Source organism: Deltaproteobacteria bacterium (assembly GCA_021737785.1).
Classification (GTDB): domain Bacteria; phylum Desulfobacterota; class DSM-4660; order Desulfatiglandales; family Desulfatiglandaceae; genus AUK324.
Map to the genome: position 1 here is coordinate 1 of JAIPDI010000005.1, position 115343 is coordinate 115343.

Below are 115343 nucleotides of genomic sequence, written 5' to 3' on the forward strand. Positions count from 1 at the left end.
GCTCCGGAACATCGGTGGGGGCTAACTACAGGGAAGCCTGCAGGTCAAGATCCAAGGCTGAATTCATTGCCAAACTGGGGGATTGTCTGAAGGAGCTGGACGAAACCGACTACTGGCTGGGCTTACTGGTGAAAGCCAAAATCATGACCCAATCGCGAATGGAGGCCCTCGTCGGTGAAACAAACCAGTTGATCGCTGTCTTTGTGACAATCATCAAGAACACCAAGGACGGCATGAAGAAATTATGAATTAAGAATTAAGAATTATGAAATGAATTCTCAATACCCTATTCCGCAAATTCATAATTCTACATTCATAATTCTTAATTTGGAAAACACCCCATGTCCTATTATGCGCAGCTGCTTCTCAACGGCATTGTGGCGGGATCCGTGTATGCGCTTTTTGCGGTCGGGCTCACGTTGGTGTACGGGGTCTTCCGGTTCATCAATTTTGCCCACGGGGAGCTGATTGCCTGCGGCGCCTACTTTGTTCTTTTCTTCATGGCTGCGCCCTTGTCGCTTCCGCTGGCCGGGGCTGTCCTCCCCGCCCTGGTCCTGACCGTTTTCGTCGGCCTGGCCCAGGACCGATATGTGTATAAGCCCCTCAGACACCAGAGCCATATCACCCTTCTCATCGCCTCCATCGGTCTTTCGTTCTTTCTGAGAAACGCCATCCAACTGGTGTGGGGCTCGGACCTTCAAACCTACGGCATCGGATTGACCCGGGGGGTCTCTTTTTTCGGGTTGAGCCTGACCTGGATTCAGATGGTCATGGGAGGGACGGCCCTTTTCTTCTTGAGCTTCCTCTATATTCTCCTCACACGGACCCTGCTGGGCAAGTCCCTCCGGGCCGTCTCCGATAACATGGCCCTGGCCGACATCATGGGGATCGACATGAAAAGGGTGGGGAGGGCCGTATGGCTTATCGCCTCGGCGTTTGCGGGAACCGGGGGTATCCTCATGGCGGTGGATACCAATCTGGAGCCTATGATGGGACTGACCAACCTTATCAAGGCATTCGCCGCCCTCCTTCTGGGGGGCGCGGGGAATGTCTGGGGGGCGCTTATCGGCGGACTGATCATCGGCGTGGCGGAAAACCTCGGGGTGGCGTTCTTCTCCCCGGGTTACAAGGACTTCGTTTCTTTTTCCATCATTATCCTCATGCTCCTTTTCAGGCCAAGGGGTATTTTCAGTATTGCGGGAGGTGTCCGTTAACCGATGGATTATGCCCTTCACATACTGATCCTCATGTCGATCTATTCAATTTTTGCCATCTCCCTGAACCTGGAACTGGGTTACACCGGGCTGTATAATTTCGGGCATGTGGCCTTTTTCGGAATCGGCGCCTATACCTCGGCCCTTCTCAGTATCTCCGGGTATCCCGTCATGATGAGCATGGCCTTCGCAATGACCGCGGCCGGGGCCGCCGGGGCCCTCCTCGCGGTTCCGGCCCTGCGGCTGACGGGCGACTATTTCGGCGTGGCGACCCTGGTGTTTGCGGAGATGGTCCGGCTCTTTTTTCTCAATGAACGATGGCTGACCAAGGGGCCGATGGGATTGCCTGGAATTCCCCGCCCCTCCTGGATGAACGAAGGGGTCGCCGGGATGCCAATCTACCTCTTGTTCTGCCTGGTGTTGACCTCAGCTGTGTTTCTTCTCGTCCGCCGCTTGACAACAAGTCCTTTTGGACGGGCCTTGAAGGTCGTCAGAGAGGATGAATACGTGGCGCAGGCCCTGGGAAAATCCGTTTTTATTCTGAAAATCAAGTCCGTGGCCGTAGGATCGGTCCTGGCCGGGCTTGCGGGGGCCCTATGGGCACACTACATCAGTTATATCAGCCCCGGTGATTTTACGCTGAATGAAACCATCCTCGTGCTTCTCTGTGTTGTTCTGGGGGGGAGGGGCACCAACTGGGGACCGGTCCTGGGCGTATGCATGGTGGTATTTTTCGGCGAGGCCGTGCGCTTTCTCCCCATTCCGGCCGGTTTCGGCCGGTTTATCGCGCCTCTCCAGGGAATGGCATACGGCATGGTCCTGGTTCTCATGATGCTCAAACGGCCCGAGGGTCTCGTGCCGGAATATCGGAGGTAGTCATGCTGCGTGTGGAGCAGGTGACAAAGCGTTTCGGCGGCCTCATGGCGGTGAACGATGTCAGTTTCGAGATCGATGACGAGGGCATCACCGGGCTTATCGGTCCGAACGGAAGCGGGAAGAGTACGCTCTTTCATCTTATTACGGGGTTTTATCAACTGGATAAGGGGAAAATCGTCTTCAACGGGAGGGAGGTGGGCGGCCTGGCCCCTCACTGCATCAGCAGGGCCGGATTGATCCGTACGTTTCAGCAGACCCGGGTCCTTCCTTCCATGACGACACTGGATAATCTCCTGGCTGCAGTTCCGGATCAGGCGGGGGAGCAGGTGACATCCCTGTTCCTGCGACCGGGCAGTGTCCGGCGTGAAGAACGGGAAAACAGCCGTCGTGCCGAGGAAATCCTGAAACTTATCACCTTGTCTCACATGCAAAACGAGCTGGCGGGCCGTCTCAGCTTCGGCCAGCAGAAACTGGTGGAACTGGGACGGGTCCTCATGGCAAGGCCCCGGATGATCCTTCTGGACGAGCCCACGGCGGGCATCAATCCAACCCTGGTCAGTGCCTTGTCCCATATCATCAAAGACCTCGCCAGCCGGGGGATTCAGGTCTTCTTGATCGAGCACAATATGCCCTTCGTGACCCGCCTGTGCCGGCGGATTTACGTCATGGATTCAGGGAGCCTTATTTTTTCGGGAACCCCCGGACAAGTCCGGAAAAACGAGCAGGTCATCGAGGCCTATCTCGGAAGGACGGTCCATGCTTGAGGTGCGGGAATTAACAGCGGGGTACGGGCCGGTTCTCGTCCTCCACGATGTGGACGCAACGGTGGAGAAAGATGAAATCGTCTGCATCATCGGGCCGAACGGTGCGGGGAAATCGACGGTGCTCCGGGCCGTGGCAGGACAGATCATTCCTCAGAAGGGGAGGGTGCGCTTCAAGGGTCATGACATAACCCGATGGCCCATCGCCGAAAGAGGAAGGGAAGGTCTGATCTTTATTCCCCAGGGGGAGAATGTCTTTCCGAACCTGACGGTCTATGAAAATCTGGAGATCGCCGGCGCCCTGGTCAAGGATCGCCAACGCCTCCACCGGGCCATTGAATCCGCCTGCGAGACGTTTCCAGTTCTTGCCGGGAACCGGAACCGTCCGGCCCGGGTCCTCTCCGGAGGAGAACGCCAGATGCTTGCCCTGAGCAGGGTGCTTATGGTTCAGCCGCGCCTGGTTCTTCTCGACGAACCCTCGCTGGGGTTGTCGCCGCTTGTGGTGGACCTCATTTTTGACAAGATCGTCGAAATGAACCGCCGGGGCGTTTCCTTTCTCCTGGTGGAACAGAATGCCCGCAAAGGACTTTCCGTCTCGCACCGCGGCTATGTACTTGAACTGGGAAGGAACCGCATCACCGGTCCGGGCAGAGAACTTCTCGACAACCCGGAGCTTCAAAAGCTCTACCTGGGAGGCTAGCCGCCGGCATTCCGCGCAGGCCATTCCAAGGCAGTCATCTCACTCCTGACCCATTTTTTTCATCATGTCTTTCATCATCTTCTGCATTTCTTCCTGGGAGGGGGCCTGACCCTTGCCGCCGTCGCCGAACGACGGCATGCCCATGGCTTCCTGGACGTCCTTGGCCTGGGAGTATCCGGCAGGGATCTCGAACAAGGATCCGGCCTGGCTTTCCAGCTGGATATTTTTCAGGTGAGACGAAATCTTTCCCACCGGCTGGGGGAGCGTGCTTTCCTGACGGATCGGATATCCCAATTCGGGCGTATGCCAGATTTTCATGTGCACAGGAGGCTGGTCATCGTCGAGCTTTACATCCCCCTCGAAGATATCGCACTTATACCCCTCAAGCGTATCGGTCCCTGTCTTTTTCAAGTTGTTGTTTTCGATCCACTCCTTGAAGTTGGCGGCGTCCGCAGCAGGGTTGTTTTTACTGATCTCGTCGATGTTCGTGACCACGTATTTCTTTGTGTCGGGAAACAGTTGATACGTCATCGGGCGTTTGGAGATTGAAATGATTCCCATCATTTCTATGCGATTGAGGTCCTCGTTCTTAAAATAGAGTTTCCCTGAGTGAGTTCCGCCGACGGACTGCATCAGCAGGTCAGCGGAAAACTCGGCGGAAATCGCTCCGGTCGCCATACATAAGCTCAGGATGAATGCCGTAATCAATGGTCGAATCATGTTTTTCTTTCTCCTTCGGGTTGGTATTCCGGTTCTTGAGGGCATCGGCGTGCATCACCTCTCTGATTCTGAAATGCCGTCGGCTGCATCAGCTTTGCTCTGGCATCCCGAATATCCTCATGCCAATTTCTTTTACCCGTTTTAATATCACAGCCGGGTAATGGAATCCATCATTTTTCTCCTGGTCGCAGTGAAGCGAAGATCGTTTGGCTGACAGCCGATGGCTGATAGCCGATGGCTGATAGCCGATGGCTGATAGCCGATGGCTGATAGCTGATGGCTGATAGCTGATGGCTGATAGCTGATGGCTGGAGGGTGAGGGTTTTCTGATCACTGCCCTCCGCCCCCTGCCCCCTGCCCCCTGCTCCCTCCTCCCTGCCCTTTGCCCTCCGCCCTCCGCCCTCCGACTTCCGACTTCCGACTTCCGACTTCAGATCTCCGATCCCATATATGGTTTTATTCTTGCAAAGATTCTACCATATGTTGACATATTATATGGAGTGATCATGAATTATATTAAAAGAACATTAAATTATTGACAAATGCGCATATTTATGCTCTACATCTGATGCAATAGACGCCGTCAATGAATTGGCGGAACAGCCGCTTGCCCGGCGCCTCAAGAGAAAAGATGACGGGCATTTCTCTGGTAAGGCTTTCGGATCCATTGCCATCAGGGGGAGAATAAATTGAATCATAACGCGTTAAAGAGGATCAGGGAGGGGTTGCTGCTCAGCAAGGCGGAACTGGCCAGAACGGCAGGCGTTTCGCCGATAACCATCGATCGGGTCGAAAAGGGAATGGATTGCCGCATGGAGACCAAGCGAAAGATTATCCTCGGGCTTGGACTCGACCTTTCTGAGAAAGAAAAGGTGTTTCCCGGAAATTGATGTTGTTGTCGGTTGCCCATACTGCTGTGTTTGCTTCGCCCCGAGCGGCATCATGACGATGAGAGGGTCTTCGGAATAGACATATGGCCATCAGCAAGAAAAAAACCCTGGTAGGACTGGACATCGGCTCCCATTGCATCAAGCTTGTGGAAATCGTGCATTCGAAACGTGGAAGGGTTCTGCAGAATTTCGGGGTCATCCATACGCCCCCGGGCGCTGTTGTGGAAGGGTCCATAAAAGATCAGGAAGGGGTGGCGTCCGCCATAAAGACCCTTTACAGGAATTTGCGGGTCAGAAACAGCAATGTGGCCGTTTCATTGCCAGGGTATTCGGTGATTTCAAAAAAGATCTCCCTGGTAAAGATGGAAGAAGCGAAGGTTGAATCGGCCATCCAGGAGGAAGCCGAGAAGTATATCCCTTACGACATCAACGAGGTGAACCTGGATTTTGCCGTCCTCGATACCGGGGGCACGTCCGATGCGACCGGAGAGGAGAATGAGACGTCAAAGGACTCCAGGCAGATGGAAGTGCTATTGGTGGCTGCCAAGAGAGAAGTCATTGACGAATATGTGCAGCTGATTCAGGCGGCCGACCTCAACCCGGGCGTGCTGGATGCCGATCTCTTCGCCCTTCAGAATGCCGCTGAAATCAGCCTGCTGAATCCCGAGCCGTGCTACGCCATCATCAACCTGGGGGCCGCTGAACTGGAAATAAATGTGGTTACCAGGGGCATATCCACCTTTTCGAGAGATTCCTCCTATGGCGGGGCCCAGGTCACCGATGCGATCAAGGCGGAATTCAACATTGACCTGCTCGAGGCCGAAAAGATGAAGCTGGGCGGAGCCGAATTGGACGACCAAAAAGAAGAAGGTCTCGCAAAAATTGTAAACCATGAAGTTTCAGGATGGATCAAAGAAATCAAACGGGCGCTCGATTTTGTTTCCGGCACCCGTGCCGGCGATCCCATTAAAAAAATCATCGTCAGCGGCGGGTCGTGTAAAACGCCCGGCCTTCAGAAGTATTTGGAGCTGGAAACCGGTATCCCTGTGGAACCGCTGAACCCTTTCCGGAATTTGGTTGTCGACTATAATCGATTTGACGTTGACTACCTGGATTACATGGCGCTTCAGGCCGGTGTGGCAGTGGGTCTTTCTCTGAGAAGCATAGACGACAAATGATACGAATCAACCTTTTGCCCTTCAGGGCGGCCAGAAAGAAAGAGAACATACGGCAGGAAATCAGCATCTATTTTCTGACGCTGGTGTTTCTCATCCTGCTGATGGGGTACCTCCATACCAGTTCGAGCAGCCGCTTGAACGTATTGACGGCCGAGGAGGGGAAGGCCCGGAAAGAGCTGGCCTTATATGAGAAGAACAACCGGCTGGCCGCCCAGATAACGGCGAAGATAAAGGAGATCAAGAATAGGCTGGTGGTGATTCGGGATCTTGAGCTGAAAAAGGGCGGTCCCCTCAAGCTTCTCACAGAGGTGGCCCTGGCGGTTCCGGAGGACAGGTTGTGGCTCCAATCCCTTGTTGAAAACAGGGGCGTGCTGACCATCAACGGCACTGCCATGGACAACGACACCGTGGCCCTCTTTATGACAAATCTTGAAAAGGCGGAATCCATCACATCGGTCGATCTCAAGAGCACGCAACTCCAGGATTTTCCCAATTACAACCTGAAGGCCTCCGGCTTTCTGCTCACATGCACCACTGTCCTGCAGCAGGCACCTCCGAAGCCAGAACAGAAAACAACGCAAGCCAAAGGGAAGCGTTAGATGGCTCTCAAGCGTATCGATTGGCGGTCCGCCGCGGATTCTTTTTTTGAGCGGGCTCAAAAAGTCAAAAAGGCCCACAGGCTCTTGATCATCTTCGGCCTCGTGCTCTTGTTGGGAGGTGGTTTTGCCTGGTTTGTCTATATGCCCAGGATGCAGGAGATTGATCGCACGGAGAAGGAGATTGCCGATCTCCACCGAAGAATAAATATGGGCAAGATGTGGGGAAAAAAGCTGGTAGCTCTCCAGGAAGAGAAGGCCCAGGTGGAAGAAGAGTTCCGGAAAGCCCTCAAAATTCTACCCAATGAAAGAGAGATCCCGAGCCTGCTTGCCGGCATCAGTCAGCTGGGAGTCGATTCCAACCTGCAATTCAGGCTTTTCAGCCCGGGGAACGAAGCGTTGAGGAATTTTTATGTGGAAATACCTGTCTCAATGGAGGTGGGAGGCCGGTTCAGGGAGGTGATCCTGTTTCTCGATAAGATCAGCCGCATGGAGCGGATTGTAAATATCGTGGACATTTCATTGCGGCCGAGTGCACCGCTTTCCGAAGACCTGATCACCTCGTGCAAGGCCGTCACCTACCGTTTCAAGAGCAAGGAAGACGAAGCAAAAGAGAAGGCGCAGCAGCAGAAAAAGAAATAAAGTATGGCTCACACGGAGAATACAAAAACAGGACTCACACGGAGGCACAGAGACACAAAGAAAACTGAAAAACAGGACAGGTTAAACCCAAAAGAATAAGCCTTTGCGGCTTTGTGGCTTTGTGTGAGAATAAAAAAGCAGGTCTCACACGGAGGCACAGAGACACGGAGAAAAGCAAAAACAGAATATATTAAACCCAAAAAGAAAAACCCTTTGCGGCTTTGTGGCTTTGTGTGAGAATAAAAAAGCAGGTCTCACACGGAGGCACAGAGACACGGAGAAAAGCAAAAACAGAATATATTAAACCCAAAAAGAAAAACCCTTTGCGGCTTTGTGGCTTTGTGTGAGATTTTTTTGATTGGGGCTGTACTGCTTCAGGAATCATGGGGTTGGGAAGATCAATGATGGGAAAGCGTACAATAATAGGGATAACAGGGATCATCTCCGCACTATTCTTGTTTTTTCTTGTGAGTCCGGGGGATGCTGATCCCGCCAAAGAGATTCCCTCGCCGGTATATAAGGATTTCCGGCCTCAGAAAAAGCCGTTTGACCCTGACATGATTCCCGACCCATTCCTCTCCTATCTGGTCAAGCGGGGGCAACAGGCGACTGCGAAGGCGGAGGCTGACAAGGAAAGGCGACTGGCCGAAGAGGAGAAACTGAAAAAACAGAAGCAGGCGGCCGCGGATAAGATGAAGGAACTCCTGATTGCCAGGACCGAATTGCAGAAATTGTCGCTCTCTCAATTGACCTTGACCGCCATTGTTCAGGCCGAAGGTATGGCATGGGCAATGGTCAGGGATCCCAAGGGGAGGGGATTTGTCCTGAAAAAGGGGACCCGGATCGGAACCAACGGGGGCGTGGTGGACAGGGTGGCAAGAAACGAGAAGAAAGTCATCATAAAAGAGCCCTATCTGGAGAAGGAACTCTATATAAAGTATAAAAATGTGGAGATGAAATTGCCCGACCAGGTGTATGAATGAGGGATTGAGGAATTGAGGGATTTGTGTGAGAATTTCTGGTTGCGAGATGCGGGCGGTGACAGGGGGTAGTCTGTTTGCGTCATTTTCCGAGCCTTGCGCCTGGCGCCTAACGCCTTGCGCCTAACTTAGAGGGATGGGTGATGATTCGACTTATTGTATTTTTGTTTTTCATGGTCTGCGGGCCGGGATTCGCGGCAGCCGAACAAGCACATATGTCCCCTTCCCTCCATGGGGGAATTGACAGCCTTTCCGCGTCTCTCATGAAGGAGATCGCCACCAGATACTTTGATTCTGAAAGCCGGCCGGTGATAAAGGTCGCTGTTTTTGACTTCACAGACCAGACGGGAAACATCACGGTCGGATCCCGGTACGTATCCAACCGGATCAGGATCGCCTTCGGGAACAGCCCCCAGTTTGATCTTTTACTCCCCCGGGAGCTTACAGAGGGGGACCAGCTGTTCACTGCCGAGAACTTTGAAAAGGATGACCCCTTGAGAGAACGGGTAGTGGGTGAAATGAAGGCGGATGTCTATGTCTTCGGCCGGATCGATACATCCGCCGTGACAACCGTCGCCTGCCGGGTGGCGCTGTGGGGCATCACCCCCCCCTTTGATGATTTCAGCAAGATCGGCAGTCTTGGGGAATTGGAAGAGAAAGAAAGGGCAATACAGGAAGATGTCCTGGCTCCCCTGCCGTGGCGGGTGACCTTTTCCGCTTCGGGGCATGACTTCTTCAACCGGGTCCTGGTCAAGGCGGCCGGTGAAGAGGCGGGCATTGAGCGCAGGAACCTGGGTGAGGTGATTTTTCTGTCGCAGCCCATATGTGACGATCTCAATCTTTCCTGGCAGGTGAAGGCCGACGGCATGGTATATGACGTGCGCAAGGAGAGCGAGGCCGGAACCCTGCGCAGCCGCACCGGGCAGATGATGCAGAGCCGCGTAAAGAGCCTCGAAGCCCTGAAGGAACTCAGTTATATCATTAAAAATGTTGGATTCGTGGTAAAGGAAACCGGCGGCCCTGCATATCCTCTGGAATTCTATATTCTTCCCAAGAAGAGCGATTTCTACTTTGTTCCGTACCAGGAGGGAGAAACCGGACTCCGGTTCATGTACCTCTGGGGCAGGAGAGAGCTGAGCAAAAAGCCGTCCACCCATGAAAGCGGCAAGGGCTGGAAATTGCATGAAGCGGAACAGGATTACCGGAATGTTCTGCCGTTAGGCACCCATATGGCCACGGCCACCCTGGATCCCATCGCCGAAAGCGAATACGGGTCCAAGAAACCCCGTTCAGAATATGTGTCGAGATTCAAATTCGATGTCCTGCCCGGGTTGAACATCTATGTCATCAACTATGTGTTCCGCAGGGACCGGCCGGAGATCTTTGTGCGTCGTCTCGAGATCGACGGCTCCAGGGATGAACCGGTGCGGGCGGTAAAGCGGATCACGGAGGTCTACCGGGTCTACGGGGAATAGCCGGGAAAAGTGACCGGAGCGAATTCATGCGGTACTACCACAACCAAAAAAATATCTCACACAAAGACACGAAGCCACAGAGAAATTCTTTTTGGGTATTTATCATTGACCCATTTTTGGTTTTTTCTTTGCCTGCCCCGTGAAACCTTTTTTTCTTTTGTTTCACCGGGGTGTCTCTGTGCCTCCGTGTGAGTCATTGGTTTTAAAGGAGGATATCATTGATGAACCTGGATGTTGGTAGGATGTTCCGGAGCGGGCTCAGCCTGCTGGTCGTTGTTTCAGGGGTGTTCATGGGCGCCTGTTCCACGCCTCCCGATACGACGACGGACGTGGCGGATAAGACCCCTGGGTTGGCGGTGATCGAGTCTGCGCGCACAGAGGCAACGCAGCACCAGGCCGTGATCACCTTCGTCTGTTCCGAAGCGACCGCCTATGGAAAACCCCACGCGCTGACCGATCCCGCCCGCCTCTATTTCGAGATTCAAGGGAGACCGGCGCCTGACCTCCCCCTCCGCCAGGTGCTCAAGGCAGGCCCTGTAAAAGAGATCCGCATCCAGGAGAAGACCCCGGGAAAAACCTCGGTGGTGGTCTATGCCAGGCACGAGATGACCCAGACCCGGCTGACGAGGAAGGACAAGGACATCGTCCTCGAGGTTATCCCGGCCTCGCCGGAAGCCAAGAGAGCGGAGGTCGGGTCGCCTCCCCCTGCGCCGCCGGCCCCGGCCCTGCCGCAGATCATGGATGTGGCAGTGACCCAGCGCCCCGGAAACCGGACCCGGCTCAGCATCACCACAGACAAACGGGTCGACTATGATGTGAAATTGGACGGCACAACTCTGATCGTGGACCTCAAGAACGGCACCATCCAGCCGGAGCTGATGAAAAGAATCGATTCCGAACATGCCGAAGGAGCGGTCCAGCGGGTCCAGGCCTTTTATTCCGCACTGGACCGTCACGTATCCTTGAGGGTGGGGTTAAGACAACTGATCCCCTATCACATCACCCGTGAGGGCACGGAATTGAATATCGACTTTGATTCGGTTCAGGTGGAGACCGCCCGGGAAAGAAGGCCGGAACCCCTCGCATCGGAACAGCGGGTGCAGACTCCTGAGACAACTCCCGTGCGTCCGCCCCATACCCAGGCGGAAACACCGGAGACAGGGTCCCCCGAAGGAATCGAGATGCGGGCCGGGCTCTTTGAGGCCACATCCAAACAATATGCGGGCCAGAGGATGAGCTTTGATTTTGTGGATACGGATATCCGGAACATCCTCCAGCTGGTATCCGAGGTGGCCGGGATCAATATCGTCTGGGGCAGCGACGTGGAGGGAAAGATTTCCATGAAGCTGGACAACATCCCCTGGGACCAGGCCCTTGAAATGATCCTCAGGCCCAACGGCCTGACTTACCAGATCGAAGACGATGTTCTCTGGGTGGTGCCCAAGGAAAAACTGCGGGACCTGGAGATCAAGGAAGGAAAGCGGAAAGGGGCCCTCCTGGCATCCAAGAGACTCCAGGGAGTCTTTGAGGCCAAGATCGTCGAGTTCATCCTCATCCGGCACCGAAAGGCCTCGGATATCTTCAGGATGCTGGTGGGCGACAAGGATGCCGACCCGCCCATACCGCCTGCCCTGGATATCGAGGCCGCGGAATCCGAGGAAGAGGAGGAGGGGGAGGAGGAAAAGGGGAAGAAGGTAAAGATCGCCACCCTGGATCTCTACCTCTCCTACGATTCGGAAACCAATATGATCATCGCCAATGGGGTGCGGGCCAAGGTGGACAAGGTCAAGGAACTGATTGCCAAGCTCGACGTTGCGATGAAGCAGGTCCTGATCGAGGCCCGCATCGTGGAGGCCACTACCGGTTTTACACGCGACCTCGGGGTACAGTGGCAGTCCCTGGATGGGAACCGGCCCGGCTTCAGGAACGACTGGATCAACACAGGGTCCAATTTCAGCGGGGCAACGCAATTCTCCACCAACGCACCTGCCAACTGGACGCCCAACATCGGCCTTGCCTTCGGCTGGCTCACCGGCGGGGGCCTGGGCGCCATATCCATTGACGCATCCCTGGCCCTGGGGGAGAGCGATAACAAGGCGCACATCATCTCGGCCCCCAAGGTCCTGACCGTGAACGGCGGAGAGGCGTATATCGAACGAGGAACCATCCAGTATTTCCCGGTCAGCACCCTGGATACCATCGATTTTAAAGAGATCCCCGCGGTGCTCTCTCTCAAGGTCAATCCCACTGTGAGCGCCGATAATTCCCATGTCACCATGGTGGTAGAGGTTACGGATGACCAGCCGAGTCCGGAAACGACAACCGTCCAGTCATCCAGTACAGCCGACGACAGGCAGGAGGTTTCGTCCCCTGCCGGAAGGACCACTAAGAAGATCACCAGTACGCTGATGGTCAGGACCGGGGATACCATTGTCATCGGCGGGATTTATCAGAAGGCGGACAGGGTTGTAGATTCAGGGGTTCCGTTCCTCAAGGATGTCCCTTTACTGGGCTGGCTCTTCAAGGCGCAATACGATACCCGGGAGCGGACTGAACTCCTCATATTCCTGACGCCCACGGTGGTGGATCCCCTGAGAACGACGGGCGGCTGATACAGCGTACCCGCAAACAAAAGTATCTCACACAGAGACACAGAGACACAGAGACACGTAGAAAGAAAAATATTGTTAATTATAACCCCAAAAGAAATCTCTGTGGCTTTTCGGCTTTGTGTGGAAATAGAAAACCATGAACGCTTTTAGGAAACAACATCTTCTCATGATTCTTGCCCTTGGCCTCCTCCTTGCCTGCGGGATTGGGTGTGCGACCAATCGGGTGGACACAAAGAAACGGGCCAAGGCCCTTCAGGATATGGGCAATGCCATGGCCGTGCAGGGCGACTTGCGCGGGGCACTTGGAAAGCTATTGGAGGCGGTCAAATTGGACCCCGACAACGTGGACCTGAATCATCAGATCGCCATTGTCCTGCGGAATCTGGGGCAATATGATCTTTCTCTCAAATATTTCCAGCGCACCCTGGCCCTCAATCCCAAATTTTCAGAGGCCCGGAACAACCTGGGTACCCTCTATCTCCTGATGGAAAGGTGGGACCCGGCCATTGCCTGTTTTAAAGAGGCTGTCAGCGACATCCTTTACAACACGCCCCAGTATGCCTACAACAACATGGGGTATGCCTATTATCGGAAAGGCGACTACGACAGGGCTGTCGAGTACTACACCCAGGCATTGAGTGCGTCCCGTTGCTACATTGTGGCCTATTCCAATCTGGCCCGGGCTTATGAGGCAAAAGGGGATCTGGATCAGGCGGTCGCCGCCTACCATCAGGCTGTTTTTTGCGCACCAAAGGATGCAGCGACGCATCTGGAACTGGCCAAGGTCCTGTTGAAACAGGGAAAGAAAAAAGAGGCCAAAGAGGAACTGGACCTGACCATCTGGGCGGATCCCACGGGCCGGGAGGCCAATGAGGCACGGAACTTGCTGAAAGATTTGTGACTCACACCCCGGTGAAACAACAGAAAAGGATGGTTTCACGGGGCAGGCAGAGGCACAGAGACACAAAGAAAACCAAAAAACAGAACATGTTAAGACCATAAAAGCAAAACCCTTTGTGGCTTCGTGGCTTTGTGTGAGAATAAAACATTGAACATTATCCAACTGATAAACCATATCCAAGTTGTCTGATTTACGGGCAGACCTTTGGGGGAGATCCTGTCCACTCTGTGTGGGCTTTCAACGATGACAATCAGTGGGCTGTACTCATCACCGTATATCGTCCGGACTGTCAACGGTGGATCGATTTTCGAAAGAGGAGATTAGAAACGTGATGCCTTTTGATAAATGCCCGATTTGCGGCGGGGAACTGGAAGAAAGAGAAGTGGAAAAGCTTTTGCGCGGCGGCGATCACACTGCCGTTGTGAAGGTACAGGCAGAGGTCTGCCTCCACTGTGGCGAGCGACTATATCCTGTTGAAACTGTAAGATTATTTGAGAATATCAGGAACCGATTAAAAAGAGAACAACTCTCAGGGTTTCTCCCTTTGGGACAGCTATTCATGGTGGATAAAAGTCGTCTTGACATGATAACGCCACCCGATTGTTAGGGAAATCGGTGTGAAAATAAAAACAACGATGACTCACACGGAGGCACAGAGACACAAAGAAAACCAAAAACAGAATATGTTAAACCCAAAAGAAAAACCCTTTGTGGCTTCGTGGTTTTGTGTGAGAATAGAAAATGAAGGAAAATGAGATCGGGGCGATTGTCGTAGATTGTGCCGTGATGCTCCACAGGGAGCTTGGCCCCGGACTGCTCGAGATCGTATACGAGGTTTTGCTTGCCCACCTGATCCAGGAGAGGGGATTACATGTGGAACGGCAGGTTCCGATCCCCATAGAGTTTCACGGAATTCGGTTTGATGAAGGTTTTCGTGCGGACATGCTTGTAGAGAGAAAGGTAATCCTGGAATTGAAGTCAGTGGAAAACATCAATAAGGCGCATAAGAAACAGGTCCTCACCTATCTGAGGCTGACGGGCCTGAAGCTGGGTTACCTGCTCAATTTTGGACAAGCGTTGATGAAGGACGGCATCTTTCGGATCGTGAACGGCACTCTTGAATAAAAACCCATAACTCACACAGAGGCACAAAGACACCCCGGTGAAACAAAAGAAAAAAAGGTTTCACGGGGCAGGCAAAGAAAAACCAAAAATAGGTCTATGACAAACCCAAAAAGAATTTCTCTGCGGCTTTGTGGCTTTGTTTACCCCGTAGCTTCGGAAAATGGTACTGGGGTGTGAGAATAAAAAAAATGCTGGGGAGGGGTTATGCATAAAAATGGAATGTTTCGGACGACGTTGGCGGGTGTTGCACTGTTCAGCCTTCTTTTACTTCTGGCCTCGTGCGGCGGCGGCGGGGACGATTCCGGAGGCGCGGCCGGCACTACCGGGACGATCACACTTGTGGCCGATGTCACCAGCATCCCGGCGGATGGGGTTAGTTCGGCCAACATCAGAGCGACAGTAAGAGACAGCGCCGGCAACCCGGTCCGTCACTACACCGACGTTACGTTTACCACCACCCTGGGCCGCTTCGAAAACGGCAGCACCAGCTACACCATGCAGACCCAGCCCCCCCTTGATGAAAAAGGGTGGCCGGACAAGTCAGCCCCCCCCACCGGCATTGCGGATGCCGCCTTGATCGCAAGCACCACGGCAGGGACTGCGAAGGTCACGGTAAGTTCAAGCGGTGTGACCCAGTCCATAAACATCCAGATAGTCGGTGGATTGGTGGCTGAGATATCCCTCAGCGCATCCTCAGGGACTGTAAGATCGGATAATTCCGATACCACAACCATTACGGCCAAGGTCCTGGATGTAAACAACGCGGCCCTCAAAGACACTACCGTATCATTCAGGGCATCGGACGGGACATTAAGCGCCCCGAGTGCTGTTACGGATGAAAACGGAGAGGCCACCGTCATATTTTCAGCCGGCAATATGGACAAGGGCAACAGGATAAGCACCATCACCGCAACTTCCGGAACGGTTTCCAGGCAGATACTTATCACGGTCGCCGGAACCACTCTCGGCCTCCAGACAGATTATACGAATCTGGAAATTGAAGCACCTGTCGGCAGTTTCGGAGCAGCCAACGATACGGCCACCCTCACCATTACTGCCACGGATGCCGGAAAGAATCCCATTTACAATGCCCATCTTACCGTAAGCGTGGACCCATCTTCCACAGGCAATGTCTTGCTTTCAATCACCGGCGGCTACACCGACTCCAAAGGGGAACTGGTGGTTAAAGTAACAGGCAAGGCAAAAGGGAATGTGATCGTCAGGGTGGAAGGGTTGGGGACCACTGCTACCCAAGCCTACACCGTCGGCATAACCGGAGAAATATTCAGTATTACGAGTCCGGACCAGGACCCCTATGACCTCCAAAAAGGCGAGAACCTCACGGTTGTGGTAACGGCGCCCACCCAGACCCAGGTAATTTTTGCAACGACCTGCGGCGCCTGGGACGGGGGGATCTCGGCAGTGGTTACAAAGGCCGTTGCAAACAAAGAGGCCTCGGCCGTGCTCAATTCAAGCGACGCGTGCGTTGCTACTGTTCAGGTCTATGACGCAGATAATCCCAATACATCGGATTCGATAAAGGTTAATATATTCCTCCCGGCGGATGCAGCATCCCGGATATATCTGCAGGCGGGCGCCTATGTGGTGGCCAAGTCCACCGGGGGCGTAAGCAATACGGTCGCCCTGGAGGCACTGGTCAGAGACGACTCTTTTCAGATTGTGCCCAATGTGCCGGTCTCGTTCAGCATCGCCGATTCCACAGGCGGGGGAGAATTTGTTTCGCCGCCCCTGGCGTACACCCTGGAGGGAACCGGCAAGGCCGAGGCCACATTTACCTCCGGCTCGATGAGTTCAGGTGCACAAGGGGTAACGGTAAACGCTGCGGTGGTCGGGAAACCGGAGGTCGCCGACAGTATACGCATCGTCATCGGAGGCACTGCCGCCTCGGTCGTCATCGGACAGAGCACTTCCATTGAATCCATAAACAGCGATACCTCCTATAGACTGCCGATGACTGCGCAGGTGGTGGATTCGAACGGCAACCCGGTGCCGGACGCAAGGATTTCTCTGCAGCTCTGGCCGAAATATTACAGAACAGGGGTATGGATACCGGAAACCATCGGTAATACCAATTGTTTTCCAGAGGTTACCAATGAATATCCCAACGAGGACGATACATTTCCCGGCACCGCCTTTTACCGAAATCTTATTCTGGATACTGGAGAAGACAGAAACGGAGACGGTCAGCTTACTCCTTCCAGCTCTGCCGCGGGATCCCTCCCCGCCGAGGTGGTGGCAGACAGCACCGGCGTGGCCTCCTTTGACCTGATCTACCCCAAATCATCCGCGGTGTGGATCCTGGCTGAACTCACCGCGAGCACCCTGGTGGTGGGGTCCGAGACCCGGTCCAAGACTGAATTCGTTCTCCCCTATTTGCAGTCGGACGCACAGTCATGTTCCCTCCCCGACTCCCCGTACAATACTTCAGTGCCAACCATGGAGATCGTGGTTACCGCCACGCCGGATGAAGTCTATCCGGATGAAGGGTTAAGCACCAGTTCGATCAGGGCATTGGTGACCCAGCTGGACCAGCCTGCTCCGGACGGCACCCGCGTCAGCTTTGCCATCGTATCGGGTACCGGTGGATTCAACTCCACGTTGACGTTAACCGAGATTTTCGCCACTACCATCGCCGGTCAGGCGGGCGTTACCTATTATTCCGGCGGTAGACCGGGGGATGTGACGATCAGGGCTACCCTGGCTGACGGGACCACCGCCACTGTGGATCTCAAGTTGACCAGAGGGGCCGGTGAACCGTTTAATATCGATCTGCAATTCTTCCCTCCGGAACTCTCCGCAGACGGCGGGGACAGCCAAAGTTATGTCAGGGCGGACGTTACGGACGACGAGGGGTTTCCCGTACTTGACAATACCCTCATCACCTTTGCCATCATAGAGGGTTCCGGGGCATTTGGAAGTCCCTTCCCTACGGGTTTAAACGAAGTCACCACGCTTACCACGGCAGGCATCGCCAGTGTGATTTATTATTCCGGCTCCACCCCCGGCGATGTGCTGATCAGGGCCCAGGCGGATAACGGCAGCTTTGCTGAGGAAGTGCTGGCTCTGGTCGAGGTCATCGGATCTATGACCCTTACGGCCAGCCCGGCCAGCATTCCCGCAGACGGGACAAGCTCTTCAGCGATTACCGCGACCATAAGGGACAACTCAGGCAATCCGGTCCCGAGAGGAACTTCCGTTATATTTGACACCAGTCTCGGAACCATTTCCACCCCCTCTGTGACCACCCCAAATGATTCAGGCGTGGTAACGGTTTCACTGATCGCCGGGAACACAGCAGGGATAGCGGTGGTAACGGCAACGGCGACAGTCGGCACGACTCCCCTTACCCAGTCAACAACGGTGACTATCGGTACTCCGATCATCTTACTGACCGCGGTCCCAAATAGCATTGACGACGGGGGAACAACAACCCTCACAGCCACTGTTAGATTTGATGATGGGACACCGGTTCCAGGTGTCTTAGTGGAGTTTAGAAAAGCAGATGCCGGCGCCACGACATCGCTGGACCCAACAGTCAAGATGACTGACGCAGATGGGAAAGCAACAGTTACACTTACAGGCACTCTGACAGACCCAACAGCTGCTGGATCAACGACAGTAACGGCTACCTACGGAACCGAAACGGCCAACGTTACCATTCCCATTACTGTGCCTTAAGATACATTTGGGGGCATGGGGACGCTGTTCGGTTTTTGGGTTTTTCGCAGGTCAACGGTTGAAATAGGTGGCGCTAATGGAGAGATGCATAAATGGAAAAGGTACTTCCACAAATAGATTCCATACAGGAACTGGCCAGATTCTGGGATACCCATGACCTGGCTGATTTCGAGGATCAATTGGAAGAGGTCCGTGAGAGCGTTTTCAAACGTAGCACGAGGAACGTGTCACGCGATCTTGAAATCTGCCGGAATTAAGGCACAGGGGAGAAAACAATCATGATTGAATTGCCATATTCCCTAATAATTGAAGCCACGGAAGAGCCTGATTACTTTGGATTCTATTCCCCTGATCTTGAGGGGTTCACGGGTATAGGCCATTCTGTTGAGGACTGCATTTACAAAGCCAAGTGGGGGATGAAAGAACATGTAGAACTCTTGTCTCAGCAAAAGCTGCCGGTTCCCATGAAGAACCCCAATCCGAAAATTCTTGTTCAAAATGAAAAAGACCCTGAGCAATGGGGAAGGCTGGCGAGTGGCTAAATGGGCGCATGGGCACGGTGTTCGGTTTTTAGGGTTGTCGGCGTTCCGAGTCGGAATTCGTGGTTTGGACGCCACTCAGACAGGGGAGCGGAGCAGGTTGGCGGTTTTGATGAGAAGGACGATTCGATGTTGAGCAACGCCCATAGGAAGCATATCCGCTTTTGTTTTACGGCCTGGCTGTTCCTCCTGGTCTTGGTCTTCATTGTGCCGGCGATCCCCCTGGCTGAGGAAAAGACGCCTCCCTATTATCCGGAAGGATACCGGGGCAAGAGCGGATCCGATGTCGATATTCCAATAAAGGATTTCCCCTCCCTTTTCAAAAAAGCCCCGGCCACATCCGGGACCGATAAGAAGCCATCCCCTCAATATCGGGAAGCGCGGCCCGAGAGTCCCGTACTGTCAGCGAAGCCGGATATCGAAGACTCGGGGCTCCGGCCGCCGGGAATCGATGAGGGGACCTTTCAAACGCAGGAATATGTGGTGCAGGAAGGGGATTGGCTGGTCAAGATCCTTCGGGAAAAAGGGCTGATCAAGGATCAGAATCTGCCTGAACTCCTCTCCCTGCTGAGAAAGCTCAATTCCTCCCTCCGCAGTCTGGATATGATCCAGCCGGGTGAAAAGATCGTTATCCTGGTAAAAGTAGTCCCGGGCAGTGAATCAGAGGAGGAGACCCCGCGGGATCTAAAATATGAGACATACCGGGTCAAGCGGGGCGATATCCTGAGCCGGGTGGCCATGCGCCGGTACAATATTTCAAAGGAACAGTTCAGCCGCGAGTACCTGAAACTTTTTATGGAGAGCAACCCCTCCATCAAGGACCCGGACAAGCTGTTGGTCGGACAGGTGATCAGGCTCCCCCTCTACCCGGCAACCCCCATTGATATTGCGAAGAAGCCGCCTGTGATGCGGGACCTGGAAAAATCCCCCCACGGACGAGTGGCCCTGAAGGCGCCGGCCATGCCCGAACGCGTCCAGCCCCCCCGACCCAGGCCGCCGTTACCGCCCAAGACGCCGCCTCCCCCGCCTGCGCCGGTCAAGGTCAGGCCGGCGCCGGACGTGAAGGACACGCCCCCGCCTCCCCAATCCTGGCCCGCCTCTTTGAAACCGGTGACACCGGCACGGATAGACGACAGTGTCCGTCCAGGGAGAGGCGGTCAGGCCACCATCATCATCACGGACGGTCTGGGTACGGTGATTTCGAGGATGGGGGAGGAGTGGGTCAATTCAGGGGAGCATTTTATCCCCATGGCCTCGGGCGGGCACATTAACCTGGATGCACAATCGTATCCGATTGTCCGCCTTCAGCAGGGGATCACGGTGATTGTGGATGTTCACAGCGCGCTTCCGCAGAAAATGTCCAGGGTGCTGGAATCGACCTGGGCGAATTACCGGGTGGTGCGGCTCTCCCCCAGTGATGACCTGCGTTCGGCGCTGGATAAGATATTGAATGCCTTCAGCTACCCCAAGGCCTTTAAAAAGGGCGATCCCCTGACACTGGGGGGGGCCGTCCCGGTCAGCATTACCGGAGATTGGATCATTACGCCGCCTCAAACCCGTTCAGGGAAAGGTCCGAAGTATGTGGTTATAAACCTCATGGAGGGGCAAAGCCGGGGTCTCCCCCGAACCATCAAGAACTACCTGAAGCTGCTGGGGGTGGAGGTCATTGAATATCCCCAGCCCGAGGAAGGGCCTTCAGACGGAGGGGCGCCGGCCTCAACCGCCCGGACCGCGGAAGATCCTGCGGCATTGATCGCGGCGGTGTTGAACCTGATGGCCCAGCCGTTTACCAGCCAGAAGAATATCCCGGCCTATGCGACCCGCAATGAGGATTTCAAATTCACGGTCAAGGCGGATTTTTATCTGGAAATCAGGGGACGCCGGCACATCATCGATCTGGGAGGGCTGGGTCCGGATGTGGTTTCCCTTTTGAAGGACAACGGCGTCTCGGTCCTCTCCCTGGCGCAAAATAAGGACCCGGCCGACATGGTGTCAAAGGTTCTCGAATTCCTGAATGTGCACTTCGATCGCGGTCCCCATGTGTTCATGGCCAAAAAGGAAGACATGTCCAGAAACGTCAAGCTGACCCTTTCAGGAATCACCTTTCATGACCACAAGGGCAATTCCGTGCTCGTGACGTCGGTGGATCTCCCGCCTGAGATTGTCTCATTCCTGTCACAGAGAGGGTACAATATCCTGGTCCTTTCGCCCTTAGCGCCTTCGGGTGCAGGGAGCGCCTGAAAACCGTTGGGAAATGAATATTGATGGTCTCGTAAAAAGTCAGGAAATGCCATTTTTCGTCATTCCGGCGAATGCCGGAATCCAGTCCCGCAACAGCGGGATTCAATCAGTTACAAAACCTCTGGACCCCGTTTTTCAACGGGGTGACGACTTTTTACGAGACCATCAACAATGAAGAATGAATGGTGAAAAACATCGGCAACATGAAACGGCATGTCATCGCCTTGATCGCGCTCCTGGGGCTTTTCTCCCTGATTGCAGGGGACGGATGGGCCAAAAAGGTCTACATCTGGCGGGACAGTGACGGACAAGCCCATTTTTCCGACACCCCTCCGGGCCCTGAGGAGAGCGGCGGTGAGGTGGAGGAAAGAAGATTCAAGGAGGCGCCCCCCACGGAAGAAACCGCCCCGGTGGTTGCCAGGAGCCCGATTGAACACGCGGTCCAGTGCACCTTCAGGATCAAAAACAAGAAAGGCGGGGCATCGGGGTTTTTCATCGACGACAAGGGTCTGGCCGTGACGGCAAGACATGTGGTCCAGTCCGCCACGTACAGTATGGAGGCTGAAGTCCCAGGCCATAGCCGGAAATACAGGGTTCGGATTCTGAAAAAGAGCCGCCATCACGACCTTGCGCTTCTCCGGGTCGCGATAGACCGGCCGACCCCCTATCTTGAGATCAGAGATCCCCATACACTTAAGCCCGGCGAGGAACTCTGGGCAATCGGCAACCCCCTGCTGGCGTTTAAGGAAACCGTTACCAAGGGAAATTTCAGCCGGATGTTTCCGGAGGAGGACTGGAAGAAAGAAGCAAAGATGAAACTCCCTCCTCATAAATTCAGGGGGGATCAGGTGCAGTTTTCCACGCCGGTGATTCCGGGCAACAGCGGGGGGCCGGTGGTGGACCGGGACGGCAAAGTCGTAGGGGTGGTAAGCTTCGGGTTTCCCAATACGCCCATCAATTTTGCAGCGCCGAGTTCATATATTCAAACGGAATTCGAGTCCTACCTGAAATAAGTTACAGCTGAAAGCTGAAAGCAAGAAGCTGAAAGCAGGTGTGCCTCCTTGCTTTGAGCTTTAAACTTTGAGCTTTTAAGCTATTGCTGCTCGATTTCTGCCAGGACCTTTTCCACTTCGGCCATGTTTCCGGCGCTTAAGGCTGCTTCCAGATTTCCGTTCCCATAGGCGATAAAATGGACCCCGGCGGCCCTGGCGGTTTCAAGATCGATGGGTGAATCGCCGATGTAGACCGCCTGATCCGGGCCCAGGTCAAAAAAATCGAGGATTTTGTGAATCGATTCCGGGTGAGGCTTGGGATTCTCCACATCCAGGGACGATACCACCATATCAAAAAACCCGCTCAGGCTGTTTTGATCCAACACATCCATGATGGTGTTGCTGCGGTTGGTGGCCACGGCCAGCCGTACCCTGGGCCTGAGATGGATGAGGAGCTCTTTCAGGCCGGGTTCCATGACCATATCCTTGATAAAGGGCGAATAGTCCATCTGCAACCGGTAGGCCTGGGCCTCCTCAGTGAACGGCGTCCCCTGGAAAATATGGCGGACCGACTTCTCCGCCGTGTTCATATGCACGTAATCCGTCTGGTCTTCCGCCATGAGCGGGAGGCCGTAGCGCTCCAGGAGGTGGTTATAAAAATTGATATTGGCCTGACGTGAGTCGAACATGACCCCGTCGCAGTCAAAGATCACCGCAGATATTTTTTTTATGTTGGTCATGGAAGTCAAGAAAACCTCGTGCCGGGGCCATACCGCATCCTTCCATATCCTGTGGTTGTGGAGGGGAGATATATCAACCCGTGCTGTTAAAAAATCCTATGATGGCAAGGATTATGATGACTAAACCGAATCCGAGATAACTGAGGGTGAAGGGATTCATCTGGAATACATTGGTCGCGAAGACCTCTTCCCGATTGAGAAAATACACCCAATAGAAGATGAAGAGGTAATTGACGAGCAGTGCCAGTTTTGCTTTGCCGATGAAAAATATCAGCGAGCACAAGACCAGCAGCAAGCTCATCTGAAAGAGGGGTATCGATAATTCGATCGCATACAGGGTGTCCATGACCCTCCTTTCATATGCGCTTGGCTGATGACGCCGGGACTATTCCGAGGGGACTTGCCACTGCCAAAGTCCATCAAAAAAATAGGTGATCCCCACAAATCCACCCACGGCATTGATGCCGGAATTGCGTTCCGCCATGTCCGCATTGGAAATGTGTTGAATCATCCCCTCCACGTCAAGTGCCCATTTGTCGGAAATCATATAGTGCAATCCCACGCTGGCCTGGGGGGTGAATTCGATGGCCTGGCCGATGGCATTCTGGGATTGGTCCTTATATGCGTCATTGTATATGATCCCGGCGCCCGCCTGGAGATAGGGAATCACTTTCCAATCCGGCTGGACGAAGTTGTACCGGACCAGGGCGGTTACCCCGCCCATATAATTTCCAAAACCCTTGAAGATAATGGAATTGGTGACTTCAAAAATGCCTTCCCAGTTTCCTCTCAGGAAGCAATCCTGCGGCCCGGGATCGGTAAACATAACCCCCAGCCGCAGGTTGGTCTGGGCATAGTTGAAGACAGGGGTGCCATCCGGGACGTTCGTCAGAGAAAACAGGGCCCCGGAAACGAGTTGAAGCGAAAGGCGCCCCTTGGCATAAACGTCGTTTTCCGAATGCGCCGCTGTCTCCGGGACCGGTTCGGCCCATGCAGAAGAAGACCATCCAAGCAGTATTGCGAAACAGAAGAAGAGAGGGGTGAATTTCAGTCCGGACAGTACGCGAATCATTGGATTATGCATGTTCGATACCTCGTCAGGTGTCGGTACAGCAAGTGAACGTGAGCAGCGGTCAGGATTTAACGGTGAGTATAAGCAGCTGCCGCTTGTGTGTCAAACACAAAAGGGTGTGAGGCGTATCGGGCGATTATTCATTTGTGCTTGAGAGCGATTGAATTTAATGATAATACCCCAGGAGTTGGACGGCCCGGCGTCCGGTTCAGGATTGGATACTTCAGGCAAAGGAGACAATATGATAACGAATATAGATACAAATGTCATTGTCTCCGCAATCCAGCGAACCCAATAAACTCAGGGAGCCCAGCCCTGCTGGCTTATAAGTGAGAGGCCGAAAATAGCCGTGTTGCCCAGGGAGTGGAGGGTGATGGGGACCATGAGGTTTTTTTCAACCTCGTAGGCCAGGGCAAAGAGGAGGCCCCCCACCACCTGGGTGATCGGAATGGCCGGGAAGACCGGGTGTGCCAGGACAAATGCGAGGGTGCTCAACAGGATGGCCGCCACGGCCCCCCACCGCCTGAAATACCCGTAGAGGACGCCTCGGAAAAAGAGTTCTTCCGTGACCGGAGCGATGAGTCCTCCCACAATAAAAAAGAGGAGGATATGGCCGGGACGGGCCGGGAGGGGGGTATGTATCAAGGAGAGAGGGTGGATGCCCGCGACATAGAGGAGGGCCCCTGCCAGTAAAACAAGAAGCCCGAAACCCCCAGTCCAGAGGAGTCCCCTTCTGAGTCCCGGAACCAATTCTTTCAGAGACAATCCAATGGGCCTCAGTCTTTTATGCCGGACAAAAACAATCAGGGTGATGAGACCGGCCTGCAACAGGCGCACCCCTCCGAGAACCACCATGGGTGGGACGGTCTTTCCCTGTAATTCCAGCCTCGTACCGGCTTCCACGGCAATGACCGCCCCGAGACAGAGGGCCAGGGTCTTCATCTGGATTCCGGCTGATTCCCCTCGGTCGTTCTTCGATGTCATCCTTCGACCAAGCTAATGACGTCCCTGCAGCCCCGGATAATCTCCTCAGCATCCTGCCGGTTCAAGGTACCGATCTTTTCAAGGAGTCGCCCCTTATCCACCGTGGCCATTTGACTCACCACGGCAACGCTTGCCCTGGGGAGATTCCCGGCCCCCTTGTTGAGGCGCACGTTTCCGGGGACCTCAGCCAGTTTCAGTTTGGACGTCAGGAGGGCAACCACGGTCGTCCGGATATGACTTCGGTTCAGCAGATCATTTTGAATCACCACCGCGGGCCGTTTCCCGGCCGGCCCGGAATCGGATGCAGGACCGAATCGGACCCAGTAGACGTCTCCCTGATTCGGCGTTACCACGGCAGCTCCTCCACATCGGTGCTGTCTGCAATGGATTCCGCCATTCTGTGCTGTTCTTCCGATACCTCCGGGTCGTCATAGACCTTGTTGATCTGATCGATCAGGTCCTGTTCCTTTATTTTTCTAAGTTTATCCGAAAGGGCCTCGGTCACGACATGGCTGAGCTTGACATCATACCTCACGGAAAGCTCCCTGATCTCTTTGTAGATCTCCCTTGGAATCGTCACGCTTACCTTTGCGTACCCCATGTGTGATCCTCCTTGTAATCCTACCATTAACCCTGTTCAGTGCCTGAACGAAAATCACGCCTTGGCGTGATTCAGGCACAATTGAATATTCAAGAATTGAAAATTGAAAATTGATGGCCTCGTAAAAAGTCAGGAAATGCCATTTTTCGTCATTCCGGCGAAAGCCGGAATCCAGTAAACTCAATCGCTTATAAGAACCCTGGACCCCGTTTTTCAACGGGGTGACGACTTTTTACGAATCCATCAAAATTGATGGAACAACATTTACATTAACAGAACCTCTTCTCATATTTCACTCTTTCTTGATTTTCGGGGTTTCCGTTTGGGTACTATTTATATGCTTCCATGAGAGGATTGTCAATCCGATTATTTGCCTGCTTCAATCCTCCCTGACGCCATCCCAATTCCTTCAATGCCCGGTAGGCATACCACTGGGGGTACCAGTGGTCCGAGGTTTGGATCCGATTCAGGATTTCTGGTATGGCACGTGGATCTCCTCTCCGGCCCAGGGACTGAAAGGCCATGCATACCACCGAAGGAGAGGGGTCATCGAGGAGACGCAACAGGTCCTCATGGGTTTCGGGGCCCCGGTTGACGCTCAGGGCCTTTGCCAGCCAGTAGCGCTCCGGGATGTGAGGGCTTGCCAACATCCTCTGATAGGAAGGAAAACCGGAAACGTCCATCCGTTTCTGTCGGATCGTCTTCAGGCCGGCAACCCTCTCCTGCCAGCGGCCGGATGTGAGCAACCTGTCCGGATGACCCTTTTCAGTGTCTCCCCCGCTGCCGGACCAAAGAGGCATCAGCAGCAAAATGCCGGATAAGACACACAGGACAACGGCCGTCCCGACGGCGGTTCCGGGACCGACGCACCGGGTTAACGGGAAAAGGAGAATGCTGTACAGGAAGAGATAGAGGGTCACAGGAAATCCCATCAGGAGGCTGTAATAGGTGAATTGACGGAAAAAGGGGTATCTGTCTGTTTCCAGGGAAAACCGCCTCAAACCCTTTGCCGGGGCCGCCAGGAAATCCCGGGGAGTGGTCCGGAGGATTGCCTCCCCTTTGTTCTCGAATATCAGGTCCCCCCCCGATTCGCTGATCTTGAGGTCAACCTCCTCCTTTCCTTCCATCGGGAGGTAGTCGTGGCGGAGCAGTTTTGCTTGCAACAAGGCTTTCAATGGTTTTTTTTCGATGGAATCCAGGGAGGCGGTCTTGAGTAATTTCTGGTCCAGCGATTTGAAGACCTCCGCAGGATAGAGGGTATATCGGTAATAGAAGTCGTTTATCTTTGCGCCGAAGGCATTGGAGAGGAGGAGCCTGTCCCTGAAATCCAGAAAAATGTCATTGTTCAGCTGGGGCGCCCAAAGAGAGGCCAACAGGATAATGGCCGTGAGATGAACCAGGGCGGAAGGCCAGCCAGTTCCCGGTCCCTGCAGGGGCATTTGTCTCAGTGTGATCCAGAAGACCACGGCCGGTATTACGGCAAAGTAGGCGGTTGCCATGGGGGAAATGCCTTTCCAATTCACCGCGACAATGGCTCCGGCCCACACCAGAAGGAGGGGAACCAGGGAAAGGGGGTTGCGGGAAAAGCCCCGGTCCCAGACCCAGGCCGCGGCAAAGGAGAGGAGGGAGATACCGGCGCCTGTGCTCAGGGTAAAGAAGAGCCCGCCGTAAACCGCCGGGATCGGTTCCCGTAGATGCTCCATGGTCTGTTGGTTGGGGATGGGGAGATAGCCGGCCTGAGCAATGGCCGAAAGGGAATTGTAGAGGGAGATGTTGGAGAGATAGACCTGGAGGGCGGCGATGATCTGTGCCGTCAGGAGACCGGCCAGAAGGGCCGCGGCAGGATAACAGGTTGTCTGCCATGGGTAAGGTCGAAGCAAGTTGTCCCGGCTCCTGTGGATGATGGCCTCGCGAAAGGACGAAAAGGACCCAAATGACATAAGCCCCGTAATCCCTCAATTCCTGAATCCGAGCCAAGGCGCGGGGGGCAGGGCGCAGGGAGCAGGGAGCAGGGAGCAGGGGGCAGGGTGCCATCCAGTATCCAGTATCGAGTATCAAGTATCGAGTATCCAGTATCCAGTATGCAGCATCCAGCATCACTGATACGTCACCCTGAACACCTCTTCGATGGTGGTGATCCCGTTCAATACCTTCTGGGCCCCGTCCTGACGCAGGGTCAACATCCCCTGTTCCACCGCCTTCTGCTTGATGGCATTGGAATCGGATGTTTTCAATATGAGGTTCCTGACCGGTTCGTCCAGGATCATGAGTTCAAATATGCCGGTCCTCCCCTTGAATCCGGTGTCCAGACAGGACGGGCAGCCGCGTCCCCGGCAGATTTCTCTCCCTTGGGCCATCTCAGGGGGGATGCCGATGCTCTGAAGGGACTCTTGGTCGGGCGTATATGCCTCTTTGCAGTCCTTGCAGATGACCCGGACCAGCCGCTGAGCGAGGATGGCGGTCACCGAGGAGGTCACCAGGAAAGGCTCAATCCCCATGTCAACGAGCCGGGTCGTGGCGCTGGCCGAATCATTGGTGTGCAGCGTCGAAAAGACCAGGTGCCCGGTCAGGGCGGATTGTGTGGCGATTTCGGCGGTTTCCAGATCCCGTATCTCGCCCACCAGGATGACGTCCGGATCCTGCCGGACAATGGACCGGAGTCCTTTGGCAAAGGTGAGGTCGATCTTGGGGTTGACCTGGATCTGGCCGATGCCGTCAAGCTGGTATTCGATGGGGTCTTCGATGGTGATGATGTTGATATCCGTCGTATTGATGGTGGAGAGGGCCGCATAAAGGGTGGTGGTCTTGCCGCTGCCGGTGGGTCCGGTGACCAGAAGGATCCCGTGGGGCGACCGGATGAGCCGGTTGAACTGGTCCAGCCGGTCCGCCGGCATGCCGAGATCCGAGACGTTCAAGAGGATACTGGTCTTGTCGAGCAGTCGCAGGACCACCCGTTCGCCAAAGGCCACCGGGATGGTGGACACCCGGATGTCGATGCTCTTGTCGGCAATCCGGATCTCGATCCGGCCGTCCTGGGGGAGTCGCTTCTCGGCGATATTCATCTTGGCCATGATCTTGATGCGGGAGATCAATGCCGATTGAATACGCTTGGGCGGGGAGAGCATGTCATAGAGGATCCCGTCCACCCGGTAGCGGATCTTGAGGGCGTGCTGGGAGTGCTCGATGTGAATATCGCTGGCCCTGGCCTTCACCGCCTGGGAGAGCATCAGGTTGACCAGCTTGACCACCGGGGCGTCGCTGGTGTCCTCCAGGAGGTCGCCGGTCTCCTGGATCTCGGAGAGGATCTGGCTGGTGTCCTCCCCGTGCATGTCCTCGATCACCTGTTCGGCGGAATCTCGGCTCATGTCATAGGCATAATTGATCACGGAGAGGATGTTCCCATAGGGGGAGAGGACGACCTCCGCTTCCTTCAGGGCCGGCAGACGCCTCAGGTCATCCAGGGGTTGAAAGAGAAGCGGGTCGCAGATGGCGATAACCGCGGCCCTGGGCGTAATAACAGGGGTCATTTTATGTTTTCTGAGAAACTGGATCGGGATGTCCTGGGTAAAGGACGTGTCGAGATCGGGCGACATGAGGGTCGGCAGGACCTGGATGTGGAACTGGGCCCCCAGGGCCTCCAGGAGTTCCATTTCGGTGACGGCGCCCTGCCGGATGAGGATCTCCCCGATCCGTCCCCCCTTTTCCGACTGGATCCGAAGGGCCTCCTCGAGGACCTGGCGGGTGAGGCCGGTGGTCTCCATCAATATTTCGCCGATTCGTCTGTGGTGCATGAAAATAGATTCCAGGGTTCAGAGGTCAGAGATCAGAGATCAGAAAAACCATAACCCATAACCCATAACCCATAACCCATCAGCCATCAGCCATCAGCTATCAGCCATCAGCCATCAGCCATCAGCCATCAGCTATTATTCCTTGTCCCCCATCGGAGCAGGCCTGGGGTCGGACCGTTTGTATAACTTGATGACCCCCTCCTTGATGGTTTCGATCTGGTCCTTTTTTTCCTGATAGACCTTTTTCGCTTCTTCGGGTTTCTGGATGATATGGGGCGTCAGAAAAACAAAGAGGTTGGTCTTTTCAATCCTCTTGGAAGTGGATTTAAAGAGCCAACTGATGAGGGGCATATTTCCGAGACAGGGGACCTTATAGTCGATGTGGGTCGTTTCGTCGCCGATCAGACCCCCGATGACCACGGTGTTGGCGTCCTTTACCACAACCGTGGTCTGGGCCAGGCGTTTGTAGGTGGAGGGCCTGTCGCTGGTTTCCACGGTCTGGATCAATCTTGAGACTTCCTGGAAGATCTTGAGGCGGACAAAGCGCTCCTGGCTGATCTGAGGCGTTACCTTCATGGTCACGCCGACATCCTTGTATTCGTAATTGGTATAGTCCACTTCTGCCGCGGTTGTGTCTCTACTGGTGATATAGGGGATGTTTCTTCCCACCATGATTTCGGCCTCTTCATTGTCGGTGGTGAGCAACTGGGGCGTGGAGAGGATGTTCACGTCCGTATCCTGCTGGTACGCGTGCGCCACAGCGGCCAGGTTCGGGAATTTGATGCCTGCGATTTCAATGGCTTCACCGATCACCCCCAATGAAAATCCTCTGGTCAGGGCGCCCTTGAGCACGCTGTTGGTGGTTTTGAAGCCGTCGCTGCTGGATCCGGCGAACACCCCTCCATCTTTTCCATCGTATGAAAAGGTCTTGATCCCCTCCCATTCCACGCCGAGGCTGAAGTCCTTCTCCACGTTCACCTCCATGATGAGGGCCTCGATAAAGACCATCGACCTGGGGATGTCGAGTTTTTGAATCACCTCTTCCAGTACGAGGTAGTCATCCTTGTCGGCCATTATCACCAGGGAGTTGGTGGCCTTGTCGGCGACGATCCGGGCCTCCTTGGAAATCACCGGAGTCTTCCCCTTTTCCGTCTCGGCCGCCTGTTTGGAGGGGAGGGTGGTCAGCACCTTGGTCAGCTCCTCGGCATTGGCATGCTGCAGATAATAGACGCGGATGCTCCCTTCTCCCCGGGGCGTTTCCCTGTCCAGCAACTTGACCAGCTCCCTGATCTTGAGGGTATCGTCTTCGGATGCCAAGAGGATAAGGGCGTTGGTCCTCTCGTCCGGGACGATCCGCACCTCGGATTCCACCTGCTGGGGCGTCTTGGGCCTCCGCATGTCTCTCTGAAAGATGGTCTCGATGGATTTGGCCAGGGTGGCCGCCATGGCGTGGCGAAGGGGGATCACCGATATTTCCTCACCCACCCCCTCCACATCAATGGCCTTTGTAATGCGGAGGAGTCGTTCGATATTGGAGAGGACATCGGTCACGATCAGGGTTCGCGTGGCCGGGTAGGAGACAATCACACTGCTCTTGGATATCAGGGGGGTGAAGAGCTTTTTCAACTCTTCCGGGTCCGCATACCTGAGGGGGATCAACTGGGTGATCACCTTATCTTCCGAACTCACGGCCTCGGCCCGCAGCCGGGTCTCCACACTCATGGATTTGGCGGTTACGGCCGGAACGATCTTAATAATGCTTCCCGCGGGCACGGTGGCAAAGCCGTGCACCTCCAGTACCGATTCAAACACCCGATACGCCTCGTCGACCGATATTTTGGTGGGAGAGACGATGGTGACCTTTCCCTTTACCGCGTTATCGATCACAAAGTTCTTCCCGGTCAGCTCGCTCATGAATTTGATGAAGACCGCCAGGTCCACATTGTCAAAATCGATGGTGACGTAAGGGTCGTCGAGCGGGTCACCGGCGGCCCCTCGGCTGTCAGGAATCGGGGCTGCCTCGGGCATACTGGCCTGCAAGGGCTGAGAACCGGCAGGAATGGGTTTTTCCGGCACAGGGGATTTCGGGGCCGGGTGCACGGAACCGGGTTTCTGAACCTGTTCCCCTCCTGTCCGGACACCTTCTCCGGCTGGAGATCGGTCAGAAGGCGCCACAGGCGTTATCCCCGCCTCCCCTGCAATCCGGGCGGCCCCGGCCGGTACGGCAGCCGTAACCAGCCATATGGCCGCCCACAGGATATATTTAAGATAGGTTGCGTTCATGGTCGCGTATCGTGTTCCGGAGCAATGCCCCTTCCTCTATTTCCATGGTTACAGCTTACCGGTTGCCCGTTGCTCATTGCTGGTTGCTGGTTGAGCGCTCACTTTCTCACCTTCTCACCTTCTCACCTTCTTGCCCTCTCACCCTCTCACCCTCGATCTAATCCACAATCTCCGCAAACCCCGGTGCATTGCGCAGGTTTTCCAGATCCGCATCTTCCAGGGCCCATGCCTTGACCTGAGGATTCAGGGAGACCGCTCGTTTCAGGTATCTGATCCCTTGTTCCGCCTGATCCGTGAGGGCGAAGAGACACGCCAGATTGTAGCAGGGATCTACGTATCCCGGTTTCAGACGGAGGGCCTTTTCTAATCTGCTTCGGGCCTCCGGATAGTTTTTCTCGGTCATCAGGATAACGCCGAGGTTGTTCAATGCCGCCACATCGCCGGGATCCGCCTTGAGGGCCTTCATATAAAAAATCTTGGCCTCACTCAGCCGTCCGTCCCTGTGGTGCGCTTTTCCGGCTTGATAGAACGCATCAACATCTGCGGATTTACCCGGCACGGGGTCCGGGGCCCCACCTGCACGCGTCGGTTTCAAAGGGGCCTCTGGGGTTGCCCGGGGACCGCTTGAATCCAACCATGAATAGGCGATAAAAGCAAGAAAAAGGATGCCGAGCACCGCCGCAGCAATCAACGCGGGTTTTGCAACAAGGCCCGACCCTTTTGAACGGGATGAGAGGGGGATCTCCTCATGCTTTTCGCTACGGTCGTCCCTTTCGGTCTGGGCCTTTTTCAATGCTTGATGGATGTAGCTCATAATGACACCAAGAATTGGGGGATTTCGTTCATTCCGTCATCTGAAACAGAAGGGCCATGGTCCTGGGGCCGACGATCCCATCCGCATTCAGACCGAAGTCCTTCTGATACCTGACGACTTCCCTGTAGGTCTGCTCATTGAACACCCCGTCCTCCTCTATTGCATATCCGATCCGGTTCAGGAGCCGCTGGACCTTAAGGACCTCAGGGGAGATCATCCCTTTGTTCAGGTGCCGGTCACCCTCTTCATAGGGGTAGAGGAAGGAGACCTTTCCGCCCCAGTGCTTCAGGATAAATTCTCTGGAAACCGTCCGGGGGTTCCCTTCCCGGTCCAGGGCTACAGCGCCCCGGTCGGTTGTCCTGCTGAACAGGAGATAGCGGGGTTGCGGCAGGGCAGGGGGGAAGGGACCGGCCACGGTCACCCGAAATGACTTCTTCAAAAGCGTAAAATATTCCGGCGCCAGGCTCAAGGAGATCAGCCCCAGGTTGAGATCGCCCGTATCCGGAGTGATGTTTCCGTCCGGGCCATAGACCTTTCCCGGCCGGAGGCGGCTGTGGGCTCGAAACAGATCGAACAGGCCGGTGAAGCTTGAACGTTCATCCAGGAACAGGGCGTCCGTTGTCTGTTCCACGGGCCTGGTCAAAGGGGGGGCCGTCACCGTTTCAGGAGGGAAAGCGGCATCCCGCCAGAGGCGCCAGCCGGCAAAGGCCGCAGTGATTACAAGCAACAGGAGGAGGACGATGGTCAGCCATCGGAGGCCGTATCCGGCTCGCGGTTCCGGCATCCGCCCGGCCCCTGAACCCCCGGACAGATCTTTGATGGCCTCTTTGATCATCCGGCGGGTAATGGTCTGCTTTTCATTGGCGTATGCAATCAGGAGGGCCCGGTCGCAGACGGCGTTGATCCTTCTGGGGTTCCCCCGGCTGTACGCATAGATCGTGGTGAGGGCCCCTTTGGTAAACTTCAGATTTTCGCCCCCTCCCGCCACTGACAGTCGATGGCGGACATACCCCTTCAGGTCGGCCGCGTCCACGGGCTTGAGGTCGTATCGGACGGTAATCCGCTCATTCAACTGTCTCAGGGACGGCGCAGACAGGATGCCCTTCAACTCCGACTGACCCACCAGCACCACCTGGATCAGCTTGTCCTTCTCCGTCTCCAGGTTGGAAAGCATCCGTATCTGTTCCAGGACCGGAGGGGAAAGATTCTGGGCCTCGTCCACCAAAAGGAGTGCATTACCGCCCTTTCCGAAGTTGTCCAGGAGGAACCGGTTGAGGGCATCAATGTAATCCTTCTTACTCTTTGCTTCAGGCCCCATCGGAATGCCGAACTCCTGGTTAATGGTCTCCAGGACCTCCATGTCGGAGATAAAGGAGCTGAAGATCAGGGCGCTCTTTGTATTCGGATCCAGATGGTCCAGGAGGGCCCGGCAGAGGGTGGTCTTTCCGGTGCCGATGCCTCCGGTAATGGCGATAAACCCCCTCCTCTCATTGATTCCGTAGAGGAGATGGTCGAGGGCCTCCCTGTGATACCGGCTCAGATAGAGATATCTCGGGTCCGGCGTCAGATTGAATGGATTTTCCTTAAAACCAAAAAAGGCGGTGTACATGGGTGCAAGACGCAAGGGTCAACTTAAAGGATTTGCGCGAAACAGCTTCTCCCTTTTCAGGGAGCAATACATCCCGTGATGCCGGGCATCCGGGCAGTCGATTCTCAAGGGCCGCGACACGATGAGAGCATACGCGAAGTCACCGGAAACATCAATCGTAGATTTGACCCGGACCGGGGGCTCAAGGCCGTGGTTTCAGGACAGGCGTTTTATGACACAGGGATATTGACAGGTATGGCGGCGCGGCCTAAACATCTTTCATGGGCGAAAACAGGGCGATCAAGAGGCCTAAAAAGGTGAAGAAGCCTGAAGAAATAAAAAGCATGTCCATTCCCACCTGATGGGCGACCCACCCCGAAACCACGGCCCCGGTGATGAATCCGCTGTCATAGATCCCGGTGAAGAGAGACATGATGGCCGGCTTTTCCCGGAATGATCCGTGGGAGGCGGCCATGGCGTTGTGTGTGGCAAAAAGAAGCCCCATTCCGGCGCCGAACATTACGGCGGTGATGAGGAAAAGCGGAGACGCTAGGGTCCCCGGTACCAGGAGGATGCCCAGACAAAGAAAGGGATAGGAGAGATAGGTCAAAAACAGGTTGCCGTACCGGTCCAGGAGCCTTCCCAGGGTGAGGAGGACGATGATGGCCGAAAGATATGAGAAAAAAAAGAACGGGCCGGCTGCGGCGTCATGTTTCGCGGCGATCAAGGCCAGAAAATTGGTGAGCGTGGCCTGAGAATGGGCGAAGATGAAGGTGGAGCAAAGCAGAAAGAAGAACGGCCGGTCCCGTAAGAGGGGCAGATAACCGACAGTGCCTTTTTCATCCTTGTCAACGGATGTATGCACGCGGCCGATGCCGAGCATCACGGAAACCCATCCTAAGATGACCGCGCCTGCGGCCGCCATGTAGAGGGCGGCGAAACCATATCGCCCGATCAACACCTCCCCCACCGAGGGGGCAAGGGCAATGGCGGCCATGAGCGACGCTCCGACCATGCTGAAGGCCGCACCCCGGCGGAGGGGGGAGGCCCCTTTCGCCACCATTGAGAAACTGCCTGCAATAACCGCGGAAAAACCGAGCCCATGGGTTACCCGTATCAGCAGCATCAAGGGGCCGAATGCGGTGATGAAAAGGTAACTCAGGGATGAGACCAGGCTCAGGGCCATGCCCGCGGAGATTACCCACGATTCTCCTTTAAGGACCGCCAGTTTGCCCATGAGCGGTCTGGACAGGACAGCGGATATGGAAAAGGCGCCCATCACCCACCCGATGGTGTGAGGACCCCCCCCCATGGCCTTCAGGGCAAGGGGATACAGGTAGAGCAATCCGATGTTGGCAAACATGAGAAAAAGGGAGAGGTCGAGAAACAGGAAGTGCCTGTTCCAGAGGGTATCGAAAGGGGCGGGACTGTTTTTGTTGAGAAGGATCACCGGAAATTCCCTGTTCACAACGGGTTGCCGCAGGATGGACAAAAACGGAAGCCCGGCGCGATGGGGCGGCCGCAGGAGGGACAGGTCAGGGTATGGGCGCCGGGATCCCGGGTCAAGACATTTCCGGAGTCATCGGAGATGCTCCCGCAGCTCCGGCATTGCAGAAAGGGGGTTCCCTTTTTCACCCGGAACAACGGGATAAAAAAGAGCGCGATATAGTGATCCACCCGCTTGAGGCGCGCCTGATACAGGCCGCACGCGCGGCACATCCTGGGGGTATCCTCCAGGGTTACAGTCTTGGGCTGTATGCCGCCGATAAAGAAAAACATGGGGTCTTTCCTTCATAAAGCAGGGAGTGGGGAGCACGGAGCAGGGGGCACCGAGCAGGGAGCGCTTTGAGCTTTCAGCTTTGAGCTCTGAGCTTCTATCTCTAATAGTGTATCGCCGAAAGCGGTTGAAATCAAGGAGGATCTCTGAGCGGCCTGTGGCGGATGGATGAAGAGAGATGCAAGCGTCCTTGAATATAAAGGGAGAATCGGTTATGGTGGTGGGCAGAAAGGAGAACACCATGAAACAGATAAAAGCAGCGCTTTACTTCATTCCGGGCCAGGACGACATGATCCCCGATGCCCACGTATATCTCATCGGGAACCCCGACTCAAAGGATCTGACCGTTGTGGACGCCGGGTTGATGGGCAAGGGACAGTACAAGATTGAGTCGATCCGGCAGGCCGGAATCCAGCTCACGGATATCAAACGGGTCATCATGACCCATATCCATCTGGACCATATCGGCTGCCTGGGAGAAATCCTTCAGGCGATCCCCGATGCCGAACTCTGGGTTCATAGTACAGAGGCCCTTCTTCTCGAACAGGGGGATGAGCGGGCGGTCTATGGAATGGATATGTTTCAGAGTATGTGTCAGGCCCAGTACGGAATCCGGCCGGGGGCCTTCACGTTTCAGGTCCATCGCAGGCTCCAGGGGGGCGAAACCCTGGATCTGGGGGGAACCACGTGGGAGGTGATCCATATTCCGGGCCACTCCGCGGGGAGTATCGGCCTGTATAACCGCCGGGAAAAGATCCTGATCCCCGGAGACACGGTCTATGCGGACTATGCCATCGGTCGTTTCGATCTGTACGGCGCCGACGGCGCACAGCTCAAGGACTCTCTCATGAAATTGGCGAATCTGGAGGTGGACATCCTCCTGCCGGGGCACAACCGGATTGTGGAGTCCGTACCCCCGGGCTATATCCTCGAGACCGCCAAACAGTGGGAGCCGTATCTGTCCTGAAGTTCAGAGATCGAGGGATTAGACGCTTTATCTGCAACTTCTCTGCACCATGCGGAGAAGTTGGTACCTTATCAGCTAGCGCGTGGGGGTCTCTGCCCAAGAGGTGCAAAAACCGAATACAGCCCCTGGGGACGGCAGCAGGGCTTTACAATACAGTCTGTTCCAGCCCCAAGTACAGCCTTTCATGGGACGGTATGTCCTTGCTGCCTTTCCGTAAACATTATCCAGAGCCCGGGGGCGGCCGCCGAATCATACGACCGCATTTTATTGCAGCTCTTGGGCAGAGACCCCCACGGGCCTCCGGAACGCTTCCGGGACTTGGGTGAAACCTGTTTGGTAGCGGCCGTCAGGCCGCCTTGGGAAAAGAACCTGCGGTCATCTGCGCCCGGTTGAGCCTGTGAAAGACCCGATGGCGGCGATGAGGTCTTTCGCTTTCTGGAGCAGGGGGTTTCGGATGTGGACCGTTATATAAAGATCTCCGGCCTCCCCGCCGCCGCGGCCGGGCGCCCCCATCCCCTTCAGGCGCAGTGATCGATGGGACGCCATGTGAGGCGGGATGGTCACCAGCAGTTCCTTGCCCGTTTTCCTGCACGAATAGTGGACTTTTCCGCCCAGCCGGGCCAGGCCCGGAGAAATCACAATGCGATCCTGTAAATCCGCCCCCCTTTCAGGGAGTTCAATGCCCCATTTCTTTTTGAGCCCGTAACGGATCAGCTTCCCCAGATAGCCGCCAAGCGGGGCACTTCCGGGCGTACCCTGCCCCCCTCCGAAGCCGCCCACAAAGACCCGGCCGAAGGCCCCCGGCCTTCTGAATTCAAAGGTGCGATATCCGGCGCCATAGGACTCCCTGAACACATCGTCAAATCCCCTGAACCCGAAGGCCCGGCTCAATTCCTCGAAAATCTGCTGAATATCCGAACCCCTGAAGATATCCTGGTCGGAATAGGTCTGTCTGAACTGGCCGTAGGCCGATGCGCCGTAGGTTTGTCTGAGCGAATCATACGCCTTTCTCTTTTGAGGATCCGAGAGTACGGCGTAGGACTCGTTGATCTCTTTCATGCGGGCCGCGGCTTCCGGGCGGTCTTTGTTCCTGTCCGGATGGTGCAACAGGGCCAACCGGCGGTATGCGTCCCGGACCTGTTTCTGGCCGGCATCCTTCTCTAATCCCAATATGTCATAGTAATCTTTCTGTTCCATAATCTTAGCAGTACCTGGTCTTCTGTCATGAAAAGCAAGAAAATATGGCCATGCTTCCACTGCACGCTTAGCCTTCCGTCATTCCGGCACGATTCTGGCCGGAATCCAGAAAACCGGGGTACTGGATTCCGGCTGAGGGCATGCCGGAATGACGGGACAGCACACAGCCGTTTTGGTTGCGCTTATCCGCTTTAGAAGCTTTGCCGGTAACTACTGCTCAGCGATGTGCCAAGAAGTTCGCCCGCGGTGGAGCCGGAACGCTTCCGGGACTCGGATGAAACCTGTTTGGTGGCGGCTGCCAGGCCGCATCCGGTTTGCCGGAGGATCACCCGATCCGCCTGCGCATTTCAGTCGGTTTCTTTTTCAGAACCTTCCCATCTGGTGGAGATAGTGATAGACAACAATGCCGACGGTGGTGGAGAGGTTCAAACTCCGCACCCTCCCCCAGATGGGTATGGCGTAACAGGGATATGATTCCCGAATCGCCAAGGGCAGCCCCCTGGTCTCCTGCCCGAATAAAAGGTAGTCCCCGGGATTGGCCCTGGCATCGGTATAGGGGGTGGATGCATGCCGGGTGAATGCCAGGAGCTTCCGGCCCATATCCCTCCCTGCCAGGAATTTTTCAAAGCTGGCGTGGTATTGGACGTCCACCTCGGGCCAGTAATCCAGGCCGGCCCGCTTGAGATGCCGGTCGTCCACCCGGAAGCCCAAAGGAAAGATCAGATGCAGCCGGATTTCTGCGGCCCCGCACAATCTGGCGATGTTTCCCGTATTGGCGGGAATCTCGGGCTGGTACAAAACCACATTCAGTTGGGGATCTTCAAGTTCTCTGTGCCTGATGGCGGCAATATCACACGTCATGAAAAGAAGCCATCAGATGGAGATGTACTCCCAAAGATTTAACGTTCAAGGCCGCACCTAATTAGTGTCTGAACGAAAATCACGCCTTGGCGTGATTCAGGCATAATTGAATATTCAAGAATCGAAAATTGAAAATTGATTAACAGAACCTCTTCTCATATTTCACTGTTTCTTGATTTTCCGGGTTTCCGTTCGGGTACTAATTATTCCAAAAACAGCTTCTTCCGATCGATCGTGTACCCGGTACCGACCCTTCTGAGTTCGCGGTTGAAGTCCATGCCCTCCCTGGAGAGGCTGTTGACCCCATTGATCGTATAAAACTGGAGGACTTCAGGTTCGCAGGGGGCCTCATAGAGCCTGATTCCCTCATATTTCTTCCCCTGCAACGCCTTCCGCTTGATGAACTTATAGTCGTACGCCTCTTTAAAGGTCACGCCGCCGATGGGGCCGAAGGTGATGTCATCCCCATAAAGCCAGGCGTAGAAATCCTCGCGGTTGTTCTGCACCCAGATCTGTTCAGCCACCCGCGACTTGGTATGACGAAAGGCAATATAGTACTGAACCCCCATGACCTGATTGTCGCCGTCACCTTTCAGATCAAACACATCATAGCAGTGCGACAGGCTCCGGTAGTGGACAATCCCCTCCATTCCCTCTGAGGTGGAAGGGAGCATCTCCCTGAATTCGGTGAGATGTCCGGAGTTGAGACGGGTGCAGCCATGGGATACCGGCCCCCGGCTCGTGATGGCCACCCGGTTGAAGGGCTTGTTGTTGCGGCTCCCCTGGGTCATTTTGGACCATTCCTTGGGGAGGAGATGGTGTCCGCCGATCCAGCAGCTGATGCCGGTATTGTGAATCGCGTTATATGCGATGCCGCCCCCGTACTCGTAGGGAAGCATGGGCATCAGACCATAATAGCCTGCCGAGGAGATGTAGTCCACCATGCCCAAAAAGCCCTTCCCGTGTTTTCTGGGGATCAGGGTCCAGATGCCGGTGGTGGTGTACATGGGCATGACCTTTCCGTCATGGGTGGTGGTCTTGTCGTAGGTCCCTGCCGGATAAATGGATGTCAGCTCGTAATAATCGAGCATGCCGTCTTTCACTGGATAGATGTCATGGGTAATGGCGTGGAAGAACGCCTCGGCCGCGGTCCTGAACTCGGCGGGGTTATCCCCTTGGGCCAGTTCCATGAGTCTGGCGAAAGCCCCTTCCTGTTGTGGCGTCAAATTATCCAGGAAGATGCGATGGGGGAAGAATTCATTGACCAGGTCCAGTTTGGCCTGAAGGGTTTCAGGTGGCGGCGATGTCTTGAGCAGCCGGGCAAAGTCATCGCACATCTTGTTGAAATTATTTTGGATATGAAACAGGCGGTGGGGTACGAGGTTGTCCATGGACGTCAGGTTCAGGGTTCGCCATTCTTCAGGACCCAGGTCTGCGCGTTTCTTGGCCAGATCATGCAATCCTTCCTGCGTCACCTTTTCGTGATACGCCTCCCAGGCCATATTGGATGTCAGGGTGATGGTTTTTTTGTCGATCAGTTCCTGGTAGAGATCGTGCCGGGCCACTTGGTCCGGAAGGTAATTGACAATGGTATCCTCGGGCAGTACCAGTCTCAGCCGGACCTGGTTGCCGCGTCCCAGATGGATGGTTATCCGCTTTCTGTCCTGGACCCGTGGGACAAATCCGGTATAGAAGTTGGGGTCGTAATCGTTGAAAAACACCCCGTAGGGCTCAGGGTTGGTCCACCGGTCTCGACTCAGGGCATGGGCGGATACAGGCATCATTCCCATCATCAGAAAAAAGACACACATCCGCAAACCCCATCTGTTGATCATAATCCATCTCCTTTCCCATGGTGTAACGGTTCAGCGGGTTTCTGCCGGGGCCCCGGCAAGAGCATGAAACAAAATTCGGTTATGGCTGTACCCTTCAATCTCATCCACGGATTCCGGCCCGGAGATTACCTGTATCCTTCCATGGATCTTCGGCCTTATGCGACCCCCCAGGTGTTTAATGTACTTTACAAGGATATCCCGCTGAGGGGTGGATGAATTAACCTGGTCAAATCCCTTTAAAAAAACCTTATACCCGTCGCCGCCGTCGGCCAAATAGGAATTGGTCACCACCGTGTATGTCCGGTCCGGATCAATCGCTTGGCCGCGAATGCGGATGTCTTCACATTTGCCGGTCAACCGGTTCAATGTGAAGCGCACCCCATCGGATACCTGCGGAAAGGCGCCTTCTCCAGCCCTTATGGTGGACACATAATCAAACAGGGAGGCGACATCTGTCCCCTTGAGGCGCAAGACAACGGCCGTACTGTCAAAGGGGAGGATATCGAAGGCCCCCTTTTTTTTGATGGGACCCACAGCGAGATCGGCCCTGATGGCCCCTGCGTTGGTAAATGCAAAATCGGGATTGAATTTTCCCATGTACCAGAGCATGGAATCCGCCACCAGATCGCCCAGGGCCGTCTCCCTTTTCCTCTGATGCCGGTTCCAAAACGTTGCCTCGGCAAAACCGATCTCTTCTGACAAAATGCCCTCCACCTTATCCATGTAAGGCTGCAATATTTTCAGGAGTTCGGGGTCCTCCTCGATCTCCTTCCCGATATATTCATAGGTCCGGCCGCCGTCCGGCCTTGTCACCGCCTTCTTAAGATTGATCGGGATCAGTTCCATCGTGTAATCGATGATCCGCCGCTCGCGGATCCAGAGATCGATCCTCCCCAGAACCAGCCCGTACTGCCAGGCCTGGACAATTATGGCGTCGCCGCCGGAGTCGGGATGTCGGACCACGACCGGCGCAGTCAGCTTGGTATGGGTATTGCCGTCAACGATGAGATCGATCCCCCCGACCTGGGCGGCGAGTCTTCGGGAACCCCTGGAATTGTCTTCATAGACCCCCAGATGGGTGAGGGCAATAACGATATCCCCCTCTCTTCGCAGCATCGGCACCAGTGCCCGGGCCGCGTCCACTTCATCTTGAAACACCATTTCCCTGATGTGCTGAGGGTTGCCGGTAATCCGCGTCTCTTTGGCGGTAAGGCCGATGATGGCCACCTTGAACCCGTCGAATGCCTTGATGATATACGGCGTTCCCACACGATCCCCTTCCCGGGTCCTCACATTGGCAGACAGAAAGGGAAAAGCGGCCCTGGCCATCTGCCCATTCAAGACATCCAGGGGGTTGTCAAACTCATGATTCCCCAAGGCCATGGCGTCATAACCGATGTAATTGTAGCCCACGATATCCGGCTCTGCCTTGAATAAGTCCGATTCCGCACTCCCGGTATTCAGATCCCCGGCATCCAGGACCAGAACATTCGGGTGCTGGTCTCTTATCTCTTTGACAAGCGTGGCCCTGGCGGGCAGGCCCCCGACGTCGGGGATCTGACCATACTGGAATTTTACCGGGTGCCCATGGGTGTCGTTGGTAAAAAGAACCACCAGATGGTGGGTAGAAGAATGGCTGTCCGGTTTGGACGCGGCAGGGGTGCAGGCCCAAAGGCACAGGAGGAGGACCAGGACCAAAAAGCGGAGGCATCGCTTATAATTTTCGTTTGACTGAAGACCGTTCATTCCATTCCTTAGCACCTTATTCCGAGGTTTTCTGCAACAAAAAACAATCAGATGATTGTGGGAGAGTGACGTCTTTAATTTGGAATAATGGAAGTTTGGAATAATGGAATAATGGGTTTAAGGAAAAAAACCTTTCCTGGGTGATCCAGGTTCCTTTCCCAATCTTCCATTATTCCAGTATTCCAACATTCCAAATGTCTGGCGACATCGAACCCCCTTGATAATAAAAAGTCACTCGAGAGCCACTTTGGTTGCGGTTACCCGCTTTAGTTTCATTCGAATCTTCGTTTATAATCTACCGGGTTTATAGGGCCGCAAGGATTCACCACATGCACGAAAAACAGGCACTCCTTCAGGGCATCCATTGGTTCTGACCTCCGCCCGTGGCGTGAAGAAAGGCCACGCTGATCATCCAGAGGCTTCGGAATGAAACGGCCGAAGGGCGTTTGTTGATGTTGCAATGCACCATTGCCAATGGTATAGTAACCCCGTTTTTTTCTATAACAATGGGTTGATTGTAGGTTTTTTGGAAGGGGTCTTCAATGAAAAAGTTCGCCTGGGTGCTGATCCTGCTGTTGATCTGTTTGTGTGCCGGTCCGGTCATGGCCGGGTTGACTCCAGAGGAGAAAAAGGATCTGCGCCGCACTTACAAGGCCATCGAGGCCAAGCTCAAGGGTCCCTTTGACATTAACACATGCACCTGCACCAACGGCAGGCTGGCGCCGGTGGCCGACAAGGACATGCGGGTCCGGCCCAATCCCTGTATGGAACTGGAAGGGGTGGGCCAGCTCTTCTGCTCGGCCTATCGGAACGATTTGGCCAAGAAACTGGCCCGGCACGGGGTATACGTGGGCAATATCTTCTCTAATGAGGTGTTTCTGTGGGATGAAACCCCTGACCATCATCGCGTGGCCCGGGGATTTATCCTTGAGAAATACTACATGGAGACCCATCCGGATTCCAAACTCACCATGGCCCGGGCCTATGGCGGCATATCCGGCAGCGAGTTCGAGGTCAGGTACGCCCCCATATTTTTTGCCAAATATTATGCCCTCCAAGACTGGAAGGATTTTCACAACTACCTGCTGCAATACGAATTGCAGAGACGGTTCTTCTGTAAGTGCAACCTGTCCTTGATCAATGACGTCCGGAACCTCTCGCTGGTCATGTATCGTAACTACAAACCGTTCAAACCAGTGAAAGACCTGGTCCACAACCGCCTCTCTTCCGGGTCCATTCAACTTATCGAGGAGTTTCGGGAGAAGCACCCCCAAGACAAGGCAAATGCGGGTAATTACAGTAAGTTAATTGAGTTGGTCCGAAAGATGACCCATGTGGATCAAGGCCAGCTGAAAGAGTACCTGCCCGGGATTTCCGACAAGGGCATTCTGGACCTGCTCCAAACGGTTCTTGACATTCCCGGGAATGCACCCCTCAGGCTTCTCCACATGCTGGGGAACCTGGTGGCGGCATCCAGGGAAACCGTAGCGGCCAGGCAGATACCGCCTGAAGAGGCCGTCACATTGATCAACCTGAATGTCTCTGCCAACCTGCTCATGCTCATGACCACGAATCGACTCATGGAAGCGGACCGGGACTGGACTGTGAGGGAACTTGTCGGCATCCTCAAGGATACATTGGCCGGCAGCTACGGGGCCGGTCTGATGAGTCGCCGGGAGTACGAATCCGGGACCTCATCCTTGAACAGGCTCCTCGATAAGAGGGATCTCACCATCGGCGAGGCCTACCGTACCCTCAATCGGGCCAACCTGGTGGTGGAATGGGCCCAGGCCTCCATACGGACGGCATTTTCAGACGTGTGGGACCCATGGGTGTATCTTTTCCCCGAGGTTCAGCGCATCAATGACGACATTATCCGTTCCTCGCCCCTCATGGCATATGCCGACATCATCACGTCCCTGCGGGGACATTTGCTGACCAAACTGGATTTGAAGCACCACATCATCGGGGAAACCCGCGTTCAGGGGGTTCGGGCGTTGAATCCAGGGCTTGCCCTGGGGCCGCTGGCCTTTTTCAGAGAATCAGGCACCTATACCCGCGACAATATCCTTGCCCTTGAGACCACCAATGCAGAGCTGGAGCCGGTGGCAGGCATCATCACCAAGGACGAAGGAAACGTGGTCTCCCATGTGCAGCTGCTGGCCCGGGCCCTTGGCGTTCCCAATGCCGTCTTCCTGAACGCCCTTTACGGCAGGCTGGCTGCCGTGCAGGGGAAATCCCTCTTTTATGCCGTGACGCCCATGGGCCGAATCATTCTCAAGGAAGCCGACAAGATGGACCCGGTGGACGAAAAGATCCTGGCAGAATACCAGAAGAACATCAAACGGACGCAAGACGCGGATGTGCGGGGGCAGTCCGGGAAATTGATGATAGACGCGGGACGCCTGAACCTCAAGGAAACACGGGTGCTGTGCCTCCAGGATGTCAGGCGGAAGGATTCAGGGGTTATCTGCGGGCCCAAGGCGGCCTTTTTAGGAGAGCTGACATATTACTTCCCCCATAATGTGGCACGCGGGGTCGTCATCCCCTTTGGCATTTATGCAGCACACTTCGAAAAGGCGAGTGTGGTTTTGCCTGAGGGCCTCAAGGTCAAGGGAATTGCAGTGGCCGGCCAACCCCTGACGGCATTTGTGCGCGGCACATACGATACGTTTTTCAATAATTTGCTCCAGGACCCCGCCATGTCATCGGCGCAACTGGCTGAATGGATACAGCCGAGACTGAATGTTATTCGGCATTCCATCGAAAAGATCGACCTTGACCCGGCCTTTGTGCAGGCCCTGAGAGAGCAACTCGCCGCCCAGGGCCTTTTCGCCGACAGCAAGGCCGACCGCCTGCGGGGCGTCTTTGTCCGTTCGGACACCAATGTGGAGGACATGCCCAACTTCAACGGCGCGGGACTTAACCTCACCATTTTCAACCTCATGACCTTTTCCGACGTACTGGAAGGGATCAAAGCGGTGTGGGCCTCTCCGTTTACCTATCGTTCCTTTTCCTGGCGTCAGACGGTCATCAGCGATCCGAACCTGGTCTTCCCTTCCATCGTGGTCCTGGAATCGGTGCCGTCGGAAAAATCCGGTGTGCTGATCACCGCGGATGTGGATACAGGCGACCCCACGCGCATGACCATTGCCACGGCCGAGGGGGTGGGGGGCACGGTGGACGGGTCCCCTGCCGAGACATTGCTTTACAGCAAAAACGAAACCGTACTGTTGAACCAGTTCAAGTCGCCCACCCGGCGAATGCTGATCCTGGAGGGAAAAGGCGGCTCGCAAATGGTTCCCTCCACAGGGTCCGAGCGGGTCCTCACAGACGATGAACTGAGGGCCCTTGTGGCGGCTGCTGAAAAGATAGAACAGGAGTTCACCCCTGAAGCGGGTGTTGACGGCAGTCCCCTGCCCTGGGATATCGAGTACGGATTTGTGAATGGAAAGCTCTTTCTCTTCCAAACCCGCCCGTTTGTCGGCAACAGTGATTTGAGAAATCTGCCGGCCCTTACTGCCCTGGACAAGGGGATGAAGGAAAAGGAACAACAGCCTTTTTCGCTAGAGGAAAAGGTCACGTGGCAGCCCTGATACGCCGCATTTCGCGACATGCCGGCCGATGGCAGTCCCTCTCCCCGCGAGGCGGGAGAAGACAGACCCTGTTCGCATCCGCCGGCATTTTCCCGCCTGAACGTGGCATACACATGCAGAATTCAAACAATGGGCTCCGCAGGCCGTCATGCTCTTGGGGCCACAGATATATGACTAACGGGGATACCCGCAACCAATCCCGCGGGACTCACACAGAGACACAGAGCACACAAAGGTTTTTTTGAAAATAAACGGGAACATGCCCTTTTCTCTGTGTTCTTTGCCTGCCCCGTGAAACCTTTTCTGTGTTGTTTCACTCGGGGTGGCTCCGCCTGCCCTGTGAAACCATTTTTTGCTCTTGTTTCACCGGGGTCTGAGTCTATAAAATAAGGCGTACTGAGATACAAACAGATTTTCTTGTTTTTTGTTACAGGGGTATTGGAAATAAGGTACTCACTGCGAGGTCAAAAAATGAATCGGCGCAAGCGATGGGATGCGGGCTTCTTCTCCGCAGTCGAGGAGAAAAAGGGTGTCTTTCTGCCGCTTTTCGGGTGCTTTTTTCTGATCTTGTTCAGCTACAGCTTCATCCGGCCGGTCTGCGAGTCTCTCTTTCTCTGCTCCTGGGGGGCGTCCAAAATGCCCCATGTATGGATCATCTCGGCCGCGGCCACGGCTGCGGTGGTCTGGGTCTACAACAAATTTGTCGGCGCTAACCGACCTTACCGGCTCTATGCAGCGAGCAATTTTATCGCAATCGCCTTTTTCCTCCTGTTTTACGTCTATTTCTCTGCGAAAAACAGAGGATTTGCCCTTACGGCCTTTATTGTAAAAGACATCTATGTGGTCATTCTTATCGAACAATTGTGGAGCTTTTGCGATGCCACGTTTTCTGAAAACGAGGGCAAGACGCTGTATGGTTTTCTGGCCGGGGCATGTTCCATCGGCGGGATTGCGGCGAGCGTTTTGACAGTCAATCTGGCGTCTGTCTTGGGCTCCAATAACCTCTTGTTTGTGGGCTGCGGCGCCTTGCTGGCAGGCGTCTCGCTGTTCGGATACGCCAATAAAAAGAGTTCTGAGACCTTGAACAGGGCGCGGATTGATGACGGCGGTAATCGTTCGAAAGACCGTCCGTTGGAAAAAGGGGCCGAAGGACACCGGAAAAAGGAGAAAAAGACCGCCATCTGGGGCGGTTTGGATGTGGTGTTCAAGTCAAAATACCTGATCCTGATATGCATCATGCTGATGTTAAGCCAGTTTGTGACGGCGCTGATCGGTCTTCAGTTCAACCAGGTCCTGGAGGTCCAGATCACGGAACTGGACCTGAGGACCGCCTACCTGGCCAAGTTCTACGGCGCAACCAATGTGATATCGTTGATCCTTCAGTTTGTGGTCAGTGCACCCATTCTCCATTTCCTGGGGCTGCTGCTGTCGCTGTTGCTGGTGCCGGCCATCATGGGCGCCGGATCTTTCGCCTTTTTCTTCCTCCCTACCATGACCGTTTTGTTCGGGACGCGAGTGGCCAACAAGAGCCTGACCTATTCACTCTTTCGCGCTGCCAAGGAGATCCTCTACATCCCTCTGACCTATATTGAGAAATACAAGGGCAAGGCGGTCATTGACATGTTTATATACCGCTTTGCCAAGGGGGGCATCGGTGTCGTTATTATCGGCCTTCAGGCCTTGATGCCCGTGACCCCCTTCACCATCAACTATATGATCATCGCGCTGATCCTCGTATGGATGCTGATGGTGCCTCTTTTGATCGCTGAATACAGGGGCCGGAAACTTGCAGGTTCACCAGGATAATATCGGAATTAAAATGACAACATCGCTTCTACGCTTCTGCATGGGGAGGCAACTAATTGCCTTCATCATCCTTTTATTCATAACAGGCTGGGTCGTTCAGGCCGCCGGAGCTTCAACAGATGAGACCCCGGATCAAAAGAAGACGGAGGCACAGCCTCCCGGCGTTTATTTCTACCGTCTGGAGCCTTCCTTTTATACGGGCTTTGCTCCCCGATGCCAGGACCCGGAGAGGATTCACATCCATGTGGGCCGCGGCAATCAGCTTCGCGTGACCGTTGTCTTGTCAGATCGGACCGTGGATAACTACCTGCCCGATCTGGCGCTCCGGTACCGCACTTATAATCAGCTTATCAAAGACGGGACCCTCACGCTGACCCAGAATAGGGGCTTTGAAAAGTTTTGTTCCGTCATCATGGAACAAGACATCCTGGGGCTGGCCGGTCTTCAAAAGGAGATGGATGCGGCGGGGTTCCGTAAACTTGGTCTTGAGATGCTTGAAAAACTGAATCCGGGGCGGGTCTTTCACATCCGGATCGATTTTGACCGGAGAATGCATGACTGGTCATCCCTTCTGAACCCATATCTGGGAAAAAAGCCCTCCATGGCCCAATGCCTCGACCTGATCAATCAGATGCTTCCCACACGGATGTGGCTTTCCGAGTTATTTACGGGATTAAGGGCCAAGCTGAACCGGGCCATCACCCTGTATGCGGTGTATGAAGAAGGTCAAAGAGGGAAGATCTTCTGGGATAAATTCTATGCGGCGGCAGTCGATCTGTTTGAAACCGCGACAGGAGGTATATATCCCCTGAAAGGGACTGATCTCGATTTCTATGAGTTTACAGCCATCTACCCTGTGGGGACCGCCAATGCATTCACTCAGTACGAAGGACAACGCATCCCGCAGTATCCATACCCGGGCAAGCGTGCCCTCACCCATCACCAGCGGACCAGGGTGGTAGACCACATCCCCGACATCCCCTGTTACGGGTATTTGCCCTGGATTCCGTATATGCACGTGGGCGAGAAGCTTCACAACTCCTTCCACACCCTCTGGTTCAATATCGACACCCGCACGAACGGGTTTATTCCAAAGGAATGGAAGAACAATACCCAGGACAGCCGGACCGGCCGACCCTATCCCCACCTGTGGCTCCTCAGCCGGGGGCCCATGAGCCACGGCTGCACCCACGTGAACGCCGGCCATATTTCAGAACTTCGGCAGATGCTCCCTTCCAGTGAAGCGTTGCTGGGGAAGGTGGAGACCTTTCGAAACAGATCCGATCAGTTCGATGTGTTTGATATCGACGGGGATGGACGGTTAGAGGTCATGGGTGTGAAATATTTTTACGCCTACTCGCTCAAGGGGAAAAAGCCGCACCAGATGAGGGCCCCCTCGGACCGGAAATCCTTCTACAAGTGGCTCTACAAAAATGGCTACCATTACGCGCCTGACGGAAGGGTGGTCTTTGAAAAGGCCCCGACCTCTAAATTCATTGGAAAAAGGGCTGTCAGGGGGAAAGTATATAAAAATATATCATTGTATGAGGCTGCTTATGAACCGGAGGCCATTCAATTTTACAAACCGACCAGCATACCCTTTGTGAGGGAGTTGAGACGCGTCAGTGCTGCCTGTCCTCTCAACCGCAACATCTTGAAGTTGGATGAAAATTAAGAGGAAGGCGGGACCGGGAGCGTCCGGGTCCCCTGTTGTATCGGGCCGCCATGTCAGATCATACCATTGCCAACCGCCGTCACGTCCAGCTGATTGTTGCGTTATGCCTCTTCGTTTTCTTCAACATCACCTGTTTTACCCTTGTCACCTCTTTTACCAAGAGCAACTTTCTGACAGCCATTCAGACATCTCCCGTCTTTAAAGACGTCTACAATCAGAGACCTTACTTCTTTCTCTACGGGCTTTCCGGCGTCTGCTTTATCCTCTTCTATCTCATCTATCACATGCTAAGCCCAAGGACCTCCTTCGAATACCGCATCAAGAGAGAACTCCTCTTTCTCTCCGGCGCATCACTGGTGCTCTATCTGCTCCCTGTACTGTTCCCAGGGTTTGAGCAGCGGTTTCTTCCGGCTGCCTTCTATTTTATTATCTATGACATTTTAGACGACCTGATCCTTGTTCAGACCTGGACCCTGATCAATTACGCCATCGATATCCGTCAATCCAAGAAGATCCAGAACCTCTTTCTCTTTTCAGGGGGGGTGGCCGCGGTCATCTCAGGCCGGGGCATTATCCGGCTTGTCCCGGAAAACAACGAGACCTTCTTTCTCCTTCTGGTGCTCCTTTTCTCAGGCATCAGCTACCTGATCGTGACCTATATTTTTTTCCGCCACCGCGACCGGATCTTCACCACCTTCTCTACTGAAAAGATGCGGTTTAAGACCCTTTTTACCTCTCAAAAGAAATATGGCATCATCCGGTCCATCATCTACCTGACGGTCCTTGTGGGGATATTCAATCTTTTCTTCAAGGTCCTCTTCGACACCCAGGTCAACGTCCGATATCCGGTTGCGGCCACAGTGGCCACGGCATCGTTCGATCCATTAACGATGCCCGATCCCAAGACCGAATTCATCGGTCAGTACAAGGCATTCATCAGCATTTTTCAGGTGGCCCTGCAACTCGTATTTATCTATTTCTTCTCGAGGCTCTGGCTGAACGGACGCATCCTCCTGTCGTACCCGCTGATCCTGATCCCCATCCTTGGTTTCATCCTGGGGGTGTACCTCGCCCGCCGACCCGGATTCGAAGGCATTTTATTCTGGGGCACGATCGTCGCCTGCGGCGCCAACGAGCTGATGCGGAGGATTATCTTTGACGCCGCCTACCAGTTGCTCTTGTTTTCCATCCCTGAAAAGCTGTGCAACGCCCTGAGGATGTATGCCAAACTCCTGATCAAGCCATGGGTCGTCATTGTCATCTGCGCATTTTTTGTGGCGATCCCCCCGCAGACCAGCCCGTTTTTGATTTATTGCATCCTCATCATGCTGTTTCTTGGTCTGATGACCGCCGTGGTATTGCGAATTCCCAATGCATATATCTCTTCTCTTAAGCGGTCGGTCCTCCGCAGACTTCCGGTGGAGCGTTCCATGGACTCGTTAGTGAGACTTGAGACCAACTACATCGTGGAGCAATACCAAAAAGTGGTGGCCGAAAGCGATGATCGGTTCGGATATCTCTATATCCTCAATATTATCCAAAACAACTACTCCCCTGATCTCAACGCCATCCTAAGCGCTCTCCTTGAAAACAGGGACATCGAGGTGCGTCTGGAGGCGGTTTCAGTGGTAACCGAACTGGGCATTCAGAAACTGATAGGCCGGATAGAGGCCCTCTTTGCCCGGGAAACAGATCCCGATCTGAAAAAGGCCTGTCTCAAGGCGGTTGCGGCATGGGGCATCTCCAATGAGGCCCGGGTCCAGGAATGGATGCGTATGGATCTTCCCATAGACCTCCGTAAATATGTGCTCGCGGCGGCATATCGGACCGGGTCCGCGGGTCTCATGGAAATTGCGGCCCAGGAAGCGGCAGCCCTTTCCCACGCCACGGACCACGCCGCCATACTGGCCGGGATCTGGCTCATCGGTGAGTTGAGGCTTTCACACCTGACCGATGGGATACAACGCCATGTTGATATGGAAGACCGGCGGGCATACCGGGTCATTCTTGAGGCCGCGGCCAAGCTGGAAGATTTTGGGCTGTTTACTTCCTGCATCCAGCATCTGGGCTATGAGCGGATTGTCAACGATGAGGTCTTTCACCGCAGTCTCGCGCGCTTCGGCGCCCGTGCATTTGAGGTCATCTCGGACATGCTCGAAATGATCATTGAGTCCAAAACCCATTTTGAGCTGAAAAACTGTATTCGGACCCTGCGCCATATCCCTTCGCAGGATGCGGTGGATTTTCTGACAGATGTTTTTCGGCGCTACAACGTCCCTCTGATTCGGGAGGAGGCCCTCGATTGCGTGGCCAGGATCAAGACAGCGGAACCGAATCTGGATTACCACCGGATTATGGAAAATCTGCTCGAAGAGATTCACCAATGCAGGAAATACTGCCGTTATTGGAGAGCCGTGTCATCATCTAAACCTGAAAGCCTCATGTTGATCGAACTGGCGAGAAATATCGAGCATCGGATCTGGTCCATATTCAAGGTGCTGAACATGTTCCATTCCGATCTGGCCATATTTGATTCCTATTGCCGGATCACCCAGACCTCCTGTCAACAGGTGGACGCGTCCCATGTCAAGGCCAAGTCCATTGAATATCTGGAGAGCCTGATAAAGGAAAACTATCCTGAATTGTTAACGTTTCTGGAATCCATTACGTTCGAGGACGGAATCATTGTCGACGTGGCCCCGTTGCCGGGTCCCCGCCTGAATGTCATGGATGTGTATGAAGAAATCCTGGGGCAAAGCAATCACTGGCTTGAAATTTCGGCGATATTGGATATGCCGCCCGGCATGAGAGAACGATTGGGGTCCAGTTCAAAGGAGACGGAAGACATGATACCAGTCATGGAAAAAGTCCACTTTTTGCGGAAGGTCCCGCTTTTCAGAGGGTTTTCCATTGGCGATATGATGGTGATCGCTCAGATCGCCCAAGAGGTCAGGCTTGAGGCCGGAAACGTGCTGTTCAGAAAAGGGGACAGGGGGAACGCCCTGTATCTGATCCTGGAAGGTGAGGTGGACATCGTCAACGAGGAGAGGCGCCTTCTGTCCAAACTGGGCGCCACCCGATGTTTTGGCGAGGTGTCGCTGTTGGACAAAAAGGGCCGTGCGGCCACGGCCGTTTGTATGAACGACTGCCGGATGCTGATGATTTCCAGTGACGATTTTGAAGAGATTCTTGAAAAATACCCCGTACTGTATAAAAATATCGTCCAGGTCCTTACCGGCTGGTTGCGCAACACTCCGCCCACCCAAGAAAGGAATGGGATTAAATGGAGCGGATCGTGATGGGGCGCTGCTGTGCAGGGTCGCCGGAAACCTTACAATTCAATCATCGACCCGGGCACATCCTGGTTCCCGACCCATATGGCGGTCCCCCCGAGGCCGCACGTCCCAAGGACCCGAACCGCTTCCTCCCGGGCTTTCTCAGGGGCATTGTTGGTTTTACTTAGGTGTGCAAGGACGACGAGCCTCAAATCAGCATGGGAAACAGCCCTTAGAAGTTCTCCGCCCTGCCGGTTCGAGAGGTGTCCGTCTGAGCCCTTGATCCGTCGTTTGAGATAGAGGGGGTAAGGCCCCACATCCAGCATGTCCGGATCATGGTTGAATTCCAGGATCAGGGCCCGGCAGCCTTTTAATCGTTCTTCGGCCAGTCGGGTGCTCCGGCCCAGGTCCGTGGCAAGGCCGATTCGGGTTCCGTTGGATGAAAGGACAATGCCCATGGGATCGGCGGCATCATGGCATTTTGTAAAGGTCTCTACGATGAGATCGTTGATGAAGAGAGATTCGCCGGTTTCCATCATTCGAAGTTGGGGAAGCTTGCCCAGGGTCTTTTGCCCCGTTTCCAAGGTTCCCGAATTGATGTAAACGGGTAGGTTGTAGCGACGGGCCATCGGTCCCGCCCCCCTGATGTGATCCAGATGCTCATGGGTCAAAACGATCGCGTCCAGGCGGCTTGGCGAGACCCCCACCGCAGTGAGTCGACGTTCCATTTCACGGCAGCTCAGCCCGGCGTCAACCAGGATGCGTGCCCTGGGTGTCTCCACAAAACAGGCATTTCCGCCGCTCCCCGAGGCGAGCACTGAAAATCTAAGCACGTTTTTCATATGAGCGGGCCCAAAGGTTGGAAGTCGGAAGTCAGAAGTCGGAGGTCAGAAAGACCGGCATTTCCGCATCCCAACATTCCAGTATTCCAGTATTCCAATCAGCCACCCATCCAGCATCCAGTATCCAGTTTCACTCAATCCCACTGTGACCGAAGCCGCCGGTTCCCCTATGGGTGGCGTCAAGATCGGATGTCACTGAGATCTCGGCCCTGGTTACCCTGGAGATCACCATCTGGGCGATGCGGTCTCCCCGCCGGACCACAAAGGGATCTTTTCCCCAGTTGATCAGGATGATGCCGACCTCGCCCCTGTAGTCGGAGTCAATGGTCCCCGGCGAGTTGACCATGCCGATGCCGTGGTTCAGGGCCAGTCCGCTTCTCGGCCGAATCTGGGCCTCGTATCCGGATGGGATGGAGACGGCCAGACCGGTAGGGATAAGACGGATCTCGCCCGGGTTCAATGTAACAGGGCCTTCCACACAGGCCCGGATGTCCATCCCGGAAGCGCCGTCCGATGCATAGGCCGGAAGGGGAAGCCCTTGGTGGTGTTTGAGCGGTTGGATATTTACGGAGATACGATCCAAGGCGACCTGTTCGGAATTAAGAATTAAGAATTAAGAATTAAGAATTATGAGCTCCACAGTCCAAAGTTCTCGTAATGTATTGCTTTTATTGAATGCATAAATTCCAGGCAGTCATTCCGGCGAAAGCCGGAATCCAGTGTATTTTTGACAAGTTAAATGTTCTGGATGCCGGTCGAAGATCCCGTACTTGCGGGGATCAAGTCCGGCATGACGTGAGAACTTTGGACTCTCAAGTTATGAGTTATGAGTTAAGAATTGAGGATGGGTATCGGTTCCGGCAGCCATGGAGAAATCGAGGATCATCCCTCGTATATCAGGAGATCCCTGTCAACCGAGTCTTTCTCCACCGGACCGAGAGCGGCAAAGGAGATCCCGCGCTCCTGGAACGTGCTGCGGGCAACCGCCACCACGTCATCCATACTGACCTGCTCCAGACCGGAGACCAATTCCTCATAGTCCACGTATCGTCCGAAGGCAAACTCATTTTTTGCCATACGCATCATCCGGTTATCGGCGCTTTCAGAGCCGAGGTATATGCCGCCGATGAGATGCTCCTTGGCCTCTGCCACTTCCGTACCGCTCAACTCGCCCCTGCACAGCTTCACGATCTCATTCCGGATGGTTTGGAGCACCAGATTGAGATGCTTCGGTTCCGTGGCCGCGTAAATTCCTAAAAGGCCTGCATCCACATAGGTGGACAGAAAGGAATATACGGAATAGGCCAACCCCCTCTTTTCTCTGATCTCCTGAAAAAGACGGGAGCTCATATTCCCGCCCAGGATGGTGTTGAAGATGGCGCACGCGAATCGTTTCTCGTCCAACTGGGAAGGCGCCTTCCCCCCCAGGCAGATATGAACCTGTTCCAGGACCTTGTGATGCGTGGAAAAGCCCCCTCTGGATACAGGCGCACTGCGACCGGAACGGTTTTCGCCGGAGCACGATAGGGTCTCGAAAAGCGGTTTGAAAAAGGAGACCATGTCGGAATGGTCCACCTCCCCCGCCGCCACCACGAGGATCTCCTCCGGGATATAGGATTTTTGGATATAATTAAGAATGGTTTCCTTGCTGATTGCCGATACGGTCTCCCCGGTTCCCAGGATGGGCCAGCCAATGGGATGACCATCCCAGAAAAGACCGGTGAAAAGCGTATGAAGATTGTCGTCCGGAGTATCTTCCATCATGCAGATTTCCTGCAGGATGACCTCCCGTTCACGCTCCAGGTCAACGGCATTGAAGGTCGAATTCAGGAAGATGTCGGAGAGGATTTCGGCCAGACGGCCGAAATGTCTCCCCAGTACCCTGCCGTGAAAGCAGGTATTCTCTTTCCCGGTAAAGGCATTTGAAAGTCCTCCAATGATATCCAGTTCCTTGGCAATTTGGAGAACGTCGCGATGACGAGTCCCTTTAAAACTCATGTGTTCGATAAAGTGGGAAACCCCATTCTCCGAACGGGTCTCGTCGCGCGATCCGGTGTTTACCCATATACCGAGGGAAACCGATCGCAGGTGCTCCACCCGTTCGGAGATAATTCTGACGCCGTTGTCGAGTATTGTCTTATGATACATTGTCGAGGCTTTCTCCCAAAGCAGCCTTTCGCGACAGGCGTATCCTCCCGTCGTTCCCTACTTCGAGAACCTTGACCAATACCTCATCGCCTTCGTTAAGCACATCCGTCACCTTGTTCACCCGCTCTTCCGCGAGTTGCGATATGTGAATCAGGCCGTCCGTACCGGGGAAGATCTCTACAAATGCACCGAAATCCATGATCTTGACCACTTTTCCCATATACAGTTTGCCGACCTCCGCCTCCTGGACGATCTGGCGGATCATCTTTATGGCCGTGTCGCTGACTTCCTTATCCGGAGAGGAAACCGTGACCGTCCCTTCATCATCCACATCGATTCTTGCGCCGGATGTATTGGAGATTTCCCGGATGGTCTTTCCCCCCGGTCCGATCAGGACCCGGACCTTTTCAGGGCTGATCTTGACCGACGCAATGATCGGGGCATACTGTGAGACATCCGTCCTGGGCCGTGAAATGGCCTTCTCCATCTCATCCAGGATAAACAGCCGGCCCTCTTTTGCCTGTTCGAGGGCCTGTTCCATGACCTCCCGTGTCAGCCGTTCCACCTTGATGTCCATCTGGAGGGCCGTGATTCCGTCCCGAGTGCCGGTGACCTTGAAGTCCATATCCCCATAATGGTCTTCATCGCCGATGATATCGGTCAGCACCGCCACCCGCTCACCGTCGCTGACAAGGCCCATGGCCACCCCGGCAACCGGCGCCTTGATCGGAACCCCCGCATCCATGAGTGAGAGGCAGCCGCCGCACACGCTGGCCATTGAGGAAGAGCCGTTGGATTCCAGGATCTCCGAAACCACCCGGATACAGTATTGAAACTCTTCCTTATCCGGCAGGATGGGCAGAAGCGCCCGTCTGGCCAGGGCCCCATGTCCGATCTCTCTCCGACCCGGACCTCCCAGCCGCTTGGCCTCACCCACACTGTACGGCGGAAAATTGTAGTGAAAGATAAATGAACTGAAATAGTCCCCGTAGATCGATTCAATCCGCTGTTCATCCCGTTCGGTTCCCAGTGTGGTCAGGACCATCGCCTGGGTTTCCCCCCGTGTAAAGAGGGCGGATCCGTGTATGCGGGGCAAGAGCCCTACCACGCAGTCGATCGGTCTCACCTGGTTGAACGGACGTCCGTCAATCCGTTTTCCCTCGGACAACATCATCTCACGCACCATGGCCTTTTCGAGGGAATGTACACCTTCCTTGATCTCTGATTTTTTCCCTTCAAATTCGGCGGAAAGGAGGTCAACGGTTTGATTTTCCGCGTCACTTCGCTTCCGTTGCCGCGCCATCTTTTCTGCCGTGGCAATCACTTCCTTTAACAGAGGACCGGCGGTTTCCCTGATTCTGGCCTCAAGGGCCGCGTCCGTCTCCACGGGGGGGATTACCCGCTTGGATTTGCCGACCTTGGCCTTGAGTTGCTCCTGCATATCCAGCATCGGCTGAAGGGCCTCATGACCGTAGAAGATCGCCTCGATCATGTCGGACTCAGAGACAAATTTGGCCCCCGACTCAACCATGACAACGCCGTCCCGATTCCCTGCCACGATCAGATTGATATCGCTCTCATCCTGCTGGCTGATGGTGGGATTGGTGATGAACCGGCCATCGATTCTCCCGACTCTGACCCCTGCGATGGGCCCGCAAAAGGGGATATCCGAGATCTCCAGCGCGGCCGAGGCCCCTAACATGGCCAGCATATCGGACTCATTTTCCTTGTCTGTAGAGAGCACCGTTGCAATGACCTGGGTCTCGAAATGGTAGTTTTCGGGGAACAGGGGCCTGAGCGGCCTGTCTATCAGTCGCGACGTGAGGGTCTCCCTTTCACTCGGCCTTCCCATGTCCCTTCGGAAAAAATTGCCCGGGATATTCCCTCCCGCATAGGACATTTCCTGATACTCTACTGTCAGGGGAAGAAAATCGATGCCTTCACGGACCTCGTCCGTGGATACCGCGGTCACCAAAACCACGGTTTCGCCGTAGGTCACCACCACCGAGCCGCTTGCCTGTTTTGCAACACGCCCTGTCTCCACATTCAGCGGCCGACCATTTATCTCAATAGAACTGCTCGTTATCATATATCTATCCTTTCATTAACTTAGACCTTCATTCGTGCAACTTTCGCTACTTTCGAATACCGAGTTCCTGAATCAGTGTCCGGTATTTTTCCACATTTTTTCTTTTCAGGTAATTGAGGAACCGTCTCCTCTGGCCAACCAGCTTCAATAAGCCCCGTCGTGAATGATGATCTTTCTTGTGAATCTTGAAATGATCGGTAAGGTATTGAATCCGTTTGGTAAGTAAGGCAATCTGGACCTCGGGTGAACCGGTATCCTTTTCATGGATCTTAAACTGTTCAATAACTTCCTTTTTTGCTCCCGCTGACAGAACCACTTTTCGTACCTCCTGTGTATTATATGAATTGCGACCTCATGTTTTTGGCGCAGCGAACTGCCCCCTGCCCCTTGCCGTCTGCGCTATAACGAAAACACCCTCTCTATATTGACCCTGCCGCGACCGCCGCCATTCCCGGGCGCGACATGTAGAATCGCAGCGAGCCTGCCGTCACTGACAAGCTTGATCCATCCGTTACAAAAATCCGATTCGATGCCGTTCGTGCTGTCACACCCCGCCATCAGTTTTTCCCAGACCGGTTGGCACCCCTGCCGCACCTTTTCCGCCGTACTTGAACTGACATTAATTTCCCCCATATGAGGAATCGCCTCCCGCATGGGAATGATCCTCTCAGCCAGGGAGGGACCGGCGGTGCCACGATCCATTTCTGCCGAGGAAAGCGCCGTTTCGACATCAAAGGGCCCGCTCTTGATCCTGCGAAGAGATGAAAGCCGCCCGCCCGGGCCCAGGGCCTTCCCCAACTCCGAACCGATACTGCGGATATAGGTCCCGCTGGAGCACCGGATATGGAGGCGGATGTACGGGAGATCAATGGACAGGACCTGAAGGGAGTGGACCGTAATCTCCCGTGCCATGAGGTCTACGGGCCGGCCCTTTCTCGCCAGCTCATAGGCCCGCTTCCCCTTAACCCTGATCGCCGAATAGGCCGGCGGCACCTGATGAAGCTTCCCTACAAACCGCTTTGCTCTTTCCCGGACATATTCCAAACTCATATCCGGCACGGCAGCAGTGGCCACCACCCTTCCGGTAAGATCCAGGGTGTCTGTTTCAACACCCAGTTCAAGGATTGCCGAATACACCTTTTCACCCGGCATAATGAACTGGGAGAGTTTGGTCCCCTGACCCAAAAGGACGATGAGCAATCCGGTGGCAAAGGGATCCAGGGTCCCCGCGTGCCCGACCTTTACCCTGCCTGCATCCTGGAATGCGAACCGGATCTTCTTGACCACGCCGTGGGAGGTTTCACCCCTGCACTTATCGATCAAGAGTATCCCGTCAGTCGCAGGTCCCATTCAAACACCGTTCGGCCTCTTTCAGAAAATCCGTCAGTGCAGCCGTCGCAGGGCCGGAATAGGTGAATCCGGCAGCCTTGGCATGTCCTCCGCCCCCGAACCTGGAGGCCAGCCGGGCCGCGTTCAACCGGTTGTTGGAGCGGAGGCTGAACTTGTACGCGTCCGAGGCGGTTTCGCGGATCAGAACCCCCAGCTCAACTCCCCTGACGAAACGGGGATAATCCACAAATTGTTCGCTCTCCGCCTCATGCGCCCCCGCCTCTTCCAGCATCTTGCGGGTCAGCATCATGACGCCGACACGCCCCTCATGATGGAGCTGGATGGTGCCCAGGGCCATTTTAAGGAGTCGAAGGCGGGACATGCCATAATTGTCCATCACCCTTCGGGATATGTCCCAGGGGTCCGCACCCCGCTCCACCAGATCCGCAGCTGCTCTCAAGGCCGAGGCACTGGTATTGGCATATCTGAAAGAACCGGTGTCCCCCTGTATGGCCGCAAAAAGGTTCCCGGCCACATCCGGGTCGATGGGCAGGCCGGCCGCCTGAATCACCCCGAAAACCAGTTCGCCCGTAGAAGAACCCTCCGGTTCGACGAGGTTTATGGCCCCGAATCGGTCGTTGGTTTCGTGATGATCGATATTGATCAGGGTCAGACGGGCCTCTAATTGATCGGCAATGTTTCCCAGTCTCTCCTTCTCTGCACAATCCAGAACCACCGCCACATCAAAAGTCGTGTCAGGGTCCACTCGGGAGACCACCCGACCCGCTCCCTTCAGGAAACTGAGGGGAGGGCGGAGCGGCGCCTGAGTCAGAAGCGTCGCCTCTTTTCCCGCATCGGAAAGGCTCTTTCCGAGGGCCAGCATGGAACCGATCCCGTCCACGTCCGGATCCTTGTGGGTCATTATGAGAAGGCGATGCGCGTCGGTCAATACGGCAGCTATGGAATCGAGGGGGGTCACGAAGGGCCTTTTTCGGATGCGCCTATCTCCTCGAACACCCGTTCCATATGGCTTCCCTCTTCCAGGGAGCGGTCGTAAACGAACAAGATTTCCGGAACGTAACGCAATTCCATTCGGATCCCGATCTGTTTCTTGATAAAGCCCCTGGCGCTGTTGAGGCCTGCCAGGGCTTTTTCCGCCTTTTCCTCCCCGCCCAGGACACTGTAAAACACCTTTGCCTGTTTGAGGTCGTTGCTGAGCCGGATTCCGGTCAGGGTAACGCCCTGAACCCGGGGGTCTTTGATCTTTTCCAAGAGGAGAAATGCCATTTCCCTCAGGATCAGGTCTCCCACCCTCACGGCGCGCTTCCCTACTGCCATTCTCGCTCCTCAATTCCCAAAATTCGGCATCACAGATTGATAATGTCCATTTCCGTATTCACGATCTGTGCAAGGCAGAGGTCGTCCAGGAAACCGAGTATGTGATTCAAAGATGAGTCGATGTGACGCCGGTCATTGCCTACGGCACAGATTCCCAATTCGATTTTCTGCCACTTGTCATTGGCGCCGACCTCTGCGATAGAGACATTGAACCTGGCCTTTACCTTGTCCACCATGCTCCTGACCACCTTCCGCTTTCCCTTCAGCGAACGGTTGTCAAAAAGCATGAATTCTATCTTGAGGGTCCCCACCACCATATATTAGAGCTCTGCCGCCACCTCTTTGACCTCATAGATCTCAAAAATATCAGCGGGCTTGATATCGCTGAAATTTTCCAGGCCGATGCCGCATTCATAACCGCTCTGGACCTCTTTCACGTCTTCCTTGAATCGTCTGAGAGACCCCAGCTTGCCGTCGAAAACAACGACGTCGTCACGCAACAGCCGCACGTTTGCATTTCTGTCCACATGTCCTTCGGTGACCTGACATCCGGCAACGGCGCCGATTTTCGGCACGCGGAATATCTCCCTGACCTCGGCCCGGCCGATCACGTGCTCCTCCAGGACCGGGGCCAGCAGGCCGGCCATGGCGAGACGGATATCATTAATGGCGTTGTAAATTACGTCGTAATACCGGATATCGACATTTTCCCTGTCCGCAAGTTCAACCACGCGAGGATTGCCCCTCACATTGAATCCGATAATAATCGCTCCTGATGCGGAGGCCAGCATTACATCCGATTCCGTGATGGCGCCTGTCCCTGCATGGATGATATTCAGCTTGACCGCATCGGTGCTCTGTTTGACGAGCGACTCGGAAAGGGCCTCTGCAGATCCCTGGACATCGGCCTTCAAGATAATATTGAGTTCCTTTATATCTCCCTTATTGATCCTGTCGAAGAGGTCGTCGAGACTGACCGGTCCACGCCTCGCCAGGTCCTGCTTCTGGGGTTTGGTCTTTCGATGGTCAATGATCTGTTTGGCGGTCTTTTCATCCTTTACCACAATGAATTCATCCCCTGCCATGGGTACGCCCGTAATGCCGTACAACTTGACAGGAACGGACGGACCGGCCACTTTCATCTTCCGCCCCCGATGATCCAGCATGGCCCTGACACGACCGAAATAATCCCCGCAGACAAACTGGTCGCCCTGATTGAGGGACCCGTTTTTGATAAGCACCGTGGCCACAGGGCCGCGACTCTTATCCAATTCCGCCTCTATTACGGTGCCTCTTGCGTCTCTGTCGGGATTGCCCTTTAATTCGAGCATTTCAGATTGCAGGAGGATCAGGCCCAACAGGTCGTCGATGCCCTGGCCCGTCTTGGCGGAAATATAGGCCCACAGGGTTTCGCCGCCCCATTCTTCAGGCGCGAGATTCAGGTCGGCCAGTTCCCTCTTCACCTTGTCGGGTTCAGCCTCAGGCTTATCCATCTTGTTGACGGCCACAACAATCGGAATGCCGGCCGCCCTTGCGTGATTGATCGCTTCCTTGGTCTGCGGCATGGCCCCGTCATCCGCCGCCACCACCAGCACGATAATATCGGTGACCTTGGCCCCCCTCGCCCGCATGGCCGTAAAGGCCTCATGTCCCGGGGTATCCAGGAAGACGATATCACCCCCATCGGTCTTCACATAATAGGCGCCGATATGCTGGGTAATGCCCCCGAATTCGCCTCCGATAATATTTGATTTCCGGATATAATCGAGAAGCGAGGTCTTGCCGTGATCCACGTGCCCCATAATCGTCACCACAGGGGGTCGTGGCACCAGATCTTCGGGTCGATCCACCGTGTCTTCAAAGAGGGTCTTCTCCTCGAAGGTATCCAGTTCCAGTTCAAAACCGAGCTCCTCGGCGACCAACGATGCGGTCTCAAAGTCTATCGGCTGATTGACATTGACCATGGCGCCCATTTTGATGAGCCGTTTCATCAGTTCAGTGGCCTTTGTCCCCATGGCCTTGGCCAGATCGGTAACCGTCACCAGTTCCTGGACTCCGATCTTTCGCTTGATGGCCTTGGGAACCGTAATTTCGGTATGCTTCAGTTTCCGGACCACCTCTTTTCCCTTTTTGCCGGCCTTTGCCCCCTTGGGCCTTCGGGGCTTGCCGTTGTAGAGATCGGCCCGCTCATAGACTTCCTTCTTTCGTCGCCGGAATGTGCCCCGATCAGGCACCTCTTCGACCGCCCCCACCTTTTTTTCTTTCTTTTTCTTAAAGGCCTTCCCCTTCTTCGGTTTTTCCTCCTCTTCCTCGATCGCCGCTGCCGGGACCTTCGGCATCGGTGGTTCAGGACTTACGGCTGCGGCCTTCTCTTCAACCTGCTTGGCGAGCATGTCTTTCAGGGGTCCTTCTTCCGGCCGCATGATAATCCTGGCCGGCCGTTCAATCTTTTTCTTTTTCCCCTTCTTCGGTTTGGGTTTGACTTCCTCATCAGCCTTGACGACCGCTTCTTCTTCAGGGACAGCAGGTTCCGCCTCCTCGGGTTCAGGTTCGATCAGGGGGGGTTCTTCGGGAACCGGCATCTCTTTCTCTTCGGCCAACGCCGCAGGTGCGGGAGCAGGGGCCTCCGGTTCAACTTCCGCCTCGGCCTCCGCCTCAATAGGCCTTTCTTCAATTTCCGGGATCTCTTCCGGCTCAGGGGGCTCCTCCGGGGTAACTTCGGGGGGCACCTGCTCGACAACGACAACTTTTTTACGCCTGCGGATCACTGTCGGTTTGATCCGCTTTTCTACCACCACTTGTGACACAGCGCCGGAAAGGATCTCTTTTGCCTTCGCAACGGCCGACTCATCAAGAGTACTCATGTAGTTCTTGACGTCCAGCCCTCCGGCAACGAGTTTGTCCACCAAACTCTTGCTGTCCATGTCGAGTTCTCTTGCAAATTCATAAACCCTGACTTTAGCCATTGATTCCCCCAAAGCAATTCATTATGGTCTGCACACCGCCCTGATTTTCCGATTCACGGCTTCGGGCATTGTTGACGGCGCCAAAAAAATCAGGATCAACTGCAACAACGCCTCCCGTCCTGAATGCTCTCTTCAGCCGCTTGCTCGTTTTGAGGCGCCTGAGGCAGGAGTCATCGGGACACACGTAGGCGCCGCGGCCCGCGCCTTTCCCGTCCACATCCCGAATAATCATCCCATCTGCATTCAGAATGAGCCTGACCAGATCTTTCTTGTCCCGCCTGGCATCGCAGGATATGCATGTCCTTATGGGTATGTGCCCTTTTCCTCTACTCATCTGCAGTTTTCAATGTTTCGGATTCCCGATCGTCCTCCTCAGGAGCATCCTCCACCTGAGGAGTTTCCGACGATTCGGTTCCTGGTGCCGTTTCTGCTTCTTCGTGGTCGGCGCTCGCCTGCGGCACGGTCTCCCCATCCGTCTCCGATGGTTCCGATTCCGGGGATTTTTCTGCGTCTTCCGCTAATGATCCCTCCGGTTCCTCCCCTGCCGCTTCCTGCATCGGAGTTTCAGACGTCTCTGCATCCCGCCGTTCCTTAACATACCGGATGGCCTCATCAATGAGCGTCTCCGCCTTGGTCGCTGTCATCCCCTTAACGGCCAGGAGATCATCGACAGAGGCGCCGGCCACGTCTCCCACTGATTTGAAGTCGGCCTCATAGAGATCGGTTGCCCGCTTCTCGCCGATGCCCTCCAAGTCCAGGAGCGACCGGTATCCATCCTTGAGCGCAGTATTATAATTGGTTTCTCCGACAACATCCAGCCTCCACCCGGTCAGTCGGGAGGCCAGGCGCACATTCTGCCCCCTCTTTCCGATAGCCAGGGACAACTGGTCATCAGGGACCACCACCTCCATGCTGCGGCCGTCCTCATCCACAATCACCCGTGTGATATCGGCCGGGGCCAGGGCATTGCAGATGAATTTCGCTGCGTCAGGATCCCAGGTGACGATGTCGATCTTCTCCCCGCGCAATTCCTGGACCACCGCCTGGACCCGTCTCCCCTTCATGCCCACACACGCTCCCACAGGATCCACATCCTGATCTTTTGATGCCACCGCGATCTTGGCCCTGCTTCCCGGTTCCCGTGCCACCTGAACAATCTGAACAATACCCTCGGAAATTTCAGGGACTTCATTTTCAAAGAGGCTTGCCAGAAAATTGGGATGGGTCCTGGAAAGAATGATCTGCGGCCCTCGGCTGAACTGCTTCACCTCCAGAATAAATGCCCTGATCCGATCTCCCTGTCTGTACGCCTCCCTCGGGATCTGCTCCTTCTGCGGGAGTTCGGCCTCTGCCCGGCCCACATTGACAATGATGGCACCCCTGTCGAATCGCTGCACGATCCCGTTGAGGATCTCGCCGCGGCGATCTTTGAAATCCTCATAGACCATATCCCGCTCGGCCTCTTTCAGCCTCTGCATAATGACCTGCTTGGCAGACTGGGCCGCGATTCGGCCGAAGGCGTCGGTATCCATTTTGATCCCGAGGCTGTCTCCCAATTCAGATTCAGGGTCAATGTCATGGGCTTCCTCGAGGGAAATCTGAAGATGCTCGTTGGTCACCTCTTCAACCACTTCCTTGAATTCAAAGGCCTCAACCTCCCCGAGTTCCTCATTATAGTTGACTTCCAGATCGTAATCGGGGCCGAATTTCTTGCGAGCCGCCACTTTCACCGCTTCCTCGAGCGCTCCGATCAGCACATCCTGCTCAACGCCCTTTTCACGACTTACCTGGTCAATCACCCTCTTTAAATCTGAAATCATACTATTCGCTCCATCAGCACACTGAATTCTTTAAGGCCTTTGAAAGGCGGTCCTTGCCGCATTTTCCATTACATCACGATCTGTTCATCCCGGGCAGGATCAATGCTCTCAGGACAAATCAGACATGGGTCAAGAGGAAGACGGATTCGAAGGCCACTTATTCATTTTCAAAGTCATACACCAGATTGGCCTTTTCCACTCCCTCATAGAGAAGGAGAAATCGATCGTCGTTGGCAGCCAGACACAGCACGCCGTCCTCAAAGGAGTGTAATTTTCCCTTGAAATTCCGGCGGCCGTCAACAGGGGCAACCATTCGGATGTTGACGTTCTTTCCGACGGCATTGGCAAAATCCTTTTCCTTTTTGAGAGGCCTGTTGAGACCCGGGGATGAGACCTCCAGGACATACGGCTGTTGAAAAAGATCTTTCACCTCAATCAAATCCCCGATTTCCCTGCTCACCTGAACGCAGTCATCCAGGGTAATCCCCCCATCCCTGTCCAGGTAGATCCTGAGAATCCATCTTCCGCCTTCTGAAAGAAATTCCACATCGACAAGCTCGATGTCCATCTCCTCTAGAATCGGTTCGATAAGAAGGCTTACCTCTCTGACAGCCTGCGTATGCATCGTCCCATGATCCTGATAAAATAGGCGCAAGGCCTGAGGCCCAAGGGGAGTGGTTCTCAGCCTGCCCGCGGCATCTTCCACCGGGATTTTGGCGCCGGAGACCTGTGCCTGAAAATAAAAAAAAGCGGGCCACCCCGCCCGCTTCCCCACTGCAGACTCAATTGTAAAGCGCTTTATTACATAAGGTCCTTTGAGCAAAAACCGATAAGGAATTATGAAAACCAACGCAGTATCCGCAATTTGAAGTAGATGAACCGTCCCAAAACCGTTCAATAACCTCAAAAAGGGGGGATCAGGCCCGACCTGTCAAAAATAATGGAGCGGGCAACGGGGCTCGAACCCGCGACACCAAGCTTGGGAAGCTTGTACTCTACCAACTGAGCTATGCCCGCTTAATCCATCTTTCAGCCCGTTCGTTGTCGAGAAGATAATATAGTTAATCTTAGCAGTCAAGAGATATTTTGACCTTCCAAGACCCGTCATTGCAAAAAACTTGACATTCATCAGCGACAAAAATAAAATCTCTCCAAGACTTCCCATATCCGGGCAATCCTCTACAGGAGGCCTTTTTAAATTTTTCGAATCCCTGTATCCCTGATGGGCGCTGTGACCCGGAGAGGGAAAATGGATTTTTTACAGGGGTTTCGACAAGGAGACAAAAACACATTTGGAAGACGGCTCTGAACAGGGTTTTTTTCATTTCATCAAATCTTTGATCAAAAAAAAAATACGCCTTGACGACAGCAATGATCTGACGGATGAGATCCATGATCTCATGGACGAAGGGCAGGCAAAGGGGCTTATCACAAATGAAGAATCCCACATGGTCTACGGCGTGCTCGATCTCAAGGAGACACCCGCCCACTCCATAATGATCCCCCGGACAGAAATCTCCTCTGCCCCGTTGGATTCCACAGTAGGTGAACTCATCGACCTCGTTACCCGTTGCGGGCATACGCGGATCCCGATTCATAAAGACAACATCGATCAAATCGTCGGCATTCTTCACGCAAAGGACCTCCTTAAGCTTTCAGGCAAGGATCCTGAATCCAAAATCCCGGCGGATATTCTCAGGAAGGCCTTTTTTGTCCCCGAAAGCCGGAGGGTCAGCGATCTGTTGAAGGATATGCAGGAAACCACGGCTCACCTGGCCATTGTCACAGACGAATACGGGGGCACTGCAGGCATCATCACCATCGAAGATATTCTTGAGGAAATCGTAGGGGAAATCATGGATGAACACGACCATGAGGAAACCCTGCTGACCCGCCTCGAAGACGGCTCCCTGGTGGTGCACGCCCGGCTGGACGTTGAAAAACTGGGTGAGGCCCTCAATATGGAGCTGCCCGAGGGGGAATTCGAATCCGTAGGCGGATTCATCATCCACCTCCTCGGAAGAATACCGGAAACAAACGAAAAGATTCGATTCCGGGATATTGAAATGACCATCCAGAAGGGAGACCAGCGAAGGATCGAAAAGGTTCACGTCTTCCGTATGCCGCCACCCGGGGAAGTGGAGGAAGAAGCATCCGCCATTTCCGGTCATGGATAGCCCCGTCCCATGATGCCTGTGCCGAGACCGTCTCCGGTGTCCCTTCGCAACCTCCTCCTTGCAGCTCTATCCGGCGTCCTGCTGACGCTTTCGTTTCCTCCCGGGAAGTTTTCATTCGTGGCATGGTTCGCCCTGGTCCCCCTCCTGAAGGGGATTCAAGGCACTTCTCCTTTCAATGCCTTTAAATTGGGGCTTGTTTCCGGTCTCGCCCATTTCTTGACCCTCATTTATTGGATCATCGTGGTGCTGGAGCACTACGGCAACCTCCATATCGTTATCGCCCTGATTGCCCTCATTCTCCTTTCCCTCTACCTCTCTCTCTATATGGCCCTTTTTTCCACATTGGCATCCCGACTCACGGATACGGTTCTCTATTCCGTCATTCTGGGCGGATACTGGGTGGGCCTGGAATATCTCCAGACCCATCTGATGACCGGTTTTCCCTGGTGTCTTCTGGGATACAGCCAATATGAACACCTCCATATCATTCAACTGGCAGACCTTTTCGGGGTATACGGTATCTCCTTCCTCATTGTCTGTGTGAACGGCCTGATCTTCCGCATCTCCCTCAGGCCTCCCCGCCGAAACGGCAGGGTCCTCAAATGGGAACTTCCCGTTTCTGTCCTGCTCCTGGCAGGGGCATGGGTATACGGCCTTTATCAGCTCTCCGAAGCCCGGACCGGGGAAGAGGGGGGCCGCCCGGTGAAGGCCGCGGTCGTACAGGCCAATATCGATCAGTCTGTCAAATGGGATCCCGCATACCAGGAGGAAACCCTGCAGCGCTATTACCGGCTCACCCGCGCTACCCGGTCTTTCCATCCCGAACTGATCGTGTGGCCGGAGACCTCCCTCCCCTTTTTCTTTCAGGACCATCCGAAATTTTCTCCGGGCATTGTATCCCTTGCAGAGGAGTCGGGGGCCGTCCTCATATTTGGAAGCCCTGCATACAGGCGGGACAAGAGGGCCGTTCGCTATTACAACCGGGCCTACATGATCGCACCGGAAAGCGGGGACATTCTGTATTACGACAAGATCCACCTGGTCCCCTTCGGGGAATATGTACCCTTGAAAAGATATCTCCCTTTTATCCATCGCCTGGTGGCGGCTGCCGGTGATTTTGCCCGGGGAGAGAAATCAGAGGCGCTCAAGACAGGGGATCTTTCCGTGGGGGTCCTGATATGCTTTGAGGCGATTTTTCCGCAGTTGGCCGGGGAGCTGACCAGAAACGGGGCCAATATCCTTGTAAACATTACCAACGATGCCTGGTTCGGCATGACCAGCGCCCCGTTTCAGCATCTGAGCATGGCCGTGTTCCGGGCGGTGGAAAACCGCAGACCCATGATACGGGCCGCCAACACCGGCTTCAGCGCCTTGATCACCCCTACGGGCGTAATCCAATCCAAAAGTGATCTCTTTGTTGAAGCGGTCTTAAAAGATTCCATAACCGCGGGGGCGTTTCCCTTGACTTTCTACAGCCGTTTTGGAGACCTGTTTGCGGTGACCCTCCTCATCATCTCCGCCGCACACATCATTTACCATATCCGGACAAGACGGAGACGGAAGGCTGGTTAATCCGGATGCTGGATACTGGATGCTGGATAACGGACGCTGGACCTCAGACGCTGGGATGCTGAAATGCGGGCATGCGAAGAGGGTGGGGTTTCCGACCTCCGACCTCCGATGTCAGACCTCTGATCTTTGTTGCTGGATGTTAAGCTGGTAAGCTGATAAGCTGGTAAGACGATGGCTGATGAGTCGCTGATGAGTCGCTGTGGGGTCAGCAGCTGATAGCTGATGGCTGATAGCTGGTGAGCTGGTGAGCTGGTGAGCTGATAAGCTGGTGAGACGATGGCTGACAAGTCGATAATCTCTCAATGGCTCAATCCCGCTTTCCAGCGGAACTCAATAAACCCAGCGAACCCAACGAACCCAATAAACCCATAACCCCCTGACGCCTTGCGCCTAATGCCTTGTGCCTGATCTATGGACCAGAGCGAAAAAACAGGGTGTTCCATCCTTATTTTTCTGGCGGGCTACGAGATTGTGCATACCGTATTTTTTGAAACCGCCCAACTGAATAGGGGAACACTCCCCTACGCCATGGCCGGTGTGCTTTTGACCATGGCCATCACATTTGCCTTCTCCCGCTATGAACTTGCTCAGGGAAAACAGATCGGCTCACCCAGCCTCATGGCCGACGCCCAGCATATTCGCACCGATATGCTCTCATCCGGGGTCATTTTAGCGGGTCTGCTAGTCTCGATACTTGGATGGGACTTAGATAAATTCGCGGCCCTTCTGGTGGTGGTCCTGATTGCAAAGGCGGCCATCGCCATCCTGGTGGACGCCCTTCGTGTGCTGCTGGACGCCTCCATCGATTTCAAGACAATGGACCAGGTCAAGACGATCATCATGATAAATCCAAGGTTGTCTCCATCAATGCACTCTGGGGGAGAAAGTCCGGCCCCTATAAATTCATCGAGGCCGCTATCGTTGTCCAGGCAGGGAGTCTGGAGAGGGCCCATTTTTTCATCAGCAAGATTGATAAAGAAATCAGGGAAAAACTCTCCAATGTAGACCCCATCCTGATCCATTATGAACCCCGGAAAAAGGAGGTCATGACCTGCGCCATACGGCTGGGTGAAGACAAGGCGTCTCTGGCGGATCACTTCGGAAGCGCTCCCCATTTTTATGTGGCCTCCAAGAGGCAGAAAGACGGCGAACTCATCTCAGAGGCCTTTTACCATAATCCGTTCAGAGAGGATGACAAGGGGAAAGGAATCAAGGTGAGCGAGTGGCTCCTCGAAAAGGGCGTTGACTGGGTCTATTCACCAAAGGAATTGAGCGGACGAGGCCCGGGCTATGTCTTCTCTGACGCAGGGGTTGAGGTCATGGTCACGGATCTGAAACGTCTTGAGGATATTCAAGAGGACTTTCAAAAGACATAATGCACCGGAGAGATGAACTCTGGTTACCCCTTTCAAATCCATCGGTATCTCTTTTGCCCATGCCCCTAAATAAGAGTTTTATGACTCATTTTTTCGGGAGGGGTGGATACCTCCGCCATACCATTCTCCGGTGACGAGCCAAATTTCGCAGTAATAAAGCTATTCTGAGATTAAGGGGGGCGGGTAAAAGCAGACGATTTACCTCAAGCGATCCGGAACGCGATAGATGCTTTCCAACTCCGCCTTCACTTCGTCAAGGGTATGATCATTTCCAAAACCCTTACATCCTGTGGTCAGCGCATGTTTTTTTGATTTCGGATAATTTCTGCAGTGTGCAGGTTTGGTCTCATGGATCCGGCATTTATATGCGTCCTTTAGAGGCAGCTTCCGAAGCCATGGACATCGATCGACCTCTTCCCCTGTGTTTGGTCTGATCCAGAGGTCACCGAAGGCTTCCACGCCGTCAAAGTTGAAAATATCGACCCATCGCAGTATGTCCCACCGTTTTTCCCTTTTCCATCGATTGATATCCTCAGTATCGACGCTCGTGCAAAAGGCGTCAGACAGATCCCGGCAGCAATGCCCGCATTGGACGCATTGAAATTTTTCCATTTCCGTCTCAACATAAATGCCGGGTTCCCCATTACGCCCTTTCCCCGGCATCGCCTTCACCCACATGACCCATTCATAGATCGTTGCAATATCATCAAGTCTATCTTCCAGTTTCGGGATCATTGGAACAACATGACTTTTGAAGTCCCATTTAGCAATGAAATCGGCTCCTTCCATCCCCGGGCCCTGATGCCAGATCCCCGATTTCGTGAATTCTAACTCCTTCTCCTGGCAAGTGCTGGGCCAGGCTTCCTCTCCGGTCAAAAAGCCGTAAACTCTGGCAAACATCGCGAAATCAAGCCAGCCATTTGATGCTTCAACCAGATCCGCGAAGACCTTATGGATGGCTTCTTCGGCTGTATGGAATTGGATGTCTTTGTCGGCCATAATGGGCTTGCCCCATCTTTTATTATCGATTTGATTTAGATCATGAAACTGGCTGCAACCGGAGGATTTCATGACCATTGATCAATCCTACCCATATGTCAGAAGGTTTGTCCGACTGACCCACCACCACCATGAGAAAATAATTGAGTTCATGGTCCGATTTCAGAAAACATTCCTCCATCGAAGAGAAATCAATGTGTGACGGAAAGGGTGGATGCTGAGGATGAGTGTGCCAGTCTCCCACATAGTGTAAGCCCTTTTTGAAATAGCGGTCGATCTCCCTTTGGATGCGGCGTTTGTTGAGAAACAGTGAAAACCGCCTCCTGGTATCGAGCTTGTCAGGGCCTGTCGATGCTAATATTGAGACAGTTTTCGGGGTGATGGTCGCAAAGAGTTGCCCCCCTACTTCCTTCCGGTGGGGTAACACTTGCCTCTTTTTTAAGAAATGATCCAAAACGTTGTCTGAGAACTGAATTTCTTGTCTTTTTTCTGGGAGAATAAAGGTTAGCATAGCGGCGTCTCAATGGCTGTATCGGCAGGCTTCTTGAACTTTCCAATCTTTCGTAATGAAACGTTCCCCCTGCCCTATCGCACCATAATACTTCTGGACTCCGTCAGCGAGCTTGCCCTCCATATCGGCTAATGAATTCAGGTTACCGATCCAGACCCTGTGTTGCGATTTTTTTATCTTTTCAAGCAGGATATCCAGCACAAGCCTGGCTATCATATTTTGTGTCGGTAAGATGTCGATAACACCATAGGGCTGATAGGTGACTCCACAAGCGGGAGGGCGTTTTGCAATCAAAGAATTACCCCATTCGGTGATTGCCCTGATGAAGGTACCATATGGATCCATCCCGCAAGAGAGGCATCCGCCAACCCCCATCGTTACCAGGGCATGTCCAACAATCCCATAAGGTTCGGTCCAACCGTACACGACCGGTGGAAAATCAGCATCTGCAATAGAAGCATGGTTCAAGGCGGACTCGGCATCCCAGTCCGCCACAGTCGAGACGATCACATCGCTTTTAAGCATGACAGGTGCATCATTGATATACACCTTCTGCCACGTCTTCGGCTCCGCTTGAATCTCAATCATTCCCGGAAAGTGTTTTTCAATATGTGTCTTTAATGCAGTAGCCTTATATTGCCCGGCTTCGGCCCCGCCCAAAAGATGCCTCCCAATATTATCCCAGGACAGAATTTCATGGTCGATCAGAACCAGTTTTCCCACACCGTTTTGGGACAAGATCATGGCAACCTGCGCTCCCAGAGATCCGCATCCGATGAAGCATACCTTAGCATGTTTGATCTCGTCTTTAAGCCCATTGCCTCCTCGCTCAAATATCCAACCTGAATCTATACGTTGAACCATTGCAGGCTCTGTCTTGCCATCAACTCCAAAAAAACGATTCTTAAGTTGAATAGTCCCTCCCGATTTTTTGCGAAATCCGTTGAATCTCGGATAGTTTCTCTTTTTAGGGGAGACCTGCCGAATAGGTTCATTGAGTTTTAAATAGCCTAACGCCGGTCCGTTGCCCGATTCAAAGCCGAAGATGAGATCCACATGACCCGGCTCGACGGGAACAAGACTGCGAAAGATGTCGAAACCCGCTTTACTTCTCTTCTGTACCAGTGACACGACATCCGAATTATTCCTCGGATACTCATCAGGCTTGAGCGAGGATTCCAGCCACAAGAAACCCGCATCCCGGAAGTCTTCCTCCCCCGGCTCCGATTTCCAACCCGCATCCTTCAGCCATTTTTTTGCTGCGGAGACGGAATCGCAGATCAAAACGGTTTCTTTTGATGAGACGCAATACACCATCCGTGATGGAGGGTCCGGCTGTCCAAAAAAGAGGACACTGAATTGTGCCCCATTCCTTTGATCGCACCAGTACTTCCAGTAACTTTGAAATTCAGAGGAAAAATCCTGTTCGTTCTGTCCTTTCAGGTTCTCCTGAATGAGATTTTCAGCCTCCCTCAGGTAATATTCAACGAGTCCGCTTCCTGTTTGGTGGACCAGAGAATCATCCTGCTGCCGGAGGCACAATAATCCCCCTTTTTCAAAATGCGGCCATTTAAGAAACCATTTTTTGTCGGCAAGGCCCACTCTGGGGGGAGAGAACGGAGTCAAACCGTCAAGAAGAATATTTACCCTGAAATCTTGATCCGATGTCCTGATCCGTGTCTGCCAGCCTGCTATGAAATCCGTGTCTTTGTAGCCTGCCAGGTCTCTTCCGGTCAGGGGCCTGACTTTCGGATCTTTTGAGATCAGAAAACAGGCCGTGGCCTCAATGGTTTCACGGGCTATCACGGGAAAGAGCCCCGCCATTTTACCCAAATCGACTCCCCCCTCTTTTCCGGACCGGCTCCCTGGGTTCCTTATCGGCTATGGTGATGGCCATTGCCGCGGAATTCTCCAGAAGATCCGAGAAGAACGAATGATTGAAAAACCCTTTCCAGGCCTTGAGTGCAGTCTGCCTAGTACACTGAGCATCGTGCAGGACTGAAAGATTATTCAGGGCCTGCTCCAGCCTTGTCTCCATCTCGTTAACGGACGCTTCTTTCCCTTCACTGATGAGGGTATTTTCAAGGACGGGGTGCTGAACATCCTTGCTCCAGAAAAGCCTTTCTTTGATTTTCTCTATGGTTTCATAAAGCGCCCGGTCATCCCGGTCCTTTGTGGAAATATAACACTCATCCACCAATTTTGAGATGATGAAACCTGTCGGCATATTCCAGGAGTCCCGACTTTTGGCCCAGAATTTCAACAAACGGACAATCCGCCGCATCTGTCGGCCGTTTGTCTCATCCGGGCTCTGGTCTATGACGGCATTGTTGAACCAGTTCGTAACCGCCTCCGGATCCGATTCAATCCAATCGTTCCCTGCAAGTTCGATTTTCGTTTCATCCCAATCATCTTCAAATTGTCTGTAGACGGGCATATCCACGTGGTGGCCCTCGTTATAATACACGCGGACACAGTTCTGCCTTACCTCCGAGGGCGTTTTGAAATGGCTGTCTTGAACGGCATCGCAGACCATTTTTCGGGCCTCAAAGGCCGTCTTATCACCACCTTGTGGTCCCTGAAGGTCCGCTTTCCCAAAGACCACGCCGACGTCAATGTCATAATCGTTCCTTGGATGCTGGTTGATGGTCCTCATGGCGTAAGACCCCTGGTTGATGTGACGTAAAGGCAATGGGTTTTCATTCTTCTTCAAGCCGGTTTCCACCCGCCCCTTATTGGCTTCTCTATAATCAGCAAGCTTGCTGACCTGGGCCGCTGAGAGCCTTACGTGTTTCCTGTAAAAATCCATTATCTCTGAAGAACAATCGTACATGATGCCTCCCTTTTTCATTGTGTTCAGATGAAATCCATCCTCCAAAAACATCAAGAAGCCCTTCAATGGGAAAATCAGGGCGTTTCCCTTGGAAGAACCGAAAGATTTGAAAAGATTTCTCTAATGGGGACCAATTCCCCAGGGTCGTCCCTCATCGCTTTGCTGTGAATGCGGTCAGCGTCGGCCTCCGCAAGGGATAGCAATGTGCGGACCGCGACTTCATCTGCCCTGTCCAGGCCAATGGCACTGTAATGTTCCGGTGATTTTTTGGGCTCTTCCAGGCGCATGACTTTGATATTGCGGCCTGCCCGTTTAAGATATCCGGCCAGCATACGGGCCATAAATCCATAGCCAGACGATTGTGCAGACATGGCCATTTCTAGGATGCCTATGCCCACCTTCCATTCCTTGAGCCCCCAATCGGCGTTTTTCAAAAGATTCGGGTCCCCTGTGGGCTGGTCGCAGGTCCCCGCGGAAACCAGTTCAATCGGGGTATTCTCCCCGGTCATCCCCAGCGCCTCTATCAGGCCGACCATGACGGGATTGTTGGCCCAAAGTCCACCGTCCACGAAATGCTGGACATTGTGAGAGTCATCAGGGTTTAGAACACGGGCCAGCGGGAAGAAAATCGGCGCCGCGGTACTCGCCAGACATACATCCACCAGTCTATAACGATCATCACGGTGTTTGCCTTCCAGGTGGCTGGTCTTGATCACGCGGGCCTGGTGATTGATGGCCTTCACCGCAGGGATACAAAGGGCAATGTGCCTTTTTTCGTAGACATCCTGTATGGTCATTTCTCCAAAGGTCCCCTCCAAAGCCTCTCGAAATGCTTCAACGACCGCAGCAGGTTTTTTCCGATACCGGAAACACCACCTGAGGACACCTTTTCTTTTTGGTGAAGGATCAGGGAAGATTTCGAGGCCTTTTCGGATATAAAAATCACGGATCTTTCCCAGAGGGACACCCGCTGCCAGGCCGCAGGCCAAGATGGCGCCCGTGCTCGTACCACATATCAGTTGGAAGGCGTTCCCGATATCCGGTTCCTCTTCTCCAAATCGCACGTCAAATCGCCGGGAAAGGGTGGAGAACAAAGAGGCGGTGTAAAGCCCCCTCATGCCACCTCCGTCGATGCAGAGAACTCGGAAAGGCGTGTTTGCGTTTTCTTGGGAAAAGGCAGGTTGCTCGAACATAATGCTAATCCTTAAATAAATTATTTTTTGTTTTGAGAAGGCTACTAACACTTAATAGCAAGCGGCATGCCATTGAAATGAAACAACGCCATACCTCTTGAAACTCAAGAGAAATTGGCTTTACAATCTTTTAATATCAAATGGTTAGGTCTTACGCTCAAGAAGAATGGAAACGAAAAAGAGTAGTATATTATTTAAAAGGAAAGAAAATAATAATAAAATTGTTTGCCATGTTATAAATTTTATTATGGTTCTATGGGTTCTGAGTACATGGGGCTTACTTAGTGCCTACTTAGTGCCTGGTGGACTGCTTAGCACTTAGTCCCTGCTCAGTCCCTACTTAGTCCCTTGGTGCAGCGCTCAGCTCTCCGGCTTTCGCGGCCCCCTGTTTGAGGCTGAGATCGGAAGGCAAGTCGTATTTCAAGAAAGGGAATATTCGGAGGGGCCACTCATTTTATATCAACGTGGAGCGGAAACCGCTGTGGTAGAATTTCTCATTTCCCTGGACGACTCTGGCTCCACTCTGGCTGTAACTCTGCCATCACTCTGCCTTGACTCTGCCCTGACTCTGCCCTGACTCTGCCCTTGCCTTGTCATGAATTTGTATCGTTTAACTCACACCAGTAATATGTCTTGGATTTGTAGTGAGACCGGCTATCCCTTTGATAAATCACTTTTGATCGAAGCCATCAGTTTCTATGGCCAAAAAGCACATTGAACAGGCTAGCCCGTAAGATGCCGATTCCCATTCCCTGTGGTTTATGAAATTGCGGATGGAATTTACTTGATCTATCAATAAGGAGGAATGTCGTGACACCTTCTTTCCGACTCTAATCTTAATACGGTTTCATCGTCGCGCAATGCTAGTGCAACCCAATTGCTGCTGATGAATGAGAACATCCTATATTCAATAGGATTCCATTTGGAAGAACCGGGCGGATAATGACAGACTTTCACCTGAAGACCAAAGCGATTGCAGAATCCCATGTGCAGCTGATGTTTCCACATACGGGTGCGGTAGCCATTGCTCCCGCCGCAATCGGCGAGGATGAGTAGGCGGTCGGCATTTGGATAGTGGTTCGATCCCGCGCGTGACCACCAGGTACGCATAGAATCAACGGCAAATTCAAAGGTATCACGTGTGGTACTTATGTTGTTAGAAAGGTTATGTTGTGTATATTTAGTTGATTTTATTCTGACAAAAAATATTGAAAATCCATTTTATTCTTCTAATTTCCTTTTAATTATCGTCCTTTCCATATAAAATAGGTCCACAACCAAACGCCATAATCAGTGGCCGAACAGCCTGATGTGGTAGTAAAACAAAATTCTTCCGGCAGCTATATAAAAGCATATGGGGTAGATTGTATGGAACCAGGATGCCACACAAGAAGCAATAGATCTGCCCTGAGCGTATTGTTCCAGGGTCGTCTTTTCCGTTGTGAACCAGTACCGGAGGAGTGTTCACAGAGGTCAATAATTATGTTGTGGCAATTTTTCTGTGGTTAATCAAAATCTTTTGTAACCTATTGAGATGGATATGAAATTACGATATCTCATGCCCTCCCCGAGTTTACTCTTACTTTCAACAGGTTCTGGATGCCGGATCGAGTCCGGCATGACGGTTTTAGGACTTTTTACGAAACCATCAAGGTTTACTCGAATCGAAAAGTTTATGTTTTTCAACAAGCTGCCCACAGTGTTGGCCGAAACTCGAATACCTGAGCGCTTCAGCTTTTGGGCAATTTTCAATGTGGTTTTCCGCGTCCATTTGCATCCACTGACAGGCTCTCCAGCGGTCTCGTGTTCCATTATCGCTGCAATCGCCTCTATGATCTCCGGCGCCTTTTTTCCGATTGGATCATAATTTAGCTTTAACTCTTCCGTTTTGTTGGATAATTTAAAAATCTGATATCTTTAAACAAACCCAAACATAACGACGAAATAACTCGCAAAGATTAGAGTACATGGGTTGATATGCATCCGATAGAATAGCTGCTGAGGAGTTTTCTCGCCTCTTCCGGTTTCTGGTAGTTGACATAGGCGTCACGACATCTATGCGTGTTTTCATCAAGGAAATCCAAACCTCGATCTACATCGAGGGCAATTTGGTCTGTCAGGATAAACCTCTGATGAGGCAAGGTCGGCCGGGGCAATGACTCATCATAAAAATGCACTTCGACCGCTGTCTTGGATAAAGGCCCCTTCTTGAATGAGCGAATCTCCTCTATTACGAAGTTTATCCCATGACCTTTGGGTTGACCCATATGAAAGATGATTCTGCAATTCCCTGGATCGAGTAAGACGCCGCCCAACCAACCCATGAGCTGCCTGATGGTATAGCGAAAATTTTGCGTAAGGTTCTTATTGCCGCAAACGCGGTCACAGATGTGAACCGTTTCGGCATGTTTAAGGGCTTTTGCGAAATGGAATTCCACAAAACCTGCCTCGTCCATTTCACCCTTACTACAGGTCTTTCCGTAGACGGCAAGGTCTGAACGTCTCGGCTCAAATGCCGTTTGCTGATAGGAACGCCGCGTTGCGATTTCAATCCCTTCCGGCGCGGAACGATTACTTTCAGATGCGATCACCAATATAAGATCCAAAAGAATCGTTTTCGCTTGCTCAAAAACACAGCCGAGATCCGACTGCTCACCCATATAATCAGGAGAGATACTATACAGAAATCGTTTACGTTTTTTAAACCGGACCAAGATCTTTTTGACGTTACTACGGGTCATGGTTTCCGGCCAAATCTCCAGTTTTTCTTTTACGGACTCACCCCAGCGGTCGTCTTCAAAAACGGCGAGGAAACAATTCTGGAGGAGTCCGCTCAGGACCGCTAAAAGATGTTGAGCTGCGTCTTCCCCGTCTTCCGCGGCCTCTTCAAACATCTCTGGTTGGAGGAAAACATAAAAGTACATGGTCAGAAAAGCTCCTCAAAATCCTCTTCGAAAAATCCACCAGGCCATTCTTTAACCAAATCACCTCTCTTATTTAATGGCATTTCGTGAATAATGCTACGAGATCCAACCGGTTCGACGAATAAAACCATAACATCCTCAGGACGGACAGATGGAAGCCCATTCGGCAGTTTACCTGAGGTGGTTTCACGCATCCGTCGCATAACCCGCAAGAGCAGATGCTCACTGTGGGTTTCCAGCAGAAAGGTGTTGTCGTTGCCTGCCAGGGCGGACTCGATGAACACGTCTCCAAGCTCGGCCTGAAGAGCCGGGTGAAGGTGTATCTCCGGCTGCTCGATGGCTATGATCTTTTCCCGGGAGGCATAGGCCGAGACTAAAATGGGCAGGACCTGGCTTATGCCGATACCGACATCGCGCTGAGAAACTTGTGTATCTGTGCGGCGGTCCAGAAGGACCAGTTCCTGGATGCTTGCGAGGTTTGTTTCTTTCTTCTTGATCTCGTCTAGGGCGGAGTAAAGTGTTCCAAACAGATCTCCATAAACCCCTTCTTCGGTATTGCCGCCGAGTCTGTCATGGTCTCCGTCAACATGGGCCCGTTCGATTTGCTCAACGATTTCTTGATAATCAGTATCCAAGTCATCTATGGTCAGAAGGTTTTTGATAGAAAGTTCATAAGGGGTGCTAAGTTTTTTAGTGTCACAGAGCCAGGAGTTGACCTTGTCGCGAACTTCCTTGTTGCGGCGGACAACGTCCCAGGCATAACCACCCCCGGCATACCAGTTGATGTCTTCATGCTCGGCAAAAGCGAAGTGCCGGGCCGGGTAGGAGCGAAGCGGTCCCAGGTACTGGAGTCGGTTGATCTCCAAGCGGAGCACGCTGTTCAACTTCTCAATAAGTTCGTCAAGCGTGCGCGGGAGAAAAATGCGAAGGGCTTTTGCAAGGTCCTCCTGCCGGTAACCTTTGCTGACAGGGAAAAATCCCGGCGGCTTTGTTGAATCACCTTCTTCCTCCCGACTGCGGTCCTTGAGCCCCTTTGGAAAGAATGCACCCATGGAAGCGCGCAGACCGGCGATGATACCCTCAATCGGTTTCTCCAGGGCAGAGAGGTCTTCTTCTGATACTGTCCCGGTGGTTGTATGGATTTCAATGAGGGCGCTGATGATACGCCGAAGCACGGGGTGCTTATATGGCAAGAGATCAAGGGCCATCTGATTACCCGGCCTTCTGCTCATGCGGAGCAAAGTGCTGCCGTCACTCTCAAGTTCATAGGAAATGACATGGGGCACGGCGCCTGGCAGAGGCTCGTCCTGGTCGTCAAGGGGCATGCCTGTGGTGATGTTTACGGTGATTTCGCCTACCGGTTTCAGAAGTTCCTTGAGCCTCCCGGTAAATTTCTTCGTTCTCAGAGTCATGCCCCATTCCATTCGGCGATTGGCCTGACGGCGATGAATGTACTGTCGGAAACCGCCCAGATCAATGGAACTGCCACCCAGGTCGGTGCGGAAAAGATCCAGTTCACCAGTGCGCATGGCCTCATGGGCCAGGGCCAGGCTGTGGATGATGCTGGACTTGCCGGCACTGTTGGCCCCGAAGATCAGAGTGATTGGCTTGATCGGGATGTTCTGGGCTTCAGCAAAGGCCTTAAAGTTCCCAAGGCGAAGAGCTGTGATCATTTTTCTTTCTCCTATACGGCCAATGCCTTGGCCTGGACTTCCATTTCCTGTAGGAGTTCTTTCATGTGCGCTTTACGCCAGGAGGCGGTGAGTTCGCCGGTGAAGGCGCGGTGTAAAATTGAGTTGAAGAGAATTTCCTGCCTTGCACAGCATGTTCTCATCCTTTCTCGATTCGTATCCAATTGGGTTAGGACTGCTGAAAATTTCTGTTGCAAAGGCAATGGCGGACACAGAACCGATAAAATAGAATATTCTTTCCCATTAATGTTTGGTTGCCCACCAACCCGCTTTCGAGCAGCAACCCAACTCTTGTAATAGTTTGTCTGAGTGAGTGCGAATAAAAAAGCAGGTTCCATCTTCTTAGTGTCTGGCTTGAACCGAATCAAATAACCAGCATAAGCGCAAAGACCGTCTTTATTCCGATAGAGGTATGTCTTGCCAACCGTATTACCACTTCGTGCAAATAACAAATCTCCTTTGACCAATTGGTATTGTTCCCAATTTTCGAGACTAAGTGAAACGACTCCATTTGGAGAAAGTTGACCATTTTCTAATATGTCAGTAATACGCACATATCTTGGCTTGCCTTCTTTCCATTCAACTGCGCTTGCATTAGCTCCATATTCTGGCTTATCAATGCAGACCTTAATTAGTGGCTTTTGCGGCCATCTCATTGGATTCGTGGTGGGATCGCCAAACATCTTGATGAACAAGACGGGGAGGATGCGCTCGGCTTTTTTGTCCGCCTCGACGCGCAGTTTGCGCAACCGCTCCGCCTGGTCGAGGATCTCCACAATCCGCTGTTGCTCTGATGGAGGAGGAAGGGTTAATACTAAATTAGCAATATCCTTTCTGGTTATTCCTTTTATCGTTGCCCCCCGCTGTGCAGAAAGAAGTGTGGCCATTTTATTCTTAATTGCAGCAACAACATAATTTGTATCAATGCCATTTTTAAGAATAATTCCTGTTATATCCTGGCTGACAGCAGTGTCTTCTTGAGCGATAGCGATTTTCCCCACACCTGTACGGGTAACCATGATAATCGAACCTTTCGGTACGATATTAGTCGCGCTGTTATTTAGTGCATCTTGATTTATATGGCGCCTTCCAAGAATGATTTCTCCGTCAGTAAAATCAGCACCGGTAATCCATGGAATATCCCCACTCCAATAAGGTTCAACTTTGGTATTGGGCGTTCCTCCACTTATGAATTTTTCAGCGAGGTTTGAGAGTTTGAACTCAGGCCACTTCATACTACCGCCTCCACGTCTTTGAGCAGCTTCTCCAGCCCTTCCGTAATATCCTGCTCAATCGCAAGCACATCCTTGATCAGATCTGCTGGGTTTTCGTCTGGCACATCTTCTGCGATCTGCGGCTTGTAATGGCTGACGCTAAGATTATACTCGGCTGCTTCGATCAGATCGTATTCGGCCCACCAGCATTTCGGCTCGTCCGAACCGGGCGGCAACATACCATTAGCTTTTTCACCTGGCAGTTTCTGAAAACTAGACTCCTTATACTCACCCCAAGCCGCAAGCAGGCCGGGGATTTCATTCTTCCCAGGGGTCTCGAGCCGGCCGCCGCCCTGGATTTTGTCCGGGTCGTAGCCGTCGTTCTTCAACTCGTAGAACCAAACCTTACTGGTTGCAGCCTGCCCCTTTTTTGGCTCGGCTACCGGTTTCCGGAAAACCAGCACTGAGGTCTTAACCCCGGCATAGGGCTTGAACACCCCGGCCGGAAGGGACACCACGGCCATCATTTCAAAATCATTTACCAGCTTTTTACGTAAATCCTTGTGCGCGCCTGTGGAGCCGAAAAGCGCCCCTTCCGGCACCACGACTGCGCAGCGCCCGCCAGGAGCCAGAGACTCCATCATCAGGGCCAGAAAAAGCAATTCGCTTTTTTTAGAACTGGTAGGCAGATCGTGACGGATGGAATCCTTGGGCAGCACTCCGGCAAAGGGCGGATTAGAGAGTATCACCTTATAGCGTCGGTTCAGGTCCTCCTCTGTAAGACCACCCATTTCGGAAAGGACATTCGCCCTTTTCAGCCTTGCCTTGCCGATGCCGTGCAGAACCAGGTTCATCATAGAGATCCGCATCATTTGCCGGGAAACATCGGTGCCGTAGATGGAGGCCTCCAGCAGCCCCCAGTCCGGGATCTTTTCACCGGCCCCTTTTCGGTAGGTCTGGAGGTTGGGCATCTCCTTTCTCACCTCGGCCAGAGTCTGCTTTCTCTTCTCCAGCCAGTCCTCACCGTAGATCGGCAGTTCCTGAGGGGTTTCGCTGTATTTGGCCAGCAGGTAATCCACCGTGTCGATCAGAAAACCGGCGGTGCCGCAGGCCGGGTCAAAAATCGTATCTCCAATATCCGGATCGGTCATGGCCACCATGAAGGCCCGGATTTGCTTGGGGGTCCGGAACTGGCCGTTCAGGGCGGACTGGCCGAGATGGGTCAGCAGGTATTCAAAGATGTCGCCTTTGACATCCGGCCCCAGTTTGCGAAAATCAATGGTATCCAGCTCATCCACCACCTGCTTCAAAACATTGGGGTCCATGATCTCAAGGACCGCGTCCCGGAAATACTCAGCCACCTGGGGCTCGTCCTTGACCAGGGAGGCCATGTAGGGAAAAACCTCGTCGCGGATAAAGTCGCGCAGCTTGTTTCCGCTGTAAAATCGCCACTTCATCCAGCGGAAGCGTTCCGCCTGGTCGGGAAAGAGCAGCTTGCCGTTGCCGGCCTTGAGGCGGGCACGCAGTTCGCGGTTGTTCTCCTCCTCATCAAGGAGTTTCAGATAAATGAGATAGGATATCTGCTCAATGTAAGTGACCGGGTTGGTCACCCCGCCCGCCCAAAGGATATCGGTGATGCGGCTGAGCTTTCGTCTTATTTCCTGGTCCATGTTTTTCTTTCCTTATGTGTTTGCCGCCTTGCTGAAAACGCTTTTGTTGAGATCATCCACTATTTCCTGTAAACCCTGCTCGCCGAACAGCTCGATTCCGATACCTGCGGCATTGAGAATGGAAAGCGGCGGCTTGAACAGGTCGTCCAGCTGCACCTTGCCGGTGGCAATGCCGCGGTTCTTGAGCAGGGAGAGATACTCGGCCTGTTCCGGGGCCAGGGATTTTGCCACCAGCCAGGCCCGGAAAAGTTCTTCGAGTTTTTCGTCACGGCCCTGAATTTTGAGAAGACCAAGGGCGGCCTTGATAAAATCGATCAGGTTTCCCATTGGATTTTTATATGCCCTGCGAAGGTTTTCCTCATTAAAGTAAAGCTTAGGGTTGTTGAGCCGGTTGGACAGCTCCTCTTCCTCATCATCGGAGAGCGGTTCGTCTTTTTTCACCTTCTCTATGATCGGGTCATCGGCGCTCATTTCCCAGATGGTCTTTTCCCAGGTGGTCTGGTATTCCTTCTTGTCGATTCTTTCGCCTTCCGGACCGACCTCGACATAACTGAGCGCTTCGAGCCACTCATCATCAACGCCAAGTTCGACAAGCTCCTTGGGTTCCGGTTTGCCGCCGGAGCCGCCCGGCGCCGTGCCCCCCTTGGCGCCACCGGTAAAGACATCGGCATCCGAATCATTCCAACGCTTATGGTTGTTAAAAAAATCATAGATGATGAATTTCTTTTTTTCTATGTGCGGAGCGGTGCGGGTACCCCTGCCTCGCATTTGCTGGTAGAGAATGGGGCTCATCACCCGGCGGCACATGACGAGGTGAAGGATTTCCCGGCAGTCAAATCCGGTGTCGAGCATACCGACACTGACCGCCACCATGGGGTATGTCTCCTTCTTGAACCGGCGGATCAGGGCGTCGGGATCAGCTACATCCGATGTGATCACCACGGCGTAATTGCCCTTGTGCTCAGGGTGGAGTTCATTGAGGTATTGGGCCAGGCGGGCGGCATGGTGCTTGGTGATGGCAAAGACCACCACCTTGCCGGGGCCGACCTTCTGGCCCGGGGCAAGTTCCTGATAAGACTCCCAGGCTAAGCGGTCAAACTCCTCTATCATCAACCGGTTGGTCTTTTCATTGGTCCATTGATGCTCGAATTTGGCCGGATCATAATGCTCCTCGTCAACGTCCACTCCTTCAGCGATCACCTCGGTAATGCCTGTGGCAAACTTGTATGGAGATAGAAAACCGGCGGCAAAGGCATCCTGTATCCGGTAAGAGAAATCAGGCTGGCCGGCCTTGCAGTGATAAAATTCGTAGGTGTTGCGGTCGATGTAGCTAGCCGGTGTGGCGGTAAGGCCGATATGCAGGGCGTCAAAGCGGGTCAGTGACGCCTGCCAGGCCCCATATATGGAACGGTGACTTTCATCCATGATCACCACGTCGAAATAGCCGCTGGTGTATTCATGGGTTCGGTTTATCATGGTCTGCAGGAGGCAGACGGTGATCTGCTTTTCCTGGCGGATCATGCCGGGTTTCAGCCAGTAACTGCCATATTGACCGCCGAGAAGATCCTGGATCGTCTCAAGGGCCTGTTTTGCGAGTTGCTCCCTGTCAACCAGGAAGAGGATACGCTCAGCCCATCCCGCCTCAATAAGTCTTTTTATGTAAAGGGCGGTCAGGTCGGTTTTCCCGGTACCGGTGGGCAGTTCCATTAGAAAGCGCCGTTTACCAAGCTCAAGGGCCTGGTCAAGCGCCCGCATGGCTTCCTGTTGGTAAGGCCGAAAGGTGCGGGTCTCGCCCTGGCGAATGTAATAATCGGGGATCTCCACCGTAGCCAGGGGTTTTCGGTTCTTGCGGGATTCAACCAATCGCTCCATGTCCCGCCGTGAATAAAAAGAGGCGACAATTCTGGCATCGTCGTTCTGATAGTCCCAGAAATAGATCAAGTCGCCGTTGGTCAGAAAGATGAAAGGTGCGCTAAGCTCCTGGGCATAGGGCAGGGCCTGCTGTTTGGCCACATAAGGATTGATGGCGTTCTTCTTGGCCTCGATGACTGCCAACGCGCGACCTTTGCTGTCCCGCAGCACATAATCAGCCCGACCGGAAATATGCTTTTTTACCTCGTCTGGTTTTTCTTTGTGACCATAATGTCCCATGGACTCTGCAACCTTCAAACCGGCAAAAAAACTTTCGTCGGCCTGCTGAATATAAAACTCAGTCAGCACTTGGGACTTGTCTGAAGGATCCCATCTGGCCTCCTTGAGCAAGTCATCTATGAGTATCCTGGCGTCAGCTTCTGTGGTCTGTGTGCTCATTGTTTCACCCTTCATGCCGGCATGTAAAAGCAACGACCGTGCCAAACTTATTCAAGCCCGTATCTTCTGAGCCAATTGGCCAGGGTCTGATAGCTGGGCAGCCCCAGTATTTTCGCGGTTTTTGTTTTATTGCCATGTTTTTCTGAAAGCCCTCTTTCAAGATAATGGACCGCCACTGTTTTTATGATTTCCGGGAGATTGATTCCACCCGACAGCGGCTGGTTGAGAATGCGCTCCATTTCCTTGCCGGCTGCGGGAACAGGGAGCAGCGCCTCCCGTATATCCTCTTCTTCAAGGTCTTCTCCCACCGACCAGACTGCTGCCCTGGTCAAGGTATTCTGCAGTTCCCGGACATTGCCCGGCCAGGAGTGCTGAAGCAGGAGATTTCTTGCTGAAGCGGAAAATTTCTTGCGCTTATAGCCTGGCTCGTTGCGGCCTTCCTTGTTGATCTGCTCCAGGAGCTGATCAAACAACAGGCTGACGTCTCCTGCTCTTTCACGAAGGGGGGGCAGTTTGATTACAGCCACGGCAAGACGATAGAAGAGATCTTCCCGAAATGAGCCTTCCGCGACCTCCTCTATAAGATTTCTATTGGTTGCAGCAATGATTCTTATATCCACCGGCCGGACTTGAGTTGCGCCGATCCGTCTCACTTCACCTTCCTCTACAGTACGAAGCAGCTTGACCTGCATTTCCTTGGGCAAATCACCGATCTCATCTAAGAAAATGGTCCCCGTGTGGGCTGCTTCAAAATGGCCTGCCCGCGTGGCCACAGCACCTGTGAAGGCCCCTTTTTCGTGGCCGAACAACTCGGATTCAACCAGTTCCTTGGGTATTGCACCGCAGTTGATGGCAATAAAGGGTTTGCCTTTGCGGGGGCTGGCGTCGTGAATGGCGCGGGCAAACAGCTCCTTGCCGGTGCCGGACTCCCCTTCGATCAGCACGGGAATAGATCGGGGTGCAATACGTCTCGCCTTGAGCACGAGCCGCTGCATCACCTCGCTGCGGTGAATAATGTTGTCAAACTCCGGAGCAACCGCAGGTAGCCCGGCCGCCAGACGCTTCAGGGTCTGATCCGGCTTCCTGAACAGGTCCGGGATAAAGTCGGCTGAAATGTCAAAGGGCACGGAGGCTGTGAGGACGCCGTGCTCCTTTGAGGATTCAATCAGTTCTGCCGGGAAGCGGGTCTTGGCCAGGATGATCCAGACGGCGGCCATGGCCGGTGTGCCCGGGCTCAGATGGAAGGTCAGAGACGCGTCCTTTCCGTGCCGGGAGAGGATGTCCGTTACCACCCTTGAGGCCGCTTCGTATATTTCTCCGAATCGGGTGGGACCGGTTAGTTTCTCTGGGCGAAGGACAATCTTTGTCTCTGTGAGCGAACCGAGCCATTGGACATAGTGGTCAGTCTCCTCGGGAGTTAGATCGCTGATAAGGCAGATCTCATCGAATGCCCTTGCCGTGGCCGCCTGACCGATAGGGCCTAAACCATCCTTTTCAGATCCTTTGGATGCCCGGATATCCGTGAATCCGATCCAGCTTGTCAGAATCTCTTCCATGGCCTCCTTGATACAAAATTCTTTGTAATATTGCAAGGATTCTTATAATGGAGCATCGATGGTTGGACGGCCTTATTATTATGCCCAGGTATTCAGCAGGACATGTTTAAGAGCAGGCCTATGTAAAAGTTACAGAAAAAGCGGGGTGCTGATGTAGCGTTCTCCGGTGCTGGGAAGGATGGTCACGATGGTTTTTTGGGCGTTCTCTGGCCTTGCGGCGACCTGAAGGGCGGCCCAGACCGCCGCACCTGAGGATATTCCGCACAGGATGCCTTCTTTTCGGGCCATTGCTCTCGCCACCTCAAAGGCATCTTCGTTGGTCACCGTAATAATTTCATCGATGATCCGGGTATTCAGCACGTCCGGCACGAAGCCTGCCCCGATTCCCTGTATCTTGTGGGCCCCGGGCTGACCGCCCGAGAGAACCGGCGAGTCGTGCGGTTCCACTGCAACCGCCTTGAAGGAGGGTTTCCGGTCCTTTATCACCTCTGATACGCCTGTGATGGTCCCCCCGGTACCGACCCCGGCCACCAGGATGTCCACCGCCCCCCGGGTGTCCTCCCAGATCTCCTCGGCCGTTGTTTTTCGATGGATCTCCGGATTCGCAGGATTTGAGAACTGGTCGGGCATATACGCGCCAGAAGTGTCTTCGAGCATCTCACGGGCCTTCTGGATGGCACCCTTCATCCCTTCTGCGCCGGGCGTCAGGACCAGTTCGGCGCCCAGGTGCTTCAAGAGTTTCTGCCGCTCCCGGCTCATGGTATCCGGCATGGTCAAGACGAGCCGGTAGCCCCTGACCGCGCATACAAACGCCAGGGCGATCCCCGTATTGCCGCTCGTCGGCTCGACAATCAGCGTGTCCGGCCGGATCCGTCCGTCTCGTTCCCCGGCCTCGATCATGGCCAGACCGATACGGTCTTTTACGCTTCCCAAGGGATTCTTGAACTCCAGTTTGGCCAGGAGGGTCGCCGCGGTTCCTTCGGATATTTTGTTGAGTTTCACCAGGGGAACGGAACCGATGGTACGGGTAATATCCGGGAAAATTCCACTCATGATTTCAGCCCTCCTATTTAGCGTATTATATCTCCCTCCGAACGCTTATCCTTGATGATCAATTCCGGGCGTTTCAAAAAGACCCGGGTATCCGGGGGTATGGATTCGGTCAGCCACACATTGCCGCCGATGACCGAACGGGCCCCGATAACGGTTTCGCCGCCGAGGATGGATGCCCCCGCATAGATGACCACGTCGTCTTCAATGGTGGGATGCCGTTTCCGGTCGCGAAGCTGGTGAATGGTCCCCTTGGGAAGCGAGAGGGCCCCCAGGGTGACGCCCTGGTAGATCCTCACGCGGTCGCCGATGACGGTGGTCTCGCCGATGACCACGCCGGTCCCGTGATCGATGAAGAAGCTCTCGCCGATATGGGCCCCCGGATGGATGTCTATGCCGGTCCGGCTCTTGGCATATTCAGTCATGATCCGCGGGATCAGGGGAACCCCCTGGTGAAAGAGCTGATGGGCAATCCGGTAGGTGGCGACGGCTGAAAGCCCGGGGTAGCTGAAGATGATCTCATCCTCGCTTTTGGCAGCAGGATCCCCTTCCCGGGCGGCGACCACATCCTTGGCAAGGGCCTTGCGGAGGAGAGGCATCTCTCTTAACAGACCGATGGCGGCCTCATACCCTGCTTCCAGGCATTTGGAACAGGGCTTATCATAACGAAGACAGTCGTGGCGGATGGAGAGGGTCACCTGTTCGGCCAGGCTCTCAAAGAGCCCTGTGACCTCCTGTCCCAGATAATACCCGAGATTGACCCTGTCGAGCCGTGTTCGGATGAAATAGCCGGGGAACAGGATCCTTTTGGCGGTGTCGATGAGGGCAATGATCGCCTCTCTGGACGGAATGGGCTCGGGGCTCACATGTTCGAAACAGTGGTGTCCGTCACAGGAATGCTCGAGGCGGTCCACAATATCGGGGATGTCTTTTCGGTATTGCTCGACACTGGATGCTTCTATCCGGCATTGATCTTCTTTGGACGTCTGATCCATGATATTTACTCCGGGCGTGAGGTGAATGAGCTGAAAGCTGAAAGCTTAAAGCATTTCAACATCGACATCAAGAGGCCAGAAAAGCCAACATGCCACCATTCCAGTCATCCCCCCATCCAGCATCGAGTATCCAGTATCCAGCATCCAGTACCCATCTCACGTCCCTGAAGCACAGGCTTGGGCCTGGGGTTTCCAGAAGGGGGAGAATCCCCTCAGCTTTTCGATAATCGGAGGGAGTCTATCGATCACGATGTCGACCTCTTCCTCGGTATTGTAGACGCTCAGGCTGAGCCGTACGGAGCCGTGGGCCATGGTAAACGGCACCCCCATGGCGCGGAGCACATGAGAGGGCTGGAGGGAGCCGGATGTGCAGGCCGACCCGGAAGAGGCGCAGATGCCGAACTCATCCATGAGCAGGAGAATGGCCTCTCCTTCGACAAACTCAAAACTGATATTGGTGGTATTGGGGAGCCTTTCTGCACCGCCCCCGTTCACCCGGCTGTTGGGAACCCGGTCCAGCAATCCTTTTTCCAGCCGGTCTCTGAGCTTTCTGACCCGTGTGTTCTCCTCTTCCAACCGTTGGGCCGCCAGTTCGCAGGCCCTTCCCAGGCCGATGATGCCAGCGGTATTTTCGGTTCCTCCGCGACGTCCCCGTTCCTGGTGGCCCCCGATCAGAAACGGTGAAAACTTGGTGCCCTTCCGCACGTACAGGACGCCCACCCCCTTGGCGGCATGGAGCTTGTGCCCTGAGATGGAGAGCATGTCAACGGCGCTCTGCCGAAGATCAATCGGAATTTTGCCCGCGGCCTGAACCGCATCGGTATGGAAAAGGATTCCCCGGTCTTTGGCCAGCCGGGCGGCTTCTTCCACAGGGAAAATCGCCCCGGTTTCATTATTGGCCCACATCATGCTGACAATGGCCGTATCCGGGGTCAGGCTCTTCTTGTATCGATCCATATCCAGCCGGCCCTCCCTGTCCACCGGCACCTCGGTCACGCGATAGCCCCTCTTGATCAGCTCGTTGCAAAGGACTTTTATGGCGGGATGTTCCACCCGGGTGGTGACGACATGCATCCGGTCTTTCCCTGTATTGAGCGCGGACATGATGGCGGTATTATCGCTTTCAGATCCGCAGCTCGTAAAGATAATCTCTTCAGGAGAGGCCCCTAAAAAGGCCGCCACCTGTTCTCTGGCTTTCCGGATATCCCGGGCGACCTGACCGCCAAAGGAATAGGCGCTGCTGGGGTTCCCGTACAGATCCGTGAGAAAAGGAAGCATGGTTTCCAGCACCTCCGGCGCTACCCGGGTGGTGGCGTTGTTGTCCATATAGATGATCTTCATTTGGGCACCTCCTCGACGGTCAATTCGGGCCACACATGTTCCCGAAGTTTGGCCTCCACAAAATGGGTCAGGGTCAGTTCCGAGGCCTTGCAGACCGCACAGGCGCCCAGGGAAGAGACCAGCACCCGGTTGCCGATCACATCCACCAGTTCAATGTCTCCGCCGTCCTGCTGCAGCGAGGGCCTGATTTCCCGTTCAAGGGTCTCTTCGATCATCTTGATTTTCTGAATATTGCTCAGCTTGGGCTTCTTGATCGGCGCTTCCTCCTCGCGAACCCTGGCAATCAGTTCCCGGATGGCGTCGTGGCAGGACTCGCAGCCGCCGCCGGCCTTGGTGTAATTGGTGACTTCTTCCACCGATGTGAGATTGTTTTCCCGAATCGCCTTTTCAATCTCCTTATCCGTGACCCCGAAGCACTCACAGACAACCTCCCCTTCCTGTTCTTTGGGCGCCTCTCCTCTGTAGTTGGAAAGGGCCGATTCAAGGGCCTGCCGGCCCAGGACGGAGCAGTGCATCTTTTCTTTGGGAAGGCCCCCGAGAAAATCGGCAATGTCCTGATTGGTTATCTTTTCAGCCTCTTGCACACTTTTTCCCTTGAGCATTTCCGTGAGCGCAGAGGCCGAGGCAATGGCACTGGCGCACCCGAACGTCTGGAATTTCGCATCTTCAATCTTGCCGTCGTCGTCCACCTTCAACGTAAGCTTAAGGGCATCTCCGCAGGCCATCGAGCCCACCTCGCCCACAGCGTTTGCTTCTTCCACTTCCCCGGCGTTCCGGGGATTCAGGAAGTGCTCTTTTACTTTATCCGTGTATTCCCACATAAGCGCCCTCCCTACACCAAGCAGGTTAAAAATGAGACCCCACCCCTATGGTCGGGCAGGACCTTGAGATTGTTATTATCTATATAAACATTCTTTAGCACAAAATGCATTTTATCTCAACAACCGATGTCTGAAGGATTCGGATCCCCAGGACGGCAGTGAAGGACCCTTCATCCTTTTCACCCCCATTGTCGAGGCTACGGGGCTGCATGACCGCATGATGATGTGTGATGCCGTTCAAATAACGCCGTAATCCTTTGAAAAACCTTGACCGGGAAATCCGAATGGAGTTAATAGGATAAAGAAGATGTTGAATCACTCAATTCAATAGGGAGGTGGCAAGATGGGTAATTTCCGATGTATCCTCCTCATGGCGGCATCGGCAGTATTGCTCTGGAGCGTTCAGGCCCTGTCTGCGGAATATTACGTGATCGAGACCAGATCCGGCATCGTCCGTATCACCGATCACCAGCCGCAGGGTGAGGCCGTTGTATTGAAAGGGCCTTTTGAAAACCGGGAGGCGGCTGAAGCGGCCCTTTCCGAGGAGGAAAAGAAAAATCCCGGCACATCGGGGAAGGGTGAAGGTCAGGGAAAAGGGAGAGGCCGGGGCCAGGGCCAGGGAAAGAACAGGTAATAAAGGGGATGTTATGAAGGATGAGAGGAGTCCGGAATGCGCCAAGTGTCCTGTTAAGGATCGAATCTGCCGGGTGGAGGATGGAAAGGGACCCGAGTCCTGTCCCACCATTCATTATCGTGAGGTTATCGAAGATGTCGTAAAGGAATACGATAAGCCCGGAATACATGAATTCGCCAGGATGGCGTCGATCCAGGAGTCGGAATGTTACAGCAATCGTGATATTCAACCCTATGTAATGCATCCTGTGAAGCCGCGGGTCCAGGAGATCTGTGAATTCGCCCGGAAAATGGGATACCATAAGCTGGGCATCGCCTTTTGTACGGGGCTTCACCCCGAGGCAAAGGCCCTGAACCGGATACTGGAGGCACAAGGGTTTGAGGTGGTGTCCGTTGTGTGTAAGGCAGGCGCCATCCCCAAGGAAACCATAGGGATCAAGGATTCGGAAAAGGTACGGATCGGAGGGTTTGAATCCATGTGCAGTCCCATTACCCAGGCCACCATCCTCAACAGGGAGAAGACCGATTTCAACATCCTGGTGGGTCTGTGCGTGGGTCATGACTCGCTGTTCTTCAAATACAGCGAGGCCTTCTGCACCGTCCTGGTTGCAAAGGACCGCGTCCTCGGCCACAACCCGGCGGGGGCCCTGTATACCTCCGGCACCTATTATGCCCGAATGCTCCGCAAGGGGTTTTAAGGGCGGTAGACGGAATCAGGAGACCGATTCCCAGCTCTCATGCTGCCAGCGCATTGCTGCCGGATAATGATTTTTCTGATCTCCGACTTCTGATCTCTGGCTTTCGGTGCCCGTCGGCCTTGCGCCTAACGCCTTACGCCTTGCGCCTTCCACCACAAACCGCCAAGGCCAGGTATCGCTCCCCTTCGCAAAACATGAGCCGTTTATCTATCATCATTTGAAGGAAGGGCCTGATCCGGTCTTCGCCGAACCGCGGAAATCGGCCGACGATATCGGCCATGGACCGCTGGGTCCCGCAGAAGAGATAGATGGCACGGGAGGTGCCTTTCAAGCGATGGGTCATGGGCGCGTCATCCAGCCGACGCTCCCGAATAATGAGAAAGTCCTTGCCGTCCCTGAAAGAGAGTATCGGCTCACACCCCGGTTCCCGGTGCATGCGGTTATAAAAGGCATGCCATTCCGCCAGTTTTTCCCGGACCGGCGCCCACATCCGGTGTTGATGCCGGACCCCGCCATGGTATCCCTGCATCATAAACCGGAGTTTCCCCCGCACTTCCGCCGGAAACAGATATCGATAATCCGGATGATTTCCCCTGAGGCGGATTCCGTAACGGTCAGGATGACGCCAAAGGAGGCTTCCATAGCCGAGCCAGAGGTCGATCCCTTTCAGGGGCCGGAATGGAAACGCAAAGGAGAGGTGGTGCAGGGTCTCGGACACGTCCCGGGAATCGCTGGAAGGAAACCCGAGAATGAGATTTCCGGTAAGATCCGGAAGGTGAGGGACCTCGCAGTTTTTCATCATTTCCAGATTGTCCATGGCCGTGGTCCCCTTGTGAAATTTTTTGAGGAGGCGGCTGCTCAGGGCCTCAATGCCCACCTGGACCTCCTGCATGCCGGCGGCTGCCATCGCCTCCAGCACGGCCCGGGGCGTCCTGGCCCGGATTTCCGAGAACAACTGGAGGTCCATTCCCAGTCGCTGTATGGCCTGAAAGCGTCTTTCCAGCCTTCTGGCCGGGAGCAGATTATCCATAAAGTATATGGAGAGGACCTGGTGACGGTTGACCAGGGTGTCTATCTCCAGGGCCGTTCTCCCATCGCTTTTTTCCCGATACCCGTGCCACTGAAGATTGAGGTTGCAGAAGGCGCAGCCCCCGCCCCCCTTTGAATCTCCCCCCTTGTTCCACCAGCAGCCCCGCGACATCTCCATCGGAAGTCTGGGCAGAAAGGCCTCTCCGGGGTCTGAAGATTCCAGATCGCGGAAGTAATCGGTATAATCGGGAATGGGGAGCTCATCCAGATCGGGGACCTGCTGAGGGCCATCCCAGGCCGGAAGCACGTCCCTGTGGATAAGACCGGGGATATGCGGAATCTGCGAGGCATCCCCTCGGCGCGCCATCCACGCCGTGAGGTGCAGCAGCGGCAGTTCCCCTTCGCCCTGAATGGCGTAATCAATATCCGGAACGGCTCGAATAAGCGTTTCACCCTGGGCCCCGGCACATGCGGAGCCGCCCACCACGATCGGCAGCCGGGGTGCACGCCGCTTGATTTCCCGGATAAAATAGAGTGAACTGGTCAATTGGGCCAGACAGATGGAAAACCCGGCAAAAAGATAGCTGTCCCATCGGTGTGCGTCTATCATGGCGAGGGAAGCGGCCTCGATCCGGCCGCAAAGGTCTTTGAAGTCCTTGGCTGCCAAACGGGGATCGCCGCGGATCTTCCGGTTCCAGAACCGGCCGATGGTTTCCATCCGGTCCGGGTAGAGGAGTGCGGCGTAGGGGGATTCCGCGATCCACGACCGTTCGGATACGGCCTGGTAGATGGAATAGCCCAGGTCCCGCGCGATCTTCAAATAGACATGACACGCATCTACCCGGATATGAGGAAGGCGTTCATTGAGAAACGCCTTGAGGGCTCCCAATTGAATGGACGGACGGTCAAATAACGGCCAGGGCGTGGACACCAGGGCAATCCGTTCTTTACGGGCCAGTCCCGGGTCAGCCTCATTCACGATCCTGTCTCCCGGGCGAATTGTCCTGTTTTTCCGTATGGTTCATTCGTTGTTTCTCGTGAATATCGACCGGGCACAGGCTCCGGGCATGCAGATAATCCTGAGGAAACCCCTTCCAGCACTCGTCTTCCGGACTCACCTCTGCGCCGGTTGCCCCCATGTTGGTGAATATCAGGACGTCGCCTTCCTGGATGACCGCCGGCGCATCCGGAAAGTCTATCCGGTTTCCCGGTCCCCCTGCCTGACCGATGATGGCCGTCGTTGAATTTGTTTTATTGCTATCGGATCTCGACAAATTGACAATCCCATGATAGATGCCGCGCCTCCCATTATGGATCGGGGATTGCATATCCGCATTGATCCTGATCCAACGTCTTCCCTTCTCTTCGCCGGCCTCGACAACCCGGGTTATGAGGACACCGGCGCGGGCAAGCATTCCATGCGGCAGTTCCAGCCACAGGTTGAATCGGGGATAGGCATGGGCGACGGCATCCAGATACTCGTCTAATCCCGGGACATCCACCCATGCCTGTTCGCGATCCATTTCCTGTTCCATGCCGTTGCCCAGGATGAGGGTCGGTTTATCGGGAAAACGCACCAGTGCCTCGGTGAGGAAGGGGCGCATTTCATCCGGTCCTGACACAGGAGGGGCATCCGGCTTCAGGGAACAATAGAGTCCCCGGATAGAGGTCCCTGTGAACCCGATCTCTCTGTGATGGGCGCCTGCATCCCCGCGAATGAAAAATCTCCTGTCTTGAAAAAGATCCGGCCGCCGTCTGATTGCACTCAGATTGTACACCACCACGTGCACGCCGCAATCAAAGGCCCGCGCAAACTCCCGATCCTGGGCAGCGGCAGGAAAGAACACGATATGCTCGGGATCGAGTCGAGGGAAATCCCTCAAGAGGAGGTCCATCTCATTCCACGAGATGCACCGAAACCCCACGCCCTGCTCAACGGCCTTTCTCAGAATTTTTGGATGGGGATTCGCATGGACAGGATAGAAGAGGCGGTCAACGGCATCGATGGATAACAGATCGAACAGAATCTCATTCAATGTCTCCTCATTGAAGACATAGAGGGGGGATCCCCGGCCGGCCATGGCCAGCAATTCATCCCTGCGGGACTGCCACCATTCAGTTTCCATGATCTCAGGATTTTACATCCTGTCGGACACCGGGTCAATACGGTTCTTGAAAGGGTCACAGGCGCTGAATTTCCCGCTGCAGCGGGAATTCAGGGGGAGTAACGGCGACAGCATTGAAGACCGGATCGCTTGTGGACCCCGCTGCAAAGCCGGACTGACTTAGCCGAAATCCGTGGATCGGGCACTACTTTCAGGTTTCAAATGAAGACCCGAGTGGCACTCTTATAAAAGGGACTTTAAACCAGCAACCGTTCTCCCGGGGCGGCCTTGAACCTTCGACCCTTTGAACCGGTAAACGATTAGTACCTGGTCTTCTGTCATGAAAAACAAGAAAATATGGCCATCCTTCCACTGCGCGCTTAGCCTTTCGTCATTCCGGCATGTTTCTAGCCGGAATCCAGAAATACGACGGACTGGATTCCGGCTAAGGGCATGCCGGAATGACGGGACAGCACCATCCGTTTTGGTTGCGGTTATCCGCTTTAGGGTTTTTCGTTGACCCCTTCATGGTTTAGGTATAGTTTTGCCTGAATCAGGAGGTCCCTGTACAAACATGGGGGCATCCGTCCGCGGCGCTTTTTTTAAAGCTTTAAAGATTTAAGGAGCGATGTGGTTTCTAAAAAGCCAGATAGAATCCATGTGAGCATCAGGGAAGCCCTCGGCCTTCTCATCCCCTATGTCAAGTCCCGGGTCCTGACCCAGGTGAGATCCATCTGGCTGATCATTTTGTATCTGATCTTTTTCCAAAAGTTTGTTCTCGGGATTTCCATCGCCGGTGCATCGGTTATCGCCGGTGGGATGGTGCTGGTCGTCATCGGGCTGACCCTGTTCATGGAAGGGCTCATGCTGGGGCTTATGCCGCTGGGAGAACTGGTGGGGCTCAGGCTCCCCCAGCGTTCCGGGCTCCCGATGGTGTTGGGTTTTGCCCTGGTCCTCGGTTTCCTGGCCACTCTGGCCGAGCCTTCCATTAATGTCCTCCAGACGGCCGGGCTATCCGTCAGACCCTGGGATGCGCCCCTCCTGTTTCTCCTGCTCAATCTGTACGCCCCCTGGCTGGTGTATACCGTAGGCGCAGGGGTAGGGGTTGCCGTCTGCCTGGGAATGATCCGCTTCTACTACAGTTTTTCTCTCAAACCCTTCATCTATATCCTGGTGGGGGCGCTTTGCGCCTTCACGGTGTGGGCCTCCTTTGATCCGAATCTCAGGCACATTGTGGGCCTGGCATGGGATTGCGGCGCGGTGACGACCGGGCCGGTCACCGTGCCCCTGGTGCTGGCCCTGGGGATCGGCATATCCCGGATGTTTGCATCCTCGGAATCGGGGGCCACGGGCTTTGGGGTCGTGACCCTTGCATCCCTCCTTCCGGTGCTGGCGGTATTCATTCTGAGCGTATTCCTGCTCGGGATGGCGCCAGGTCCCGTTTCTGAGAGAGATTTCTTCAAGCCGGAAAACAGGACTCAGGCTGAACGCCTCCTCGGAGGGGAAGGCCGTCTGTTACGGTATGTCTTTGTCCAGGCTAACCCCGAAGGAAGACTTGCCTTTTTTGATAACAATTATGACAAGATGGCGCAGTTTTTCGAGGACCTGTATGAGGATGATGCAAGACGAAAGGCCGTGTTTGGAGATGATCCAGAGGCATTAAAACGCTGGGTCGCCCTCCATGGGACCGAAGGGCAGCAGCGCTTCATTTTCGGGAGTCAGGAGAACCTGGAAAAATATCTTCTAAGTATCCGGGGCTCGGCAGAAGAATTCCAGGCCGAAGAGCTTTTGAGGTACAATACCATCGCCGCAATCAAGGCCATAGGGCTGTTGACCATCCCTCTTTTTGTCGTGCTCTTTTTTATCCTCCGCGACAGGCTGCCCCAGCCCGATGAGATCTTCCTGGGTCTGTTTCTCTGTATCGCAGGGCTTGGCCTCTTCGGTATCGGGATCGAGGTCGGGCTGAACAGACTCGGGACCCAGATCGGCAGCAAACTCCCCTCCTCCTTCAAGGCCATTCAGCTTCCGGAAGAAAGGGAGGCCATCGCTGACTTTGATCCGGCCATGGTCCACACGGCCATCTCTTCGGACGGCCAGAAACATCTGTTCTTCTATGTCAAGAAAGGGAACCGTTACGTCGAAACCCCTTACCATCCTAAGGATTACGATCCTGAAACCGGCCGGTATCACCATATCCCAACCAAAGGGCCCCTTTTCGGGGATCATTACAGTTTTGCAGGGATTGGTCTCGTCCTTTTCTTTGCCTTTGTCATGGGTTACGGCGCAACACTTGCCGAACCCGCCTTGAATGCCCTCGGCCTCACCGTGGAGGCATTGACTGCCGGGGCCTTCAGAAAGTCTCTTTTGATGCAGGCGGTGGCCGTGGGGGTTGGGGGAGGCATTACCTTGGGCGTGGCCAAGATTATCTGGAATATCCCCCTTGCCTGGCTCCTGGTTCCCCCCTATCTCTTGCTGCTGCTGTTGACCCGATGGTCCACAGAGGAGTACGTAAACATTGCCTGGGACAGCGCCGGGGTCACGACAGGACCTATCACCGTGCCCCTTGTCCTCACCATGGGGCTAGGGATAAGCACCCAGGTAGGGGTGGTGGAGGGATTCGGGATTCTGGCTGCCGCCTCTGCCTGTCCCATCCTCAGCGTGCTTGGCCTGGGCCTCTATGCAGCGAAAAAGAGAGAGGCTGCATTGAGGGAGTCCATCGCTGTCGCACCGACTGGAGAAAGCCGGATATGATGGAGACAAGAAAGGCCTTTCGCATCACCGCATTCCTTCCCAGGAGCTTTTCAAAAGAGGTACTGAATGCCTTGCGTGACATGGGGGTCCACGATCTCTGCACGGCGGCGGCCCGGTCCCTGGTGATTAAAGCCAAGAAGGGGATTTCGTTGCTCCTGCCGGGAAAGGATCTGATCGCGGATCCGATGGACCTGGTCGTATTTCTGGGGGGAGAGACCATGGAGACTGCTCTCTTCAACCTTGTAGTAGAGAAGGGGCATCTGGCCATTCCGGGAATGGGGACTGTCACCAGTGAAGAGATTGAAGTCCCTTCGGGGGAGGTCCTCTACAATGAAGAAAGTGTTCAACCCTTTGATGCAACGCCGATCCCTATCCATCCCCATGCAGTCACCGGGATCTGCTGCATCGTGCAGAGAGGCCAGGGAGAGGGTGTTGCCAGGATCGCTCTGGATACGGGGACCTGCGTCCCTGCGATCAATTTCGGGATCGGTACAGGGGTCCGCGACAAGATGGGACTCCTGCGCATCACCATTCCGGCTGAAAAGGAAATCATCCATGTCTTCACTTCGGTGGATGAAGTCCACGGCCTTTTGACCATGATGGCCGAGGCCGGAAACCTGGAACAGCCGGGCAAAGGGTTCATTCACACCTATCCTGTAAAAAAGGCCGTGGTCAACATGAAGGTCATCAGGGGAGGTCAACAGCGTGCGGCCAGCATCGAGCAGGTGGTTGCCGCGATCGATCACATGAAAGGAGGGGCCGAATGGCGGCGCCGGGCCACGGGAATAGAAAGGCCGACCGGAAGGCAGCAGAGATTCCTTTTAAGGCTTATAGAGATCAACCTTCTGTGCGACGGGGGGACCGGGCCGGGGCTGGTGAAGGCCGCCATGGGGGCCGGCGCGGGGGGGAGCACCACTCAGAGCTTCAGGCATGTCCGCCCATCGGATTCACCCCTGGAAACAATCAGCCCGGTGCGTGAGCTTTGCAGCCTCATTGTCCCGGAAGACCGGCTGGATCCCATTGTGGACGCCCTCAAAGAAGCCGGCGCCTTTACGGACCGCTGCCACGGCCAGATCCACTTTCGCCGGGTCCCCAAGGCGGTGACCTATATGGTCAAGTGAACCCTTTTCAGGCAGGACTTCCTTCATTTTCGGTACAACCGGCAGCAAAGACCAGAGCTCAACGGTCGGAAGTCAGACATCAGAAAACCCACCATCCCGGTCATCCAGCCATCCAGTATCCAGAATCAAGTATCCAGTACCCAGCATCTTCGCATCCAGTATCTAGAAATAATCCCCCACCAGCACAAAGGCCCCCCAGTAGCCGGGGTGGGGATACCGCTGCTTCACATGCTGCATGGCCTTCTGGAGGCTTTCGGCTGTAGGCCTTGTCTTGTATTCCCGGTAGAACTGCTTGACCAGGATGGCGGTGGAGATGTCGCTGACCCGCCAGAGGCTGGAGAGGACCGCATGGGTCCCGGCATAGAGGAAGGCCCGGTTCATGCCGATCACGTCATCCCCCTGGGTCACCCTTCCGAGCCCGGTCTGACAGGCGCTCAGGACCACGAGCCCGGCCCGGATATCGAGGCCGAAGATCTCGGAGGTCTTCAAATCGCCGTCGTCCTTTTCGTCTCTGGCCAGTTTGACGGCCGAAAAGAGCGGGTTGACGGGATCGAACTCCCCGTGGGAGGCCAGATGGATGATCCCGAATTCCGATATGTGGCGCACCACCCACCCCTCGGTGGCCCGTTTTCCGGTGAGGACCGTGATGTCGGGGAAGTTCCAGCCGATAGCCCCCACCTCTCTCTCGGCAAAGGGGAGGTCCAGGGCAGGGTTTTCCAGGTCAGGATTGCCCACTGCCAGGACCCTGGGATTCTTTTCCTCGGCCCGCCGCTCCAGGGTATACCGGAGCACGCTGGCGCTGGGGACGGAGAAGAGGGGGAACCGGTCCGCCAGATACGCTTTTCCGTCAAAGAGGGCGGCAAAGGAGAGGTGGTGCAGGGCATCATGGGGCACGATCCCCACGGCCTGAACGCCCTCCAGTCCCGCTGCGGGCCGGGACAGGAGCCATGCGTGGAGTTGTTGTGAAACCGCTTCCGCAGGTTCCAGGTTCTGAAGGATCCGCCGGTAATGGAGGACGGTCTCCCTCAGGGTCTTGCGGCCGATGGGGGTGCGGAACAGGTCGGCCCGGTCCCGCGTGATCCGCCAGCAGAGGACCTGGTCGGGGACCACATAGTAGACCAGGACCGCCACGCCGGGCTCCAGCAGATTGCGGAACTCACGGAGCGTCAGGGGCAGGACCGAGACGATGCTGGCCAGCTGCGGGTTCTTCATCTGGATCTCCAGCATGAGGTCCCGGTGATCGTCCCTGGCCCGTTTCAGGGCCGTGGCATAGACCTCCCGCGCACTCTCCTCCCGGGCCTGGGCCAGGAGGGTCTCATACTCGCCGATCCGGGACTTCAGGGCCTTCTCCCGATCATACATTTTTTGATTGACGGTCCCGTGCAGGCTGAGTCGCTGGTTTCCCAAGAGGTCGATGAGGTTCCGGGCCCGGGAGCGCTCGGCCACCTCAAAGGCCTCTGTGTCTTTCCCCATATCCACCAACAGGCCCACCAGGGTCTCATAGACATCCATCTTGTTTCCGATGAATCCGTCTCTCAGCTGCTCCAGCCTGATCTCAGACCGCACCCCTTCGATGACCTCCACGGCCCGGGAAAGGAGGCCCCTGGCCCCTTCCCGGTCTCCCTCGCGGATCCGGAGTCTGGCCAGTCCGTAGAGGGCCCGCCATTCGGTCTCACGGAGGGCCATGCCCCTCGAAAGTTCCAGTGCCTCGCCATAGACCGTTTCGGCCTTTGAAGTGCGGTCCAATTGCGTCAGGGCATCGCCGTACGCGGCCAGGATCTTGGCCTGGTTGATCCGGTTGCCGATCTGGGCCGCCGTGACAAGGGCCTCCTCAAACAGGGGGACGGCCGCCCCCGGCTTTCCCATGCGCACATAGGTCATGGCCTGGTTCTTGAGGTCATAGGCAACGGCCCATTTGGAGCGGATCTTTCGGTCGATCTGCAAGGCCTGGTCCAGTATGTGGAGGGCCTTCTCATACTCCCCCTGATCGCGATAGACCAGTCCCATGTTGTTGAGGGTGGTGGCCGTCTCGTCCTGCCGGGCCTTCAATTTCTTTGCCAGTTTCAGGGCGTCTGCCAGTTCCCGCAGGGCCCGATCGTGATCGCCCAGGGTCCACCAGATGAGCCCTGCGGTATTGAGGGCGTTGACCTGCTCCAGGTCCCACTGGTTTTCCCGGGCCTTCACCAGCACCTCCCTCTGCCCCTCGAAGGCATGCTGGTATCGGGCCTGAAACCAGTCATTGTTGGCCTGCTCCATCCGGATATTGGCCCTGATGCGCTGATCCGCCTCTCCCGGTTCCAGGAGGGTCAGGGCCTTTTGGTAGCGATCCGAGGCATCCCCGAAATTCCCGAGAAGACGATCGCACCGGCCCGTGTCCAACAGGGCCTGGGCCATCCAGGCCTTTTGTTCCAGTGCCTCATAGAGGTCATAGGCCGCCATATAGTGCTGTTTGGCCCCGGCATATTGACTCAGCCGCAGATCATATATCCGGCCCATGCGCATGTGCTGCCGGGCCAGGAGTTCGTCCTTGTCCATGTCCCTGCTGAGGGCGGCCGCCGACTGGAACTGCTCCAATGCCCGATCATAGTCGGTGGCGTTCTCCAGGACCACGCCCAGGTCGGTGAGGGCCGCCACCTGGGGGGCGCCCAGCTCCAGATCGGCCATGATCTCGGCCCCTTGCTCCAGGACCGGGATGGCCTGATCGTATTTCTCCATGCGGGCCCGGACCAGGCCCAGCCGGATCAGGGCATCCGCATGTTCCGGGGTATCGGGTTTTTCCCGGACCATCATCCCGGCCAGGGCCTGTGCATAGGTCTCTGCGTCCCTGTACCGGCCCGCGGCAAAAGCGCTTTCCCGTGCATAGGTGTAGAGCTGGGGGATATAGGATTTCAAATCCTTTGTCTGAAGGGCCACATTCAAGGCCTTGTCAAAAGACACCATGGCCCTGAGGGGCGCTTTTCCCTTGAATGCCTGGACCCCGTCCGTGACATATTCCTTGAAGCGCTTTTTGGCCAGCGCCAGGGCCTCGGCCTCTGTCATGCCCCAGTAGCCCAAAGAGATCCATTCCCCTCTGCCGCCGGTCTCCTGCTGGGCAGCCATCAGCGCCTCAAAGGCAGGGGCCTCGGCATATGCCGCAAAAAAAGGGCCTGTCATCGTCAGGTCGGACGGGCCTTGCCGGGGCATCAGGAGGGTGGGCACGTCCAGCATGGCGAAGAGGTGGCCCAGTGAATAGGCCTGCTCAACAGAGGCCCCCGGCAAAAGGGCCAGCGAGACATCCGGGACCCGGCCCGAGAGACGGGAGAGGGGAAAGGTCCGGCCCTTGTCCAGTCCCATGGCCGGATAGGGAGACGGGATCTCTCCCGGTCTCGTGGGGACTGAATTGGCCGTGAACAAGGGGCCTCCCAGAAGGAGTCCCTGGGCCCCGGGCAGGGCCTCCATGATCTGGTTTTGGGTGGCGCCGGCCCCAAGGGAGGTGATCTCAAAGGGGAGGGGGATGGCGGATTCGAAGGAGAGGGCGATGATGCGACGGCGGAAGGGCCTTCGGTTTTCCACGGATCGCACCAGGTGCGTGGCGTTCAGGGCCAGGGGCCGGTTAAGGGATGCGGGAAGCATCGACAAATCCTCACACACCCAAACGGTTTTGCCCGCCTCGAGCCCCTGAATCGGATCGTCCAGGTTTATTTCCTGAACCGCGATGTCGTCCGGGGTGATCCTGAAGGCCTGTGCGGGTCCGTCTCCGGCCCCCTTGAAGATCCGCATACAGGTCCATCCGGCCGGCAGATTCTCCATGAGATCGATGGCCTCCACCGGGTCCGGCCCGAACATGGCCGCAAGACCCCGGCAGCCTTCCCTGGCCGCCCGGGTCCTTAGCTTTTTTAACCTTTCCTCATAGACCGACAGGGTGTCGTGGTATTCCTTCCTCAGGGCATCGGAAGGGGAACCAGGGTCGTGGGTGACAAGGGTCTCTGCCAGGTCCTGGGCCTTCACGGCCAGACCCAGGAGGATCATCACCTGTTCCTGAAGGGCCTCGGATGGGGCCAGACCCACCTGGACCGGGACCTGATCGTTTTGCTCCCCCATGGCCTTCCTGAGGAGTTGCCGTTCCTGATCGATCCGTTGCCGGAGATGGGGCCGGTCTTCTTTTGGAGCGGTCTCGAGCCCTGTTTCCAGTCGCTCCAAGGCCATGAGCCTCGGGGCCACCCGATTGAGCCACGCCCTTTCAGGTCCTGTGAGAGGGTTTATGATCAAGGGTCTCAGGCAATGGAACCGCTCCATGTCGGATATCTTTTCCAGGAAATTGAAGGCCTCTTCGATCTTCCCCTCCCGGATGAGATCAGCGACCATGGGCGAAAAGGCATGCACCATCTCCCCCGGGCCGCAACCGGTTTCAAAGAGGGAAACACGTTTTAGCGCCGACAGGGCCGTCTTCAGGTCTCCCAGTCCGGCCAGACCCCGCCACTGGTACGCGGGGAGGATTCCCCTCCGGGAGATCTCAAGGGCCTTGCCCAGATGCGCCTGCTGTTCCACGTCCTCTTGAAGGTCTCCGGCCACTCGTGCCATGTTGAGGTGGAGGGCCGCCTCAAGGGCCAGGGTCTTTCTCCCCTTGGGGCCTTTGACGCGGTCCAGCCAGGCGAGCCCCTCGGAGAAATGGGCCCCGGCCCGTGTCAGGGCGTGGGTGCGGCGGACCGCTTCTTGGGGCGAGGTCGCGTCCCTACCAGGGATCTTTGCCAGGAGGTAGACCCCGAGGGTGTTGTGGTATTCAGGGGTGGTCAGGGGATCCAGGACCTCGGAAAAGGTCCTGAGGAGCCGGACCGTCCGGCGGTCCGCGATCATGAGATCGGCCCGGCAGCGGTCATACTGGGGATCCCGGGCCGGTATCCGGGCCAGTGCGACGGCCATGTTTTCCACGTTCAGCGCGGCGCTGACCGGGTTTTTGAGTTCCAGGGCTATGAGGGCGGACCGGTGAAATCGATGGAAGGCCTCTGTAGTCTGTTGCAGGGCATGGCTCAACTGTCCGCCCCGGTGAGAGAGGAGGGATAGACCGTACAGGTCTCCCTCGGCCACCGGCTGTTCCGCGGGGTAGGCCGCCAGTTGCGCGGCCAGCGCCTCTTCTGCTGAAGACAAGACCCCCAGCTCGGTCTCGATGCGGGAGAGGAAGGCCTGGGCCAGCCGCCGCTCCTGCTCAGGGCTGAACCCGTATACGGCCCTGGATGCGTCTGTCTTGTCAAAGGCCACGTCCAGGGAAAGGTTCATGAGGGCCTGGCCGGGCCGGGATGCGGTGCCCTTCTTGATTTCCGCCGCGCCGTGCTCCTCAAGCAGCCCCGGTACCTGTTCAAAGTCTCGGGCCGCCTCTTGAAGCATCTCGATTCGGGCCGCTCCGGTGAGATCCCCTGCGGTCATGTAGGCGCTGTAGGCAACCGAGCGCCGGTTGGCCGCCAGGTTCCGGACCTGGCCCAGGGCCTTGTTGAGCGCAAAGGCCGCTTCAAAGGCGGCCCGGGCCTCAGGCCATCGTTCCGCCTCCTGAAAGGCCAGGCCGAGACGGTCCAGCATCTCGGCCTTGAGCTGGACCATTGACATGGGAAACCCGAGGGCCTCCCTTGCTTTAAGGAGCATGTAGCGGAGGTTCTGGACGGTTTCCTCGGGCTTGCCCTGGATCAGGGGCGCGATCTCGGCAATGAGCGCTTCCTGATCCTTTAGGATCGGTTCCAGTGCATCCCTGTAACCCTGCCACCGGGGGTCGGGCGGGGGGCCGAAGGTCTGGGTCGTGGCCTGAAAGAGCCGCTGTTGGATGTCGGCCTGTCTCTGGGCCAGTGCCTCGGCGGCCTGGGCCGTATCGGGTCGTTTCAGGGCCGGGGTCAGGACCCGGTCGCGGACGGCGTCGTTGATCTTTCCCATGACCTTTGAAGGGCGTTTGGGGTCGATCCGTTGATCGATGAGGGCGATGGCCTTCTGAAAGGCCGTGATGGGCCGCTCAGGGTCCCGCACCTGGAAGGCCGCGGCCCCTAAGCGGCGGTAAAAGAGGATTTCCGTGTCCGGTTGATCAAAGGGAACATCCGCATCGAGGCGTTCCAGGTAGCGCTCCAGGGCCTTTCCATACTGGCCCAGCAGAAAATGGATATTCCCCAGGTTGAGGGCCAGATCGGCCCCGTTACGGGGGTCCTCTTCGGGCCGGTTGAGGAAATAGGCCTTCTGGTACGCTTCGAGGGCCTTTTCCAGATACCCCGGCTGGTGGTGAACCGTCTCCATCACCTCAAAGATATACCCCAGGGTCTGGTGAAAATAGGCGGTCTGTCCCTCCCGCTGGATAGCCTGTTGGATCAGGCCGCGGGCCTCATCGAGGGGCGTCTTTCCATCCAGATAGGTAAGACAAAGCCCGGCGGCGTAGAGGCGGACCGGGTCATCCGGGGCCTGTTGCAGCCGGCTGCGATAGAGGGTGAGGGTGGATCCCATCTCCTGTTTGGCGGCCGCGCACTTGATATACCCCCGGTGTCCCCTGATCAGGGAGGGGTCTTCGCGGATCAGTTCCGCATAGATGGCCTGGGCCCCCGGGACCTCGCCCAGCAAAAAGAGATAATCGGCCGCGGCCAGGGATTTCTGCACATAGGCGGCGCGGGCCAGGCGGTAGAGCCGGTCTTCGTCGGGTCGAAGGTCCATTTCCGTTGCATAGAGATCGAGGGCCTCCCGGAACAGCTCCTCTTGATACAGGATCTCGGCCAGGGCGAGCCGGGCCGCGGCCGTCTGGGTGGCGGTCTCTCCTGACTGGGGAAACCCGGTCAGGACCTGCCGATACCAGGTCTTGGCCTGTCTCCAGTCTCCCCGGTCAAAGGCGATATCCCCCATCCGGTTGAAGGCCCCCATGGCCGTCTTGGGAAGGGTCGTTCGATAGTCGCCGGCCAGCTTGTTGAGGGCCTCGATCCTCGCCTCGTCCGTTGTGAGGGCCGGATCCGACAGGGTGGTGTCGATCATCGCCGCCACGGATCGGTCGGCCCAGAGGGATTCAGGGGCCTCGTCGATGACCCTCTGAAATGCGGGCATGACCTGGCCGGGCCTCCCGATACGGCCGGTTATCCGGGCCTGGAGAAAAAGGGCCTCTCCTTTGGTGGAGTTCCCGATGTCCGTCATGTGAGCCACCCGGTCCAGGAGCTTCAGGGCACGAAGGAGCGATTCCGGATCCGTGCTGAGGTCGCTCAAGAGCCGGGCCTCCTCCAGAAGACTGCGGGCCCGAATACGGGCCAGGTCCTGATCGGAGAGCCCGGGGCTTGGAAGGTCTCCGGGTTTCTCCGGGGACCCGATGCGGTCAAGGGCCTGCTGAACGGCCGCCGCTTTTGCCGTATCTGTTACCGCGGCCTCCCATGCCTTTCGCCCCCGTATCCCCTCCAGACGGATGCGGGCAAGGGCGGCCTCGGGACCGGACGTATTGAAGGAAGAGATCACCAGAGAATAGGCCCGGTCTGCATCATCGGGCCGCCCCATCCGTTGACAGACCTTTCCCATCTCATAGGCGGCCTGTGCCCTGATCCTGTCCTGGGCCGGAAACCCCTCCATGGCCTTGTAACAGGCCAGAACGGTCAGACGGTCGTCCCCGGGTCGGCGGTCGGCAAAGGTTCGGGCAAGGGCCATCTGGGCCTTTGCATCCTTCTGAAGGGGGATCATCCCGTCCATTGGCAGACGCCGGAGATTGGAGGTCCCTCGAAGGCTCGACAGGAAAAAGATCCCGGAAGGCGCAACCATGGGCTGATAGGCTGAAAAGGCCTCAGAGGTCAGGGGATAGACCAGCGGGTTTGAACCTGTGACCTCCACTCGACAGATGACGGCAGGGTCTTCGGGCGTCACTTTTCGGTCGCCGGTGGCATCCACGGCAAACCGGGAAAAATAGATGTACCGGCCGTCGGGGGACCAGGATGGATAGAGGTCCAGGGCCGGGCCTCGGGTCACAGGCGTCACGCGGCCGCTGGGGAGATCGAGCACAAAGATATCCCCGCCCGGATCATGCCGGCCCGAGACAAAGGCGCAGGCGTGGCCGTCCGGAGAGACCGCGGGGAAGGCCCCGTCGGCCCCCGTATCCAACAGCTGGGGTGAGGGCGAGGCCTCCCTCAGGTCAAGGGCAGCCAGGCGTCGCCCTGTCTCTCCGGTCCGGGAAAGATGAAAATAGAGGGTGTTTCCATCGGGTGAAAAGGCGGGGGCCCCGTCCTGGGTCTCCCGTCCTGTGAGCCGCTTGGGGGGGCCATCTCCCTGGTCCGGGATCAGGAGATAGATGTCTCCCTTGGCATCGTGGCCCGTGGCCGCAAAGGCGATCTTCTGACCGTCTTGGGAGATGGCAGGGGACGTGATTCTCCCCACCCCCTGAACCCGCCTTTGCGGCAGTTCAACGGCAGACGGCCCCAGGTTTCTGAGCCAGAGGGAGGATTGGCCGTTCTCTTCCGTGACATAGACCAGCCTTTGCCCGTTGCCGGACAGGGCCGCATAGAGGACCGGATCGGCTTCAAAGGTGATCTGGACCGGCCGGTGGATGGGCAGGAGCCTCGGGCCGCTCCGTTGGGTCCCCTGCTGCGCAAAAGGGTCGGACAGGGGCGGACCCGCAGGGGGTTTCGTTTCACCCGGCAAGCGGGAAAATCCCGGAATCGTGCAGGCGGACAAAAGAACGATGACCAGGAGCAGTATCCCTGTCAGAAAACATGAGTTGTGAATTGAGGGATTGAGGGATTGAGGGATTTGCGCCTCATGCCTCGAGCCCGGCGCCTTTATTGCTTCACCGTCCACTTCCCGTTCTCCTGCTGTATCTTTTCGCCCGAAAGGGCGTTTTCCCGGTTCATTCGGGCAAAGATGCTCCGGACCCGGGGCAGATCCTTTTCGGTCAAATCCGGGTTGGTGTCCACCACCCGCTGCATGACCGTGTCCCGGGCCTTATTGACCTGGGCCACCACCGCGTCGAATTCAGGCTGGGTGTACCGGGATGCAAAGGCCTGAAGATTATCCGGGACCTTCTCCTTCTGCAGGGGAAAGGGGGCCAGACGACCCTGGGTGTCTTCTCCCACCCAGCCCAGCCGTTTGAAGGCGTCCACATCATCTTCGTGGAAGGCCAGGGTCTCCACGGCCTCCACCGCGTTCTGCTGCTCCCGGCTCTTTTTGGGCGGGGTCTTGATGGCGCCCAAGGGGTCCACCCCTCTGACCGAGGCCACTAAGAGCACGTCCTGGGTCAATGCATTATAGGATCCCAGGACCTGGTTTTCGAGGGCCGTCCGTTCGCTCACCACATTGACGTCCACCTTGGCCAGGGTGCAGCCGAAGAGGACCAGGGGGAGGAGTGCGAGGCAATATATGTTTTTCATGATGGGGTCTCCAGGGTTAGGCGTTAGGCTTCAGGCGAAGGGGTAATGAGCTGAAAGCTCAAAGCTCAAAGCTGAAAGCTGAAAGCTCGAGGGGTAAAGCAGTTATTGGTTGTCGATCGACATCATAGCGCATGGCGACTCGTGGATGGCGTATGGCGTTTTTGAGCCCAAGAAACACAATAGAGCAGCCTATCCAGCATCCAGTATCCAGTATCCAGCATCACCGCCCATTCCCCACAAACCGAATGTCTGAATCCTTTCCAATCAGTATACTATCGGCAGACAGGGTCTTCAACCCCTTCTCCACCGGACCCAGCCTGCCCAGGATTTTCTGGAGTCTGGCGTGGATCGGCAGGTTGGTCAGATTGAGTCGTTCCACCGCAGGAAGGGGGATACTGGTCCCCATTGCGGCTACGGATCCGGCGAGGGAGAGGTTTCCATGGCGTATCTGCACGTCCACCCATTCGGGGGTCCCCTTCCTGAGGAGGGCCCGCTGCCGGACGATCCCCTCATTGGCCTCGTAGGGATCCATGGCGTACAAAAGCCTCTCCAGTGTCCTGGACCCGATGTGGGTCAGACGGATGCCCGCGCTCAGGTTGTTCATGACCTGTACCGAATCATGGGAAACAGGCATTCGAAGGGAAACCTGTCCCGAGACCTGGGTGTCCGGATCTGTATGAGGAGATGTCCTTTCCCCCGGGGCCGGTTCAGGGAGGAGCGTTCGGGCGTCCAGGCCTGAAAAGGCCCCGTTCATCTCAAGGCGGGATAGATCGTCCTGCCGGGTGATCCGCAGATCGCCCAGGATGCTCCCTCCCATGGCATCCAACTGGAAGCGGTCCAGGGCAGGGAGGGACCCGGCCAATCGGAACTGCATCTGGCCGTGGCGCAATTCAAGGGGAAACGGGCCTCCCTTTAAGGTTGCCGATTCAAACGAGAGGGCAGGGGGCCCGGACATGGATCCGCCCAGGTCTTCCACCAGCCGGCGGACCAGGGCATTGCCGGGTCCGGATGGCAGCGCTGGAGCCCTTGCGGGACGGAGGACCTTCCGGGAGAGCAACGCAGATCCTGATCCGGGACTGTCCTTCTCTTCCCCCTCAAATTGAAGGCCGTAGGTCTTGGTCAGATGGATATGGCTGGTCAGCCCTTGAATGTGGGCCTGCTGTGCAGTCACATCGAGGCCAGCGCTCTCCAGGGACACACGGGCCGATATCCGCTTTCCCCCGTTGAGTTCGACCCCGAGGCCGGCATTGAGGGGTCCGGTCAGGGCGAGGCCGGGCGTGAAGGGGGCCAGAGACGGACCCAGGGTGGTCCGAAGACCTGCGGTGAGGGTGCCGTCCAGGTGCCTCAGAAGGGTGGAAAGGGTCGGCGGATCCTCCAGATTCAGGAGACGGCCCAGCCTGTTGAGAGAAATATGGAGGTCCTGATCGATGCTTAAGGGGTCGATATGGAGGGCCTCTCTGATCTGAAGCGACGACAGGTCCCGGCTATCGGCCCTGAAGGAAAGGGTCGCCGAGAGGGGCGGTTCGAAGGCCCTTGAACCGGGGATCTGCGAGATGGCGTCAACGGCCAGGTTGCCCTCCAGGAGAAGGGATTGGAGCCCGGACGAAGCAATGACGGTCAGGGGAGAGACGGAACGGATGCCGCGGGCCGACAGGGACGCCCCCCCCTTCATGTGGAGATCCAGGCCCACATTCTTGAGGCCGGCCTTTAGTTCGACCCTGTTTATGAAGCCCAGGGCCTCGAGGCGACGGGCCAAAGAGAGCCCCCGGTCGGAGAAGGTCTTCAGCTCTCCCGGCGTGGGCCGCCGGCCCTCAAGTCGCCAGTCCACATCCAGTGCCCCGGCAAAGCTCCCTTTGGGCCTCACAGAGGCAGGGATCAGGGCGCCGGCCGCATTCAAATCGAGTCTGGCGCGTCCGTTGGCCCGGAAGGCCTTTGCCCCGAGGGCAGCGGCCTCTCCCTTGATCTGCATATCGAGCAGCTGGCCGAGACGGATGGCTGCCTCCATTCCTCCCACGTCGGCCATAAGGGGCGTGAGGCTCGCAATATCCAGATCCTCGATCTGTGCCTCCAGGTGCATGCCGCCCTGGATCGGTTGTTTGGAAATGGGATCGATCCGAGGGGAGGGGGATTCAACGGCCGTTTGGGCAGACAGTTTCATCAATGGGGGGCGGTCCTGCATGAGGATGGAGGCCTTCAGATCATGATGCATGTCGGGGATGGAGGCAAGGCCCGGGGCGTCCATCCGGGCAATGGTAACCGATTCGGTGAGATGGACGGTCCCTGACACGCCCAGCAGGGCCTTGGAAGACCGGACCAGGTCTTGCATTGTCACATGGACGTCCGTGGCTTTCAATCCGTGGACATGGACGGGTTGGGGCCCTGTCAGGCTGAGGTCCTGGATCTCAAGATCTGCGCGCATATCGATGGATAGGGGAAATTGGTCCTGAAGCCGGACATCCGCCCCGGACATGCGGAGGCCCATCCCCTTCGCGGAGAGGCCGTTCTCGGCGTGGGCCAGTCTCAGACCCGGAAGGTCCACCCTGAGGCCCTTCACCGCAACATGGACCGCCCCGGCAGGGAGGATCCCGTTCAGGTGCACCTGCTCGACAAAGACCCCCTGAGGTTCCTTCGGGGACCACCCGCTCGTGACGTCCATGGGGAGGAACGGACCTGCAAGTCCTGCTATCTCTTTCAGGTCTATGGCGATGGCGGCGATGGCGAGATCGGCGTCAATCCCGGAGGTATCCGCCCGGCGCACCCGGCCCTCCCATTGGAGGCGGGTCTTCTCCTGAATCCGGAGTTTCCCTTGAGCGATCGTCAATTCCTTCTTTTCCGGTGTCACGGTCCCTTTTTGTGAAAACCGGAGGGCCACAGGCCCGACGCGGCGTTCCTTGAGGGGGCCTCCCGCAATTGCCAGCCGACTGCCCGAAAGCGTCATATCATAGGCGATTTCGTCCCCGGAACCGAGGTGCGCCTTTGCGGTAAAAGCCACCTCTCCGGACACGGCAGGGAGAGTGGAGGGGGCCAGGGGACCCGCCGCTTCCATAAGGGCCGCGAGATCCAGATCCAGCTTTCCTTCGATCCCCATGTCCGAGAGCCCCCCTGACACGGCCAGGTCAAGGCCGGGGAGCCTGCATCGGGCCTGGATCGATGCCGTGTTGAGCCGGACCGCAGGCTTGGAATCCACCATGTGTTCGACAGAGAGGGACAGCTCCACCGGCGGCAGAGGGGTTCCATCCATCTCCTGGGTTGAAGAGAGGGTCATGGTGATCGGCTTGTGCACCAGGGAGGGGACACTGAGAAGAAGGGCGATGTCGCGAATCGTGAGGGAACGCTTTGCCTGCCGGTCCTCCACGAGGATAGCGCTCCGCTCTAGCCGGATCCGTGCGTTGAGGTCTCCGGGGAGGGCCAAGGCCATGTTTCGCCAGTCCCCGGGTTCGGCCGGCCGGGTCTCCGGGGGGGGCGTCGCGGTTGACCTGATCCGGGCCAGCCAGGCCTCCAGATTGGTGCGGCCGTCCTGCCCCCGGATCACGCGGGCCTTGAGTCCCTCCATCTGAAGATCCAGATAGAGAAGTCTGTCCATCAATCGGACGGGATCGATATGCAGGGTGAGCCGGTCAAGCGAGAGGATCGGGTCAGCGCTGAAGGCCTGATCGTCAGCTACCCGGAGACCCTCTATTCGAATGCCCTCCTTCCAGGTCCATTGAAGGCCGTCCATGGTCACCGGGGCATGCAGGGCCCGGGAGGCCCGGATTTCGATCTGTTTTTTGGCCCAGTCGGTGGAAACGGCCCTGGGCATCATCCAGAGGGCCGCAACCCCTATGGTCAGGATGAAGATGAGGACCGCCAGACCCCACAGCAGCCATTTGACAATCCGGCGCAGCATCGACATGCCCCTGGTTTAGGGTCAGAGGTTCAGGGTTTAGAGGGTTTCAGGTTGACAGCAGGCGTTGAGCATTCACAGGTTATTTTTGATTTTTGGGGGTGGATTGTCAATCCTAAAGCGGCTTAGCCGAAACCAGAATATCTCACACAAAGCCACAAAGCCACAAAGAGGGTGTTCGACTTTGGCAGGTTAATACCGAGTTCTCTCACACACATAAGACGCAGTCGGAAGAGGGTAAGAGGGTAAGAGGGTAAGAGGGTGAGAGGGTGAGACCCAACGGGCAAGAGTAAGCAGGAACGAGCAACTGATAACCAGCACCGAGTTCCCGATTCCAAACCTGTTGCCCTGAGGGCGCAGCGGGATCTACCCTGCGCTTCGACCGGGAAAGGGTCACATTCACCCTTGCAATCGGGTGTGGCTCGTATTATAGAAAGGTCCTCAAAAGTGCTCAATAGAAATTGCTCCCAAATATTTTGAGGTTGGAAAGGTCGTCTGAATGAACCCAATATCTGAGAGGGAGGCCCTCGACGTCAAGGCAGTAATCCTCCTGACCCTCCTCTGCATGGCATGGGGCTTCAATGCCGTGGCCATGAAGGTGGGCAATACGGGAATCGCCCCCATCTTCTGCGCCGGCATCCGGTCCGTCATCGCCGTCATGGGACTGGTGGTCTGGATGCGGATAAAACGGATCCCCCTGTTCCCGGGAAGCCTGATGGACGGGCTGATCGTGGGCATCCTCTTTGGTCTGGAGTTCGCCGCACTTTTCTCTTCCCTCCTCTATACATCGGTGTCTTCGGCATGGATTCTCCTTTATTCCACCCCCTTTTTTCATGCAGTGGGGGCCCACTATTTTCTGGCAGGGGATCGCATCACCCTGCAGAAGACCATCGGCCTGACCCTGGCATTCTTCGGAATTATAATCCTCTTGAGCAAACATCTGGGCCTTCCGTCCCTCACAGGACTGGCAGGCGATATGCTGGCCCTGGCTGCGGCCATGCTCTGGGCCGCCACCACCATCTGGATCAAGCGGCGGCTGGTGGGACGGGTATCACCGCATCATACCCTCTTTTACCAGACCCTCTTCTCCATCCCCATCCTCTTTCTCCTGAGCGCCCTGTTCAGGGAGACCCCGGTCCATCATCTCGACGCGCTCATTATCTCGTCCGTCCTCTTTCAGGGGATCGTCATCGCCTTTATCAGCTACCTGGTCTGGTTCTCCCTGGTCCATGACTACCCGGTCAGCAGGCTCTCGTCCTTCACCTTTCTGACGCCGGTGTTCGCCACCCTGTCGGGGGCCCTCTTTCTCCAGGAGCCCCTGACGCTGCGGCTGACCCTGTCGCTGGTACTGGTGAGCATCGGGATCTACGTGGTGAACCGGAAATGATCCCTTTCTTTACTCAGGTTGGGTGGGGGGGCGTCCACTGAATCGGCTGACAAAATCAGGCTATGACCAAATTTGGCCTTGACAATATTCAGTTAATCCCTGCGATCCAGCTTAGCAATAGGAACGGCATCCACAAGGTTGTTTCGAATAACCGGTCAAAAATATTGATCATCAGTGCACACCACTGGCTCTCTTTGCTGCCATAGCGCCAGGTAATTGGACCCTGTTGGGATCAGCTTCCCGTTCATCGGTGCGATCGCGGTTTGAAGGCCGCTTCCACAGAATAGGTCCTATGCAGCCAAAGGATTGCTAAATGGTTGTGCATTGACTTGGAAACCCGCCTCGGATAACATTGAGGCATCGGAATCCATTATCGAAGCATTTGAGGTGGACTTCGCCGAACCCGAACACCTTGTCTTTCAGGCCGGCTACCTGACCATTGAACGGGAACACCGGGCGGCAGGCAAGACTTTTTACAGGCTGCGCTATCCCAACATGGAGGTGAAAAGCAGCCTGTCGGATTATATATTCTGAATCTCTATTCCCCTGACAAAAAATTGGGCGCTCCATGATCCAGAATCTCACATTGACGACCTCTTTGATCTCTGTTGTCCACTGGGTGATTGTTATCGCCCTTTCCATTCGCGTGATCATGAGACGTCTTCCGGTCGGCGTCTCCCTGGCATGGCTTGCGGTGATCTTCAGCATCCCCTTTGTGGGGGCTGTGACGTACCTGCTCATCGGGGAGAACCGATTGGGCCGCAAGTATGCGAAGCGCGCCACCGCCATCCACGGGGTCTACAGCAAGTGGCAGGAGGACCTCCGGGCGAGGATCTCGCATCTCCCGTGGCCTGAGGATTCAACGGCGGCCTCCCTCCAGTACCATGCGAAAA

The 115343-nt window shown here is 55.1% G+C and carries 90 protein-coding genes, 1 tRNA gene and 1 pseudogene (1 of these 92 running past the window's edge); 38 read left to right on the forward strand and 54 right to left on the reverse strand.

Translation table 11 applies throughout. The features are described from left to right. From K9N21_04070 to K9N21_04090, 5 genes are all read left to right on the forward strand, one after another. A partial coding sequence (locus K9N21_04070) for a four helix bundle protein (GenBank protein ID MCF8143078.1) occupies nt 1-248 on the forward strand: 248 nt, incomplete at its 5' end. A gap of 93 nt (nt 249-341) precedes the next feature. Next, on the forward strand, nt 342-1214 hold the full coding sequence (locus K9N21_04075; GenBank protein MCF8143079.1) for a branched-chain amino acid ABC transporter permease: 873 nt from the start codon (nt 342-344) through the stop codon (nt 1212-1214). Between the two features lie 3 nt (nt 1215-1217). Next, nucleotides 1218-2090: a branched-chain amino acid ABC transporter permease gene (locus tag K9N21_04080; GenBank protein MCF8143080.1), complete on the forward strand. Its 873-nt coding sequence runs from the start codon at nt 1218-1220 to the stop codon at nt 2088-2090. A gap of 2 nt (nt 2091-2092) precedes the next feature. Further along, nucleotides 2093-2854, forward strand: a complete 762-nt coding sequence (locus K9N21_04085) for an ABC transporter ATP-binding protein (GenBank protein MCF8143081.1) — start codon at nt 2093-2095, stop codon at nt 2852-2854. After that, nucleotides 2847-3551 carry an ABC transporter ATP-binding protein gene (locus K9N21_04090; GenBank protein ID MCF8143082.1) on the forward strand — a complete coding sequence of 235 codons (705 nt, stop codon included), beginning with the start codon at nt 2847-2849 and terminating at the stop codon, nt 3549-3551. Before K9N21_04085 ends, K9N21_04090 begins: the two co-directional genes overlap by 8 nt. A gap of 39 nt (nt 3552-3590) precedes the next feature. On the opposite strand, the gene K9N21_04095 is transcribed toward K9N21_04090, so the two are convergent. Beyond that, nucleotides 3591-4271, reverse strand: a complete 681-nt coding sequence (locus K9N21_04095) for a DUF4412 domain-containing protein (protein MCF8143083.1) — start codon at nt 4269-4271, stop codon at nt 3591-3593. Between the two features lie 689 nt (nt 4272-4960). Here K9N21_04095 and K9N21_04100 point away from each other — a divergent pair. The 16 genes from K9N21_04100 (at nt 4961) to K9N21_04175 (ending at nt 22162) form a co-directional block, all read left to right on the forward strand. Continuing rightward, complete coding sequence (locus tag K9N21_04100) at nt 4961-5161, forward strand: helix-turn-helix domain-containing protein (GenBank protein MCF8143084.1); 201 nt, start codon at nt 4961-4963, stop codon at nt 5159-5161. Between the two features lie 83 nt (nt 5162-5244). Then, complete coding sequence (locus K9N21_04105; protein ID MCF8143085.1) at nt 5245-6339, forward strand: pilus assembly protein PilM; 1095 nt, start codon at nt 5245-5247, stop codon at nt 6337-6339. Next, nucleotides 6336-6938 carry a PilN domain-containing protein gene (locus tag K9N21_04110; GenBank protein ID MCF8143086.1) on the forward strand — a complete coding sequence of 201 codons (603 nt, stop codon included), beginning with the start codon at nt 6336-6338 and terminating at the stop codon, nt 6936-6938. Before K9N21_04105 ends, K9N21_04110 begins: the two co-directional genes overlap by 4 nt. Next, a complete protein-coding gene (locus tag K9N21_04115; protein ID MCF8143087.1) occupies nt 6939-7577 on the forward strand; it encodes a type 4a pilus biogenesis protein PilO in 639 nt (212 codons plus the stop codon). Between the two features lie 401 nt (nt 7578-7978). Continuing rightward, nucleotides 7979-8560 carry a pilus assembly protein PilP gene (locus K9N21_04120; protein ID MCF8143088.1) on the forward strand — a complete coding sequence of 194 codons (582 nt, stop codon included), beginning with the start codon at nt 7979-7981 and terminating at the stop codon, nt 8558-8560. A 140-nt stretch (nt 8561-8700) separates the two neighbouring features. Beyond that, nucleotides 8701-10032 carry a hypothetical protein gene (locus K9N21_04125; protein MCF8143089.1) on the forward strand — a complete coding sequence of 444 codons (1332 nt, stop codon included), beginning with the start codon at nt 8701-8703 and terminating at the stop codon, nt 10030-10032. A gap of 221 nt (nt 10033-10253) precedes the next feature. After that, nucleotides 10254-12644 carry a type IV pilus secretin PilQ gene (gene pilQ, locus K9N21_04130; protein MCF8143090.1) on the forward strand — a complete coding sequence of 797 codons (2391 nt, stop codon included), beginning with the start codon at nt 10254-10256 and terminating at the stop codon, nt 12642-12644. A gap of 136 nt (nt 12645-12780) precedes the next feature. Next, entirely contained in the window at nt 12781-13545 is a 765-nt protein-coding gene (locus K9N21_04135; protein ID MCF8143091.1) for a tetratricopeptide repeat protein, read from the forward strand. Nucleotides 13546-13691: 146 nt separating this feature from the next. Continuing rightward, complete coding sequence (locus K9N21_04140) at nt 13692-13877, forward strand: DUF4258 domain-containing protein (protein ID MCF8143092.1); 186 nt, start codon at nt 13692-13694, stop codon at nt 13875-13877. Next, nucleotides 13874-14152 carry a YgiT-type zinc finger protein gene (locus K9N21_04145; protein ID MCF8143093.1) on the forward strand — a complete coding sequence of 93 codons (279 nt, stop codon included), beginning with the start codon at nt 13874-13876 and terminating at the stop codon, nt 14150-14152. Before K9N21_04140 ends, K9N21_04145 begins: the two co-directional genes overlap by 4 nt. Nucleotides 14153-14286: 134 nt before the next feature. Then, a complete protein-coding gene (locus K9N21_04150) occupies nt 14287-14670 on the forward strand; it encodes a GxxExxY protein (protein ID MCF8143094.1) in 384 nt (127 codons plus the stop codon). 204 nt (nt 14671-14874) lie between these two features. Then, nucleotides 14875-18369: an Ig-like domain-containing protein gene (locus K9N21_04155; protein ID MCF8143095.1), complete on the forward strand. Its 3495-nt coding sequence runs from the start codon at nt 14875-14877 to the stop codon at nt 18367-18369. A gap of 92 nt (nt 18370-18461) precedes the next feature. Next, entirely contained in the window at nt 18462-18626 is a 165-nt protein-coding gene (locus tag K9N21_04160) for a BrnA antitoxin family protein (protein ID MCF8143096.1), read from the forward strand. Nucleotides 18627-18647: 21 nt separating this feature from the next. Beyond that, complete coding sequence (locus K9N21_04165; protein ID MCF8143097.1) at nt 18648-18911, forward strand: type II toxin-antitoxin system HicB family antitoxin; 264 nt, start codon at nt 18648-18650, stop codon at nt 18909-18911. Between the two features lie 126 nt (nt 18912-19037). Then, a complete protein-coding gene (locus K9N21_04170; GenBank protein MCF8143098.1) occupies nt 19038-21149 on the forward strand; it encodes a LysM peptidoglycan-binding domain-containing protein in 2112 nt (703 codons plus the stop codon). Nucleotides 21150-21331: 182 nt separating this feature from the next. Further along, a complete protein-coding gene (locus K9N21_04175; GenBank protein MCF8143099.1) occupies nt 21332-22162 on the forward strand; it encodes a trypsin-like peptidase domain-containing protein in 831 nt (276 codons plus the stop codon). Nucleotides 22163-22242: 80 nt separating this feature from the next. On the opposite strand, the gene K9N21_04180 is transcribed toward K9N21_04175, so the two are convergent. The 13 genes from K9N21_04180 to K9N21_04240 form a co-directional block, all read right to left on the reverse strand. Beyond that, nucleotides 22243-22881: an HAD family hydrolase gene (locus K9N21_04180; GenBank protein MCF8143100.1), complete on the reverse strand. Its 639-nt coding sequence runs from the start codon at nt 22879-22881 to the stop codon at nt 22243-22245. Nucleotides 22882-22954: 73 nt separating this feature from the next. Beyond that, a complete protein-coding gene (locus tag K9N21_04185; GenBank protein MCF8143101.1) occupies nt 22955-23227 on the reverse strand; it encodes a hypothetical protein in 273 nt (90 codons plus the stop codon). Between the two features lie 39 nt (nt 23228-23266). Continuing rightward, nucleotides 23267-23965, reverse strand: a complete 699-nt coding sequence (locus K9N21_04190) for an acyloxyacyl hydrolase (GenBank protein ID MCF8143102.1) — start codon at nt 23963-23965, stop codon at nt 23267-23269. Between the two features lie 288 nt (nt 23966-24253). Next, on the reverse strand, nt 24254-24937 hold the full coding sequence (locus K9N21_04195) for a CPBP family intramembrane metalloprotease (GenBank protein ID MCF8143103.1): 684 nt from the start codon (nt 24935-24937) through the stop codon (nt 24254-24256). Beyond that, on the reverse strand, nt 24934-25290 hold the full coding sequence (locus K9N21_04200; GenBank protein MCF8143104.1) for a type II toxin-antitoxin system PemK/MazF family toxin: 357 nt from the start codon (nt 25288-25290) through the stop codon (nt 24934-24936). Before K9N21_04200 ends, K9N21_04195 begins: the two co-directional genes overlap by 4 nt. Beyond that, the gene (locus K9N21_04205) at nt 25284-25538 is read right to left on the reverse strand and encodes a hypothetical protein (GenBank protein MCF8143105.1); all 255 of its coding nucleotides are present in this window, start codon (nt 25536-25538) and stop codon (nt 25284-25286) included. The genes K9N21_04200 and K9N21_04205 overlap by 7 nt, the downstream gene beginning before the upstream one ends. A gap of 329 nt (nt 25539-25867) precedes the next feature. Beyond that, a complete protein-coding gene (locus K9N21_04210; GenBank protein MCF8143106.1) occupies nt 25868-27418 on the reverse strand; it encodes a HEAT repeat domain-containing protein in 1551 nt (516 codons plus the stop codon). A 216-nt stretch (nt 27419-27634) separates the two neighbouring features. Then, on the reverse strand, nt 27635-29329 hold the full coding sequence (gene gspE / locus K9N21_04215; GenBank protein ID MCF8143107.1) for a type II secretion system ATPase GspE: 1695 nt from the start codon (nt 29327-29329) through the stop codon (nt 27635-27637). 135 nt (nt 29330-29464) lie between these two features. Beyond that, entirely contained in the window at nt 29465-31357 is a 1893-nt protein-coding gene (gene gspD, locus K9N21_04220) for a type II secretion system secretin GspD (GenBank protein ID MCF8143108.1), read from the reverse strand. A 412-nt stretch (nt 31358-31769) separates the two neighbouring features. Beyond that, entirely contained in the window at nt 31770-32426 is a 657-nt protein-coding gene (locus K9N21_04225) for a tetratricopeptide repeat protein (GenBank protein MCF8143109.1), read from the reverse strand. 28 nt (nt 32427-32454) lie between these two features. Beyond that, the gene (locus K9N21_04230) at nt 32455-34050 is read right to left on the reverse strand and encodes an AAA family ATPase (GenBank protein MCF8143110.1); all 1596 of its coding nucleotides are present in this window, start codon (nt 34048-34050) and stop codon (nt 32455-32457) included. Nucleotides 34051-34282: 232 nt separating this feature from the next. Continuing rightward, nucleotides 34283-35482: an MFS transporter gene (locus K9N21_04235; protein ID MCF8143111.1), complete on the reverse strand. Its 1200-nt coding sequence runs from the start codon at nt 35480-35482 to the stop codon at nt 34283-34285. Further along, on the reverse strand, nt 35479-35793 hold the full coding sequence (locus tag K9N21_04240; protein ID MCF8143112.1) for a zinc ribbon domain-containing protein: 315 nt from the start codon (nt 35791-35793) through the stop codon (nt 35479-35481). Before K9N21_04240 ends, K9N21_04235 begins: the two co-directional genes overlap by 4 nt. Nucleotides 35794-36032: 239 nt before the next feature. Between K9N21_04240 and K9N21_04245 the strand changes: the two genes are divergently transcribed. Further along, entirely contained in the window at nt 36033-36758 is a 726-nt protein-coding gene (locus K9N21_04245) for an MBL fold metallo-hydrolase (protein MCF8143113.1), read from the forward strand. A gap of 375 nt (nt 36759-37133) precedes the next feature. On the opposite strand, the gene K9N21_04250 is transcribed toward K9N21_04245, so the two are convergent. The 4 genes from K9N21_04250 to K9N21_04265 all read right to left on the reverse strand — a co-directional run bounded on the left by K9N21_04250 (nt 37134) and on the right by K9N21_04265 (nt 42397). Then, nucleotides 37134-37955: a DnaJ domain-containing protein gene (locus K9N21_04250; GenBank protein MCF8143114.1), complete on the reverse strand. Its 822-nt coding sequence runs from the start codon at nt 37953-37955 to the stop codon at nt 37134-37136. A gap of 363 nt (nt 37956-38318) precedes the next feature. Further along, nucleotides 38319-38816 (reverse strand): tRNA (cytidine(34)-2'-O)-methyltransferase, encoded by a 498-nt coding sequence (locus K9N21_04255; GenBank protein ID MCF8143115.1) that lies wholly within the window; start codon nt 38814-38816, stop codon nt 38319-38321. A gap of 203 nt (nt 38817-39019) precedes the next feature. Further along, a complete protein-coding gene (locus tag K9N21_04260) occupies nt 39020-40651 on the reverse strand; it encodes a hypothetical protein (GenBank protein ID MCF8143116.1) in 1632 nt (543 codons plus the stop codon). A 30-nt stretch (nt 40652-40681) separates the two neighbouring features. Beyond that, nucleotides 40682-42397 carry a 5'-nucleotidase C-terminal domain-containing protein gene (locus K9N21_04265; protein MCF8143117.1) on the reverse strand — a complete coding sequence of 572 codons (1716 nt, stop codon included), beginning with the start codon at nt 42395-42397 and terminating at the stop codon, nt 40682-40684. Nucleotides 42398-42939: 542 nt separating this feature from the next. On the opposite strand from K9N21_04265, the gene K9N21_04270 reads away from it, so the two are divergent. The 4 genes from K9N21_04270 to K9N21_04285 all read left to right on the forward strand — a co-directional run bounded on the left by K9N21_04270 (nt 42940) and on the right by K9N21_04285 (nt 52773). Continuing rightward, nucleotides 42940-45993, forward strand: a complete 3054-nt coding sequence (locus tag K9N21_04270) for a hypothetical protein (protein MCF8143118.1) — start codon at nt 42940-42942, stop codon at nt 45991-45993. A gap of 471 nt (nt 45994-46464) precedes the next feature. Continuing rightward, complete coding sequence (locus K9N21_04275) at nt 46465-47799, forward strand: hypothetical protein (protein ID MCF8143119.1); 1335 nt, start codon at nt 46465-46467, stop codon at nt 47797-47799. Between the two features lie 13 nt (nt 47800-47812). Then, entirely contained in the window at nt 47813-49474 is a 1662-nt protein-coding gene (locus K9N21_04280; GenBank protein ID MCF8143120.1) for a hypothetical protein, read from the forward strand. A gap of 50 nt (nt 49475-49524) precedes the next feature. Further along, complete coding sequence (locus K9N21_04285; protein MCF8143121.1) at nt 49525-52773, forward strand: cyclic nucleotide-binding domain-containing protein; 3249 nt, start codon at nt 49525-49527, stop codon at nt 52771-52773. Nucleotides 52774-52805: 32 nt separating this feature from the next. On the opposite strand, the gene K9N21_04290 is transcribed toward K9N21_04285, so the two are convergent. Both K9N21_04290 and dut read right to left on the reverse strand, forming a co-directional pair. After that, nucleotides 52806-53591, reverse strand: coding sequence for an MBL fold metallo-hydrolase (locus K9N21_04290; protein ID MCF8143122.1), 786 nt, complete (start codon nt 53589-53591; stop codon nt 52806-52808). Nucleotides 53592-53721: 130 nt separating this feature from the next. Continuing rightward, nucleotides 53722-54174 (reverse strand): dUTP diphosphatase, encoded by a 453-nt coding sequence (gene dut / locus K9N21_04295; protein ID MCF8143123.1) that lies wholly within the window; start codon nt 54172-54174, stop codon nt 53722-53724. A gap of 151 nt (nt 54175-54325) precedes the next feature. Between dut and K9N21_04300 the strand changes: the two are divergent. After that, nucleotides 54326-54385: pseudogene (locus K9N21_04300) on the forward strand (hypothetical protein). An 88-nt stretch (nt 54386-54473) separates the two neighbouring features. Here K9N21_04300 and K9N21_04305 read toward each other — a convergent pair. The 12 genes from K9N21_04305 to K9N21_04360 all read right to left on the reverse strand — a co-directional run bounded on the left by K9N21_04305 (nt 54474) and on the right by K9N21_04360 (nt 66298). Then, nucleotides 54474-55739, reverse strand: a complete 1266-nt coding sequence (locus K9N21_04305; GenBank protein MCF8143124.1) for an insulinase family protein — start codon at nt 55737-55739, stop codon at nt 54474-54476. Next, nucleotides 55729-57828, reverse strand: a complete 2100-nt coding sequence (gene pnp, locus K9N21_04310; GenBank protein ID MCF8143125.1) for a polyribonucleotide nucleotidyltransferase — start codon at nt 57826-57828, stop codon at nt 55729-55731. Before pnp ends, K9N21_04305 begins: the two co-directional genes overlap by 11 nt. A gap of 46 nt (nt 57829-57874) precedes the next feature. Then, nucleotides 57875-58144, reverse strand: a complete 270-nt coding sequence (rpsO, locus tag K9N21_04315) for a 30S ribosomal protein S15 (GenBank protein MCF8143126.1) — start codon at nt 58142-58144, stop codon at nt 57875-57877. Nucleotides 58145-58227: 83 nt separating this feature from the next. Continuing rightward, nucleotides 58228-59178, reverse strand: coding sequence for a tRNA pseudouridine(55) synthase TruB (gene truB / locus K9N21_04320; GenBank protein ID MCF8143127.1), 951 nt, complete (start codon nt 59176-59178; stop codon nt 58228-58230). After that, nucleotides 59162-60136, reverse strand: a complete 975-nt coding sequence (locus tag K9N21_04325; GenBank protein ID MCF8143128.1) for a bifunctional oligoribonuclease/PAP phosphatase NrnA — start codon at nt 60134-60136, stop codon at nt 59162-59164. The genes truB and K9N21_04325 overlap by 17 nt, the downstream gene beginning before the upstream one ends. Beyond that, nucleotides 60133-60495, reverse strand: a complete 363-nt coding sequence (gene rbfA / locus K9N21_04330; GenBank protein ID MCF8143129.1) for a 30S ribosome-binding factor RbfA — start codon at nt 60493-60495, stop codon at nt 60133-60135. The genes K9N21_04325 and rbfA overlap by 4 nt, the downstream gene beginning before the upstream one ends. A gap of 29 nt (nt 60496-60524) precedes the next feature. After that, the gene (locus K9N21_04335; protein ID MCF8143130.1) at nt 60525-60812 is read right to left on the reverse strand and encodes a DUF503 domain-containing protein; all 288 of its coding nucleotides are present in this window, start codon (nt 60810-60812) and stop codon (nt 60525-60527) included. A gap of 3 nt (nt 60813-60815) precedes the next feature. Next, on the reverse strand, nt 60816-63461 hold the full coding sequence (gene infB / locus K9N21_04340; GenBank protein MCF8143131.1) for a translation initiation factor IF-2: 2646 nt from the start codon (nt 63459-63461) through the stop codon (nt 60816-60818). Beyond that, the gene (locus K9N21_04345) at nt 63454-63795 is read right to left on the reverse strand and encodes a YlxR family protein (protein MCF8143132.1); all 342 of its coding nucleotides are present in this window, start codon (nt 63793-63795) and stop codon (nt 63454-63456) included. The genes infB and K9N21_04345 overlap by 8 nt, the downstream gene beginning before the upstream one ends. Continuing rightward, nucleotides 63788-65281: a transcription termination factor NusA gene (nusA, locus tag K9N21_04350; GenBank protein ID MCF8143133.1), complete on the reverse strand. Its 1494-nt coding sequence runs from the start codon at nt 65279-65281 to the stop codon at nt 63788-63790. The genes K9N21_04345 and nusA overlap by 8 nt, the downstream gene beginning before the upstream one ends. 157 nt (nt 65282-65438) lie before the next feature. Next, entirely contained in the window at nt 65439-65906 is a 468-nt protein-coding gene (locus K9N21_04355) for a ribosome maturation factor RimP (GenBank protein MCF8143134.1), read from the reverse strand. Between the two features lie 316 nt (nt 65907-66222). Next, a tRNA-Gly gene (locus tag K9N21_04360) sits at nt 66223-66298 on the reverse strand. 275 nt (nt 66299-66573) lie between these two features. On the opposite strand from K9N21_04360, the gene K9N21_04365 reads away from it, so the two are divergent. From K9N21_04365 to K9N21_04380, 4 genes are all read left to right on the forward strand, one after another. Then, nucleotides 66574-67458: a hemolysin family protein gene (locus K9N21_04365; protein MCF8143135.1), complete on the forward strand. Its 885-nt coding sequence runs from the start codon at nt 66574-66576 to the stop codon at nt 67456-67458. A gap of 9 nt (nt 67459-67467) precedes the next feature. Beyond that, the gene (lnt, locus tag K9N21_04370) at nt 67468-69030 is read left to right on the forward strand and encodes an apolipoprotein N-acyltransferase (protein ID MCF8143136.1); all 1563 of its coding nucleotides are present in this window, start codon (nt 67468-67470) and stop codon (nt 69028-69030) included. A gap of 411 nt (nt 69031-69441) precedes the next feature. Further along, nucleotides 69442-70035 carry a cation transporter gene (locus tag K9N21_04375; GenBank protein ID MCF8143137.1) on the forward strand — a complete coding sequence of 198 codons (594 nt, stop codon included), beginning with the start codon at nt 69442-69444 and terminating at the stop codon, nt 70033-70035. Nucleotides 70036-70076: 41 nt separating this feature from the next. Beyond that, a complete protein-coding gene (locus K9N21_04380; protein ID MCF8143138.1) occupies nt 70077-70406 on the forward strand; it encodes a hypothetical protein in 330 nt (109 codons plus the stop codon). A gap of 198 nt (nt 70407-70604) precedes the next feature. Here K9N21_04380 and K9N21_04385 read toward each other — a convergent pair whose 3' ends face one another. The 17 genes from K9N21_04385 to nifU all read right to left on the reverse strand — a co-directional run bounded on the left by K9N21_04385 (nt 70605) and on the right by nifU (nt 91514). Beyond that, nucleotides 70605-71141 carry a YkgJ family cysteine cluster protein gene (locus tag K9N21_04385; GenBank protein MCF8143139.1) on the reverse strand — a complete coding sequence of 179 codons (537 nt, stop codon included), beginning with the start codon at nt 71139-71141 and terminating at the stop codon, nt 70605-70607. A gap of 304 nt (nt 71142-71445) precedes the next feature. Then, nucleotides 71446-71916, reverse strand: coding sequence for a Mov34/MPN/PAD-1 family protein (locus tag K9N21_04390; GenBank protein ID MCF8143140.1), 471 nt, complete (start codon nt 71914-71916; stop codon nt 71446-71448). Between the two features lie 9 nt (nt 71917-71925). Beyond that, complete coding sequence (locus tag K9N21_04395) at nt 71926-73749, reverse strand: ThiF family adenylyltransferase (protein ID MCF8143141.1); 1824 nt, start codon at nt 73747-73749, stop codon at nt 71926-71928. Then, nucleotides 73742-74767, reverse strand: coding sequence for a nucleotidyltransferase (locus K9N21_04400; GenBank protein ID MCF8143142.1), 1026 nt, complete (start codon nt 74765-74767; stop codon nt 73742-73744). The genes K9N21_04395 and K9N21_04400 overlap by 8 nt, the downstream gene beginning before the upstream one ends. A 56-nt stretch (nt 74768-74823) precedes the next feature. Then, nucleotides 74824-75867 carry a patatin-like phospholipase family protein gene (locus K9N21_04405; GenBank protein ID MCF8143143.1) on the reverse strand — a complete coding sequence of 348 codons (1044 nt, stop codon included), beginning with the start codon at nt 75865-75867 and terminating at the stop codon, nt 74824-74826. A gap of 867 nt (nt 75868-76734) precedes the next feature. Then, the gene (locus tag K9N21_04410) at nt 76735-77151 is read right to left on the reverse strand and encodes a hypothetical protein (GenBank protein MCF8143144.1); all 417 of its coding nucleotides are present in this window, start codon (nt 77149-77151) and stop codon (nt 76735-76737) included. A gap of 300 nt (nt 77152-77451) precedes the next feature. Then, nucleotides 77452-77754, reverse strand: coding sequence for a hypothetical protein (locus K9N21_04415; protein MCF8143145.1), 303 nt, complete (start codon nt 77752-77754; stop codon nt 77452-77454). 146 nt (nt 77755-77900) lie between these two features. Next, nucleotides 77901-78866 (reverse strand): hypothetical protein, encoded by a 966-nt coding sequence (locus K9N21_04420; GenBank protein MCF8143146.1) that lies wholly within the window; start codon nt 78864-78866, stop codon nt 77901-77903. A gap of 2 nt (nt 78867-78868) precedes the next feature. Beyond that, on the reverse strand, nt 78869-80539 hold the full coding sequence (locus K9N21_04425; protein MCF8143147.1) for an AAA family ATPase: 1671 nt from the start codon (nt 80537-80539) through the stop codon (nt 78869-78871). Nucleotides 80540-80550: 11 nt separating this feature from the next. Next, nucleotides 80551-81792 (reverse strand): restriction endonuclease subunit S, encoded by a 1242-nt coding sequence (locus K9N21_04430; protein MCF8143148.1) that lies wholly within the window; start codon nt 81790-81792, stop codon nt 80551-80553. Beyond that, nucleotides 81789-83441: a type I restriction-modification system subunit M gene (locus K9N21_04435; protein MCF8143149.1), complete on the reverse strand. Its 1653-nt coding sequence runs from the start codon at nt 83439-83441 to the stop codon at nt 81789-81791. The genes K9N21_04430 and K9N21_04435 overlap by 4 nt, the downstream gene beginning before the upstream one ends. Nucleotides 83442-83453: 12 nt before the next feature. Further along, a complete protein-coding gene (locus K9N21_04440; GenBank protein ID MCF8143150.1) occupies nt 83454-85751 on the reverse strand; it encodes a DEAD/DEAH box helicase family protein in 2298 nt (765 codons plus the stop codon). Between the two features lie 47 nt (nt 85752-85798). Next, nucleotides 85799-87307, reverse strand: a complete 1509-nt coding sequence (locus tag K9N21_04445; protein ID MCF8143151.1) for a sigma 54-interacting transcriptional regulator — start codon at nt 87305-87307, stop codon at nt 85799-85801. A gap of 129 nt (nt 87308-87436) precedes the next feature. After that, on the reverse strand, nt 87437-88360 hold the full coding sequence (gene cysK, locus K9N21_04450) for a cysteine synthase A (protein ID MCF8143152.1): 924 nt from the start codon (nt 88358-88360) through the stop codon (nt 87437-87439). Nucleotides 88361-88377: 17 nt separating this feature from the next. Beyond that, nucleotides 88378-89352, reverse strand: a complete 975-nt coding sequence (locus K9N21_04455) for a serine acetyltransferase (GenBank protein MCF8143153.1) — start codon at nt 89350-89352, stop codon at nt 88378-88380. Nucleotides 89353-89508: 156 nt separating this feature from the next. Further along, on the reverse strand, nt 89509-90693 hold the full coding sequence (nifS, locus tag K9N21_04460) for a cysteine desulfurase NifS (GenBank protein ID MCF8143154.1): 1185 nt from the start codon (nt 90691-90693) through the stop codon (nt 89509-89511). Further along, nucleotides 90690-91514 carry a Fe-S cluster assembly protein NifU gene (nifU, locus tag K9N21_04465; protein ID MCF8143155.1) on the reverse strand — a complete coding sequence of 275 codons (825 nt, stop codon included), beginning with the start codon at nt 91512-91514 and terminating at the stop codon, nt 90690-90692. The genes nifS and nifU overlap by 4 nt, the downstream gene beginning before the upstream one ends. 343 nt (nt 91515-91857) lie before the next feature. On the opposite strand from nifU, the gene K9N21_04470 reads away from it, so the two are divergent. Both K9N21_04470 and K9N21_04475 read left to right on the forward strand, forming a co-directional pair. Further along, nucleotides 91858-92148 carry a hypothetical protein gene (locus tag K9N21_04470; protein ID MCF8143156.1) on the forward strand — a complete coding sequence of 97 codons (291 nt, stop codon included), beginning with the start codon at nt 91858-91860 and terminating at the stop codon, nt 92146-92148. A 13-nt stretch (nt 92149-92161) separates the two neighbouring features. Next, a complete protein-coding gene (locus K9N21_04475) occupies nt 92162-92845 on the forward strand; it encodes a DUF1847 domain-containing protein (protein MCF8143157.1) in 684 nt (227 codons plus the stop codon). Nucleotides 92846-92978: 133 nt separating this feature from the next. Here K9N21_04475 and K9N21_04480 read toward each other — a convergent pair whose 3' ends face one another. Next, complete coding sequence (locus tag K9N21_04480; GenBank protein MCF8143158.1) at nt 92979-94853, reverse strand: RiPP maturation radical SAM C-methyltransferase; 1875 nt, start codon at nt 94851-94853, stop codon at nt 92979-92981. After that, complete coding sequence (locus K9N21_04485; GenBank protein MCF8143159.1) at nt 94846-96000, reverse strand: hypothetical protein; 1155 nt, start codon at nt 95998-96000, stop codon at nt 94846-94848. The genes K9N21_04480 and K9N21_04485 overlap by 8 nt, the downstream gene beginning before the upstream one ends. Before the next feature lie 639 nt (nt 96001-96639). Between K9N21_04485 and K9N21_04490 the strand changes: the two genes are divergently transcribed. Together K9N21_04490 and K9N21_04495 are read left to right on the forward strand one after the other, a co-directional pair. Beyond that, nucleotides 96640-98730 (forward strand): DUF1538 domain-containing protein, encoded by a 2091-nt coding sequence (locus K9N21_04490; GenBank protein MCF8143160.1) that lies wholly within the window; start codon nt 96640-96642, stop codon nt 98728-98730. Then, nucleotides 98727-99851: a hypothetical protein gene (locus tag K9N21_04495; GenBank protein MCF8143161.1), complete on the forward strand. Its 1125-nt coding sequence runs from the start codon at nt 98727-98729 to the stop codon at nt 99849-99851. The genes K9N21_04490 and K9N21_04495 overlap by 4 nt, the downstream gene beginning before the upstream one ends. Before the next feature lie 162 nt (nt 99852-100013). Here the strand turns inward: K9N21_04495 and K9N21_04500 are convergent, their stop codons facing one another. The 3 genes from K9N21_04500 to K9N21_04510 all read right to left on the reverse strand — a co-directional run bounded on the left by K9N21_04500 (nt 100014) and on the right by K9N21_04510 (nt 113066). Continuing rightward, the gene (locus K9N21_04500; GenBank protein MCF8143162.1) at nt 100014-108611 is read right to left on the reverse strand and encodes a CHAT domain-containing protein; all 8598 of its coding nucleotides are present in this window, start codon (nt 108609-108611) and stop codon (nt 100014-100016) included. Beyond that, nucleotides 108593-109180 carry a DUF1318 domain-containing protein gene (locus K9N21_04505; GenBank protein ID MCF8143163.1) on the reverse strand — a complete coding sequence of 196 codons (588 nt, stop codon included), beginning with the start codon at nt 109178-109180 and terminating at the stop codon, nt 108593-108595. Before K9N21_04505 ends, K9N21_04500 begins: the two co-directional genes overlap by 19 nt. 220 nt (nt 109181-109400) lie before the next feature. After that, nucleotides 109401-113066 carry an AsmA family protein gene (locus tag K9N21_04510; protein MCF8143164.1) on the reverse strand — a complete coding sequence of 1222 codons (3666 nt, stop codon included), beginning with the start codon at nt 113064-113066 and terminating at the stop codon, nt 109401-109403. A gap of 496 nt (nt 113067-113562) precedes the next feature. Here K9N21_04510 and K9N21_04515 point away from each other — a divergent pair, with 496 nt between their 5' ends. The 3 genes from K9N21_04515 to cls all read left to right on the forward strand — a co-directional run. Then, nucleotides 113563-114450: a DMT family transporter gene (locus K9N21_04515; protein MCF8143165.1), complete on the forward strand. Its 888-nt coding sequence runs from the start codon at nt 113563-113565 to the stop codon at nt 114448-114450. A gap of 324 nt (nt 114451-114774) precedes the next feature. Then, nucleotides 114775-114984, forward strand: coding sequence for a hypothetical protein (locus K9N21_04520; protein MCF8143166.1), 210 nt, complete (start codon nt 114775-114777; stop codon nt 114982-114984). A gap of 37 nt (nt 114985-115021) precedes the next feature. Next, nucleotides 115022-115343 carry the beginning of a cardiolipin synthase gene (gene cls / locus K9N21_04525; protein ID MCF8143167.1) on the forward strand. It continues 1136 nt past the right edge of the window, so the window shows 322 of its 1458 coding nt (coding positions 1-322); its start codon is at nt 115022-115024; its stop codon lies off the right edge, out of view.

Coding starts and splice junctions, on each gene's coding strand:
- K9N21_04075 (MCF8143079.1), top strand. CDS start 342: ATGTCCTATTATGCGCAGCTGCTTCTCAACGGCATTGTGGCGGGATCC.
- K9N21_04080 (MCF8143080.1), top strand. CDS start 1,218: ATGGATTATGCCCTTCACATACTGATCCTCATGTCGATCTATTCAATT.
- K9N21_04085 (MCF8143081.1), top strand. CDS start 2,093: ATGCTGCGTGTGGAGCAGGTGACAAAGCGTTTCGGCGGCCTCATGGCG.
- K9N21_04090 (MCF8143082.1), top strand. CDS start 2,847: ATGCTTGAGGTGCGGGAATTAACAGCGGGGTACGGGCCGGTTCTCGTC.
- K9N21_04095 (MCF8143083.1), bottom strand. CDS start 4,271: ATGATTCGACCATTGATTACGGCATTCATCCTGAGCTTATGTATGGCG.
- K9N21_04105 (MCF8143085.1), top strand. CDS start 5,245: ATGGCCATCAGCAAGAAAAAAACCCTGGTAGGACTGGACATCGGCTCC.
- K9N21_04110 (MCF8143086.1), top strand. CDS start 6,336: ATGATACGAATCAACCTTTTGCCCTTCAGGGCGGCCAGAAAGAAAGAG.
- K9N21_04115 (MCF8143087.1), top strand. CDS start 6,939: ATGGCTCTCAAGCGTATCGATTGGCGGTCCGCCGCGGATTCTTTTTTT.
- K9N21_04120 (MCF8143088.1), top strand. CDS start 7,979: ATGATGGGAAAGCGTACAATAATAGGGATAACAGGGATCATCTCCGCA.
- K9N21_04125 (MCF8143089.1), top strand. CDS start 8,701: ATGATTCGACTTATTGTATTTTTGTTTTTCATGGTCTGCGGGCCGGGA.
- pilQ (MCF8143090.1), top strand. CDS start 10,254: ATGAACCTGGATGTTGGTAGGATGTTCCGGAGCGGGCTCAGCCTGCTG.
- K9N21_04135 (MCF8143091.1), top strand. CDS start 12,781: ATGAACGCTTTTAGGAAACAACATCTTCTCATGATTCTTGCCCTTGGC.
- K9N21_04150 (MCF8143094.1), top strand. CDS start 14,287: ATGAAGGAAAATGAGATCGGGGCGATTGTCGTAGATTGTGCCGTGATG.
- K9N21_04155 (MCF8143095.1), top strand. CDS start 14,875: ATGCATAAAAATGGAATGTTTCGGACGACGTTGGCGGGTGTTGCACTG.
- K9N21_04160 (MCF8143096.1), top strand. CDS start 18,462: ATGGAAAAGGTACTTCCACAAATAGATTCCATACAGGAACTGGCCAGA.
- K9N21_04165 (MCF8143097.1), top strand. CDS start 18,648: ATGATTGAATTGCCATATTCCCTAATAATTGAAGCCACGGAAGAGCCT.
- K9N21_04170 (MCF8143098.1), top strand. CDS start 19,038: ATGTTGAGCAACGCCCATAGGAAGCATATCCGCTTTTGTTTTACGGCC.
- K9N21_04175 (MCF8143099.1), top strand. CDS start 21,332: ATGGTGAAAAACATCGGCAACATGAAACGGCATGTCATCGCCTTGATC.
- K9N21_04180 (MCF8143100.1), bottom strand. CDS start 22,881: ATGACCAACATAAAAAAAATATCTGCGGTGATCTTTGACTGCGACGGG.
- K9N21_04185 (MCF8143101.1), bottom strand. CDS start 23,227: ATGGACACCCTGTATGCGATCGAATTATCGATACCCCTCTTTCAGATG.
- K9N21_04190 (MCF8143102.1), bottom strand. CDS start 23,965: ATGCATAATCCAATGATTCGCGTACTGTCCGGACTGAAATTCACCCCT.
- K9N21_04195 (MCF8143103.1), bottom strand. CDS start 24,937: ATGACATCGAAGAACGACCGAGGGGAATCAGCCGGAATCCAGATGAAG.
- K9N21_04205 (MCF8143105.1), bottom strand. CDS start 25,538: ATGGGGTACGCAAAGGTAAGCGTGACGATTCCAAGGGAGATCTACAAA.
- gspE (MCF8143107.1), bottom strand. CDS start 29,329: ATGCACCACAGACGAATCGGCGAAATATTGATGGAGACCACCGGCCTC.
- gspD (MCF8143108.1), bottom strand. CDS start 31,357: ATGCCCGAGGCAGCCCCGATTCCTGACAGCCGAGGGGCCGCCGGTGAC.
- K9N21_04225 (MCF8143109.1), bottom strand. CDS start 32,426: ATGAGCTACATCCATCAAGCATTGAAAAAGGCCCAGACCGAAAGGGAC.
- K9N21_04240 (MCF8143112.1), bottom strand. CDS start 35,793: ATGTTTTTCTTTATCGGCGGCATACAGCCCAAGACTGTAACCCTGGAG.
- K9N21_04245 (MCF8143113.1), top strand. CDS start 36,033: ATGAAACAGATAAAAGCAGCGCTTTACTTCATTCCGGGCCAGGACGAC.
- K9N21_04250 (MCF8143114.1), bottom strand. CDS start 37,955: ATGGAACAGAAAGATTACTATGACATATTGGGATTAGAGAAGGATGCC.
- K9N21_04255 (MCF8143115.1), bottom strand. CDS start 38,816: ATGACGTGTGATATTGCCGCCATCAGGCACAGAGAACTTGAAGATCCC.
- K9N21_04260 (MCF8143116.1), bottom strand. CDS start 40,651: ATGATCAACAGATGGGGTTTGCGGATGTGTGTCTTTTTTCTGATGATG.
- K9N21_04265 (MCF8143117.1), bottom strand. CDS start 42,397: ATGAACGGTCTTCAGTCAAACGAAAATTATAAGCGATGCCTCCGCTTT.
- K9N21_04270 (MCF8143118.1), top strand. CDS start 42,940: ATGAAAAAGTTCGCCTGGGTGCTGATCCTGCTGTTGATCTGTTTGTGT.
- K9N21_04275 (MCF8143119.1), top strand. CDS start 46,465: ATGAATCGGCGCAAGCGATGGGATGCGGGCTTCTTCTCCGCAGTCGAG.
- K9N21_04280 (MCF8143120.1), top strand. CDS start 47,813: ATGACAACATCGCTTCTACGCTTCTGCATGGGGAGGCAACTAATTGCC.
- K9N21_04285 (MCF8143121.1), top strand. CDS start 49,525: ATGTCAGATCATACCATTGCCAACCGCCGTCACGTCCAGCTGATTGTT.
- K9N21_04290 (MCF8143122.1), bottom strand. CDS start 53,591: ATGAAAAACGTGCTTAGATTTTCAGTGCTCGCCTCGGGGAGCGGCGGA.
- K9N21_04305 (MCF8143124.1), bottom strand. CDS start 55,739: ATGTATCATAAGACAATACTCGACAACGGCGTCAGAATTATCTCCGAA.
- pnp (MCF8143125.1), bottom strand. CDS start 57,828: ATGATAACGAGCAGTTCTATTGAGATAAATGGTCGGCCGCTGAATGTG.
- truB (MCF8143127.1), bottom strand. CDS start 59,178: ATGGGACCTGCGACTGACGGGATACTCTTGATCGATAAGTGCAGGGGT.
- rbfA (MCF8143129.1), bottom strand. CDS start 60,495: ATGGCAGTAGGGAAGCGCGCCGTGAGGGTGGGAGACCTGATCCTGAGG.
- K9N21_04335 (MCF8143130.1), bottom strand. CDS start 60,812: ATGGTGGTGGGGACCCTCAAGATAGAATTCATGCTTTTTGACAACCGT.
- infB (MCF8143131.1), bottom strand. CDS start 63,461: ATGGCTAAAGTCAGGGTTTATGAATTTGCAAGAGAACTCGACATGGAC.
- K9N21_04345 (MCF8143132.1), bottom strand. CDS start 63,795: ATGAGTAGAGGAAAAGGGCACATACCCATAAGGACATGCATATCCTGC.
- nusA (MCF8143133.1), bottom strand. CDS start 65,281: ATGATTTCAGATTTAAAGAGGGTGATTGACCAGGTAAGTCGTGAAAAG.
- K9N21_04355 (MCF8143134.1), bottom strand. CDS start 65,906: ATGCATACGCAGGCTGTCAGAGAGGTAAGCCTTCTTATCGAACCGATT.
- lnt (MCF8143136.1), top strand. CDS start 67,468: ATGATGCCTGTGCCGAGACCGTCTCCGGTGTCCCTTCGCAACCTCCTC.
- K9N21_04375 (MCF8143137.1), top strand. CDS start 69,442: ATGGACCAGAGCGAAAAAACAGGGTGTTCCATCCTTATTTTTCTGGCG.
- K9N21_04380 (MCF8143138.1), top strand. CDS start 70,077: ATGACCTGCGCCATACGGCTGGGTGAAGACAAGGCGTCTCTGGCGGAT.
- K9N21_04385 (MCF8143139.1), bottom strand. CDS start 71,141: ATGATCCCGAAACTGGAAGATAGACTTGATGATATTGCAACGATCTAT.
- K9N21_04390 (MCF8143140.1), bottom strand. CDS start 71,916: ATGCTAACCTTTATTCTCCCAGAAAAAAGACAAGAAATTCAGTTCTCA.
- K9N21_04400 (MCF8143142.1), bottom strand. CDS start 74,767: ATGAAAAAGGGAGGCATCATGTACGATTGTTCTTCAGAGATAATGGAT.
- K9N21_04405 (MCF8143143.1), bottom strand. CDS start 75,867: ATGAGGGGGCTTTACACCGCCTCTTTGTTCTCCACCCTTTCCCGGCGA.
- K9N21_04415 (MCF8143145.1), bottom strand. CDS start 77,754: ATGGAACACGAGACCGCTGGAGAGCCTGTCAGTGGATGCAAATGGACG.
- K9N21_04420 (MCF8143146.1), bottom strand. CDS start 78,866: ATGTACTTTTATGTTTTCCTCCAACCAGAGATGTTTGAAGAGGCCGCG.
- K9N21_04425 (MCF8143147.1), bottom strand. CDS start 80,539: ATGATCACAGCTCTTCGCCTTGGGAACTTTAAGGCCTTTGCTGAAGCC.
- K9N21_04430 (MCF8143148.1), bottom strand. CDS start 81,792: ATGAAGTGGCCTGAGTTCAAACTCTCAAACCTCGCTGAAAAATTCATA.
- K9N21_04435 (MCF8143149.1), bottom strand. CDS start 83,441: ATGGACCAGGAAATAAGACGAAAGCTCAGCCGCATCACCGATATCCTT.
- K9N21_04440 (MCF8143150.1), bottom strand. CDS start 85,751: ATGAGCACACAGACCACAGAAGCTGACGCCAGGATACTCATAGATGAC.
- K9N21_04445 (MCF8143151.1), bottom strand. CDS start 87,307: ATGGAAGAGATTCTGACAAGCTGGATCGGATTCACGGATATCCGGGCA.
- cysK (MCF8143152.1), bottom strand. CDS start 88,360: ATGAGTGGAATTTTCCCGGATATTACCCGTACCATCGGTTCCGTTCCC.
- K9N21_04455 (MCF8143153.1), bottom strand. CDS start 89,352: ATGGATCAGACGTCCAAAGAAGATCAATGCCGGATAGAAGCATCCAGT.
- nifS (MCF8143154.1), bottom strand. CDS start 90,693: ATGAAGATCATCTATATGGACAACAACGCCACCACCCGGGTAGCGCCG.
- nifU (MCF8143155.1), bottom strand. CDS start 91,514: ATGTGGGAATACACGGATAAAGTAAAAGAGCACTTCCTGAATCCCCGG.
- K9N21_04470 (MCF8143156.1), top strand. CDS start 91,858: ATGGGTAATTTCCGATGTATCCTCCTCATGGCGGCATCGGCAGTATTG.
- K9N21_04475 (MCF8143157.1), top strand. CDS start 92,162: ATGAAGGATGAGAGGAGTCCGGAATGCGCCAAGTGTCCTGTTAAGGAT.
- K9N21_04485 (MCF8143159.1), bottom strand. CDS start 96,000: ATGGAAACTGAATGGTGGCAGTCCCGCAGGGATGAATTGCTGGCCATG.
- K9N21_04495 (MCF8143161.1), top strand. CDS start 98,727: ATGATGGAGACAAGAAAGGCCTTTCGCATCACCGCATTCCTTCCCAGG.
- K9N21_04505 (MCF8143163.1), bottom strand. CDS start 109,180: ATGAAAAACATATATTGCCTCGCACTCCTCCCCCTGGTCCTCTTCGGC.
- K9N21_04510 (MCF8143164.1), bottom strand. CDS start 113,066: ATGCTGCGCCGGATTGTCAAATGGCTGCTGTGGGGTCTGGCGGTCCTC.
- K9N21_04515 (MCF8143165.1), top strand. CDS start 113,563: ATGAACCCAATATCTGAGAGGGAGGCCCTCGACGTCAAGGCAGTAATC.